Raw genomic sequence first — 113242 nt, 5'->3', positions numbered from 1 at the left:
AGACTTCGTGGAAGCCTTCGTCCAACCGGCGCAGCGCCGGCGGCATGGCATAGACGCCCGCGCCATCACTGATGAAGAAGCGCATGCCCGGATCGAGTTTCGGAGCCTGGCCGTTCTCCAGGTCTTCATTGATGATGCGGTCCAGTTCACCGCCCAGGTCGCGGGAGATCAGGCGCTCTTCGACAATATGAACGACGCCGACGATTCCCACCGAAAACAGGCCGCCAACGGCGGCGGTCATGAGTACGAAGGCAAAGACAATCCGTCGGGAAAGGCTCTGCTTATACTCCATGCGCTTCCTCCGCCAGCTTGTAGCCGACGCCGTGCACCGTGTGCAGCAGGGAGGATGCGAAGGGCTTGTCGATCACCTGGCGCAGTTGGTGAACGTGGCTGCGCAGGCTGTCGCTATCAGGGCAGTCATCCCCCCAGACGGCTTCCTCGAGCACGTCGCGGCGCACCACGTGCGGGCTCTTCTGCATCAGCACCGCCAGCAACTTGAGGCCGATGGGGTTGAGCTTGAGCGGCTTGCCGGCACGGTTCACTTCGAGGGTGTCGAGGTTGTAGCTCAGGTCGGCGACCTGCAGCTCGCGCCGCCCGCCACCCTGGCTGCGGCGCAGCACCGCTTCGATGCGGGCGGCCAGCTCGGAGAGCGCGAAAGGCTTGAGGAGGTAATCGTCAGCGCCGGAACGGAAGCCCTGCAGGCGGTCGTCCAACTGATCGCGGGCGGTAAGCATGATCACCGGGGTGTCGCGGCGCGCGTCTTCGCGCAGGCGGCGGCACAGGGTGAAACCATCCAGCCCCGGCAGCATCACGTCCAGCACGATCAGGTCGTAATGGGACGTCGCCGCGAGGTGCAATCCGGACAGGCCGTCCTGGGCGCAATCCACCGTGTAGCCTTTCAGGCCCAGGTAGTCGGCCATATTGGCCAGGATGTCCCGATTGTCTTCAACCAACAAAATGCGCATATGCTCTCCTCGAACGCAATGCACGTTAGCCTAACCAGCTTAAATAGAACTTAAGCGCCTTTGACGGAATTTTCACATTCAGCCTGCCGATTTCCCGTGCGGCAGGTCGAATGGGCCGTTCAGCGCGGACTCAGTCGCCCTCGCCCGTCACGCCAAACTCGATCGGCGTCTTCACGTAGAACAGCTTCACACCCGCCTTGCGGATTACCTCGAAGATGCGCTCGGACTCTTCCTCGCTCACCGCCATGGTGACTTCCTGTGGCTGGTCGGCCAGTTCGAAGAAATGCGCGTAGTGAATGCGCCCGGTCTTGCCGAAGCCTTCGCTCGCCGTCATCAGGGTGGCGCCGCGTACGCCTTGCCGGCGCGCTTCCTCCAGCAGCCATTGAGCCAGCGGCAGGCCGGCATGCTTGCGGTCCTGCTGGGTGAAGAACTTCAACTGGTAGCCGTTCATGTCTTCCTCCCGAAGGCCTCGCGGCCTCTCTCTTGGCTGGACGGCCTAGCGGCCCATCAGCGCGTGCACCGACCAGAGTCCGGCCAGGGTCATCAGCAGGGAGCCGGCAAGGTGCGTGGCGACCGTGCCCATCGCCCAGGCCAGGCGGCCTTGCTGCAGCAGCACGACGACTTCGGCGGAGAAGGTCGAGAAGGTGGTGAGGCCACCGCAGAAGCCGGTGATGATCAGTAACCGCCATTCTGGCGCCAGGCCGGGTGAGTTGGCGAAGAAGGCGATGGCCGCGCCGATGATGTAGCCGCCGACCAGGTTGGCGACCACCGTGCCCGGCGGCATGGATGGCAGGAGGGTATTGAGCTTGAGCCCGAGCACCCAGCGCAGCAGTGCGCCGAGGGCGGCTCCGAGGGAGACGGCGAGAATGGGTTTCCACATGGTCCTGTCCTGGGGAAGGTGTTTTGGACAGGCCGCAGGCGAGCGCCTACGCGCCTTTCCAGGTCTGTGCGTAGGCATCATCAGCCACAAGGGCGGTTGAAGGAGGAATGCCATCTCCTGCGGCGCAGTCTGGCATATCCGACGCCCATGAAAAAGCCCCGCCTAGGCGGGGCTTTTTCTTACAGCAGGTGCCGGGTGGCTTACATCATGCCGCCCATGCCACCCATGCCGCCCATGTCCGGCATGGCCGGAGCAGCCTTGTCGTCAGCCACTTCGGCAACCATGGCCTCGGTGGTGACCATCAGGCCGCCGATGGAAGCAGCAGCTTGCAGAGCCGAACGGGTGACCTTGGCCGGATCGAGGATACCCATCTCGATCATGTCGCCGTACACGCCGGTAGCAGCGTTGTAGCCGAAGTTGCCCGAACCCTGCTTGACCTTGTCGACTACCACGCTCGGCTCGTCGCCGGAGTTGGCAACGATCTGGCGCAGCGGAGCTTCAACGGCGCGACGCAGCAGAGCGATACCGACGTTCTGGTCTTCGTTGTCGCCCTTCAGGCCTTCGATGGCTTGCAGAGCACGAACTAGAGCGACGCCGCCGCCAGGAACCACGCCTTCTTCCACAGCAGCGCGGGTAGCGTGCAGGGCGTCTTCAACGCGGGCTTTCTTCTCTTTCATCTCGACTTCGGTGGCAGCGCCAACCTTGATCACGGCAACACCGCCGGCCAGCTTGGCCAGACGCTCTTGCAGCTTCTCACGGTCGTAGTCCGAGGAAGTCTCTTCGACCTGCTTGCGGATCTGCAGGACGCGAGCTTCGATGTCGGCTTGAGCGCCAGCGCCATCGATGATGGTGGTGTTTTCCTTGCTCAGGACAACGCGCTTGGCGTTACCCAGGTGCTCCAGGGTGGCGCCTTCCAGGCTCAGACCGACTTCTTCGGAGATGACGGTACCGCCGGTCAGGATGGCGATGTCCTGCAGCATGGCCTTGCGGCGGTCGCCGAAGCCCGGAGCCTTGACGGCTGCGACCTTGACGATGCCACGCATGTTGTTGACGACCAGGGTAGCCAGGGCTTCGCCTTCGACGTCTTCAGCCACGATCAGCAGCGGACGGCCGGCTTTGGCAACGGCTTCCAGGACCGGCAGCATTTCACGGATGTTGGAGATCTTCTTGTCGACCAGCAGCAGCAGCGGGCCGTCGAGCTCGGCCACCATGGTGTCCGGCTTGTTGATGAAGTAGGGGGACAGGTAGCCGCGGTCGAACTGCATGCCTTCTACGACGGACAGTTCGTTTTCCAGGCCCGAGCCTTCTTCAACGGTGATCACGCCTTCTTTACCGACCTTGTCCATGGCTTCGGCAATGATGTTGCCGATGGAGTCGTCGGAGTTGGCGGAGATGGTGCCTACCTGGGCAATGGCCTTGGTGTCGGCGCAGGGCTTGGCCTGCTCCTTGAGCTGGGCAACGATGGCCACGGTGGCCTTGTCGATACCGCGCTTCAGGTCCATCGGGTTCATGCCGGCAGCGACGGCTTTCAGGCCTTCGTTGACGATGGCCTGGGCCAGAACGGTAGCGGTGGTGGTGCCGTCACCGGCAGCGTCGTTGGCCTTGGAGGCAACGTCTTTCACCAGCTGGGCGCCCATGTTCTCGAACTTGTCTTTGAGTTCGATTTCCTTGGCGACGGAAACGCCGTCCTTGGTGATGGTCGGAGCGCCGAAGCTCTTGTCCAGGATGACGTTACGGCCTTTCGGGCCCAGGGTCGCTTTCACAGCGTCGGCCAGGACGTTTACGCCGACCAGCATTTTCTTGCGAGCGGAATCGCCGAACTTAACTTCTTTGGCAGCCATGTTCTGTTTCCTCTAAATCGAATTCGGTGGGGAGTGGACGGACTGAAATCAGTCTTCCAGGACGGCGAGGATCTCGGACTCGCCCATCACCAGCAGTTCTTCGCCGTCGACCTTGATGGCGTTGCTGCCGGAGTACGGACCGAAGACCACCTTGTCACCGACCTTCACGGCCAGAGCGCGAACTTCGCCGTTGTCCAGGACACGGCCGGCACCAACAGCGACCACTTCACCGCGGTTCGGCTTCTCGGCGGCGGAACCCGGCAGCACGATGCCGCCTGCGGTCTTGGTCTCTTCCTCGCTGCGACGGATGACGACGCGGTCATGCAGAGGACGAAGCTTCATAGTCGTAACTCTCCCAAACTGTGATTTCCAACGGCCGGATCGATGCCCGGCAGGTTTTATTGAATCCGGCGGTGCCGGTTTGCGACCCGGCAGGCGAATCGCGAAAAGAGCAGCCTGTCGTACTGACAGGGACCTTGCGGTGACCGGTACATAAGGTCGCTACAAGGCATTTCAAGTGTGTGACGAAAAAATTTTTGCAGGCGGCGGGTGCCTCGGGCGGGCGAAACCGCCCGAGGATCAACGCAGACGGTCGCGGTCTTCCTCGCGGCGCTGGTATTCGCCTTCGATCACGCTGGGGCCGCTGCGATGCTGGGCGGCCGGATCGTCGGCGAAGGCGCGGCGGCGCTCGGCCTGTTCCTGCATGCGCAGGCGCACGCGGCCAAGCATCAGGCGGCGGGTGAAGGGGATCAGGCAAAGCAGGCCGACAACGTCGCTGATGAAGCCCGGCAGCATCAGCAGGCCACCGCCCAGGGCGATGACCAGGCCTTCGAGCATTTCCTGCTCGGGCAGTTCGCCGCGATTCAGGCGCTCGCGGGCGCGCAGCGCAGTGGCGACGCCAGCCACGCGCAGCACCGCCGCGCCGATGAAGGCGCCGGCGATGATCAGCAGCAGGGTCCAGCCCACGCCGATCACGCTGCCGACCTTGATCATCACGGCCAGCTCGATCAGCGGGAACAGAAGAATCAGAAACAGGGGAACTCGCATCGATGAATCCTTGGCGGGGTCATTGCCCGGGTAGAAAGCTAGGTGGCGACGCCCCGCTCCGATTTCAAGGGATAAGCCAAGGGAAGGATCAGGCCTGGATCACTTCGTTGCCCGGCCAGACGTCCGCCTTGGCCAACTGCACCAGCGCCTGGCGCACCGCGCCGGCGTTGCCGCAGGGCGCCGGGAACGGCAGCCAGTGCAGGCCCTGGCCGATGCGCAGGTGGAAACCTTCTGTATCAATTCCCGCCAGCTGCGGGCCCTGCCCGGCGGGCAACCCGGCCAGTTCGACGTAGTGCTCGATGGCATTGGCGTGGTCGCTGTTCATGTGTTCGACCATGCTCTTCTCCGCCTCGCCGACGAAGGGGTTGGCCAGCGGCACGCTGTTGGCGCCCAGCCAGTGGATATCGCCGAAGCCGCCGATGTAGCGCCACTGCACCGGCTCCAGCACCCAGAAATCGAAGTCGTGGACGATGTGGTAGTCCTGCGAGCCGGGGAAATAGCGGTAGTAACGTTCGGCCGCGCCAGCGATGGCGTCGACGTCCTCGACCAGCAGCGCCTCGGCCAGCAGGGTCAGGCGTCCGGCGGCCTGGATGTCGTCGACGCCGCGCTCGCCGATGAGCAGCGAGCATTTGCCGTCCATCTGCAGGTTATGGGTGTGCTGGGCGATGCGGCTGATCAGGATCAGCGGACGGCCGGCCTCGTCCAGGCAATACGGCACCACGGAGCCGAAGGGGAATCCGGACCACTTCTTCGAGTGGGTGGAGAGGACGCCGCGGTATTCCTTGAGCAGCAGTTCTCGGGCATGCTTGGCAGCTTTCACGCTCAACTTATGACTCCTCGCAAAGAATCCGTCGCAAACGGACGGGCAGGACTGACTCTGTGCACAGCTGCCGGCGGGGCCTTTCACCAGAAACTGTTCGTGGGGTTGTTCCGATGCAATTGAAAGACAAGGTCATCATCATCACCGGTGGCTGCCAGGGCCTGGGCCGCGCCATGGGCGAGTACCTCTCCGGCAAGGGCGCGCGCGTCGCGCTGGTTGACCTCAATGCCGAAAAACTGGACGAAGCCGTGGCTGCCTGCAAGGCCGCCGGCGGTGACGCCCGCGCCTATCTGTGCAACGTCGCCAATGAAGAACAGGTTACCCACATGGTGGCCCAGGTCGCCAGCGACTTCGGCGCCATCAACGGCCTGGTCAACAACGCCGGCATCCTGCGCGACGGCCTGACCATCAAGGTCAAGGACGGCGAGCTGAGCAAGATGAGCCTGGCCCAGTGGCAGGCGGTGATCGACGTCAACCTGACCGGCGTGTTCCTCTGCACCCGCGAAGTGGCGGCGAAGATGATCGAACTGAAGAACGAAGGCGCGATCGTCAACATTTCCTCCATTTCCCGCGCCGGCAACATGGGCCAGGCCAACTACTCCGCAGCCAAGGCCGGCGTCGCTGCCGACACCGTGGTGTGGGCGAAGGAACTGGCGCGCTATGGCATCCGCGTGGCGGGCGTGGCTCCCGGCTTCATCGAGACCGACATGGTCGCCAGCATGAAGCCCGAGGCCCTGGAGAAGATGACCTCCGGCATTCCGCTCAAGCGCCTGGGCAAGCCGCTGGAAATCGCCCACTCGGTGGCCTACATCCTCGAGAACGACTACTACACCGGCCGCGTGCTGGAACTGGACGGCGGTCTGCGCCTGTAATCCGCCCGCCCATGAAAAAGCCCCGCCAGGTGCGGGGCTTTTTATTGCCGTTCTCGTAGAGCGGAGCCAGTCGAAGCGAAGCGTTACCAGCCGACGCCCAGGCCCAGGGTGTAGCGACGCTCGTTGACGTCGCCGTCGTTGCCGCTGAGCTTGTCCCATTCGGCCTTCAGGCTCAGGGACGCCCAGGAGGTCAGCTTGTAGCGGATGCCCGCCTCGCTCTCCAGCTCGTACTCCACGTTGGACTCCAGCGGCTTGCTGACTTCGCCGTTGGTGAACACCTCGAACTGCTTGGCCAGCAGGTAACGGTTGTAGTCCCACTTCAGGCTGGTGCTGTAGAAGTGGGATTTCTCGTCGTCGACGAATTCGTAGTCGTTGCGGTTGACCAGGGTCGCCAGGGAGAACGCCCCCAGCTCGTTGTCCCAGAACTGGTAGCCCGGGCCGGTACCGACGGTGCGTTTCTTCTGCAGATCCTCGATCCAGTCGCGCTTGTACTGCGCCTGGCCCTGCCAGAACCAGTGCTCGTCGAGGAAACGGTCCAGCGCGTATTGCGCGGAATAGTTGTTGGTACTGACCTGATCGTCCTTCTTCTCGCGGTTGTACTCGCCCTGCAGATTGTGGCGCCAGCGGCCGTGGCGGGCGTTGGTCTTGAAGTCGATGTCGTAATCCTCGACATCGTTCTCCGCCTGCTTGTGGTCCAGGGAGAAGTCGACGTTGCCGGTCCAGACCCAGTCTTCGAGGATCGGCTTGGGCGGCATCATCTGCTCGATCTTCGCCAGTTCCACCGTGCGCGCCTCGCCGTTGACCAGCGTGACCTTGCCCTGGTCCGACGCCTTCAGGCCCTTGGAGTGCTCGCCGGTTTCCTCGTCGTACTTCACCAGCAGGTTCTGGTCGGTTTCCAGCGTCTTGATCTTGTCCCACTTCAGGGCGATCTCTCCGCCATAGTCGGTCGCCAGCAGCAGCTTGCCGCCGTCATAGAGTTTGATGGTGCCGGTGAGACGGTCACCATTCTTCAACCAGACGGTGTCGGCGAGAGCGGACAGGGAACAGGATGCGAGTGCGACGGTAAGCAGGGTTCTGGGGAACATGAGTCGGATTCAACTGGATTGAATGGGCAAAAAGCCGGGCATTATCCAGATACCCGACACTAGAGCAACGACTGACAGACCCAGTTGCAGGGAGTTCACAATGACTGACAGAAGGGTCTGACAAACGAGCCGACTTGTCAGGGCTGCCGCAGCCTATATCCTGAGCGTCAGCCCCTCTATTGCGGTGCATTCGATGCCCAAGCCCAAGCCCCCCGCCAGCGCACCGGTGACTGATCTCGGACTGGAAAGCCTGCAGGTACGGCGCGAAGCGATTTTCCTCGTCATCGCCCAGGTGCCCGAAGGCTGCGTCATCACCTATGGCGATGTCGCCCGCCTCGCCGGCCTGGGCCGTTCCGCGCGACTTGTAGGACGAATCCTCAGCCAACTGCCCGAAGGCACGCGCCTGCCCTGGCATCGGGTGATCGCCGCAGGGGGGCGTATCAGCCTACCCATTGGGACCGTTTCAGGTAACGAGCAGCGCGCACGATTGCGTGCGGAGGGTGTCAGAATCCATAACGATCGGGTGGACATACGTCGGCACGGCTGGCCTACCGGCGAGCAGTCCTAGTAGAGTTCGCGTAATTTTTCGTACTGCTGGAAAACACCCCCCATGAAAGAGCACTCCTGGCGCGAGGCATGGATTGCCTACAAGTCTCCCGCCAGCCTCGCGCTTTTGCTGCTGGGTTTCGCCGCCGGCCTGCCCTACATGCTGGTGCTCTCCACTCTCTCGGTGTGGTTGCGTGAAGCGGGTGTCGCTCGGGAAACCATCGGATTCGCCAGCTGGATCGGGCTGGTGTACGCCTTCAAGTGGGTGTGGTCGCCCATGCTCGACCAGTGGCGCCTGCCCTTCATCGGCCGCCTGGGCCGCCGCCGCTCCTGGCTGGTGTTTTCCCAGGGGCTGATCGCCATTGGCCTGCTCGGCATGGCCCTGTGCAACCCGCAGTCGCACCTGAACTGGCTGATCGCCCTGGCGATGGTGGTGGCCTTCGCCTCGGCCACCCAGGACATCGCCATCGACGCCTACCGCCTGGAAATCGCCGAGAACACCCGCCAGGCCGCATTGGCCGCCTGCTACATGACCGGCTACCGGGTCGCCGTGCTGTTCGCCACCGCCGGCGTGCTGTTCCTCGCCGAGTGGGCCGGCTCCAGCGCACTGCACTACAGCCAGGCCGCCTGGGCCCTGACCTACGCGGTGTGTTCGCTGGCGATCCTGCCGGGCCTGATCACCACGCTGTTGATGAAAGAGCCGCCGGTGAACGTGCAGCCGCAGGCGGGCAGCTCGGCCTTCGCGTTCAATCATCAACTGCTCTCGGTGCTGACCCTGCTGGTGCTGCTGATCTCCGTGCCGGCCATGCTTACCGCACTGACCGCCCAGGCCTGGCCGCGAGCCGCGCTGTACGGAATCTTCATCGGCATCTGCATGACGCCCCACGGCCGCCGGCAGATCCGCCCGGTCCGCGAGCTGCTGTCGAAAGTGCGCCGCCCGCTGCTGCTGGCCGTACACGGGCGCGGCCTGCCGCAGTTCGACTTCGTCCACCAGGCCGTTTCGGTGATCGTCCTGATCATCCTGCTGGTCACCGGCACCGCTTTCATCAACATGGCCGAAGCCGGCAAGTGGTGGCTCGCCATCCTGTACCTGCTGATCGCCCTGAGCTGCATTTCCGCTCCCGGCCGCCTGCTGATGGCGCCGGTGCTCACGCCCATTACCGAGTTCGTCCGCCGCTACCGCTGGCAGGCGCTGCTGCTGCTCGGGCTGATCTCCACCTATCGCATGTCCGACACCGTCATGGGCACCATGGCCAGCGTGTTCTACATCGACATGGGCTTCTCCAAGGACACCATCGCCACCGTCAGCAAGCTGTTCGGCGTGGTCATGACCCTCGTGGGTGCTGCAGCCGGCGGTGTGCTGATCGCCCGTTTCAGCATCCTGCCGATCCTCTTCATCGGCGGAGCGGCCTCTGCCGGGACCAACCTGCTGTTCGCCATGCTGGCGCAGATGGGCGCAATCGACGACCCGCACCTGATGGGGCAGAACGTCTTCGCCCTGCTCAAGGTGCTGGAACCCCACGTCACCATGCTGGTGGTGACCATCATGCTCGACAACTTCAGCGGCGGCCTTGCCACCTCGGCCTTCGTCGCCTACCTGTCGAGCCTGACCAACCTGAAGTTCTCCGCGACCCAGTACGCCATGCTCAGCTCCACCATGCTGCTGCTGCCGCGCTTCATCGGCGGCTATTCCGGGGCGATGGTCGAGGGCATGGGCTACGAGCGCTTCTTCTTCTTCACCGCCCTGCTCGGCGTGCCTACACTGCTGCTGATCGGCTGGCTGTGGCTGCACCGCAAGAACGACATCACCAACGGCGCGGCCGGGGAAGCCACGGAGGCGCCAGCGCAACACCCCAGCGCCGAGCATCACTGATTCTGGTCATTGGATCAGCGCCCATGAAAAAGGCCGGCAATTGCCGGCCTTTTTCGTTCCTGCAGGCAGGATCAGTCCGCCAGGACGGAATCCTCTTCACCCTTGACCACGCGCACCACCTTGTTCGGCGCCAGGTCGATACCGGCGTCGCGCAAACGCAGGCGGACCTGCTCATTGAGCATGAAGGTGACGCCCCAGTAGTCGGAGTTGGCAGTCCACAGGCGCAGCGACAGGGTCACCGAGTTCTCGCCCAGGCCCGCGACCACCACCACCGGCGCCGGCGACTTGAGCACGCGCGGATCGTCCGCCAGCTCCTTGAGGATGGATCGGGCGCCATCCAGGTCGGCGTCGAAGGCCAGCTTCACGTCGAAGGTCACCTGGCGGGTGGTCTGGGTCGAGGTGTTGGTGATGATGCCGTTGGACAGCGCGCCGTTGGGCACGATCACGGTGCGGTTGTCACCGGTGCGCAGCACAGTGTGGAAGATCATGATGTTGTCCACGGTGCCGGACACGCCCTGGGCCTCGATCCAGTCGCCGATCTTGAACGGGCGGAACAGCAGGATCAGCACCCCACCGGCGAAGTTCGACAGGCTGCCCTGCAGTGCCAGGCCGATGGCCAGGCCGGCGGCACCGATGGCGGCGACGAAGCTGGTGGTCTGGATGCCGATCATCGACGCCACACTGACCATCAGCAGGATCTTCAGGATGATGTTCACCATGCTGCCGATGAAGCCCTGCAGCGTCTTGTCCACATGCTTGGTGGACAGCACTCCACCCACGCGACGGGTAAACAGGTTGATCACCCACCAACCGATCAGCAGGGTCAGCAGCGCCAGCGTGGCATTGCCCAGGTAGGCCAGGACGACCGGCGTCCAGGCCTCCGCGCTGTTCATGATCTGCTCGTAATTCATATCCATGGATGCAGGCCCCTTGTCTATTGCCATTCCAAAAACAAAACCGCCATGGCAAGCCATGGCGGTCGGGAGTTCGCCGAGCGACTCTCTTACTGCGACGTCAGGCGGGCGGTGAGGTTCCGCAGCTTTTCGTCGAGAGTGCGCATCAGTCGCGGAAGTTGTTGAACTGCAGCGGCATGCCGAGGGATTCGCCGCGCAGCAGCGCGATGGCTTCCTGCAGGTCGTCGCGCTTCTTGCCGGTGACACGTACCTGCTCGCCCTGGATGGCGGCCTGCACCTTGAGCTTCTTGTCCTTGATCAGGGCGACGATCTTCTTCGCCAGGTCCTTGTCGATGCCCTCGCGGAAGTCGACTTCCTGCTTGACCACCTTGCCGGAGGCGAAGGAATCCTTGATCTCCATGCACTGTGCGTCAATCTTGCGTTTGACCAGGCTGGAGCGAAGAATGTCGAGCATCTGCTCGAGCATGAAATCCGCCTCGGCGGTCAGGGTGATGGACTTTTCCTTGGCCTCGAAGCTGCACTTGCCCTTCAGGTCGAAACGGCGGTCCAGTTCCTTGGTGGCGTTATCCAAGGCGTTGGTCAGTTCGTGTTTGTCCAGTTCGGACACCACGTCGAACGAAGGCATGACATCTCTCCAGATGGACGGCGCGATGCGGTTCACAGTCAGCATCGAGCCTGGCTTGACGATAAAAATGCGCGGTCATTATAACTGACAGACAAGACCGCGCCCGGCCTCTGACACTATGAGCCGGCATTTCCCACTCGTTTGCGAGACATTCCTTTCCATGCCAACCAACCATCTCAGCATTCTGGTGGTCGACGACGCCAAGTTCTCCAGCGCCATGATCGGCCGCGCGCTGAGTCAGGCCGGCTACCAGAACGTGCGCTTCGCCAGCAGCGCCAGCGAAGCGCTCGACCTGCTGGAAAAGGAGCCGGTGAGCGTACTGCTCGCCGACTGGCTGATGCCCGAGATGGACGGCCTGGAGCTGACCGCGCGGGTACGCCAGCTCGACGAGAGTGGCGATCACTACACCTACATCATCCTGCTCACCGGCAAGGAGGGCGACAACGCCCTGGCCGAAGCCTTCGACCGCGGCGTCGATGACTTCGTCAGCAAGTCGGCGATGAACGAGCAACTGGTGCCCCGCGTACTGGCCGCCGACCGCCTGAGCAACACCCTGCAGCGCCTGCTGATGGAAAACCGCCTGCTCACCCAGAACATCACCAGCCTGGAAGAGCGCAACCTGGTGGACAGCGCCACCGGCCTGGGCAACCAGCGCTACCTGAAGCAGAAGCTGGCCGACAGTATCCGCCAGGTGGAATCCCGCGGCGGCGCGGTGTGCTACATGCTGATCGGCCTGCCGGAGCTGGCCGAACTGGGGCAGAAGCACGGCCAGCCGTTCCAGAACGAGCTGCTCCATGGCGTCGCCCGGCGCCTGCAGCAACTGGTGCGGCCGCTGGATGTCCTGGCGCGCATCGATGACCAGCACTTCGCCCTGATCACCCTGCTCGAAGACCTGCAGGAGTGCTCGCCGAGCAGCTTCCGCCGCCTGCACGAAGGCCTGAACCTCAAGGCGTTCAAGACCAGCGAAGGCTTCATCACCCTCAAGGCCGGCATCAGCCTGGTGGGCCTGGACGCCAAGGCGCTGCCCCTGGAGGTCGAGCACCTGATGCAGCAAGGCCGCGCGCTGCTGCCCGATGCCTTCGCCAGCGGGCGAATCAACGCCAGCCGCCTGACCGGCCTGCGCTAAACTTCGCGGTAAGCCCCCGAAACCGCGAAGTTCCTCCCATGACCTGGACCATCCTCGGCGCCGGCAGCCTCGGTTGCCTGTGGGCCGCCCGCCTGTCCCGCGCCGGCTTGCCGGTGCGCCTGCTGCTGCGTGACCGCCAGCGCCTCAATGCCTACCGCGCCCTCGGCGGTGTCACCCTGGTGGAAGACGGCCGCGAGAGCCTCTACCCCATTCCGGCGGAAACTGCCGCCCAGGGCGCGCCGATCCAGCGCCTGTTGCTGGCCTGCAAGGCCTACGACGCCGAATCCGCCGCCGCCAGCGTGGCCGCGCGCCTGGCCCCGGGCGCCGAGCTGATCCTGCTGCAGAACGGCCTGGGCAGCCAGCAGGCGGTCAGCGCCCACCTGCCGCGCGCCCGCTGCCTGTATGCATCCAGCACCGAAGGCGCCTTCCGCGAATCCGACTTCCGCGTGGTATTCGCGGGTCAGGGACAGACCTGGCTGGGCGATGAACAGGGCGGCCTCGAGCCGGAATGGCTGGCCGACCTGCGCCGCGCCCAGATCCCCGCGCAGTGGAGCGACGACATTCTCGAACGCCTGTGGCGCAAGCTCGCGCTGAACTGCGCGATCAACCCGCTCACCGTGCTGCATCAGTGCCGCAACGGCGAGCTGGCCAGCCATCCCGGCGAAGTCGCCGGGCTCTGCGACGAGCTGGGCCAATTGCTCCATGCCGCTGGCTACTCCGCCGCCGCACGGGAGCTGCAGGGCGACGTGGAGCGGGTGATTGCCGCCACCGCAGCGAACTTCTCGTCCATGTACCAGGACGTCGCCAAGGGCCGGCGCAGCGAGATCGCCTACCTGCTCGGCCACGCCTGCCGCGAGGGCGACCGCCAGCACCTGGCACTGCCACAACTGCGCGCCCTGCACGAGCGCCTGCGGGCCTGCCTGGTGGCCCGCGGATTGCCCGACAACTGATGGCGGGCTACCCTGCCCGCCTCCCCTGTTCTTCTCTTTGACGCGCCCATGCCTTCACCCATGAACCTGCGCCAGCGCCTGGAAGACCTGCCGGTCGGCCAGAAAATCCTCGCCGCCCTGCTGGTGCTGCTGGCGACCGTGATGCTGGTGGCCAACCTTGCCTTCATCAGCGCGGCCTACTGGATCTCCCAGGACAGCGTGGCGCCGCAGGCCCTGCAGACCATCGGCCGGCTGATCGCCAACCCGGCGCTCAGCGAACCGGCACTGTCCTCGCCGACCCAGGCCCAGGTGCTGCTACGTCAGTTGGACGACTACCAGCCGCTGCGCGCCGCCGCGCTCTACGACAGCAATGGCGAGCGCATCGCGCAGACGCCGAGCAACGGCCCGGTGGCCCTGCCCGAGCGCCTGGACCACCTGGAGCGCTGGCGCCAGCACGAATACCGTCTCAATGCGCTGTTCGAGCTCCCCCAGGCCGGCCGCAACAGCGGCTACCTGCTGCTGGTGGCCAGCAGCGAGCTGCCCGGCGCCTTCTACACCGGCACACTGACCGCCAGCCTGGTGATCCTCGCGGTCTCGGTGCTGCTCTGGCTGCTCATCGCACAGCAGATCCGCCGCCTGATCACCCGGCCGATCCGCAGCCTGGAAGAGCTCTCGCGCCAGGTCACCCGCGAGGAAAACTACGCCCTGCGCGCCGAGCGCGGCAACGCCGACGAGATCGGCCGCCTGGCTGACGCCTTCAACACCATGCTGACCCGCATCGAGGCCCGCGAGCAGCAGCTCAAGCGCGCCCGTGACGACGCCCAGGAAGCCGTGGAGCAGGCCCAGTCGCTGGCCGAGGAAACCCGCCGCTCGAACCGCAAGCTGGAGCTGGAAGTCCAGGTGCGCAGCAAGATCGAGAAGAAGCTCACCGGCTTCCAGCACTACCTCAACAGCATCATCGACTCCATGCCTTCGGCGCTGATCGCGGTGGACGAGCAGCTCTACGTCACCCAGTGGAACCAGGAAGCCAGCCAGCTCTCCGGCACCAGCCTGGACGACGCGGTGAACCAGCCGGTGTTCCTCGCCTTCCCGTCGCTCAAGCCCTTCCTGCCGCAGCTCACCCGCGCCGCCGAGCAGCACAAGGTCGAGCGCGTCGAACGCGTCACCTGGGCCCTTACCGACGCTCCGCGCCACTACGCCCTGACCTTCTACCCACTGATGGGCGGCACCGGCCGTGGCGCGGTGATCCGCATCGACGACATCACCGACCGCCTGGGGATGGAAGAGATGATGGTGCAGTCGGAAAAGATGCTCTCCGTCGGCGGCCTCGCCGCCGGCATGGCCCACGAGATCAACAACCCGCTGGGCGCCATTCTGCACAACGTGCAGAACATCCGCCGGCGCCTGTCGCAGGAGCTGCCGAAGAACCTCGAAGTGGCCGGCGAAGTAGGCGTGCGTCTGGACGACCTCAACCACTACCTGGAGGCGCGGGAGATCCCCAAGCTGATGGATGGCATCCAGTACGCCGGCTCCCGCGCAGCGAAGATCGTCACCCACATGCTTTCCTTCAGCCGCCGCAGCCACCGCCAGATGGCCGCCTGCGAGCTGCCGGCGTTGCTGGAACAGGCGGTGGAGATCGCCGGCAACGACTTCGACCTCACCGGCGGATTCGACTTCAAGTCGCTGGAGATCGTCCACGAGTACGACCCACGCCTGGGCCCGGTGCCGGTGATCGCCAACGAAATCGAACAGGTCCTGCTCAACCTGCTGAAGAACGGCGCCCAGGCCATCCACCTGCGCGACGACGAAGAGGAAGGCGAATACGGCCGCATCACCCTGCGTACCCGGCTCAATCCACCGTGGGCGGAAATCCATGTGGAGGACAACGGCTGCGGCATGCCGGAGAACGTGCGCAAGCGCATCTTCGAGCCCTTCTTCACCACCAAGGAAGTCGGCCAGGGCACAGGGCTGGGCCTGTCGGTCTCGTACTTCATCGTCACCAACAACCACAAGGGGCAGATGGAAGTGCAGTCCGAACTGGGCGTGGGCACCTGTTTCACCATCCGTCTGCCGCTGGCCGCCGAGATTTCCCCGCCGCTGCCGCTATTGGCGCAGGGCGACAAGGAGCATTGAGTCATGGGCAATCGCCTGTCGAAGATCTACACCCGTACCGGCGACGCCGGCGAAACCGGCCTGGCCGACGGCCGCCGCGTGCCCAAGCACCATCCGCGGGTGGAAGCCATGGGCGCAGTGGATGAGCTGAACAGCCACCTTGGCCTGCTGCTGGCCGGGCTGCACGAAGCGCGTAGCAGTGCGCTCGAAGAGGTGATTGGTGTATTGGCGCCGATCCAGCATCGCCTGTTCGACCTGGGCGGAGAGCTGGCGATGCCGGAGTACCGCGCTCTGAACGATGCCGAAGTGGAGCGCCTGGAGCAGGTGATCGATCGCTGGAACGAGGAACTCGGGCCACTGAAGAACTTCATCCTGCCCGGCGGCTCGCGCCTGGTCGCTCTCGCCCACCTGTGCCGCGCCCAGGCGCGCAACGCCGAGCGCCGCTGCCAACAGCTGAATGCCGAGGAACCGTTGGAAGGCGCGGGCCTGCGCTACCTGAACCGCCTGTCCGACCTCCTGTTCGTCGCCGCGCGCTTCATCGCCCGCCGCCAGGGCGTGGAAGAGATTCTCTGGCAGGCGGCTGAAAAACCGGCCTGATCGACCTGTCAGCGAAATCCATCGCGGCGGATTCCGCACCTACCGGGTATGACCAACGCACAGCGCTCATCTGTAGGAGCGCGCCATGCGCGCGATCGCGGGCATGGCCCGCTCCTACAGGGAGCACCGAAGTTGCCCGACAGTCCGGAATCAGTTTCGTAGGATGGCGTGGAGCGAAGCGATACCCCTCGCCGCCCCACGCAAAGTGCCTATCAGCCTTCCGCCTTCGGCCAGAACGCGCGAATCCCCGCCACGCCCTGCGCACCGGTCTGCCACGCCCGCTCGAGATCCTGCGGGCCGACACCACCGAGCAGGAACACCGGCTGGTTGAAGCCATCGATCAGTTCTGCCGCTGCCTCCCAGCCCAGCGCCGGCTCGCCCGGATGGCTCTCGGTGGGCTGCACCGGCGACAAGGTGACGAAGTCCACACCCATGCGCACCGCCAGCTCCAGCTCTTCGGCGCTGTGGCAGGACGCCGCCAGCAGGCGCTCGCGGGGGAACGGTCGGCCGTTGGGTGCGTACTTGCGCAATTGCTCGGAGGTCAGGTGCCAGCCGGCCGCCGGAAAATCTCCCAGCCACTCCAGCGGGCCCTTGAGCATCAGCTGCGCCTTGCCGGCGCACAGGCCTTGCACGTCGACGGCGAGGTCGCGGTACTCGGGGCTGTACATGTTCGGCGCGCGCAGCTGGATCAGGCGGATGCCGTTGGCAACAGCGGCACGCACGCCCTGCACCAGCTGCGGGATTTCCAGGCCATCGGGGGTGATCAGGTAGCGATCCGGCAGGCGCGCGGCCTGCACGATGGGCTCATTGGCCGCCGGGAACTCGTAGTCCGGCAGGTCGCGCGGGGCGACCCAGGCCAGCGGCTGGCCCTCGGCACCATGGGGCGCACCGGAGAAAGCGGAGACTTCCCAGACATCCAGCAGCACATGCTTGTCGCTGTAGTCGTGCTGCACACGGATCAGCGGGCGGGCCTGCTCGACGTCAATGCCGAGTTCCTCTTTCAGCTCGCGGGCCAGGGCGACCTGCACCGCTTCGCCCTCTTCCACCTTGCCACCGGGAAACTCCCAGAGACCGCCCTGGTGCTTGTCGTCCGGACGGCGGGCGATCAGCACCCGGCCATCGAGTCCGCGAATCACGGCGGCGGCGACATGTACTCGTTTCACAGTGCTACTCCTCAATCCGATTCAGGCAGGGCCCGCGCAGACGGGCATTCTACCGTCATTGGCGGCCGGGTTCAGGCGCGTTCGACCATCGCCGCGTCCAGCCAGGGACGGAAGGCCGGCCAGGCATAGATCGCATCGACGTAGTTCTGCGCCTCGATGGGCAGGGTCACGCAGTAGCTGCGCAGGCGCGTGGCAATGGGAGCGTAGAAGGCGTCGGCAATGCTGGCGTGGCCGAACAGGAACGGACCGTCCTGGCCGAACTGCTGGCGGCACAACGCCCAGAGCTCGACGACACGGGCGATATCCGCCTCCACCGCGTCGGGCACGTTGGTCAGCGGCTGGTTGCGCTGGATGTCCATGGGCATGTGCGAACGCAGCGCCATGAAGCCGCTGTGCATCTCGGCGCAGACCGAGCGTGCCAGTGCGCGGGCCGCTTCGCCACGGGGCCAGAGGTGGGCTTCGGGGAAGCGTTCGGCGAGGTATTCGGCGATCGACAGGGAATCCCAGATCAGCCCGTGCTCGCACTTGAGCGCCGGCACCTTGCCGCTGGGCGAGTGCTCGCGGATGCGCCGCGAGATGTCCTGCCCACCGAGGGGAATGAGGATTTCCTCGAACTCGGCGCCGGTGAGCTGCATGGCCAGCCAGCCGCGCAGGGACCAGGAGGAGAGGTTCTTGCTGCCGATGATCAGGGTGAGGGACATGGATGCGATGCTCTTGAGGGTCAGTCAGAAGACCTTAGAGCGCGGCAGCCATGAAAACAAATTCCCGATTTTCATCTATCGATGAAAATCGGGAATGCGAGAGAAGCGGCTGAAGGCTACAAGCAGCAGGCTTCAGGCGCGCTCTTGCCTGCCGCCTGAAGCTTGTAGCCTATGGTTACCGTCAGGTGCGGTATTCCGCGTTGATCTTCACGTACTCGTGGGACAGGTCAGTGGTCCAGATGGTCTCGCTGCAGGTGCCGCGGCCGAGATCGATGCGGATGGTGATCTCTTCCTGGGCCATGACTTTGGCGCCCTGGTCCTCGGTGTAGCTGGTGGCGCGGCAGCCGCGGCTGGCGATGGCCACGTCATCGAGGAACACGTCGATCAGGCTCACGTCCAGGTCAGGCACGCCGGCACGGCCGACGGCCGCGAGGATACGGCCCCAGTTCGGGTCGGAAGCGAACAGCGCGGTCTTGATCAGCGGCGAGTGGGACACGGCGTAGCCGACGTCCAGGCACTCCTGGTGAGTCGCGCCGCCGTTCACCTGCACGGTGACGAACTTGGTGGCACCTTCGCCGTCACGGACGATGGCCTGGGCCAGTTCCATGGAAACTTCCAGCACGGCCTGCTTCAGCGCGGCGAACAGCGCGCCGCTGGCGGCGGTGATTTCCGGCAGCGCGGCCTGGCCGGTGGCGATCAGCATGCAGCAGTCGTTGGTGGAGGTATCGCCATCGATGGTGATGCGGTTGAAGGACTTGTTCGACGCGTCGCGCAGCAGGTCCTGCAGCACGCCCTGGGCAACCTTCGCGTCGGTGGCGATGTAACCGAGCATGGTGGCCATGTTCGGCTTGATCATGCCGGCGCCCTTGCTGATGCCGGTAACCGTGATGGTCACGCCGTCGTGCTGGAACTGGCGGCTGGCGCCCTTGGGCAGGGTGTCGGTGGTCATGATGCCGGCAGCGGCGTCGGCCCAGTTATCCACAGACAGGTTGGCCAGCGCGGCAGGCAGCGCGGCTTCGATCTTCTCGACCGGCAGCGGCTCGCCGATCACGCCGGTCGAGTACGGCAGCACGGCGTTTTCCGGCACGCCGGCAAGCTCGGCCAGCTTGGCGCAGGTGCGGGTGGCGTTGACCAGGCCCGGTTCACCGGTGCCGGCGTTGGCGTTGCCAGTGTTGGTCAGGAGGTAGCGCACCGGCCCCAGGAAGCGCTTGCGCGCCAGGATCACCGGAGCGGCGCAGAAGGCGTTGGTAGTGAACACACCGGCCACGGTGGAGCCTTCGGCGCAACGCATCACCACGATGTCCTTGCGGCCGGGTCGTTTGATGCCGGCAGAGGCGATGCCGAGTTCGAAACCGGGGACCGGGTGCAGGGTGGACATGGGGCCGAGACCAACAGCCATGTGGCGCGCTCCTATCAAGTCAGTGAATCAAGTCAGTGAATCAAACCGGTAAAACGAATCAGTGAAGCAGATGTGAAAAACGCCGCGAGCGGCAGGGCCGGTCGCGGCGTTGGTATCAGGGGCGGGAAGCTTTATTCCACCTGACCGTGGCAGTGCTTGTACTTCTTGCCCGAACCGCAGGGGCACGGCTCGTTGCGGCCGATCTTCGGTTCGTTGCGGATGGGTTCCATCGGCACCACGTTGTCGGCCGGGATTTCACCCTCTTCTTCCGGCTCGCCGGTCACCTGGTCCATGGACGGTGCGGCGGCGTGCTGGAACTGCATGCGCTTGGCCATTTCCTCGGCTTCGCGACGCAGGCGGGCTTCTTCTTCGGCCGGGTCTTCGCGGCGAACCTGAACGAAGGACAGCACGCGGATGGTGTCGCGCTTGATGGAGTTCAGCAGTTCCTGGAACAGGTTGAAGGACTCGCGCTTGTATTCCTGCTTCGGGTTCTTCTGCGCGTAGCCGCGCAGGTGGATGCCGTGACGCAGGTGATCCATGGTGGACAGGTGGTCCTTCCACAGGTCGTCCAGCACGCGCAGCAGCATCTGCTTCTCGAAGGTGCGCAGGGCTTCTTCGCCGGCGAGCTCTTCCTTCTCGTTGTAGGCAGCGACCAGCTCGGTGAGGATCTTCTCGCGCAGGGTTTCCTCGTAGAGCTTGTCGTCGTCCAGCCACTGCTGGATCGGCAGCTTGAGGCCGAAATCGCTGTACAGCGCAGCTTCCAGACCGGCGACGTCCCACTGCTCGGGCAGCGACTGCGGCGGAATGTGCTCGCTGACGGTGTTGTTCAGGGTCTCTTCGCGGAACTCGGTGATAGTCTCGCCGATGTTATCGGCCGCGAGCAGGGTGTTGCGCATGTGGTAGATCACCTTGCGCTGCTCGTTGGCGACGTCGTCGAACTCCAGCAGTTGCTTGCGGATATCGAAGTTGCGGCCCTCGACCTTGCGCTGCGCCTTTTCGATGGCGTTGGTCACCATGCGGTGCTCGATCGCCTCGCCCGGCTGCATGCCGAGTGCCTTCATGAAGTTCTTCACCCGGTCGGAGGCGAAGATGCGCATCAGGTGGTCTTCCAGCGACAGGTAGAAGCGGCTGGAGCCCGGGTCGCCCTGACGGCCGGCACGGCCGCGCAGCTGGTTGTCGATACGGCGGGATTCGTGGCGTTCGGAGGCGATCACGTGCAGGCCGCCCGACTCGATGACCTGCTGATGACGCTTCTGCCAGTCGGCCTTGATCTGCGCGACCTGCTCGTCGGTGGGGTTCTCCAGCGCGGCGACTTCCACTTCCCAGTTGCCGCCCAGCAGGATGTCGGTACCACGACCGGCCATGTTGGTGGCAATGGTGACCGAGCCCGGACGACCGGCCTGGGCAATGATCTCGGCTTCCTTCTCGTGGTACTTGGCGTTCAGTACCTTGTGCTCGATGCCGGCGTTCTGCAGCAGCTGCGAAACGTATTCGGAGGTCTCGACCGAGGCGGTACCTACGAGGATCGGACGACCCAGCGCCTGGCACTGCTGCACGTCGGTGATGATGGCGGCGTACTTCTCGTCCTGGGTCAGGTAGACCAGGTCGTTGAAGTCCTTACGGGCAACCGGACGGTGGGTCGGGATCACCACCACGTCGAGGCCGTAGGTCTGGCGGAATTCGAAGGCCTCGGTGTCGGCGGTACCGGTCATGCCGGCCAGCTTGGTGTAGAGGCGGAAGTAGTTCTGGAAGGTGGTCGAGGCCAGGGTCTGGCTCTCGGCCTGGATCGGCAGGTTTTCCTTCGCCTCGATGGCCTGGTGCAGGCCCTCGGAGAGGCGACGGCCCGGCATGGTGCGGCCGGTATGCTCGTCGATCAGCAGGACCTGGTCGCCCTGGACGATGTATTCCACGTTGCGGTGGAACAGGGTGTGGGCGCGCAGCGCAGCGTAGACATGGGTCAGCAGGCTGAGGTTGTGCGCCGAGTAGAGGCTCTCGCCCTCGGCCAGCAGGCCGTTCTGGGTCAGCAGCTCCTCGACGTAGGCATGGCCCTGTTCGTTGAGTTCGACCTGGCGGGTCTTCTCGTCGATGCTGTAGTGGCCCTGCTGGGTCACCTGGCCTTCGACTTCCTCGATGTGACGCTTCAGTCGCGGGATCAGCTTGTTGATCTTGATGTACAGCTCGGAGCTGTCTTCGGCCTGGCCGGAGATGATCAGCGGAGTCCGCGCCTCGTCGATGAGGATGGAGTCCACTTCGTCGACCACGGCGAAGTTCAGTTCACGCTGGAACTTGTCTTCCAGGCTGAACGCCATGTTGTCGCGCAGATAGTCGAAACCGAATTCGTTGTTGGTGCCGTAGGTGATGTCGGCGGCGTAGGCGGCGCGCTTCTCTTCCGGCGGCTGGAACGGGCTGACGATGCCGACGGTCAGGCCGAGGAATTCATACAGCGGACGCATCCAGTTGGCGTCGCGGCGAGCCAGGTAGTCGTTCACGGTGACCACGTGCACGCCTTTGCCGGACAGGGCGTTCAGGTAGACGGCCAGGGTACCCACGAGGGTCTTGCCCTCACCGGTACGCATCTCGGCGATCTTGCCTTCGTGCAGGGACATGCCGCCGATCAGCTGGACGTCGAAGTGACGCATGCCCATCACGCGCTTGCCAGCCTCGCGGGCGACGGCGAAGGCTTCCGGAAGGATCTGGTCGAGGGTCTCGCCCTTGGCGACACGCGCCTTGAACTCTTCGGTCTTGGCCTTCAGTTGCTCATCGGAAAGCGGGACCATCTGGGGCTCGAGTGCATTGATGGCCTGGACCTGCTTGGCCATGCGCTTCACTTCGCGCTCGTTCTTGCTTCCAAAGAGTTTTTTCAACAAAGGCGCAAACATATCGACTGGGTCATCCGAACTGGAGAATTGGAGGGCTGCCCGACTGGCTGGCCGCGGCGCGGAACGGCAATGAAGCGGGCATTCTACCCGGAAACTACCGGGAAAAAAGTGCCGAAGTCATCCTCCGAAGCTTCGCATTCTGCGAGCTTGGGAGCAATGCATGGACGGACAACTTTGAATCCGAGTGGGTGATATGGTGACGCAGCCTGGCAACTTCAAGGGTGGACGGTGGCATCTGGCCCTGAGCGCATCTGTTACCATCCTGCTTCATTCACTCCCGGTTGCTCTCGATGGCCTTCCGCCCCCTGCCCGCCAAGGCGATGACCAAGCTGCTGCGCGAAGCCAAGCCGCTGCAGTCGCTGTTCGCCCAGGCGCAGCGCCTCTCGCACCTGCAGGAGCTACTCGATTCGCAGCTGCAGCCCGCCGCGCGCCCCTACTGCCGTGTCGCCTCCTGGCGTGAAGGCAGCCTGCTGCTGGTCGTCACCGACGGCCACTGGGCCACGCGCCTGCGCTACCAGCAGAACCGCCTGCTGCGGCAGCTGGCCGCGTTCGAGGAGTTCAGGGGTCTGGCGCGCATCCTGTTCAAGGTGCAGCCGGTGATCCAGGCGCCCACCCGGGTGAATACCAACCGCATCACCGAGTCCGCCTCCGCCACCCTGCACGAAGCAGCCGAGGGCATCAGCAATCCGCAACTCAAGGCCGCCCTCGAGCGCCTCGCCAGCCGCAGTCGCAAGCCGCCGGAAGCGGACCAGGAATAAAAACGCTGGAATAAAAAAAGGCCACCCGAGGGTGGCCTTTGAAGTTGTAGCTGAAAGGAGGAGGTTTCCTTATACGGCCGCAGCGGGTCGCATATAGGAGATCGGCGCAGTCTTGGCGTCCTCGAAGGTCACCACTTCCCAAGCGTCCTTGTCTGCGATGAGGGTACGCAGGAGACGGTTGTTCAGGGCGTGACCGGACTTGTAGCCGATGAACTCGCCGATGAGGCTGTTACCCAGCAGGTACAGGTCACCAATGGCGTCCAGGATCTTGTGCTTGACGAACTCGTCCTCGTAACGAAGACCGTCTTCGTTGAGCACACGATACTCGTCGACCACGATGGCGTTCTCCACACTGCCACCGAGCGCCAGGTTCTGCGAACGCAGCATCTCGATGTCGCGCATGAACCCGAAGGTACGGGCGCGGCTGACTTCCTTCACGAAGGAAGTGCTGGAGAAATCCACCACGGCTTTCTGGGTGCGACCACGGAAGACCGGGTGATCGAAATCGATCTCGAAGCTCACCTTGAAGCCGTCGAACGGAACGAAAGTGGCGCGCTTGTCGCCCTCTTCCACCGTTATTTCGCGCTTGATGCGGATGAACTTCTTGGCCGCTTCCTGCTCTTGCAGGCCAGCGGACTGGATCAGGAATACGAAAGGACCTGCGCTGCCGTCCATGATCGGAACTTCCGATGCGGACAGCTCGACATAGGCGTTGTCGATACCCAGGCCGGCCATGGCCGAGAGCAGGTGCTCCACGGTATCCACCTTGATGTCACCCTTGATCAGGGTGGTCGACATGGTGGTTTCGCCGACGTTCGAAGCCCGGGCGGGAATTTCCACCACAGGGTCGAGATCGGTCCGGCAGAACACGATGCCAGTATCGACGGGAGCCGGCTTCAGGGTCAGGTAAACCTTTTCCCCGGAGTGCAGGCCGACACCGGTCGCCCGGATGATGTTCTTCAAGGTGCGTTGTCTGATCATGGCTTTGGCCGCTTTCGCGCAAGTTGCGAACTGTTGTCAACAATGGGCGGCGATGATAGCAGAACCGCCCTTTGCTGAACACCAATCACATTGATACTCCTGATAAATCGACTCAATCGGCCTGGCGACGCAGGAAGGCCGGGATGTCCAGATAGTCCAGATCGTCCTGCGGGTTCAGCTTGGCCGCGGTGGCTGCGCCGCCGTGGTTCTGGTTGCGCATGACGGTCGGACGATCCAGGTCGCGGTAGTTCACCGACTGCTGCTCGCGCTGAACCGGAGCCTGGGTGCTGACAGCCTGAGTCTGAACGGTGTTGTCGACGACCTTGACCGGCTTCTCCAGGCGAGCGCCCAGACCGGTGGCGACCACGGTGACGTGCAGCTCGTCGCGCATGTCCGGATCGATCACGGTGCCCACTTTCACGGTGGCGTGCTCGGAAGCGAACTGCTCGATGATGTTACCCACGTCGGAGTACTCGCCCAGGGACAGGTCGGGACCTGCGGTGATGTTCACCAGGATGCCGCGGGCGCCCTGCAGGTTGACGTCTTCCAGCAGCGGGTTGCGGATCGCGGCTTCGGTAGCCTCGCGAGCGCGGTTCGGGCCGCTGGCGCAGCCGGTACCCATCATGGCCATGCCCATTTCGCTCATGACGGTTTTCACGTCGGCGAAGTCGACGTTGATCATGCCCGGGCGCTTGATGATGTCGGAGATACCGCGAACGGCACCGGCCAGTACATCGTCAGCCTTGGCGAAGGCGGCCAGCAGGCTCGCGTCCTTGCCCAGGATGGTCAGCAGTTTTTCGTTCGGGATGGTGATCAGCGAGTCAACGCTTTCAGCCAGCGAGCGGATGCCCTCGTCGGCGATCTGCATGCGCTTGCGACCTTCGAACGGGAACGGACGGGTGACCACGGCCACGGTGAGGATGCCCATTTCCTTGGCAACCTCGGCGATGATCGGTGCAGCACCGGTACCGGTACCGCCACCCATGCCGGTGGTGATGAAGACCATGTCGGCGCCTTCCAGAACTTCGGCGATGCGCTCGCGGTCCTCGATGGCGGCCTGGCGGCCTACTTCAGGGTTGGCGCCAGCGCCCAGGCCCTTGGTCACGCCCGGGCCGAGCTGCAGCACGGTGCGCGCGGCGATGTTCTTCAGCGCCTGCGCATCGGTGTTGGCACAAATGAATTCGACGCCATCAACGTTGTTCTTGGCCATGTGGTTCACGGCGTTGCCGCCGCCACCACCTACGCCGATCACTTTGATGACTGCTGTTTGCGGGACGTTATCTACCAGTTCAAACATTTCCCCTCTCCTTCCTTTCTAGTTGTGTTGCCTACGTTTACCGCGGTGGTAAATCAGAAATTGCCCTGGACCCAGCGTTTGAGCTTTTCCAGTACCGGTGTCTTGGGTTCGTCGCTGCTGAAGCTGCTGCCGGACATGGAGATGCCGTCGGATTGCTTTTGCAGTCCGTACAGGAGCAGCCCCACACCGGTGGAATAGATCGGATTGCGCACGACGTCGGCCAGTCCCTTGACGCTGTGTGGTACGCCCAGGCGCACCGGCATGTGGAAGATCTCCTCGGCCAGCTCGACGGCGCCTTCCATCTTGGAGGTGCCACCGGTCAGGACGATCCCGGCCGGAATCAGGTCCTCGTAGCCACTGCGACGCAGCTCGGCCTGAACCAGGGTGAAGAGCTCGTCGTAACGAGGCTCGACCACTTCGGCAAGCGCTTGGCGCGACAGTTCCCGCGGCGGCCGATCCCCTACGCTGGGCACCTTGATGGTTTCGCCCGGACCGGCCAGTTTGGCCAAGGCGCAAGCATATCGAATCTTGATCTCTTCGGCGTACTGGGTCGGGGTACGCAGCGCCATGGCGATGTCGTTGGTGACCTGATCGCCGGCGATCGGGATCACCGCCGTATGGCGGATGGCGCCTTCGGTGAAGATGGCGATGTCGGTAGTGCCGCCGCCGATGTCCACCAGGCACACACCCAGTTCCTTTTCGTCCTCGGTGAGCACGGAGTAGGCCGAGGCCAACTGCTCGAGGATGATGTCGTCCACTTCCAGGCCGCAGCGGCGCACGCACTTCTCGATGTTCTGCGCGGCGTTCACTGCGCAGGTCACCACGTGCACCTTGGCTTCCAGGCGTACGCCGGACATGCCCAGCGGCTCGCGCACGCCTTCCTGGTTGTCGATCACGTAGTCCTGGGCCAGGGTGTGCAGCACACGCTGGTCGGCCGGGATGGCCACGGCCTGGGCCGCGTCCAGTACGCGCTCGATGTCTGCGCCGCTCACTTCGCGGTCGCGGATCGCAACGATGCCGTGTGAGTTCAGGCTGCGGATATGGTTGCCGGCGATGCCGACGAAGGCCGAGTGGATACGGCAGCCAGCCATCTGCTGGGCTTCATCGATGGCGCGCTGGATCGATTGCACGGTGGATTCGATGTTCACCACCACGCCCTTCTTCAGGCCGCGCGACGGATGCGTCCCGATGCCGACGATTTCCAGCTTGCCATCGGCCGCCACCTCGCCCACCAGCGCCACCACCTTGGAGGTGCCGATGTCCAGGCCGACGACCATTTTGCCGCTCTGCACGCTTGCCATGTTTATAGAAGTCTCCTCAACTCACTGCGCGGCGGTGGTCTGAGCCACCGTCGCTTCCGGCATCGGATCGCGCCAACCTACGGCAAGGCCGTTGGGGTAGCGCATGTCGATGCGGGCAATTTTCGTAATCTGATCTTTCAGCGCCTTGTCGTAGATGGTCACGAACCGGCGAATCTGTTCTACCGCGTGATCGCGGCCCAGCATGATCTCCACGCCCTGCGCGGTGCCCAGGGTCCAGGCGCCGCGCGAACTCATGTCCAGGCTGGCGATGGTGAAACCCAGCGGGCGGAGCATCTGGCTGAGAATCTGGTACTGCTGCATCACTTGCTGCTGAGCACGCTGCGGGCCGGACAGGCGCGGCAGGTGCTCGTAGTTGGCCACTTCACGCGGGGCGAAAGCCTGACCCTGGTTGTTCAGCAGGGCTTCGTCACCCCAACGGGCGATGGGCAATTGCTCGTCCAGGCGGATAACCACCTGGTCGGGCCATACGCGACGCACCTCGGCGTGGGCGATCCAGGGCATCTGCTCCAGCTCCTGGCGCATGCCGGCCAGGTCGATGGTGAAGAAGCTGGCCGACACGTAGGGGCTGATCCGCTGCTGCACCGCCGCCTGGCTGATGTAGCTGAGGTCGCCTTCCACACTGACCTTGGCGATCGGCCGGTCCGCGTAGGGCAGCACGTACTGCGCGCCGTAGTAGGCACCGCCACCGAGCACACCCAGCACCAGAGGCCACAGCAGCACCTTCAGGAAGCCGAAGCTGGGCTTGGGCATGCGGGCGCTGAGCGGCTCCTTGGCCACCAGACGGCTGGCGCCGCGCGGCACCGGCTTGCGTGCCGGGGCACGGCCGATTCCGGGATTCTGGTGACGAAGCTGCGCGCCGTTCATGACTTACCCCCTTGCCTCGACGCTGTCGGCGAGGATCGCCAGCACCAGTTGCTGGAAATCCAGGCCGGCCGCGCGCGCGGCCATGGGCACCAGGCTGTGGTCGGTCATGCCCGGTGCGGTGTTCACTTCCAACAGCCAGAAGCGCCCTTGGGCGTCCTGCATCACATCGGTCCGGCCCCAGCCCTGGATGCCAAGGGCATCGCAGGCGCGCGCGGTCAGGTCCTTGAGCTCCTGTTCCTTCTCGGCATCGAGGCCGCAGGGAATCTGGTACTGGGTATCGTTGGCCAGGTACTTCGCGTCGTAGTCGTAGAAGGTGTGCGGGGTGCCCAGGCGAATGGGCGGCAGCACCTGGCCACGGAGGATCGCGACGGTGTATTCGGGGCCGCTGATCCACTGCTCGACGAGCACCTGCGGATCGAACTTCGCGGCAGCGGCCCAGGCAGCGATCAGCTCTTCCACGCTGTTCACCTTGGCCATGCCGATGCTCGAACCCTCGCTGGCCGGCTTGACGATCAGCGGGAAGCCGAGTTTCGTGGCAGCGGCACGGCAATCATCCTCGCTGGCGAGCACGGCATGGTCGGGCGTCGGCAGGCCGAGGCTCAGCCACACACGCTTGGTGCGCAGCTTGTCCATGGCCAGCGCAGAAGCCAGCACGCCGCTGCCGGTGTAGGGAATGCCGGCGATTTCCAGCAGACCCTGCATGGTGCCGTCTTCACCGCCACGACCGTGGAGGATGATGAAGGCGCGGTCGATCTTCTCGCGGGTCAGACGCTCCAGCAGATCGTCGCCCACGTCGATGCCGAAGGCGTCCACGCCCGCGCCCTGCAGAGCCTGCAGGACCATGGCGCCAGACTTCAGCGACACCTCGCGCTCGGCGCTCTTGCCGCCGTACAGCACGGCGACGCGACCGAAGGCGCGGGGCTCGAGGGCGGATTTGAGGGCGTCACTCATTGCTTCTTCCCCTCGGCGCCAGCAGCGGCAGCGCCGAACATCGGATTCTTGATCAGTGCCGGAGCCAGCCCGCCGATATCACCGGCGCCCTGGCACAGCAGGATGTCGCCCGGACGCAGCAGCGGCTTGAGCAGCGAAGCGAGGTCACCGCCGCGCTCCAGGTAGATCGGGTCGAGCTGGCCGCGCTGGCGGATGCTGTGGCACAGGTGACGGCTGTCGGCGCCGGGGATCGGCTCTTCGCCGGCCGGGTAGACCTCCATCAGCATCAGCACGTTGGCTTCGCCCAGCACCTGCACGAAGTCGTCGTACAGGTCGCGGGTACGGCTGTAACGGTGCGGCTGGTAAACCATCACCAGACGACGCTCCGGCCAGCCACCGCGCACGGCCTTGATCACCGCTGCGACTTCGCGCGGGTGGTGGCCGTAATCGTCGACCAGCATCACGCTGCCGCCTTCCACCTGCAGGTCGCCATAGACCTGGAAGCGTCGACCGACGCCCTGGAAACCGGACAGGCCCTGGACGATGGCCTCGTCGGAAATACCTTCATCGGTGGCGATGACGATGGTCGCCAGGGAGTTCAGTACGTTGTGCAGGCCGGGCATGTTCACCGAGACGTCCAGCGGCTCGCGCTCGGGGCGCAGCACAGTGAACCAGGTGCGCATGCCTTCCTGGCGGATGTTGATGGCGCGGACGTCGGCGTCCTCGCTCAGGCCGTAGGTCACGGTCGGACGGGCAACCTGCGGCAGGATCTCGCGCACTACCGGGTCGTCCACGCAGACCACGGCCAGACCGTAGAACGGCAGGTTGTGCAGGAAGTCGACGAAGGTGCGCTTGAGCTTGTTGAAGTCGCCGCCGTAGGTGCTCATGTGATCGGCGTCGATGTTGGTGACCACCGAGACCATCGGCTGCAGGTGCAGGAAGCTGGCGTCGCTCTCGTCGGCCTCGGCCACCAGGTAGCGGCTGGTGCCCAGCTGCGCGTTGGTGCCGGCGGCGTTCAGGCGGCCGCCGATGACGAAAGTCGGGTCCAGGCCGCCGGCGGCGAATACCGAGGCGATCAGGCTGGTGGTGGTGGTCTTGCCGTGGGTACCGGCGACGGCGATGCCGTGGCGATAGCGCATCAGCTCGGCGAGCATCTCGGCGCGCGGCACGACCGGCACACGGCGATCCAGCGCCGCAGCGACTTCCGGATTCGACTTGTTCACTGCGCTGGAAACCACCAGCACGTCAGCGCCGTCGGAGTTCTCCGCGCGGTGGCCGATGAAGATTTCTGCGCCGAATTTTTCCAGGCGCTCGGTGACCTGCGAAGCCTTGAGGTCGGAGCCGGAGACTTCGTAACCGAGGTTGAGCAGGACTTCCGCGATACCGCACATGCCCACGCCACCGATGCCGACGAAGTGGATGCGGCGGATGCGCCGCATGGTGCGGGTGACGCCGGTGGGTTCTTTAACCACGGGCCACCTCCAGGCAGGCATCGACTACCGTGCGGGTAGCCTCGGGCTTGGCCAGGCTGCGTGCGCAAGCGGCCATGCGGGTCAGGGAATCGGGATGCATCAATACCTCGGACAACTGCGCGGCCAGTTCGGCGGCGCTGGTAGATTTCTGTGGCAGCAGGAGGGCCGCGCCCTCCCGCACCAGGAATTCGGCGTTCTTGGTCTGGTGGTCATCGATCGCGTGGGGCAGCGGCACCAGGAAGGACGGCAGGCCGGCGGCGGTCAGCTCGCTCACGGTCAGCGCCCCGGCGCGGCAGATCACCAGATCGGCCCAGGCGTAGGCGGCGGCCATGTCGGCGATGAACGGAGCTACGTCCGCTTCGACACCCGCAGCGCGATAACGCTCCGCAGTAATTTCGTCATGCTGACGACCGGCCTGATGGCGAATGGCCGGGCGTATCTCGGCCCCGATTTGCGCGAGCGCTTCGGGCAGCAGCTTGTTCAACGGCTCGGCGCCCAGGCTGCCGCCCAGAACCAGCAGGTTGACGCGGCGGCCGGCCAGCGGCGCGCGGGCGCCCTCCTCCAGGAACAGCTCGACGCGCACCGGGTTGCCGGTGGTCAGGCGCTTGGCGCTGCTGTCGAAGGTATCCGGGAAGGCTTCGCAGACACGCTTGGCCAGCGGCGCAAGGCTGCGGTTGGCGGTGCCGGCAACGGCGTTCTGTTCATGGATCACCAGCGGCACGCCGGACAGCTTGGCAGCCAGGCCGCCCGGGCCGGTGACGTAGCCGCCCAGGCCGAGCACACAGACCGGCTTGAGCTGGCGAACCACGCCCAGGGCCTGGAACAGCGACTTGAGCAGATCGAACGGCGCGCGCAACAGGGACTTGAGGCCCTTGCCGCGAAGGCCGCTGACGTTGATCAGGTGCAGTGGCAGACCGGCCTTGGGTACCAGGTCGTTCTCGATGCCGCGCGGAGTGCCCAGCCAGTGCACGCTGTAGCCGCGTGCCTGGAATTCACGGGCGCAGGCCAGGGCCGGGAACACATGTCCGCCGGTGCCGCCCGCCATGATCAGGACGTTACCTTTCATCGGCAAAGTCCTCTTCGCTGAATTCATATTCCTCGCTACCCATCACGGTGCGGCGTTCCCATTCGATGCGCAGCAACATTCCCAACTGGGCGCAGCAGATCACCAGGGAGCTGCCGCCGTAGCTGAGGAATGGCAGGGTCAGGCCCTTGGTCGGCAGCAGGCCGACGTTCACGCCCACGTTGATCAGGAACTGGCCGATCCACAGGAAAGCCAGCCCGTAGGCGACGTAGGCGGAGAAGTACTGTTTCGACTGCTCGGCCCAGATGCCGATGTACAGCGCACGCAGGCTGACGAAGACGAACAGGGCCACGGTGGCCATGGCGCCGACGATGCCCAGCTCTTCCGCGAGCACCGCGAACACGAAGTCGGTGTGCGCCTCGGGGAGGTAGAACTGCTTCTGGATGCTGTTGCCCAGGCCCATGCCGGTCCAGCCGCCACGGCCAAAGGCGATCAGCGCCTGGCTGAGCTGGTAGCCCGCGCCGAACTGGTCGGCCCAGGGATCGGTGAAGTTGGTCAGGCGCGCCATCCGGTATGGCTGGGTCTGGATCAGCAGGACCACGGCGCCCACCGCCAGCGCGACCATCAGGCCGAAGCGGAACAGGCCCACGCCGCCGAGGAACAGCATCGCGGCAGCCGCACCCATCATCACCACGGTGGCGCCGAAGTCGGGCTCGCGCAGCAGCAGGCCGGCCATCGGCAGCAGCACCACGAAGGGTTTGAAGAAGCCCAGCCAGCTCTCGCGCACTTCTTCCTGGCGACGAACGAGGTAGCCGGCCATGAAGATCACCACGAAGACCTTGGCGATCTCCGAGGGCTGGATGTTGAACAGGCCGAAGCCGATCCAGCGCATGGAACCGTTCACCTCGCGGCCGATGCCGGGGGTGATCACCATCACCAGCAGCAGGAAGGCCACGGCGAGCAGCTTCCAGCCCCAGCGCTGCCAGGTTTCCATCGGCACCATCATGGTCACGCCGCAGGCGACGAAGCCAATGGCGAGGTAGATCAGGTGGCGGACCGAGAAGTACAGCGGGTTGCCGGACTGCGCCGCGGCGACTTCGGAGGATGCCGAAGTGACCATCACCAGACCGAGGCCGAGCAGCGCCAGACAACCCGCGAGCAGCGGGAAGTCGATGTCGATGCCATTGCGGCTGATCAGCGGGGACGGATAGGGGCGCAGGAAGGAGAACATCAGGCGAGCTCCTCCACGGCCTTGGCGAACAGGCGTCCGCGTTCTTCGTAGTTTTTGAACATGTCCAGGCTCGCGCAGGCCGGCGACAGCAGCACGGCGTCACCCGGCAACGCCAGGTCGGCAGCGTGCTCGACGGCTTCGTCCAGGGTATTCACGCGGACCTTGGGCACCACGTTGCCAAGGGCGGCGCTCACCAGTTCGGCGTCCCGCCCCAGCAGCACCACGGCGCGGCAATGCCGGGCAACCGGGTCACGCAGGTCATGGAAGTCGGCGCCCTTGCCGTCGCCACCGGCGATCAGCACCAGCTTGCCGTCGATATCGGCGCCCAGGCCTTCGATCGCAGCCAGGGCGGCGCCGACGTTGGTGGCCTTGGAGTCGTCGTAGTAGCTCACGCCGTTGCGCTCGCGCACCCACTGGCAGCGGTGGGCGAGGCCGGCGAATTCACGCAGGGTCTGCAGCATCGGTTCGAACGGCAGACCGACGGCATGCCCCAGCGCCAGCGCCGCCAGGGCGTTGGACTGGTTGTGCGCGCCACGGATCTTCAGCTCGCGGGCCGGCATCAGTTTGTCGAACTGGAAAGCCAGCCACTTCTCCCCGTCTTCTTCGATCAGGCCGAAGCCCTTGAAGTCCGGCTTGTTGGTGCCGAAGGTCCAGCACGGCACGTTGTCGGCGATCAGTGGGCGACTCAGCGCGTCAGCACGGTTCACCACGACCTGCTTGGCGCCGCGGAAGATACGGTGCTTGGCCAGGTGGTAGTCGGCCATGCCGTCGTAGCGGTCCATGTGGTCTTCGCTGACATTGAGGCAGGTAGCGACCTCGGCGTTCAGCCGCTCGCAGGTTTCCAGCTGGAAGCTGGACAGCTCCACCACGTAAAGCTCGACGTCATCGGCCAGCAGGTCCAGCGCCGGGGTGCCGAGGTTGCCGCCAACGGCGACGCGCTTGCCGGCAGCCCTGGCCATGTCGCCCACCAGGGTGGTGACGGTGCTCTTGGCATTGGAACCGGTGATGGCGACGATGGGCGCCTTCGCGTGACGCGCGAACAGGTCGACGTCGCCGGACATGCGCACGCCTCGGGCGGCAGCTTCGATCAGCGCCGGCACGCGCAGCGACAGGCCGGGGCTCACGTAAAGCTCCTGGGCGCGGCAGAGGAAATCGGCGTCGAGGTCGCCACAGCGCACCTCGACCTGCGGATACTGCTCGCGCAGGGTCGCCAGCTCCGGCGGATTCGCGCGCGTATCGGCCACGGCAAAAGGCACGCCCTGGCGCGCCAGGTAGCGCACCAGGGACATGCCGCTCTTGCCGAGGCCGACAACGATGCGGAATTGGTCGGAAGCGATCAGGCTCATGCTCGATCAGTCCTCAACGCAGTTTCAACGTAGCCAGGCCGATCAGCACGAGAATCACCGTGATGATCCAGAAGCGCACGATCACGCGCGGCTCCGGCCAGCCTTTGAGTTCGAAGTGGTGGTGGATCGGCGCCATGCGGAACACCCGCTTGCCGGTCAACTTGAAGGAGGCGACCTGGATCACCACCGACAGGGTTTCCATGACGAACACGCCACCCATGATGAACAGCACGATCTCCTGGCGGACGATCACGGCGATGGTGCCCAGCGCGGCGCCCAGCGCCAGCGCGCCGACGTCACCCATGAAGACCTGGGCCGGATAGGTGTTGAACCAGAGGAAGCCCAACCCAGCGCCGACGATGGCGCCGCAGAAGATGATCAGTTCGCCCGCACCCGGCACGCTCGGGATGAACAGGTATTCGGCGAATTTGATGTTGCCCGACAGGTAGCAGAAGATCCCCAGCGCGCCGCCGACCATCACGGTGGGCATGATCGCCAGGCCGTCGAGGCCATCGGTCAGGTTCACCGCGTTGCTGGAGCCGACGATCACGAAGTAGGTCAGCACCACGAAGAAGATGCCCAGCGGGATCTCGACGTTTTTCAGCATCGGCACGATCAGGGTGGTCTCGACCGGCGTCTCGGCAGTCATATAGAGGAAGATCGCCGCGCCCAGGCCGAATACCGACTGCCAGAAATACTTCCAGCGGCTCGGCAGGCCGCGGGAGTTCTTCTCGATCACCTTGCGGTAGTCATCCACCCAGCCGATGGCGCCGAACAGCAGGGTCACAGCCAGCACGACCCAGACGTAACGGTTCGACCAGTCGGACCACAGCAGCGTGCTGATGGCGATGGCGGTGAGGATCAGCGCGCCACCCATGGTCGGCGTGCCTTTCTTGGACAGGTGCGATTGCGGGCCGTCGTTGCGCACGGACTGGCCGATCTGGCGGATCTGCAGGGTGCGGATCATCCACGGGCCCAGCCAGAGCGACAGGGCGAGTGCGGTCAGCACGCTGAGGATGCCGCGCAGGGTCAGGTACTGGAAGACGCCGAAGCCCTTGTAGAACTGTTGCAGGTACTCGGCGAGCAGCAGCAGCATTTAGTGAATCTCCTCGGAGGAACCACACAGCGCCGCGACGACCTTGTCCATCGCCGCGCTGCGGGAACCCTTGATCAGAATGGTGGTGGTCGATGCTTCGTCGGCCAGGGCGCTGATCAGGCTGGCCTGATCGGCGAAGTGCCGGCCCGCGGAACCGAACGCCTGCACGGCGTGGCTCATCAACGGTCCGACGGCATAGAGCGAGGTGACTTTGCCAATGGCGTAGGTTCCCACTTCGCGGTGGGAAGATTCCGCCCAGGCACCCAGCTCGCCCATGTCCCCGAGGACCAGGACGGTCCGGCCGGAAAAGCCGGCGAGTATATCAATCGCCGCGCAGATTGAAGCCGGGTTGGCGTTGTAGCTGTCGTCGATCACACGCATGCCATTCGTCGCCAGCTGGGCTACGGCGCGACCCTTGACCGGCTGCAGGTTCTGCAGGCCGGAAACGATCCCGACCAGCGGCACGCCAAGGGCATGAGCGGCAGCGGCAGCGGCCAGCGCATTCGTGACGTTGTGCTCACCCAGCAGATTCAGCTGGACGGCAGCCTCGCCGGCCGGGCCCTGCAGGGTGAAACCCGGGCAACCACGAGCATCACGCTTCACATCGCTGGCGCGGAATTCGGCGCGCGCATCGTGCAGGCCGAAACTGGAGATACGGCGACCGGCAGCGCGGGCCTGCCAGGTATCAAAGGCCTTGTCGTCGCGATTGAGGATGGCCACGCCGTCGGCAGCCAGCCCCTCGAGAATCTCGCCCTTGGCCAGGACGATCTTGTCCTGGCCACCGAACTCACCCACGTGGGCGGTGCCGGCGTTGGTGATGATGGCGACCTGCGGGCGGGTCAACGCAACGGTGTAGGCGATCTCGCCGACACGGTTGGCGCCCAATTCGATGACTGCGCTCTTGTGCTCAGGCGCCAGCTGCAACAGGGTCAACGGTGCGCCGAGGTCGTTGTTCAGGTTACCGCGGGTCGCCAGGACCTCGCCCTGGGTCCGCAGGATGCTGGCAAGCATCTCCTTCACGGTGGTCTTGCCGCTGGAGCCCGTCACAGCCGCGACGCGACCGGTAAAGGCAGCACGGTTCAGCGCGCCAAGCTGGCCCAGCGCGATACGGGTATCTGCCACGATCAGTTGCGGCAGCGGCGCACCGGCGACTTCGCGCTCGACCAGGGCAGCAACCGCGCCCTTGGCGGCGACGTCAGCCAGGTAGTCGTGGCCGTCGAAACGCGGACCGGTCAGGGCAATGAACAGCTGGCCGGGCACGATGGCGCGGCTGTCGGTGCTCACGGCGTCGAAGCTGGTGTCGGCGCCGACCACGCGGCCTTGCAGCGCACCAGCGACCTCGTTGAGCGAAAGGGGTTTAAGCACGCTTCACCTCCCAGGCAGCCAGCGCCTTGGCGGCTTGTTCCAGATCGGAGAACGGGTGGCGAACACCGTCGATCTCCTGGTAATCCTCATGCCCCTTGCCGGCCAGCAGCACGACGTCATCGACGCCCGCAGCGGCGATCAGGCGAGCGATGGCTTCGCCGCGGCCGGGCACGAACTCGACCGCTTCGGGCTTGGCGAAACCGGCACGGATGTCGGCGATGATCGCCTCGCTCTTCTCGGTGCGCGGGTTGTCATCGGTAACCAGCACGCGGTCGGCATGCTGTTCGGCGATCTGCGCCATGATCGGGCGCTTGCCGCTGTCACGGTCGCCGCCGCAGCCGAACAGGCAAAGCAGCTGGCCATGTACGTGCGGACGCAGGGCCAGCAGGACTTTCTCCAGCGCGTCCGGGGTGTGGGCGTAGTCCACGACCACCAGCGGCTTTTCACCGCCGCCCAGGCGCTGCATGCGACCGATCGGACCTTCCAGCTGCGGCAGCACCTTGAGCACGTCGCCCAGCGGGTAGTCCAGGCCCAGCAGCGCGCCGACCACGGCCAGCAGGTTGCTCAGGTTGAACTTGCCCAGCAGCGAGCTGCGCAGGAGGCCTTCGCCCTGCGGGGTGACGATCTGCGCTTGCACGCCGGCATCGCTGAAGGTGGCTTCGCGGCAATAGATGTAGGCCGACGGGTCGCTCAGGCTGTAACCCATCAGGCGGGATTCGTGGGACTCGGCAGCCAGCTGGCGGCCGAAGTCGTCGTCCAGATTGATCACCCGGCAACGCAGGCCTTGCCAGGCGAACAGCTTGGCCTTGGCGGCGCCGTAGGCTTCCATCGAACCGTGGTAGTCCAGATGGTCGCGGGACAGGTTGGTGAACACCGCCACATCGAAGCCCAGCGCCGCAACGCGGCCCTGTTCCAGGCCGTGGGAGGACACTTCCATGGCAACGGCCTTGGCGCCAGCCTGTTTCAGGCGTGCCAGGGTCGCCTGCACGGCAAGCGGGTCAGGCGTGGTGTGGCGACCGCTTTCCAGCGCGCCATAGAAACCGGTGCCGAGGGTGCCGACGATGCCGCAGCGTTCGCCGAGCAGGTCCAGCGCCTGGGCCACCAGTTGGCTGACGCTGGTCTTGCCGTTGGTGCCGGTCACGCCGACCAGTTCGACGCCACGACTGGGTTCGCCGTAGAAGCGCCCGGCGATAACGGACAGCTGCTTGGCGAGGCCCTTGATGGCAATCATCGGCACATCGCTGGGTGGCAGGTCTACAGCACCCTCTGCTTCATAGGCAACAGCGGCCGCACCCTGGGTGAGCGCGGCGGCAATGTGCCCGCGGCCATCCTGACGGCCACCCGGCACAGCCAGGAACAGGTCGCCCGGCTTGACGGTGCGGCTGTCCAGGGTCAGCTCACGGATCAGTTCGCCACTTTCGGCTTGCGGCAGCAGTTGATTCAGGCTCATCGGCATCAGCCACGCCCTCCTTTGGCAGCGGGCGCAGCATCAGCTTGTTGCTGCGGGGTCGCCGGCAGGTTATCCGGCGGCACGTTCATCAGGCGCAGCGTGCCGGACATCACCTTGCTGAACACCGGCGCGGAAACCAGGCCACCGAAGTAGCCGGCCTTGCTGGGTTCATCGATGACCACCACGGCGACGTAGCGCGGGTTATTCATTGGCGCGAAGCCGGCGAACAGGGAGCGATAGGAATTCTCGGCGTAGCCCTTGGCGCCGGTCGCGGTCTTGCGCGCGGTACCGGACTTGCCGGCCACGTGGTAACCCGGCACCTGGGCGCGGTACACGCCGTTCGGCGCTTCGATCACTTGTTGCAGCATGCCCTGCATGGTCTTGGCGACCGGCTCGGGGATGACCTGGGTGGCTTCAGCCGGACGATCGGCACGGACCATGGTCAGCGGAACGCTGCGGCCATTGTTGGCCAGCGCCGCATAGGCATGGGCGAGCTGGATGGCGGTGACGGACAGGCCGTAGCCGTAGGACAGGGTCGCAGTTTCTGCCTTGCGCCATTCCCGGTAGTTCGGCAGGTTGCCGACACGCTCGCCGGGGAAGCCCAGGCCGGTGTCCTGGCCGAGACCGACCTTCTGCATCAGGCTGTAGATGGCCTCACCACCGATATCGAAGGCCACCTTGCTCATCCCTACGTTACTGGAGCGGATCAGGATGCCGGTCAGGTCCAGCACCGGCCCCTCGGTACGGGACACGTCACGAATGGTGTAGCGGCCGATCTGCAGCGTGCCGGGGTAGACCTCGACCTTGTCGGTGGGTTTCCAGCGGCCGGTTTCCAGCGCCGCACTCATGGAGAACGGTTTCATGGTCGAACCCGGCTCGAACACGTCGATCATGGCGCGGTTGCGCATCATCGCCGGCTGCAGGTTGCGACGGTTGTTCGGGTTGTAGGTCGGCTGGTTGGCCATGGCCAGCACTTCGCCAGACTTCACGTCGAGAATCACCAGGCTGCCGGCCTTGGCGCCGTTCTCCACCAGCGCATTGCGCAGCTCGCGGTTGGCGAGGTACTGCAGGCGCAGGTCGATGGACAGGGCCAGGGTCTTGCCGGCCTTGGCGTTGCGGGTGACCTGTACGTCGCGAATCAGATGGCCACGACGGTCCTTGAGCACCTGGCGCTTGCCCGGCACGCCGGCCAGCCAGCTGTCGAAGGCCAGTTCCACACCTTCACGGCCGCGGTCGTCGACGTCGGTGAAGCCCACCACCTGCGCGGCGACTTCGCCGGACGGGTAGAAGCGGCGGAATTCCTCAACCGAATAGACGCCGGGGATGCGATGGGTCTTCACCTGGGCCATCACGGCCTCGCCCTGCTCCGGGGTCAGGCCACGGACCAGATAGATGAACTCCTTGTCGGCGTTCGCGTCCAGGCGCTCGGACAGCGCCGCCTTGGGCTGACCAAGGGCGTCAGCGAGGAAGCCCCACTTTTCACGCTCGAGCACCAGCTCCTTGGGGTTGGCCCAGAGCGTGGCAACCGGGGTACTCACGGCCAGCGGTTCGCCATTGCGGTCGGTAATCAGGCCACGGTGCGCGGGAATGGTGATGTGCCGCACGCTGCGCGCATCACCCTGGCCCTTGAGGAAATCATGGTCGATGACGTGCAGGTCGACGATCCGCCAGGCGATCGCCGCCACCATCGCCAGCAGCAGGGCGATGACGACGCGGAAGCGCCAGGGATAGCGAGCGCCGGCCAGGTCTCTCATGGTGCCACCATGATGATTTCGGTCGGATCAGGCACACGCATCTTCAACTGGTCGGTTGCCAGGCCTTCGATGCGGCTGTGGGCCGTCCAGGTGCTCTGCTCGAGAATCAGGCGGCCGTACTCGGCCTGCGCCTTGTCGCGAATGTTGAGCTCGGTGTACAGCGAGTTGAGCAGCTGGCGGTTCCAGTACGCGCTATAGGAAACGGAGATGGCCGACAGCAGCACGCCGATGAACAGCAGCAACATGAAGAAGCTGCCGGTCGGCAGGCGCTTGGAGAAGAGCCGGCTCATCTGAGCTTCTCCGCGATGCGCATGACCGCGCTGCGCGAGCGCGGGTTGGCCTTGAGTTCGGCCTCAGAGGCGTAGACCGGCTTGCCGATGAGTTTCAGGCGCGGGTCAAAGGGCTTGACCTGGATCGGCAGATTGCGCGGCAGGTTGTCCGCCTCGCCCTTCACCTGCTTGCGCATGAACTGTTTGACGATGCGGTCTTCCAGCGAATGGAAGCTGATCACCACCAGGCGACCGCCCACGACCAGGCCTTCCAGCGCAGCCTCGAGGCCACGCTCCAGATCGCCCAGCTCGTTGTTGATGAAGATCCGCAGCCCCTGGAAGGCGCGGGTAGCCGGGTTCTTGCCCTTCTCCCAGGCCGGGTTGGCCTCGGTGATCACCGCTGCCAGATCGGCAGTGCGCTCGAACGGCGCTTGCGCACGGCGCTGCACGATCGCGCGAGCCATACGCTTGGCGAAACGCTCTTCGCCGTAATCCTTGAACACGCGGGCGATCTCGTCTTCCGCGGCAGTGGCGATCCACTGCGCGGCGCTGACGCCCTGGTCCGGGTTCATGCGCATGTCCAGCGGGCCGTCGTTGAGGAAGCTGAAGCCCCGCTCGGGGTCATCCAGCTGCGGCGAAGACACGCCAAGGTCCAGCAGAACGCCGTTCACGCTGCCCTGCAGGCCGCGCGCGGAGAACTCTTCCGCCATCTCGGCGAAGGACCTTTGCACAATGACGAAGCGGCCGTCTTCGGCCGCCAGTGTTTTTCCCGTCGCAATCGCCTGGGGATCCTTGTCGAACCCGAGCAGTTGACCGCCCGGGCCGAGTCTCCCAAGCAAGGCCCGGCTGTGCCCTCCCCTTCCGAAGGTTCCGTCCACATAGCGGCCGCCCTCCAGGGGGGCCAGCGCTTCGACGGCCTCCTCGAGCAGAACGGTGATGTGTTGGAAGGTACTGGTCACAGGCAGGCTCACAGAATAAGGTCGCGCAATTCATCCGGCAGACCGCCGGGCTCTTTGATGGCTGCGAGATCGGCCTCGGCAACCGCATTCCATTTGTCTTCGTCCCACAACTGGAACTTGTTCAGCTGGCCGACCAGCATCGCTTTCTTGTCCAGGCCGGCGTACTCGCGCAGGCGCGGCGGAATGAGAAAGCGCCCGGCGCCATCCAGCTCCAGGTCAACGGCATTGCCAATCAGCAAACGCTGCAGGCGCCGCGTTTCTTCACGCAGCGAGGGCAGTTCGCGCAGCTTGGCTTCGATGAGTTCCCATTCAGGGAGGGGATAGACAGTGAGGCAGGTGTCGACGGCATCGATGGTGACGATGAGCTGGCCATTGCAACGCGAAACGAGCTCGTCACGATACCGACTCGGCATCGCGAGGCGCCCTTTGGCGTCGAGACTGATGGCGTTAGCTCCGCGAAACACGTCAGCGCTTCCCCTGTGGTTGGCTATCCATGCCTGTTGATCCCACTTTTACCCACTTCGTACCACTTCCGCACACTATAGAAATCCGCGCTCCCCACCGTCAAGGCGAGCCAGAGGGGAAAAATCCTTACAGGACTGAGATTTAGCGTGCTTTTGCAAGGCTCGGGGAGGGAATTTGACACGCCAGAAAAGAGAAAAGCCCAGTGTTTTCAAAACACTGGGCTTTCATACTTAAAGTGATTTCTTAAGTTTGTAACTTCTTCCGGTCAGCGACAAATGGTCATGTGGGAAGAAGTGGAGGAAAAGTGGTGAGAGTCGATCTGTAAGCCGGGTTCTGTCGAGGACAGCCATTCCTCTGGGACATACATCACTGCATGCCTCAAGCGATCTACCCGAACCCAACGCGGGCCGCGCCAATGGGTTCCTATTTGATCTTGCTCCGAGTGGGGTTTACCTAGCCACGAACTGTTGCCAGCCGTGCGGTGCGCTCTTACCGCACCTTTTCACCCTTACCGGCGCTTGCGCGCTTAGGCGGTTATTTTCTGTGGCACTTTCCGTAGGCTCGCGCCTCCCAGGCGTTACCTGGCACTCTGCCCTGTGGAGCCCGGACTTTCCTCCACCCCGTGGTGGAACACCACGAAACAGCGACTGTCCAATCGACTCTCAGTCCGCAAGATTAGCGGCTGACGACGTTCAGGACAAGCTCAAGCCTTGCCCTGCCGCTCCAGTGCGAGCTGGTAAAGCTGGTTCTTGCGTGCCCCGGTGATCTCCGCGGCAAGCGCTGCAGCGCGCTTGACCGGCAACTCCGCCAGCAACAGATCGAGTACCCGCAAAGTCTGCGCGTCCACCGCCTCATCGCCTTCCGGCGCGGGTTTTCCAGCCACCAGCAGCACGCATTCGCCCCGCTGCTGGTTACTGTCGGACGCCACGAACTCGCGCAACTCGCCCAGCGGCAGCCCCTTCAGGGTCTCGAAAGTCTTGGTCAGCTCGCGCGCCAGCAGTGCAGGCCGTTCGTCGCCAAAGATCGCCGCCATATCCTCGATGCACTCCAGCACCCGGTGCGGCGCCTCGTAGAAAATCAGGGTGCGCGGCTCATCCACCAGCGCCTCCAAACGCCCGCGGCGACCGGCGACCTTGGCGGGCAGGAAGCCTTCGAAGACGAAACGATCCGATGGCAGGCCAGCAGCGGAAAGCGCGGCAATCAGCGCGCAGGCCCCCGGCACCGGCACCACGGCGATGCCGGCTGCGCGCGCCTGGCGCACCAGGTGGTAGCCCGGATCGGAAATCAGCGGCGTGCCTGCATCGGAGATCAGCGCAACGTCCTCGCCAGCCTGCAGCTTGGTGAGGAAGCGCCCACCCTGCTCCCGCTCGTTGTGCTCGTGGCAGGCCGCCAGTGGCGTCTGGATGCCGAAGTGCTGCAGCAGGCGCACGGAATGACGGGTGTCTTCGGCCGCGATCAGGGCCACGTCGGCCAGCACCTTCAGCGCCCGGGCGCTGATGTCGTCCAGGTTGCCAATGGGAGTGGCCACCACATAGAGAGTGCCAAGGGTCACGCGCTAACCTCGCCGGAAGTATCTGAAAAAGCCGCATTGTATCCCGATTCCGGCAGCCGCCATCGCGTCACCCTCGCCGCTTGGGTACAATCGGCAGCTCTTTGAATGCGTCACGAGAAGCCCGATATGATCGCTCGCCTGCGTCCGCTATCCGCTCTGTTCCTGGCCGGCATGCTCGCCGCCTGTGCGTCCTCCCCGTCGTCCAATCTCGGCGAACTGCCGCGCACCCCGGACGCCAGCATCGAACAGCTGCTGCAGCAGGCCTCCACCGCCAAACCGGACGAAGCCGCCGTCCTGCGCCTGTCCGCTGCCGACCTGGCCTACAAGCAGAAGGACCTCGGCCGCTCCACGCAGATCCTCGACCAGATTCCGATGGACAGCCTGAAGCCTGCCCAGCAGGTCTTCGCCAGCACCCTGCGCGCCCAGCTCGAACTGGCCCGCAACAAGACCAAGGCTGCCCTGAAGGCCTTCGACAACCCCAGCTTCCAGCGCCTGGGCGAAATGCCCGTGGACCTGCAGGCCCGCGCCGGCATGGTCAAATCCCTGGCCCTGGCCGCCGACGGCCAGACCCTGAGCGCCGCCCGCGAGCGCGTGTTCATCGACCCGCTGCTCAACGCCGAAGCCAGCAAGGCCAACCATGAGGAAATCTGGAAACTGGTGTCCAGCCTGCCCCTGGAGCAGATGCAGGCCAGCAGCAACGAAGGTGACCTGAATGGCTGGCTGGAGCTGGCACGCATCACCAAGTCTTCCTCGACTCTGAAGGAACAACAGTCGAACATCGACAACTGGGTCGCGCAGAACCCGGATCATCCGGCCGCCAAGCAACTGCCTGACGCCCTGACCAAGCTGAAGTCCCTGGCCGCCCAGCCGCTGAACAAGATCGGCCTGCTGCTGCCGCAACAGGGCCAGCTCGCCTCCGTCGCCCGCGCCCTGCAGGACGGCTTCCTCGCCGCCCATTACCAGGCCCAGCAGAGCGGCCAGGCGCAGCCGGCGATCAAGCTCTACGACAGCACCCAGGTGCGCTCGCTGGACGAGTTCTACCGTCAGGCCCAGGCCGATGGCGTACAACTGGTCGTCGGCCCGCTGGAGAAGAACCTGGTCAAGCAGATGAGCAGCCAGCCGCAACTGCCGATCACCACCCTGGCGCTGAACTATGCCGACGGCAACCAGGAAGGTCCGGCCCAGCTCTTCCAGTTCGGCCTGTCCGCCGAGGACGAAGCCCGCGAAGTCGCCAACCGCGCCTGGAACGACGGCATGCGCCGCGCCGTGGCCCTGGTACCGCGCGGCGAGTGGGGCGACCGTGTGCTCGCCTCCTTCAGCCGCAACTGGCAAGCCGCCGGCGGCACCCTGATCGCCGCCGAGCACGTCGACCAGCCGGTTGAGCTGGCCCGCCAGATCGCCGACCTGCTGCAACTGCGCCAGAGCGAAGGCCGCGCCAAGCGCCTGCAGGGCGTGCTCGACAGCAGCGTCGACACCCAGCCGTCGCGCCGTCAGGACATCGACTTCATCTTCCTCGCCGCCACCCCGCAGCAGGCCCGCCAGATCAAGCCGACCCTGGCATTCCAGTACGCCGGTGACCTGCCCGTCTACGCCACCTCCAACCTGTACACCGGCGTAAACAACCCGGCGCAGGACCAGGATCTGAACGGCATCCGCTTCTGCGAGACCCCGTGGCTGCTGAACCCGAACAACGCCCTGCGCCAACAGGTCGCCGCGCAGTGGCCGGCCGCCAACGGCAGTCTCGGCCGCCTTTACGCCATGGGTGCCGACGCCTACCAACTGGCCCCACGCCTGCCGGAGCTCAAGGCAGTGCCGAGCATGCAGGTGGACGGCCTGACCGGCACCCTGAGCGTCAGCGCCGGGCAGCGCGTCGAACGCCGTCTGCCCTGGGCCGAGTTCAAGAATGGCCAGGTCCAGCCGCTGGAGAACAGCGGTATTTGATCGGCAACAGCCCTACCCAGAAGGCCGGGCGGCTGGCCGAAGCCGCCGCCCTGGCCCACCTGGAACAGCATGGATTGCGCCTCCTGGCGCAGAACTGGACATGCCGCCGAGGCGAGCTTGATCTGGTCATGCTGGACGGCGATACAGTAGTATTCGTCGAAGTTCGCTCCCGCCGGCATTCGGCCTGGGGAGGAGCGCTGGAAAGCGTGGACTGGCGCAAGCAACAGCGCCTGGCCATCTCCGCTGAACTCTTCCTGCAACAGAACGCCCGCTGGAGCAGTCACCCCTGCCGGTTCGACATCGTCACCATCGACGCGCGCGGCCCAGGCTCCGCAGGGCACTTGAACTGGATTCCCAACGCTTTTGACACCTGATCAGACGCCCGACGAAAGGTCACACCTGATGGACATGCAATCCCGTATCCGCCAGCTCTTCCATGCCAGCATCGAGACCAAGCAACAGGCCACCGAGGTGCTCATCCCGCATATCGAGCAGGCCAGCATGGTCATGGTCAATGCCCTGCTGAACGAGGGCAAGATTCTCTCCTGCGGCAATGGCGGCTCCGCCGGCGACGCTCAGCACTTCTCCTCCGAACTGCTGAACCGCTTCGAGCGCGAGCGCCCGAGCCTGCCTGCGGTCGCCCTGACCACCGACAGCTCCACCATCACCTCGATCGCCAACGATTACAGCTACAACGAAGTCTTCTCCAAGCAGATCCGCGCCCTCGGCCAACCGGGCGACGTGCTGCTGGCGATTTCCACCAGCGGCAACTCGGCGAACGTCATTCAGGCGATCCAGGCCGCACATGATCGCGAAATGGTTGTCGTAGCTCTGACCGGCCGCGACGGCGGCAACATGGCATCGTTGCTGCTGCCCGAAGACGTGGAGATCCGCGTTCCGGCCAAGGTCACCGCGCGCATCCAGGAAGTCCACCTGTTGGTCATCCACTGCCTGTGCGACCTAATCGACCGTCAACTGTTCGGGAGTGAAGAATGACCCGCACCCCTCTGATCGCAGCCGCACTGGCCGTGACCATGGCACTGGGTGGCTGCACAAGCTTCGTGAGTGCCACCCGCGACAAGCCGATCGACGATGACAAGGGTACCCGTACCCTTGGCAGCAAGATCGACGACTCGCTGATCGAAACCAAGGTGGCAGTGAACGTCGCCAAGGCCGACGCGGACCTCGACCGCAATTCCCACGTCGTGGTGATCAGCTACAACGGCGTGGTACTGCTGGCCGGCCAGACCCCACGCGCCGACCTGAAGAACAAGGCCGAACAGGCCGCCAAGGAAGTGCAGAAGGTCAAGACCGTGCACAACGAGCTGCAGATCCTGCAGCCCTCCTCCCTGGCCGCCCGCAGCAACGACACCTGGCTGACCACCAAGATCAAGAGCCAGATGCTCGCTGACGCGAACGTGCCCTCCACCCGTATCAAGGTCCTGACCGAGAACGGCATCGTCTACATGCTGGGCCTGGTGACCCGCAAGGAAGGCGACCTGGCCACCCAGGTGGTGCAGGGCGTGGACGGCGTACAGAAGATCGTCCGCCTGTTCGAGTACATCGACTGATCACTCGATCGCAGGCATGAAAAAGGCGACCCTCGGGCCGCCTTTTTTATTACTTCACCACCTTGAGGCTCGGCCGGCCACTGGGGCGCGGCGGCTCGTCGGAGGGGCCGTCATCGGGCAGATCCTCGTCATCGGTGGGCACCGGCGGCTCCAGGTCGAAGACCATGCCCTGGCCGTTCTCCCGCGCGTAGATGGCCATCACGGCCTGGGACGGGACATAGAGGCTCTGGGCGACGCCACCGAAGCGACCTTCGAAGCTGACCGCCTCGTTGTCCATCTGCAGGTGGCGCACCGCGGTCGGAGAGACGTTGAGCACGATCTGGCCGTCGCTGGCATAACCCGGCGGAACCCGCACGCCCGGGTACTCGGAATTAACCAGGATATGCGGCGTGCAGCCGTTGTCGACGATCCACTCATAGAGGGCTCGCACGAGGTAGGGACGACTGGAGTTCATCATCAGGCTCCTTAGCGCATATCACGTTCGATAGAGGACAGGCTCGCACGGAAAGTTTCCCGCGCAAACTGCCGCTCCATGTAATCCAGCAGAGGCTTCGCCGGCCGCGGAAGCTCAATGCCCAGGATCGGCAGGCGCCAGAGGATCGGCAGCAGGCAGCAATCCACCAGGCTCAGCTCGTCACTGAGGAAGAACGCCTTGTCGGCGAACAGCGGCGACACTCCGGTCAGGCTCTCACGCAACTCCTTGCGCGCCAAGGCTCGTTCGGCGTCCTTGCGGCGGGTATCGAGGATACGATCCACCAGGCTGCACCAGTCGCGCTGGATGCGGTGCATCAGCAGGCGGCTGTTGGCGCGGGCTACCGGATAGACCGGAAGCAGCGGCGGGTGTGGATAACGTTCATCGAGGTACTCCATGACCACCGTCGACTCGTAGAGCGCAAGATCACGATCCACCAGGGTCGGCAGGCTGCCATAGGGATTCACTTCGGCGAGTTTGGCCGGGATGTTGCCGACAGGCACGTCAATGATGTCGGCGACGACGCTCTTCTCGGCCAGCACCAGGCGCACGCGATGGCTGTAGTGGCAGGAAGGGTCGGAGAAACAGGTGAGCTTGTTGATTGCGGCCATGCCGCGCGCCTCCTCGCAGGATCTTCTTGTGGGAGGTAGAAAAACGCACGCGCGCCCCGTAGGGCGCGCGCTTGTTACTACGACGGGTGGTGCTTAGTGCACGTCCTTCCAGTATTCACGCTTGAGCAGGTAGGCGAATACGAAGAAGAAGGCCAGGAACAGCAGAACGTAGGTGCCGATGCGGTGAGAATCCAGCTTGTTCGGGTCAGCCGAATAAGCCAGGAAGGTCACCAGGTTCTTCACCTTCTCGTCGAACTGAGCTTCGGTCAGCTGGCCGGATTTCGGCACGATGGTCAGCTGGTCGCAGGCTTCGTGGGTCAGCGGGGTACCGGTCAGAGGATCGTACTGCTTCTTGCCATCCTCGACGACCTGAACCTGCTTGCAACCGACGACCTGGCGACCCTGCAGGCTCACCAGCACGTTCGGCATGCCGACGTTCGGGAAGATCTTGTTGTTCACGCCCCACGGACGCTTGGGATCTTCGTAGAACGAACGCAGGTAGGTGTACAGCCAGTCAGCACCACGAACGCGGGCCACCAGAGTCAGGTCCGGCGGCGCAGCACCGAACCATGCCTTGGCGTCGGCCGGCTTCATGCCGATGTCCATGTGGTCGCCGATCTTCGCACCGGTGAACACCAGGTGGCTCATCATCAGCTCTTCCGGGATACCCAGATCACGGCCAACACGCTCATAACGCTGGAACTTGGCGCTGTGGCAGCCCATGCAGTAGTTGGCGAAGGTACGCGCGCCATCCTGCATGGCGGCCTTGTCGGTCAGGTCGATATCGACCTTGTCCAGGGCCGGACCATGGCCTTCGGCGGCGAAGCCGAAGACAGGCAGCAGAGCCAGAACAAATGCAGCGAATTGCTTTTTCATCAGCCAGTCACCCTTTCCGGAACCGGTTTGGTTTTCTCCATCCGGGTGTAGAACGGCATCAGGATGAAGAAGGCGAAATACAGAATGGTGCACAGGCGGGACAGCGTGGTGCCCAGCGGCGACGGCGCTTGCGAGCCGTAGTAGCCGAGGATCACGAAGGAAACCGCGAAGATCACCAGCCAGATCTTGCTCAGCCAGCCCTTGTAGCGGATCGAGCGAACCGGGCTACGGTCGAGCCACGGCAGCACGAACAGCACGGCGATGGCGGCGCCCATGGCGATGACACCCATCAGCTTGTCCGGAACGGCGCGCAGGATGGCGTAGAACGGAGTGAAGTACCACACCGGAGCGATGTGCTCGGGGGTCTTGAACTGGTTCGCCATCTCGAAGTTGGGCCTCTCGAGGAAGAAACCGCCCATTTCCGGGAAGAAGAAGATCACGGTGCAGAAGACGAACAGGAAGACCACGACACCGACGATGTCTTTCACGGTGTAGTACGGGTGGAACGGGATGCCATCCAGCGGGATGCCGTTCTCGTCCTTCTTCTTCTTGATGTCCACGCCGTCGGGGTTGTTCGAGCCGACTTCGTGCAGCGCCAGGATGTGCAGCACGACCAGGCCGAGCAGGACGATCGGCAGCGCGATCACGTGCAGGGCGAAGAAGCGGTTCAGGGTGATACCGGAGATCAGGAAGTCACCACGGATCCACTGGGCCAGGTCTTCGCCGACGACCGGAATGGCGCCGAACAGCGAGATGATCACCTGGGCACCCCAGTAGGACATCTGGCCCCAGGGCAGCAGGTAGCCCATGAAGGCCTCGGCCATCAGGGCGAGGTAGATCAGCATGCCGAAGATCCACACCAGCTCGCGGGGCTTCTGGTACGAACCGTACAGCAGACCACGGAACATGTGCAGGTAGACGACCACGAAGAACGCCGATGCACCGGTGGAGTGCATGTAGCGGATAATCCAGCCGTAATCTACATCTCGCATGATGTACTCGACGGACGCGAAAGCTTCTTCGGCCGACGGGGTGAAGCTCATGGTCAGCCAGATACCGGTGAGGATCTGGTTAACCAGGACGAGCAGCGCGAGGGAGCCGAAGAAGTACCAGAAGTTGAAGTTCTTCGGGGCGTAGTACTTGCTCAGATGGTCTTCCCACATCTTGGTCGCGGGGAAGCGGGCATCGACCCAAGCCATGAACTTGTTCATCAGGCTTTCTCCTGGTCCACACCGATGGTCAGCTCGTCACCATCAAGCGAATAAGGCGGAATCGGCAGGTTCAGGGGCGCGGGCTGTCCCTTGTAAACGCGGCCGGCGAGGTCGTAATGGGAGCCGTGGCACGGGCAGAAGTAGCCACCTTTCCAATCCGGACCGAGGTCTGCGGGAGCGACTTCCGGGCGGAAGGTCGGCGAGCAGCCCAGGTGGGTGCAGATGCCGACGATCACAGCCAGTTCAGGCTTGATCGAGCGCACCTTGGGATCGACGTAGGCCGGCTGGTCCGAAGCCTTCGACTCGGGGTCGGCCAGTTGCCCGTCGAGGGTCGGCAGCGCGTCCAGCATTTCCTTGGTGCGGTGCACCAGGAATACGGGCTTGCCGCGCCACTCAGCGATCACCTGCTGGCCCGGCTCGATCTTCCCTACGTTGACCTTCACCGGCGCGCCAGCGGCCTTCGCCTTGGCACTGGGGAACCATGACCCCACGAACGGGACCGCAGCTCCGACCGCTCCTGCCGCACCAACCACCGAGGTGGCCGCGACAAGGAAGCGACGCCGGCCTGCATTCACGCCGTCATTACTCATTCAGTCGTCTCCCATCAGCTTCAAGCCTGTTCAAATCAGGCTTTTAAGTAAAAATTCGAGCCGCGCAAAAAATTCGCCAAATGGTAAAGAAAAGCCCTTGTGATGACAAGGTAATAGCCTGTTACGCAACCCCTGGAACCCTTGCCCCGCGCGGCTTGCGCGGATGCGACACCTTGCCGCACGAACTTATTGAAGACATAAAAAAACGCCCAGTCCAAAGGATCTGGGCGTTTTTTTCGAAGCGTCGTATTAACGCTTGGAGTACTGCGGACGCTTACGCGCTTTGCGCAGACCGACTTTCTTACGTTCAACTTCGCGGGCGTCGCGAGTGACGTAGCCGGCTTTACGCAGCGAGCTGCGCAGGGTCTCGTCGTACTCGATCAGAGCGCGGGTGATACCGTGACGGATCGCACCAGCTTGACCGCTTACGCCACCGCCAACGACGGTTACGTAGATATCGAACTTCTCGGTGTTCTCGGTCAGCTCGAGCGGCTGACGGACAACCATGCGAGCGGTCTCACGACCGAAGAACTGCTCGATGGAGCGGTTGTTGATGGAGATCTTGCCAGTACCCGGACGCAGGAAGACGCGAGCGGTAGCGGTCTTACGACGGCCAGTGCCGTAATTTTGAGTCGCCGACATAATGAGCTATCCCGTTAAATCTTCAGTTCTTGAGGCTGCTGAGCGGTGTGCGGGTGGTTGGCACCCTTGTACACTTTCAGCTTGCGGTACATGTCGCGGCCCAGCGGGTTCTTCGGCAGCATGCCTTTGACGGCAGTCTCGATAACACGCTCAGGAGCCTTGGCGATCAGCTTCTCGAAGTTGATCGACTTGATACCGCCCGGGAAGCCCGAGTGATGGTAGTACATCTTGTCGGTAGCTTTGGCGCCAGTGACACGAACCTGCTCGGCGTTGATGACGACGATGTAGTCGCCGGTGTCAACGTGCGGGGTGTATTCCGGCTTGTGCTTGCCGCGCAGGCGGGTAGCGATTTCGGTAGCCAGACGACCCAGGGTCAGGCCAGCAGCGTCGACGACGAACCAGTCGCGCTTAACAGTTTCTGGTTTCGCGGTATAAGTTTTCATTCGTTATAGCCTCAGGGGCCGCCTGAAAATAAGACGGCGAATCTTACTGGACAGTGGTTGCCTTGACAAGTCAAGGACAGCCGAAGACAGACACGAATTGGGGCTCGGGTCGGTGTGCGTCCGTAACGACTAGATGTATCGATCGGCAGGCTTTGGCATCCCCCACCGATGAAAGGCTGCGGAATTATGCAGATTCCGGCAGAATTTTCAACCGTCTTACGCACTTGTTTTCATGAGGAGACCTGCATGGAGTACCGCCCGCTCGGCCGCACCGAACTGAAAGTCAGCGCCCTCTGCCTGGGGACCATGACCTGGGGCGAGCAGAATACGCAAAGCGAGGCCTTCGCCCAGATCGAACGAGCCAAGGCCGCCGGTCTGAATTTCATCGATACCGCCGAGATGTACCCGGTGCCGCCGCGCGCGGAAACCTACTCCCGCACCGAGCAGATCATCGGCAACTGGTTCGCCCAGCGCGGCGATCGCGCCGACTGGGTGCTCGCCAGCAAGATCGCCGGCCCCGGCAATTCCATCAGCCACATCCGTGACGGACAGCCGAAGCTCGACCGCAAGAACATCGTCGCGGCGCTGGACGGCAGCCTCAAGCGCCTGCAGACCGACTGGATCGACCTCTACCAGTTGCACTGGCCCGAGCGCAGCACCAACTTCTTCGGCCAACTGGGCTACCAGCACAAGGAAGAAAGCTTCACCTCACTGGAGGACACCCTGGAGGCCCTGGACGAGCAGGTTCGCGCCGGCAAGATCCGCCACGTCGGCCTGTCCAACGAAACGCCCTGGGGCACCATGCGTTTCCTGCAGATCGCCCAGGAGCGTGGCTGGCCGCGCGCGGTGTCGATCCAGAACCCTTACAACCTGCTCAACCGCAGCTTCGAGGTGGGCCTGGCGGAAATCGCCATCCGCGAGCAGATCGGCCTGCTGGCCTACTCTCCCCTCGCCTTTGGCATGCTCTCGGGCAAGTACTTCGGCGGCGCGCGCCCGGCCAATGCACGGATTACCCTGTTCAGCCGCTTCACCCGCTACACCAACCCGCAGACCGCCAGCGCCTGCGACCGCTACGTCACCCTGGCCCGCGAGCACGGCCTGGACCCGGCGCAGATGGCCCTGGCCTTCGTTACCAGCCGGCCGTTCGTGACCAGCAACATCATCGGCGCGACCAACCTCGAACAACTGGAAGCCAACCTCGGCAGCTTCGAGCTGAAGCTCTCCGACGAGGTGCTGGCCGGCATAGAGGCGATCCACAAGGACCAGCCGAACCCGGCCCCCTGATCGTCTGTGCGCCACGAAAAAGCCCGGCCAATGCCGGGCTTTTTTCATCCGCGACGGTTACAGCGCGCGGGCGATGATCTCCTTCATGATCTCGTTGGTGCCGGCGTAGATGCGCTGCACCCGCGCATCGGCCCACGCACGGGCGATCGGATACTCCCACATGAAGCCGTAACCGCCGTGGAGCTGCACGCATTCATCGAGCACCTTGCACTGCAGGTCGGTGGTCCAGTACTTGGCCATCGCCGCCGTGGGCACGTCCAGCTTGCCTTCCAGATGCTGCTCCAGGCAGCGGTCGACAAAGACGCGGCCAACCTGAATTTCGGTAGCCATTTCCGCGAGCTTGAAGCGCGTGTTCTGGAAGTCCGCGACGGATTTTCCGAAGGCCTTGCGGTCGCGGGTGTAGTCCAGTGTCCATTTCAGCGCTGCCTCGGCCGAGGCCAGCGCGCCGAGGGCCACGGTCAGGCGCTCCTGAGGCAGTTCCTGCATCAGGTAGATGAACCCCTGCCCGTCCTTGCCCAGCAGGTTTTCCTTGGGGATACGCACGTCCTGGAAGAACAGCTCGGAGGTGTCCTGGGCCTTCATGCCGACCTTTTCCAGGCGCTTGCCCTTGCTGAAGCCCGGCGTACCGGCCTCCACCAGGAACAGGCTGGTGCCCTTGGCGCCGGCCTTGGGGTCGGTCTTGGCGACCACGATCACCAGGTCGGCCAGCCAGCCGTTGGTGATGAAGGTCTTCGAACCGTTGATCACGTACTCGTCGCCATCCAGCACGGCGGTGGTCTTCACGCCCTGCAGGTCGGAGCCGGCGCCCGGTTCGGTCATGGCGATGGCCGAGACCATCTCACCGGAAATCAGCTTGGGCAGGTAGCGCTGCTTCAGCTCTTCGCTGCCGTAGTGAAGGATGTAGGGCGCGACGATATCCGAGTGCAGCGAGAAGCCGATGCCGGTCAGGCCCAGGCGGCCGATCTCCTCGATCACCACGGCGCTGTAGAGGAAGTCCGCCGCCATGCCGCCATAGGCCTCGGGCAGATGCGAGCAGAGCATCCCGGCCTCGCCGGCCTTGTTCCACAGCTGGCGATCGATGTGACCGTCCTTTTCCCACTGGGCGTGGAAGGGCACCGCCTCCTGTTCGAGGAACTTGCGGACGCTGTCGCGGAACAGCTCGTGGTCGGAACTGAACAGGGTTCTTGGAATCATGCGCTGCACCTGCGGATCGGTTGTAGGAATTATTGGAAGGCCGACTGTAGGCCAAGCACGAACCGCTCTGCACTGGACACTTTCGCCAAAAAATAAGACGATCCAGCCGCATCATGACCGCTTTAGCGTCATGCAAAGACATCCATAAGAAGTACAAGAACCGATGCCCAACCCAGCTTCCCGCGTGCTGCGCCGCGTCAGCATCCTCGCCACCCATGGCGTGTTCGGCTCCACCCTGATGCAGGCCAAGGACTTCTTCCACATGGCTGCCCTGCGCCACGGCCGCCAACAGGGCCTCGGCCTGCAGCCCAGCTTCGAGACCCGCATCGTCAGCCCCGACGGCCAGCCGGTGATGAGTTTCAGCGGCGATCTCCTGCCGGTCCACGGCGCCCTGGACGAACCAGAGCTGATCATCCTCCCGGCCTTCTGGGGCGACTTCGACGAACTGCTGACCCTCTACCCGCAGGTGATGCCCTGGCTGCGCGAGCGCCATGCGGCCGGCTGCGTGCTGTGCGGCGAAGTCTCGGGAGTATTCTGGCTGGCCGAGGCCGGCCTGCTGGACGGCAAGGAAGCAACCACCTACTGGCGCTTCTTCCGCGAATTCGCCGAGCGCTACCCCCGGGTGCTGCTCAACCAGGACAAGCACATCGCCGACGCCGACAACATCTACAGCGCCAGCGGCCTGACCTCGGTGCGCGACCTGTACATCTACCTGATCGAGCACTTCTGCGGCGCCGCCGTGGCCCAGGGCGTGGCCCGCGACATCCTCTACGAGGTGCAGCGCACCTACACGCCCGGGCGCCTGGGCTTCGGCGGGCAGAAGCTGCACCACGACCCGGCGATCCTGCAGATCCAGCACTGGCTGGAAGAACACTTCTGCGACAAGTTCCGCTTCGAGGATGTCGCCCGCGAGCACGGCATGAGCATCCGCAACTTCATGCGGCGCTTCCAGGCGGCCACCGGGGACAAGCCACTGCACTACCTGCAGCGCCTGCGCATCGAGACTGCGCGCAACCTGCTGTCCACCAGCCGCAAGAGCATCAAGACCATCAGCTACGAGGTCGGCTACGACGACGCCAGCTTCTTCGCTCGCCTGTTCAGACAGCACACCGGACTGTCGCCGAATCATTACCGGCGTCAGTACGAACAGAAGGAAGCCTGAAACAGGCCATCCCTAGGATGGGTTCACGGACTCGGGTGCCGCCCTATGATCGGGGCAGCAATCGACAACAAGAACCCAACGGGATATCGCCATGCGCCGCTTTCTGCTTGCCCTGCTGGCCGTCTTCAGCCTGAACGCTGTGGCGGACGACACCTGGAAACCCTTCCCCTACGACCAGAGCGCCTTCGACTACAGCGGGGACAAACTGCGCGAGGCCTGGCCGCGCCTGACTCGCGGCTTCGGCGCCAACTACCCCTTCCCGGATGCGGACTGGGTCGTGACCATGGCCACCAAGCATCCGGATGCCCTGGAGAAGACCGTGACCGCCGGCACCGGCTTCAGCGGCAAGCCGGAAGAGGCGCAGGTCTACGCCGAGAAGCTGCAGGACGTGTGGCGCAAGGTATTCCGCGGCGACTTCGCCCAGGCCAGGAAGGACGGTCTCGCGCTGGGTGTCGGCGGGCAGGTGCCGGGCATGTTCGCCCAGGTGCTCTATGCCATGTTCCTCGCGCCGAATCAGGACGAGAAGCAGCGCCTGCTGGAGGAAGTCATCAGCTACACCGACGAGGCCGGCCCACTGCTCAATGCCGACCCCATCGCCCAGTTCGGCCGCGCCTACGCCAAGGCTCGTCTGGCCGAAGACCTGCCGGTGCCGGTAGTGCTCAAGCGCGGCTACACCGGCGACATCCCCAAGGAACTGGACGCCCTGCTGGCCAAGCAGCCGAACCAGCCGTTCGCCCTGGCGCTCTACGGCGGCTATGAAGCGGGCGTGATCCGCAAGGTTGGCAAGCTGGTGGGCAAGATGACCTACGGAGTCAGCGCGGACAAGATGGAGCAGTACTTCGCCCGCTCCTTCCGCGCCGCCGACGACCTGCCCATCGGCCACTACGAATACGCCAACGCGCTGGGCTATGTGTACGGCGAGGACGAGGAGCAGAAGGCGCTGGAGCAGCTGAAGAAGGCCGTGGCGATCAAGCCGATCAATGCCATGGAGGCGCTGGAAGTCGCCCATGCCGAGCAATTGCTGAAGAAGGCGCAGCAGGAGATGGCGCAGCGCTGAATACGACTCCACGCCATCCTACGGCTCTATAGAGGCGGACCTTGTCCGCCATCGCGGGCATGGCCCGCTCCTACGAGGGGCCCGGCACGGTCGGCACAATCCCCGCACCTAAGACACGAAAAAGGCTGCCCTCGGGCAGCCTTTTTCGTTCATCCGACCGTCAAGGACGGTGCGGGCGGCTCAGGTATTCGTGGGACTGCATTTCCAGCAGGCGGCTCAGGGTGCGCTGGAATTCGAACTCCAGGCGGCCACCGGTGTACAGGTCCTTGAGCTCGACCTCGGCGGAGAGGATCAGCTTGACGTTGCGGTCGTAGAACTCGTCCACCAGGTTGATGAAGCGACGGGCCATGTCGTCCTTGGCCACACCCATCTGCTCGACGTTGGAAATCAGGATCGCGTGGAAGATCTTCGCCAGCTCGATGTAGTCGTTCTGGCTGCGCGGACCGTCGCACAACTCGCGGAACTCGAACCAGGCCACATCATCACAGGTGATGCGCGCGCGGATTTCGCGGTTCTCGATCATCAGAGCGTCGTCGCGGGTGGCCGCGGCGCACTCCGGGGTCAGCGCCTTGAAGTCGCGGGTCATGGCCTGCTCGGCCTGCTCGGACAGCGGCCAGTGGTAAAGCTCGGCCTGTTCCAGGGCGCGCAGGCGGTAGTCCACGCCGCTGTCGACGTTGACCACTTCGGTGTGCTGCTTGACCAGCGCGATGGCCGGCAGGAAGCGGGCGCGCTGCAGGCCGTCCTTGTACAGGCCGTCCGGCACGATGTTGGAGGTCGCCACCAGGCTGACGCCGTTCTTGAACAGCTCTTCCAGCAGGGTCGCGAGAATCATCGCGTCGGTGATGTCGGAGACGAAGAATTCGTCGAAGCAGATAACCCGGGCCTCGTCGGCGAAACGCTTGCCGATGATGGTCAGCGGGTTCTTCTCGCCCTTGAGGGTCTTCATTTCCTCGTGGACGCGCTTCATGAAGCGGTGGAAGTGCGTGCGCATCTTCTGCTTGAAGGGCAGCGCTTCGAAGAAGGTATCCACCAGGTAGGTCTTGCCGCGGCCGACGCCGCCCCAGAAGTACAGGCCCTTCACCGGCTCCTGGGACTTCTTGCCCAGCAGCTTGCCGAACAGGCCGGTCTTGCCCTTATCGGCGGCAACCAGGTCGTCGTAGAGGCGTTGCAGGTGCTTCACGGCGTTCGCTTGCGCGGCGTCGTGGAAGAAATCGGGGCGTTTCAGGTCTTCCTGGTAGCGCTGAAGAGGCGTCATGATCGGTAGCAAGGCAACGAAAACGGGGGCGCACACTTTAGCGGCGCCCCCGTTGCTTGGCAATTGGCCGGTAGTCGGACCGGCCTGCCAACCCTCACTCCTGCGGAGCGAGAGCCTCACGCAGGCGCTGCATGGCAGCGTCGCGCTCCGCGTCGGTGGAGAATTCCGGGCTGTACGCCACGGCTTCGCCATCCAGGCGCACGCTGAAGGCATTCAGCTCGGCGTGCAGGTCCAGCTCCTCGGCTTGCAGGCGCTTGGTCACCTGGCCCGCGGCCTTGCCGTCGGCGAAGGCGATGGACAGCAGCAGTTGCTCGCCAGCGGCATCCAGCAGGCGGAAGCGGAAGCCGTCGTCCTCGCGGAAGCTGACGAAACGCGCGGCCTTGGCGGCCTTCTTCTTGCCTTCGCTGGCCACCTGCACCTGCTCGCGGAACGAGCGCAGGCCGACGGATTCGCGCAGCTCGCCGAGGAACGGAGTAGCGATGCGACGGGCCTTGGCGGCACCGGCCAGGAGGATGTCCTCCAGGTCGGCCGGGCGAGTGATCAGTGCGTGGTAGCGCTCGCGAGCCTCGCCCAGCTCTTTGTCGAGCAGTTCGAACAGGCGCTGCTTGGCCTCGCCCCAGGCCAGGCCACCGAGCAGCTCGGCGCGGAACGCAGCCTGTTGCTCATGGGTGGAGAACGCCTGGTACAGGGTGAACAGGTGCGAGTTGTCCGGGTCCTTCGGCTCGCCCGGCGCGCGGGAGTCGGTGACGATGCGCGCCACGGCGTCCTTGAGCTGCTTGGCGCTGCCGAACAGCGGGATGGTGTTGTCGTAGCTCTTGGACATCTTGCGACCGTCCAGGCCCGGCAGGGTCGCCACGTCTTCCTCGATCACCACCTCGGGCAGGGTGAACAGTTCCTTGCCGTTGCCGAACAGGTGGTTGAAGCGCTGGCCGATGTCGCGGGCCATCTCGACGTGCTGGATCTGGTCGCGGCCGACCGGCACCTTGTGGGCGTTGAACATCAGGATGTCCGCGGCCATCAGCACCGGGTAGCTGTACAGGCCCATGGTGACGCCGGCGTCCGGGTCTTCACCGGCCTCGACGTTCTTGTCCACCGAGGCCTTGTAGGCGTGGGCGCGATTGAGCAGGCCCTTGGCGCTGACGCAGGTGAGCAGCCAGGTCAGTTCGGGGATTTCGGGAATATCGGACTGGCGATAGAAGGTCGCCTTGTCAGCATCCAGGCCGCAGGCCAGCCAGGTGGCGGCGATCTCCAGGCGCGAACGCTGGATGCGCGCCGGATCATCGCACTTGATCAGCGCGTGGTAGTCGGCCAGGAAGTAGAAGGAGTCTGCCTGCGGATCGCGGCTGGCAACGATGGCCGGGCGGATGGCGCCGGCGTAGTTGCCCAGGTGCGGAGTACCGGTGGTGGTGATGCCGGTCAGGATACGGGTCGTCATGGGAATCCAGGAATCAACACAAATGAAAGGGCGGGCCGGATGGTAACGCGGCTGGCCGACCTAGGCGAGCCGGGCCTGTATCAGGTCCTTGAGCTCGATCAGCTTGCCGTGGAAGAAATGGCTGCACTCGGGGATGCGGATCAGTTCGTGGGGTTTGCTCTGCTCGGCGCTCCAGGCATACACGCGCTCGGGAGTGACCACTTCGTCGGCCTCCGGCTGGATCACCGTGAGCGGGCAGCGCTCGGGCAGGTCGACGTCGAAACGCTCGACCGGCGGCGCCAGCATGAACAGTTGCGCAAGGTCAGCGCCCTCTTCTTCCAGGCGCTCGGCGGCGTTGCCGGCCACGCAGGAGCCGAAGGAGAAGCCCATCAGCGTCAGCGGCAGCCCCGGATGCTGCTCGGCGAGCCAGCGCGCAGCGGCCAGCGCATCGTCGATCTCGCCACGGCCTTCGGCATAACTGCCGGCGCTCTGACCCACGCCACGAAAATTGAAACGCAGGGTGGCGTATCCTGCATCCCGTGCGGCGCGCTGCAGGGTGGCGACCACCTTGTTCTGCATGGTGCCGGCGAACAGCGGATGCGGATGACAGATCAGCGCGACGCCCCTGGCGTCGGGCGTGGCGAGGTGCAGGGCTTCCAGCTGGCCGTCGGGGCCGTCGAGGAACAGGGGGATTTCGCGGGTGGTCAAACAACAGCTCCGTGACCCCGTGGCGGGTCGTCTCGTCTAGCTCAATACCTGCGCAGGCGGCGAAGCATTCGCCACGGTATACAAGCACAGGTGCAAGCCGCTAACGTAAAGCAAAGCCGTCTATAGAGGAAGGATTCGCGTGGAACAGTCCCTCACCACCTGGTTGCTGCCGCTACTCGCCCTGATCGTCGGGGTCGGCATCGGCTTTCTGATCGCCCGCCTTCTGCCCAACGCCGCGCCCAACAAGCTGCAGCGTCAGGTAGACGACATGCAGGATCGTTTCGATAGCTACCAGCGCGAAGTGGTGACCCACTTCAGCACCTCCGCCAGCCTGATGAAGAAGCTCACCCAGAGCTATCAAGATGTGCAGGAACACCTGTCCGAAGGCGCCGAGCGCCTGGCCCTGGACGAACAGACCAAGCAGCGCCTGCTGGCCGCCCTGCACGCCGACGAGTACCCCGAGCGCCGCGAGCGGCTGACCCCGCCAGCAAACAACGAAGCGCCGCGCGACTATGCGCCCAAGACCGGCGACGGCCCGGGCACCCTGGACGAGACGTACGGGCTGAAGAGCAAGTACTGACACCTCGTGCCAAAGAAAAAGCCCCGCCGATGCGGGGCTTTTTCATTCATGCGGCCAGGATTACCAGCGGAAGGTGACGCTACCCAGCAAGGTGCGCTCCTCGCCCCAGTAGCAGCGCCCAGCGTTGTTGCAGCCAGCGACGTATTCCTTGTCCAGCAGGTTCTTCGCGTTCACCTCGGCGGACCAGTGCTCGTCGAGCTGGTAGCCGACGAGCGCGTCCACCAGGGTCACGTCGCCGGTATCCAGCTTGCCGTACAGCGACGCCGGGGTGTAGGCGAATGTGCTGTCGAAGTGCCGTACGCCGCCGCCCACACGCAGGCCTTTGAGATAGCCATCGAGGAAGCGGTAGGTGCCCCAGGCCGAGGCCTGGTTGCGCGGCACGCCGGTCATCTGGTGGTCCTCCAGCAGCGAGCCGGGGGAATCCTTGGTGATCCGCGAGTCGGTGTAGGTATAGGAAGCTGTCAGGCTGAGGTTCTCGGTGATATCGCTGTTGACCTCCAGCTCCAGCCCCTTGGAACGGCTTTCACCCACCTGCCGGTAGTCGCCGACCGTGCTGTCGTAGATCACGTCGTCGGTCTTGCGCAGGTCATAGACCGAGGCGGTCATCGAGGTGTTCCAGCCCTTGGGCTCGTACTTCACGCCGACTTCGTACTGCTCGCTGGTGGTCGGGTCGAGGGTGCCGGACTTGCTCGACGTCTGCTGGGTCGGTGCAAAGGCCGTGGAGTAGCTGACATAGGGCGACAGGCCATTGTCGAACTGGTACATCAGGCCAGCCTGCCAGGTGAAGTCATGGTCCCAGTAGTCGAGGTCGGCCAGGCCGTTGGTGGTACCGGCGCGGTTGCGGTATTGGCTGTTGACCTCGTCGAGGCGCCCGCCGAGCAGGGCGATCCAGTTGTCATAGCGCGTCTGCAGCTGGCCATAGAGGCCGTACATCTTCTGCTCCAGCAGCGCGTCCTGCACGTGGATCGGCGTGGTCGGCTTGGTCGTCCACACCGGATCGAACACGTTGACCGAGCCGCCGGCGCCCGCGTCCCAGTCCTGGTTGAACGAGGTACGGTCGAAGCTCGCCCCCACCAGCACGGTATTGGCCAGTTCGCCGGACTGGAAATGCCCCTCGAACTGGTTGTCCAGCGAGTAGGTCATCGACTTGTTGTAGCGGTCGTAAGCGGTGTTGTTGACGTTGGTGCCGAAGCCGCCGTTGTTCAGGTTGCCCGGCCACATCTCGCGGCGGTCGATGCGCGACTGCATGTAGCGCGAGTTCTGGCGGAACTGCCAGGTGTCGTTGAACTGATGGCTGAACTCATAGCCCAGCGTCCAGGCCTCGCGTTCGAACTTGTCCCAGTCCGGGTTGCCGGACAGGGTGTCCTTGTCGATCTTGCCGTTGGGGTTGTGCAGCAGGGTGCCGGCTGCCGGGTAGCCCAGCTCCATCAGCGTGCGGTCGCGCTGGTAGGTCGAGAGCAGCGTCAGCGAGGTCGCATCGTCGAAGTTGAAGGTCATCGACGGGGCAATGTAGATGCGGTCATCGGGCTGGTGATCGACCTGGGTGTCGGAGTCGCGGCCGAGCATAACCACGCGACCGAGGATATTGCCCTCGTCGGTCAGCGGGCCGGAGACGTCGACGCCCAGCTGCTTGCGGTCATGGGAGCCGTAGGTCAGCTGGACCTCGCCGCGCGGATCGACGGTCGGGCGCTTGCTGACCAGGTTGACGATGCCACCGGGTGCATTCTCGCCGTAGAGGATCGAGGTCGGGCCGCGAAACACCTCGACACGCTCCAGGCCATAGGGCTCGCTGGTGGTGTCGTAGCGGTTGCCTTGCACGCGCAGGCCGTCGCGCAGCAGGCCGTAGCCCCAGTCGGTGGCATTGAAGCCGCGAATGAAGAACAGGTCGCCGGCCAGACCATCACCGGCGGCGAACGGCGGGGCAAAAATGCCCGGTACGTAGCCCAGCACATCGGTAAGGGTCTGCGACTGCTGGTCCTCCATGCGCTGGCGGGTCACCACCGAGATCGAGCGCGGCGTCTCCGCCAGAGGAGTGCTGGTCTTGCCCGCGGTGGAGCTGACCTTGGCGTTGTAGCCGTTGTCGTCCGCTGGCTCACCGCTCGTACCGCTGCCGATGATCGAGGTCGAATCCATCTGCAGCACGGTGCCGTTCGGGTCCGGTTGCAGCACGTAGCCACCGGACTCCTGCGGCACCGCCTGCAGGCCCGTGCCATCGAGCAGCAACGCCAGGGCACGCTCGACGCTGTAGCGACCATCAAGGCCCTTGCTGGACTTGCCGGCAGTCAGATCGTTGTGGCCGACCAGGTAGATTCCAGCCTGGCTGCTGAACTGGTTGAGCGAGGTCGCCAGGGCGCCCGGCGCGACGTGGTATTCGCGCAGAGCGGCCTGCTCCGTGCCAGAGGCCGCCTGGGCGGACGAGCTCAGGGGCAGCGCAGCGACGCTGCAGAACGACAACGAGATGGCCAGCGCCAGCGGCCGCCGGGCGAAGCGGCGCGAGGTGGAAGTGGGCGAGTACATGGAATTCCCTGGTTCGGTGCAGTGGGTAAAAGTGCGTTTCCATGGAGTGACCGAACGGGAAACTGAAAAGGGAACCGCTGCGGAAAGTTTTTCGCGATACCTCAGGCTGACTCGATGCTGACCCACCAGGGCGTCAGACGCCGGACCTGCACCGGCAACGCCGCCGCCAGCAGACGCAGCGCCTGGTCACTGTCGTCCAGCGGGAAGGCGCCCATCACCGGCAACTGCGCTACTGCCGGATCACAGCCCAGGTAACCGTGGCGATAACGCCCCAGTTCCTCGACCAACTGGCCCAGCGACATGTTCTCGGCGGTGAGCACATGGCGTACCCAGGACTCCCCTGCCGTCTGTGCTGGCGACACCTCGCCGATGGCGAGGCGCGTGAAATCGACGCGCTGGCCGGCCTCCAGCACCCGCCGCTCGCCGCTGTCCGCCGTATGAATCTCCACTGCGCCGCTGTAGACATTGAGGCGCGTGGCATTGCCCAGTTGCCGAACCGCGAAGCGCGTGCCCAGCGCGCGCAGGCGCCCCTGGCCGGTGTCGACGAGGAAAGGCCGCTGCGCGGCATCCCTGGCGGTGTCCACCAGGACTTCGCCGAAGCGCAGGCGCAGCAGGCGCTGGTCCGGGCCATAGTCGGCGTCTACTGCGCTGATCGCCGCCAGCCAGAGGTGTGTGCCATCGGCGAGGATCGCCTCGCGGGTCTCGGCGGTAGTGGTGCTGTAGTCCGCGCTCCAGCCCTGCACCAGCCTTGGCAAGGCGGTGCCGCGCCAGGTGCCCCAGCCGAGCAACAGGCCGCCGCTGAGCACCAGCAGGCTCTTGAGCCCCTGGCGGCGTGAAAGCTGACGTTCGCCGCTGGTCTTGAGCACCCGCCCTGCCAGTTGCCTCTCGCCCTGCAAAGGGGCGAAGCGTTGGCCTATGCGCTCGACGTAATGCCAGGCGGCCTGGTGCTCGGCGTGCAGGTCGAACCACTGGCGCCATTGTGCGTGGAGTTGCGCGCTGGGATTTTCATCCTGCAGCAGCACGTACCAGTTCGCCGCCTGCTGCAGGCTCGCGTGGCTGAGTTTGTCGTCGTGGCCGTTCACTCCACCAGCACTCCGTCCAGCTCGGCTTCCAGTACCGCACAATGCAGGAAGGCCTGGGCGAGATACTTCTTCACCATGCGCTCGGACACCCCCAGCTCCCCGGCGATTTCGCGGTACGGCCAGCCATCGATCTGCGCCAGCAGAAAGGCCCGGCGCACCCTGGCGGGCAGACGCAGCAGCATCGCGTCCACCTGGTGCAGGGTTTCCAGGATCAGCGCCAGTTGCTCGGGCGACGACTGCACCGCTTCGGGCTGCGCGGCCAGGGATTCCAGCCACGCCAGCTCGAGCTGCTGGCGGCGCCACTGGTCGATCACCAGGCCGCGGGCAATGGTCGCGAGGTAAGTTCGCGGCTGGTCGAGGTACACCGCGACGCCCTTGGCGCGCGTCATGAGCACACGCAGGAAGGTGTCCTGGGCGAGGTCGGCGGCGCGCTGCGAGCAGCCGGTCTTGCGCCGAATCCAGCCCTGCAGCCAGCCATGGTGATCAGCATAGAGGCGGTGGATGTCGTGATCCGCGAGTTGTGTACGACCCAATAGCGACACCGCCACACCTGCTATCTAGCAAATAATAATCAGTCTCATTATTAGACAGCATGCAGGTCGGCGGCAATAGCCATCTGCCAGTGAACGTTCGCGAGTCGTCTCGGGGCTCGCTCCTACAGAGAACAAAAGAAAAGCCCCGCAGAAGCGGGGCTTTTTCACAACACGGAGGCGATCAGATCGCGCCGCGCTGACGGAGCAGGTCGAGGACTGCCTTGACGCCCTCTTCCACCGACTGGCTCTGAGTGTCGATCACCAGATCGGCATCCAGCGGCACGTCGAACGGGAAGGACTCGCCCGGGATGTTGTCCTGGCCGGCGGCGTACAGGCCCTGCGGATCACGCTCACGGCAGACCTGCGGGGAAGCCTGGACGTAGACGGTGATCAGGCGCTCGGCGCCGATCAGCGACTTGGCGCGCTCGCGACCCTCGGAGCTCGGGGCTACGAAGGCACACAGGCTGATCAGTCCGGCTTCGTTGAACTGACGGGCCACATGAGCGGTGCGCAGCCAGTTCTCGGTACGACCGGCGCGATCCTGCGGCAAGCCCTTGTTCAGGTCATGACGCAGGTTCTGGCCGTCCAGCACATAGACCGCGCGGCCCATGTCGAACAGCTTGCGCTCCAGGGCGTAGGCCAGAGTGCTCTTGCCAGCGCCGGAGAGGCCGCTGAACAGCACGGTAGCCGGCTGCTGGCCGAAGCGCGCAGCGCGCTCCTCACGAGCTACGTGGGCGTTCGCACCATGGTGAGCGACGGTGCCGTGGCTCGACTGCGGTGCAGCGATGATCATGCCGGCGCCGACAGTGCCGTTGGTCAGGCGGTCGATGACGATGAAGGCGCCGGTGGTGCGGTTCTGGTCGTAGCCGTCCAGCGCGATCGGTGCATCCAGGCTGACCTTCACACGGGCGATCTCGTTGAGCTTGAGTTCGCTGGCGGCGGTCTCTTCCAGGGTGTTCACATCCACCTTGTGGCTGATGCTCGGAATCGAGCCCGGCACGTAGCTGGTGGCGCGCTTGATGTCGTACTTCTTGCCCGGCAGCATCGGCTCTTCAGCCATCCACACCAGCATGGCGTCGAAGCCGTCGGTTACCTGCGGACGGTTGTCGGCGTGAACCAGCATGTCGCCGCGGGAGACGTCGATCTCGTCTTCCAGGGTCAGGGTGATCGCCTGACCCGGTCCGGCCTGCTCCAGCTCACCTTCAAAGGTGACGATGGACTTGACCTTGCTGCCCTTGCCCGACGGCAGGGCGATGACTTCGTCGCCCTTGCGCACGATGCCGCTCGCCAGGGTGCCGGCGAAGCCGCGGAAGTTCAGGTTCGGACGGTTGACGTACTGCACCGGGAAGCGCATGTCGTCAAGGTTGCGGTCGCCCGCGACCTCCACGGTCTCGAGGATTTCCATCAGCGACTGGCCGGTGTACCACGGCGAGCGCTCGGACTTGTTGACCACGTTGTCGCCCTTCAGCGCCGACATCGGCACGAAGTGCAGGGAGTTGGTCTTGAGGTTGATCTTGTCGGCGAACTGCAGGTAGTCGGCCTTGATCTGCTCGAAGACGCCCTGGTCGAAGCCCTTGAGGTCCATCTTGTTGATGGCGACGACGATGTGCTTGATGCCCAGCAGCGAGGCGATGAAGCTGTGCCGGCGAGTCTGGGTCTGCACGCCGTAGCGGGCGTCGATCAGGATGATGGCCAGGTCGCAGGTGGACGCGCCGGTGGCCATGTTGCGGGTGTACTGCTCATGGCCGGGGGTGTCGGCGATGATGAACTTGCGCTTGGCAGTGCTGAAGTAGCGGTACGCCACGTCGATGGTGATGCCCTGCTCGCGCTCGGCCTGCAGGCCGTCGACCAGCAGCGCCAGGTCGACGTCATCGCCGGTGGTGCCGACTTTCTTCGAGTCGCGGGTGATGGCCTCGAGGTGGTCCTCGTAGATCATCTTGGAGTCGTGCAGCAGGCGCCCGATCAGGGTGCTCTTGCCATCGTCGACGTTGCCGCAGGTGAGGAAGCGCAGGAGTTCCTTGCGCTCGTGCTGGGCCAGGTAGGCGAGGATGTCCTCGCTGATCAGATCGGATTGATGCGACATGGTGCGAGAACCTTAGAAGTAGCCCTGACGTTTCTTTTCTTCCATCGAACCGGCGGCATCGTGGTCAATGACCCGGCCCTGGCGTTCGGAAGTTCGCGTCAGCAGCATTTCCTGGATGATTTCCGGCAGCGAAGTAGCGGTGGACTCCACCGCGCCGGTCAGCGGGTAGCAGCCCAGGGTACGGAAACGCACCATCTTCTTCTGGATGCTGGCCTTCTGCTCGGGCGTGAGGTGCTCGAGGATGCGCTCGTCGTCGATCATGATCAGCGAGCCGTTCATCTCGATGACTTCGCGCTCGGCGGCGAAGTACAGCGGCACGATCGGGATCTGTTCCAGGTAGATGTACTGCCAGATGTCCAGCTCGGTCCAGTTCGACAGCGGGAAGACGCGGATCGACTCGCCCTTCTTCACCTTGCCGTTGTAGACGTTCCACAGCTCCGGACGCTGGTTCTTCGGGTCCCAGCGGTGCTTGCTGTCACGGAAGGAGTAGACGCGCTCCTTGGCGCGGGACTTCTCCTCGTCGCGGCGGGCACCACCGAAGGCGGCATCGAAGCCGTGCTTGTCGAGGGCCTGCTTGAGGCCTTCGGTCTTCATGATGTCGGTGTGCTTGGCGCTGCCGTGGGTGAACGGGTTGATGTCCTGAGCCACGCCATCGGGGTTGATGTGGGTGATCAGGTCCAGGCCCAGTTCCTCGACCATCTTGGTGCGGAAGCTGTACATCTCCTGGAATTTCCAGCGGGTGTCGACATGCATCACCGGGAAAGGCAGCTTGCCGGGGAAGAAGGCCTTGCGCGCGAGGTGAAGCATCACCGCGCTGTCCTTGCCGATCGAGTACAGCATCACCGGGTTGTCGAACTCGGCGGCGACCTCGCGGATGATGTGGATGCTCTCGGCCTCCAGCTGTTTCAGATGCGTCAGTTTGTCGACCATGGCTACTCACGGAATTGCTTATGGACGGCCGGCGGGCCGTAGACGAGCGCGCACTCTATCACAGCGCAAGGCTCTAACCGGCGGGCCGGTTATACCGAAAAAATATACTGATATAGCCATACGCGCTCAGTGCGAACACCGCTTTCAACCGGTGTCTGAAGGTCTGCCGCCGAGGCGCTCGAACGAGGCGCAGCAAAGGCCCAAATGCCATCTCGGAAACAACCTCGGGACTTTTCCTGCAACAGAGTCAGCGACTTCTACGATGCTCTCCCGGCTTGTGCCCGGCCGGCACTGCGCTAGCATAGCGGCACGTTTTCCTGTCCCAGAAGATTTCCCATGCGCCGCATCGCTTTCGCCCTGCCCCTGCTTGTCCTCATCTCCGCGTGCAGCAGCAAACCGACTCCCGCCCCGCAGCCGGCCCAGAAGCCGAAGACGCCGACCCTGATCACGCCCAGCGCCCATCCGGCGTTCGGCTCGGTGCAGCCGATTACCCCGCTGCGCGGCGACTTCGCCGGCAACGCCAGTGCCCAGCGCTTCATCGACCGCATGGTGAGCCAGCACAACTTCAACCGCCAGGACCTTCAGGACCTGTTCGCCCAGACCCGCGAGCTGGACTGGGTGATCCGCCTGATGGACCGCCAGGCGCCGACCTACACTCCGCCCAGCGGCCCGAATGGCGCGTGGCTACGCTACCGGAAGAAGTTCATCACCCCGGACAACGTGCAGAAGGGCGTGCAGTTCTGGGACCAGTACGAAGCCGACCTGCAGCGCGCCTCACGCACCTATGGCGTGCCGCCGGAAATCATCGTCGGCATCATCGGCGTGGAAACCCGCTGGGGCCGCGTGATGGGCAAGACGCGGATCATCGACGCGCTGGCCACCCTCTCCTTCTCCTACCCGCGCCGCGCCGAGTTCTTCAGCGGCGAGCTGGAGCAGTTCCTCCTGCAGGCACGCAAGGAAGGCGACAATCCGCTGGAGATGCGCGGCTCCTACGCCGGCGCCATGGGCTACGGGCAGTTCATGCCCTCCTCGTTCACAAAATACGCGGTGGACTTCGACGGCGACGGTCACCGCGACCTGTGGAACCCGCGGGATGCCATCGGCAGCGTGGCCAACTACTTCAAGCAGCACGGCTGGGTGACTGGGGACGCGGTGGCAATCCCGGCGATCGGCCAGGCGCGCTCGCTGGAAGACGGCTTCAAGACCCAGTACCCCATCAGCGTACTGGCAAACGCCGGGCTGCGTCCGCAGGGCTCGCTGGGTAACCATCAGAGCGCCAGCCTGCTGCGCCTGGACATGGGCAACACCTACCAGTACTGGTACGGCCTGCCGAACTTCTACGTGATCACCCGCTACAACCACAGCACGCACTACGCCATGGCGGTGTGGGAGCTGGGCAAGGCGGTCGACCGCCAGCGCCACGGCTATCGCTGAGGCGCGCACAAAAAAGCCGGCTCGATGAGCCGGCTTTTTTCATGGCGCCGAAGCATCAGGCAGGGTTCGGGCAATCGATGAACAGGTGCTCGATGGCGAAACGCCTGGCCAGGTAATCCCCCAGCGCCTGCACGCCGTAGCGCTCAGTGGCGTGGTGGCCGGCGGCGATGAAGCTGATGCCGTTCTCCCGCGCGCTGTGCACGGTCTGCTCGGAGACTTCGCCGGTCAGGTAGGCATCGACGCCAGCGGCAATCGCCTGATCGATGTAGCCCTGGGCGCCACCGGTACACCAGGCGATGCGGCGGATCGGCTGGCCGCCATCCACCAACAGCGGCTCGCGGCCCAGCACGTCGCGCACATGCAGGGCCAGATCGCTCGGCAGCATGGGTTCGGCGAGCGAGCCGACCAGCACGATGGAGCGCGGATTACCCGGCTCCAGCGGCCCTTCGATCTCGAAGCCGAGCTGGCGACCCAGTTGCACGTTATTGCCCACTTCGCCGTGCAGATCCAGTGGCAGGTGATAGGCCAGCAGGCTGATGTCGTTGTTCAGCAGGGTCTTCAGGCGACGCTGCTTCATGCCCACCACGCGGGCATCCTCGCCCTTCCAGAAATAGCCGTGGTGGACCAGCACCACATCGGCGCCTGCTTCCACGGCAGCATCCAGCAGCGCCTGGCTGGCGGTGACACCGGAAACGATACGGCGCACCTGCGGACGGCCCTCGACCTGCAGGCCGTTGGGGCAGTAATCCTGGATCTTCGCCGCGTCGAGAAAACGGTCCGCTTCCTCGACCAGCGTACTCAGTGCGATTGCCATCGAAATTCCTCCAACATCGGCTGCGAGCGTCTATTTTCTTGGCTCGCCGCCCGTATAATGGCCGCCACCCTATCGGCCATCCCCCGGCCAAGCAACCCCAAGGATTTTCTTCGATGCTGAAGGCCCTGCGTTTCCTCGGCTGGCCCGTGCTGGTTGGCGTCCTGTTGGCGCTGCTGATCATCCAGCATAACCCGCAATGGGTCGGCCTTCCGCAGCAGGAAGTGCACCTGCAGCAGGCCCCGCTGCTCAGCCGCCTGCAGCAGGGCCCGGTCAGCTACGCCGACGCCGTGACACGCTCCTCGCCGGCCGTGGCCAACCTCTACACCACCAAGATGGTCAGCAAGCCGAACAACTCGATGCTCGACGACCCGCTGTTCCGGCGCTTCTTCGGCGATAACCTGCCGCAGCAGAAGCGCATGGAGTCGAGCCTGGGTTCGGCAGTGATCATGAGCCCGGAAGGCTACCTGCTGACCAACAACCACGTGACCTCCGGCGCCGACCAGATCGTCGTGGCCCTGCGCGACGGCCGCGAGACCATCGCCCGCCTGGTGGGCAGCGACCCCGAGACCGATCTCGCGGTACTGAAGATCGACCTCAAGGACCTGCCCTCGATCATGCTCGGCCGCTCCGACGGCATCCGTACCGGCGACGTCTGCCTGGCCATCGGCAACCCCTTCGGCGTTGGCCAGACCGTCACCATGGGCATCATCAGCGCCACCGGCCGCAACCAGCTGGGCCTGAACACCTACGAAGACTTCATCCAGACCGACGCGGCGATCAACCCGGGCAACTCCGGCGGCGCGCTGGTGGACGCCAACGGCAACCTGATCGGCATCAACACCGCGATCTTCTCCAAGTCCGGCGGCTCCCAGGGCATCGGCTTCGCCATCCCGACCAAGCTGGCCCTGGAGGTCATGCAATCGATCATCGAGCATGGTCAGGTCATCCGCGGCTGGCTCGGCGTCGAAGTCCAACCGCTGACCCCGGAACTGGCCGAATCCTTCGACCTCAAGGACAAGGCCGGCATCGTCGTCGCCGGCGTCTACCGCGACGGCCCCGCCGCCAAGTCGGGCCTGCTGCCGGGCGACATCATCCTGAACATCGATGGCGAGGCCGCCAGCGATGGCCGTCGCTCGATGAACCAGGTTGCGCGCACCAAGCCGGGCGAGAAAATCACCATCGAGGTGCTGCGCAACGGCAAGCCGGTGACGCTCAACGCCGAAGTCGGCCTGCGCCCGCCGCCAGCTCCCAACGGCAACTGATGCCGCTCTCTTTTCCAGAACAATGAAAAACGGCGCCCGAAGGCGCCGTTTTCTTTTCCAGCGAATGCCTTACAGCTTCAGCCGCAGGGCATCGATCAGAGCCTGGTTCTGCTCCTCGGTGCCGATGCTGATGCGCAGGAACTGGTTGATCCGCTGCTGCTTGAAGTGACGCACGATCACGCCCTCCTCGCGCAAGGCCGCGGCCAGTTCTGCGCCGTCGCGCTGCGGATGGCGGGCGAAGATGAAGTTCGCCGCCGACGGCAGTACGTCGAAGCCCAGGGTCTTGAGCTCGGCCACCAGCTTTTCGCGGCTGTGGATAACCGCGTTGCAGGTCTGTTCGAAATAGGCCTGGTCCTCGAAGGACGCCACCGCGCCGGCCAGCGCCAGGCGATCCAGCGGATAGGAGTTGAAGCTGTTCTTCACCCGCTCCAGCGCTTCGATCAGGTCTTCGTGGCCAACCGCGAAGCCGACCCGCAGGCCCGCCAGCGAACGGGACTTGGACAGGGTCTGCGCCACCAGCAGGTTAGGGTAACGGCTGACCAGGGAAATCGCGGTCTCGCCACCGAAGTCGACGTAGGCCTCGTCCACCAGCACCACGCTGTCCGGGCTCGCTTGCAGCAGGCGCTCGATGGCTTCGAGCGGCAGCAGGCAACCGGTGGGCGCGTTCGGGTTGGGGAAGATGATGCCGCCGTTCGGACGCGCGTAATCCTCGACACGAATCTGGAACTGCTCGTCCAGCGGCAGGGCTTCGAAGTCGATACCGTAGAGGCCGCAGTAGACCGGATAGAAGCTGTAGGTCACGTCCGGGAACAGCAGCGGCTTGCCGTGCTGGAACAGCGCGTGGAAGGCGTGGGCCAGGACTTCGTCCGAACCGTTGCCGACGAAGACCTGGGAAGTCTTCACGCCGTGGTACTCGGCGATGGTCTGCTTCAGGCGGTCGGCGTTCGGGTCCGGGTACAGGCGCAGCGTGTCGTTCAGCTCGGCCTGGATCGCGGCGACCACCTTCGGCGACGGGCCGTAGGGGTTCTCGTTGGTGTTCAGCTTGACCAGTTTGGCCAGTTTCGGCTGCTCGCCCGGAACGTAGGGCACCAGTTCCTTGACGAAGGGACTCCAGAACTTGCTCATCGGTTACTCACCCTTGTCCAGAATGCGGAATTCGGCGCTGCGCGCGTGGGCGGTCAGCGACTCGCCACGGGCCAGGATCGAGGCGGTCTTGCCCAGCTCGGAAGCGCCCGGCGCGGAGCAGAAGATGATCGAGGAGCGCTTCTGGAAGTCATACACGCCCAGCGGCGAGGAGAAGCGTGCGGTGCCGGAGGTCGGCAGTACGTGGTTCGGCCCTGCACAGTAGTCGCCCAGCGCCTCGGCGGTGTAGCGGCCCATGAAGATGGCACCGGCGTGGCGGATCTTCGGCAGCCAGCTTTCCGGGTCGGCCACCGACAGCTCCAGGTGTTCCGGGGCGATGCGGTTGGCAACCTGGCAGGCCTGTTCCTGATCAGCGACGAGGATCAGCGCGCCACGATTGGTCAGCGACGTGCGAATGATCTCGGCGCGCTCCATGGTCGGCAGCAGTTTCTCGATGCTCGCGGCGACCTTGTCGAGGAAAGCGGCGTCCGGGCTGACCAGGATCGACTGGGCGTCCTCGTCGTGCTCGGCCTGGGAGAACAGGTCCATGGCGATCCAGTCCGGATCGGTACCGCCATCGCAGACCACGAGGATTTCGGAGGGGCCGGCGATCATGTCGATACCGACCTGGCCGAACACGTGGCGCTTGGCGGTGGCGACATAGATGTTGCCCGGGCCGACGATCTTGTCCACCTGCGGCACGCTCTCGGTGCCATAGGCCAGCGCGGCCACTGCCTGGGCGCCGCCGATGGTGAAGACGCGGTCGACGCCGGCGATGCAGGCCGCCGCCAGGACGATCTCGTTGATTTCGCCGCGCGGGGTCGGCACCACCATCACCACTTCGGCAACGCCGGCGACCTTGGCCGGAATGGCGTTCATCAGCACGGACGACGGGTAGGACGCCTTGCCGCCCGGCACGTACAGGCCGGCGCGGTCCAGCGGGGTGACCTGCTGGCCGAGCACGGTGCCGTCAGCTTCGGTGTAGCGCCAGGAATCCTGCTTCTGCTTCTCGTGGTAGCTGCGCACGCGTTCGGCGGCAACTTCCAGGGCTTCGCGCTGGGCCGGGGTGATGCGGGTCAGGGCCAGTTCCAGGCGCTCGCGCGGCAGGATCAGGTCGGCCATGGTCTTGGCATCGACACCGTCGAAGCGCTGGGTGAACTCGACCACGGCGGCGTCACCGCGCTTGCGCACGTCGGCGATGATGTCCAGGACGCGCTGGTTCACCGACTCGTCGGACACGCTTTCCCAGGAGAGCAGATGGTCCAGATGACGCGCGAAGTCCGGATCGGCGGCGTTGAGTCGACGGATAGCGAAGGGTGCGGTCATAGCTGGCCTCTTTAATTGGCATGATCTCGAGCGCCGCAAGACTATCAAGCCTTCCGTGCGGGCACCCGAGAAAATTTGGCTATGACACGGATAGGCGGGCGCGGCGGGGAGGCCGCGCGGGAAATTACGCCCGGTGTCGAGACTCCACCGCTTCGCGCAGGGTGTCGATCAGGGCCTGGATGCGCGCGTGCTGCATCTTCATCGAGGCTTTGTTCACAACCAGGCGCGAGCTGATGTGCGCGATCATTTCCTGGGGTTCCAGGCCGTTTGCACGCAGGGTGTTGCCGGTGTCGACCACGTCGATGATCTTGTCGGCGAGGCCGACCAGCGGTGCCAGCTCCATGGAGCCGTACAGCTTGATCACGTCGACCTGGCGGCCCTGTTCGGCGTAGTAGCGCTTGGCGACATTGACGAACTTGGTGGCCACGCGCAGGCGCCCCTTGGGTTCCGGCGCGCCGACCGCACCGGCGGTCATCAGCTTGCAGTTGGCGATCTTCAGGTCCAGCGGCTCGTAGAGGCCCTGGCCACCGTACTCCATGAGCACGTCCTTGCCCGCGACGCCGAGGTCGGCAGCGCCGTGCTCGACGTAGGTAGGCACGTCGGTGGCGCGCACGATCAGCAGGCGCACGTCATCGAGGGTGGTGGGGATGATCAGCTTGCGGCTCTTGTCCGGATTCTCGGTCGGCACGATGCCCGCCGCTGCAAGCAGCGGCAGGGTGTCGTCGAGGATACGGCCCTTGGACAGGGCAATCGTCAGCATGGTCTGGCTCAGCCCTAGCCCGGCACGCGGCGAATCTTCGCCCCGAGCAGTTGCAGTTTCTCTTCGATGCACTCGTAACCACGGTCGATGTGGTAGATGCGGTCGATCATGGTATCGCCGTCGGCCACCAGGGCTGCGATCACCAGGCTGGCGGAAGCACGCAGGTCGGTCGCCATGACCGGTGCGCCCTTGAGCTGCGGAACGCCGGTGACGATGGCGGTGTTGCCCTCGACCAGGATCTGCGCGCCCATGCGGTTCATCTCGTAGACGTGCATGAAGCGGTTCTCGAACACGGTCTCGATGACCGCGCCGGTGCCTTCGGCGATGGCGTTCAGGGAGATGAACTGGGCCTGCATGTCGGTCGGGAATGCCGGGTACGGCGCGGTACGGAGGTTCACCGCCTTCGGTCGGCTGCCCTTCATGTCCAGCTCGATCCAGTTGCTGCCGGTGGTGATGTGCGCGCCGGCTTCGACCAGCTTGGCCAGCACGGCCTCGAGGATGGTCGGATCGGTGTCCTTGAGCTTGACGCGGCCACCGGTGGCCGCCGCGGCGACCAGGTAGGTACCGGTCTCGATGCGGTCGGGCATGACGCTGTACTTGGCGCCGCCACCCAGGCTTTTCACACCGTTGATCACGATGGTGTCGGTACCGGCGCCCTGCACGTCACCGCCCATGGCGTTGATGAAGTTGGCCAGGTCGACGACCTCGGGCTCACGCGCGGCGTTTTCCAGCACGGAGCGGCCATTGGCCAGGGCCGCGGCCATCATGATGTTCTCGGTACCGGTCACGGAGACGGTATCGAAGAAGAAGTGCGCGCCCTTCAGGCCGCCGGCCGGAGCCTTGGCCTTGATGTAGCCGCCTTCGACATCGATCTGCGCACCCATGGCTTCCAGGCCACGGATGTGCAGGTCCACCGGACGCGAGCCGATGGCGCAACCACCGGGCAGCGCGACTTCGGCTTCACCGAAGCGGGCGACCATCGGGCCGAGTACGAGGATCGACGCACGCATGGTCTTGACCAGCTCGTACGGCGCCACCAGGGTCTTGATGGTGCTGGCATCGACTTCGACGTTGAGCTTCTCGTCGATGATCGGCTGCACGCCCATGCGACCGAACAGCTCGATCATGGTGGTGATGTCGTGCAGGTGCGGCAGGTTGCAGACGGTCACCGGGGTGTCCGCCAGCAGGGTCGCGGCGAGGATCGGCAGCGCCGAGTTCTTCGCGCCGGAGATGCGGATCTCGCCATCGAGACGAGTGCCGCCGGTAATGATCAGTTTATCCATTGCTATTTTCCCCGTGGGCTCAGGAACGCTCGGCCCAGGCGGCGCGGCTGAAGAATTTCATGGTGACGGCATGGATGGCGCCGGAGGCGATCCACTCGTTCAGGTGGGCATAGATCTGTTGCTGGCGCTTGACCGGGCTCAGGCCGGCGAGCTCGTCGCTGATCAGGTTCAGCTGGAAATTGCAGCCTTCGCCTTCCACTTCGATCTGGGTACCTGGGAGTTTCGATTCCAGGAAGTTTTTGACTTCTACGGCCTGCATGCTCAACCTCGTTCGGCGCCCTACGCGCGCGGGTCGGCCATGATACAAAAAAGCCCCCCGCCTGCGAACCCCGGCAGGGGAAGTCGCGGACGGAGGGCCCTTTCAGTGTTTCAATGCTGTAACGGCAGTATCTCCAGGAGCTCGCCAACCTTGGCGATTTCCTGCATGTCCTTGGGCAGGCCGGAGATCTGCAGCGTCTTGCCGGCCTTGCGCGCATCACGGGTGTAGGACAGCAGCAGCGACAATCCGACGCTGCTGGAGTGCTCCACCGCCGAACAGTCCAGGCGCAGCGCGCCGGCCTTGCTCGAAGCGATCAGCCGAGCGCCCTGCTGACGCAGCGCGGGGCCGGTGCTGTAGTCCAGCACGCCGGCGAGGGCCAACTCGCCCTCGCTACGCTCCGTGATACTGCCCTGACTCATTCTGCGCCGCCTTCCGGCTGGCCCTTGGCAGCGTCCTTGGCCTTGGCGACCACCTGGCCCCAGCCGGCGATGGTGGCTTCCAGGTCGTTGCGGTTCTTCTGCATGGAATCGGCGAACTGGTCACGGAACAGCTTGCCGATGTTGATGCCGTTGATGATCACGTTACGCAGACGCCAGTCGCTGCCTTGCTTGACCATGGTGTACTGCACCGGATAGACGGCGCCGCTGCCACCGACCACTTCCATGTTCACCGAAGCGCGATCCTGCTCCTGCTTGCCAGTGTTCAGCACGCGGATGTCCTGGTTGTCGTACTCCAGCAGCGCGTTGCCGTAGAACTGGAACAGGCTGTTCTTGAAGGTTTCCTCGAAGCGCTTGACCTGCTCCGGAGTCGCCTGGCGGGAGTACTTGACGGTCATCACGCCCTTGGCGATGCCCTCGGAATCCACGACCGGGCCGAGAATGCGGTTCAGGGTGTCGTAGAACGCCTGGGGATTGGCCTTGTAGCTGGCCTTGTTGGTCTTCAGGTCCGACAGCAGGCTGTCGACGGTCTGCTGCACGACCTGCTGGGCGGTCTGCTCGGCCTGGGCGAACAGCGGCAGGATCGCGAGCAGAACCAGGAAGCCACGGCGCAAGGTTTTCAACATGGAGTGAGTCCTCATTTCTTCGAGTCGTCTTTGTTGACCGAATTCAGCAGGAACTTGCCGATCAGGTCTTCCAGCACGAGTGCCGACTGGGTGTCCTTGATGGTATCGCCTTCCTTCAGCAGCTCTTCATCACCACCGACGCTGATGCCGATGTACTTCTCGCCCAGCAGGCCGGCGGTCAGGATGGAAGCGGTGGAGTCGTCCGGCAGGTTGTTGACCTGGCGATTGATCTCCATGGTCACACGACCACGATAGCTGTCATGGTCCAGGTCCACCGCAGTGACCTTGCCGATGGTGACGCCAGCCATGGTGACCTTGCCACGCACGGTGACGCCGGCAATGTTGTCGAAGTAGGCATACAGCTTGTAGGTATCGCCCGAATTGCCGATGGTCAGTCCGCTGACACGCAGGGCCAGCAGCAGCAGGGCCAGCAGGCCGGCCAGAATGAACAGGCCTACACCGATTTCCAGGGTGCGGGTTTGCATCAGAAGTCTCCAAACATCAAGGCGGTCAGGATGAAGTCCAGCCCCAGCACGGCCAGGGAGGCATACACAACGGTACGGGTGGTGGCGCGGCTGATCCCCTCGGAGGTGGGCTCGCAGTCATAGCCCTGGAACACGGCGATCCAGGTCACGACGAAGGCGAACACCACACTCTTGATCACGCCATTGAGAATGTCCTTGGTGAACTGCACGCTGTTCTGCATGTTCGACCAGTACGAACCGTCATACACACCCAGCCAGTCCACGGCGACCAGGGCTCCGCCCCAGATGCCGACGACACTGAAGATAGCTGCCAGCAGCGGCATCGAGATGAAGCCTGCCCACAGGCGCGGAGCGATGATGTACTTGAGCGGGTCGACGCCGATCATCTCCAGGCTGGACAGCTGCTCGGTGGATTTCATGTTGCCGATCTCGGCGGTCAGCGCGGACCCCGCACGCCCGGCGAACAACAGACCGGTCACCACCGGCCCCAGTTCACGCAGCAGCGTCAGCGCGACCATCTGGCCGACCGCCTGCTCGGAGCCGTAGCTCGCCAGGATGTTGTAGCCCTGCAGGGCCAGCACCATGCCGATGAACAGGCCGGAGACGACAATGATCGCCAGCGACAGCACGCCAACCGAATACAGCTGCTTGATCAGCAGCTGGAAGGCGCCGCTGTGCACGCGGCGACCGAAGATGGCGTGCACCAGGAACAGGGTCGAACGCCCCAGCGATTCGAGGACATCGAGGCCCGCGCGCCCGAGCAGGCGAACTCGCTCGAGCGGTGAAGTCTTGCGCATCAACGTTCTCCCAGCAGGTCGGCGCGGTAATCGCGAGCAGGATAGTGGAACGGCACCGGACCATCCGGGATGCCCTTCATGAACTGACGAACCCGCGGATCATCGAGACCCTGCAGGTCAGCCGGCGTTCCGTGACCGAGCACGCGGCCGTCGCCGACGATATAGATGTAATCGGCGATGCTCGCGGTTTCCGCGAGGTCGTGGGACACCACGATACTGGTGATCCCCAGGGCATCGTTGAGCAGGCGGATCAGGCGCACCAGTACGCCCATGGCGATCGGGTCCTGGCCCACGAAAGGCTCGTCGTACATCAGGATCTGCGGGTCCAGCGCGATGGCGCGGGCCAGCGCCACGCGACGCTTCATGCCGCCGGACAGCTCATCGGGCATCAGCTCGACCGCTCCGCGCAGGCCCACGGCCTGCAACTTCATCAGCACGATGTCGCGGATCATGTCCTCGGGCAGCTCGGTGTGCACGCGCAGCGGGAAGGCCACGTTCTCGAAGACATCGAGGTCAGTGAACAGCGCGCCGCTCTGGAACAGCACGCCAAACTGCTTGCGCATGTCGAACAGATCGCTGCGCCCCAGCGTGGGGAGGTTCTGGCCATTGACCCACACTTCACCGCTCGCCGGACGCAGCTGGGCGGCGATCAGTCGCAACAGGGTGGTCTTGCCACAACCCGACGGCCCCATGATCCCGGTGACCTTGCCGCGTGGAATGCGGATGTCCACGTTATCGAAAATCTTACGCGTGCCACGCTTGAAGCTCAGGCCCTTCAGCTCGACCGCGTATTGGTCATTGGTGCTCATAGAACTCCTTTCATCACGGCGCTGTCCGTTGCCCCGTCTGTCACACGGCAGAAACACGGCGCGGCAGGCCGAACGGCCGCGAACTATAACACCCCGCGAAGCCACGCCCCAAGGGCTGCTAAGCCACTGTTAAGGCTCAGTTCAGCAAAATGCGCTCAACATTGAGATGCCAGTGATGAAGCCTTTGCCGCTTTCCCGTTATAATCTCGCACTTCATTTTGCCCCGCGCCTTTCGAACATGAGCCAGAAACACGATTTCATCCAGTCGGCACAACGCACTATCCGCCTCGAGCGAGACTCGGTGGACGCTCTGCTGCCGCGCATCGGCGCCGATTTCTCCCTGGCCTGCGAGCTTCTGCTGGCCTGCAAGGGCCGCGTGGTCGTGGTCGGCATGGGCAAGTCCGGGCACATCGCCCGCAAGATCGCCGCCACCCTGGCCAGCACCGGCACCCCGTCCTTCTTCGTGCACCCGGCCGAGGCCAGCCATGGCGACATGGGCATGATCACCAAGGACGACGTCGTCCTGGCCCTGTCCAACTCCGGCTCCACCGCCGAAATCATCACCCTGCTGCCGCTGATCAAGCGCCTGGGCATCACCCTGGTCAGCATGACCGGCAACGCCGAGTCGCCGCTGGCCAAGGCCGCCGAGGTCAACCTCGACGCCAGCGTGGAGCATGAAGCCTGCTCGCTGAACCTGGCCCCGACCTCCTCCACGACGGTTTCCCTGGTGATCGGTGACGCGCTTGCCATCGCTCTGCTGGAAGCCCGCGGCTTCACCGCCGAAGACTTCGCTTTCTCGCACCCGGGCGGCGCACTGGGCCGTCGATTGTTGCTGAAAGTGGAAAACATCATGCACGTGGGTGAAGCATTGCCGCAGGTTTCCCCCGGCACGTCACTCAGCGGCGCGCTGCTGGAAATGACCCGCAAGGGCCTGGGCATGACCATCGTGCTCGGCGAGGACGGCCGCCTGGCCGGGATCTTCACCGACGGCGACCTGCGCCGCACCCTGGACAAGGGTCTGGACGTGCGCCAGGTGACCATCGACCAGGTGATGACCGTGCACGGCAAGACCGCCCGCCCGGACATGCTTGCCGCCGAAGCCCTGAAGATCATGGACGACCACAAGATCAACGTATTGGTGGTGGTCGACGACAAGGATCACCCGGTCGGCGTCCTGCACGTACACGACCTGACCCGCGCGGGAGTCATCTGAATGACCGCCGACCTGCTGCAACGCGCGAAAGCGGTCCGCCTGGCGGTGTTCGACGTCGATGGCGTGCTCACCGACGGCAAGCTCTACTTCCTGCCCGACGGCGGCGAGTTCAAGACCTTCAACACCCTGGACGGCCAGGGCATCAAGATGCTGATGAACTCCGGCGTGCGCACCGCGATCATCACCGGCCGCTCGAGCCCGGTGGTCGAGCGCCGGGCGAAGAACCTGGGCATCAACCACCTGTTCCAGGGCCGCGAGGACAAGCTGGTCGCCCTCGACGAGTTGCTCGCCGAACTGGGTCTAGGCTATGAAGAAGTCGCGTATCTGGGTGACGATCTGCCCGACCTGCCGGCTATCCGCCGCGCAGGGCTCGGCATGGCGGTCGCCAGCGGCGACGCCTTCGTGCGCCAGCACGCTGACGGCGTGACCCAGGCCCGTGGCGGCGAAGGCGCCGCCCGCGAGTTCTGCGAACTGATCCTGCGCGCCCAGGGCAACCTCGAAGCTGCCCAGAACGCGTACCTCTAGAGCCGAACATGCCCAAGACATTCCAACAGAAGCTGTTGCTCGCCCTGATCGCCATCCTGCTGATCGCCCTCGGCTATTACTGGAACGTGCGCCTGGACTTCAACGAGCGGCAACTCAAGTCGCAGACCAGCGACGCTGTCGATTTCTATGTGGTGAATGCCAAGAGCACTCAATACCGCGTCGACGGTTCCCTCGCCTACGAGATGACCGCCGACAAACTCGAACACCTGAAAGCAAGCGACGTGACCCTGGTTACCACGCCCGACCTCTACTTCCACCGGGAGAATGAGCCTCAGCCGTGGCACGTCCAGAGCGTTCGCGCCGAAGTGGCCCCCGAAGGCAAGCAGGTCGAGCTGATCGACGATGTGCGCGTCGCGCGCACCGACGCGCAGCAGCGCACGCTCCTGCTCAACACCTCGCGCATGACGGTGTTCCCAGACAAGGACTATGCGCAGACTGACCAGCCCGTGAAGATCACCGAACCCAACGGTGTAACCACGGCAGTTGGCATGAAAGCGTATCTGAAAGACAGCCGGATGCTCCTGCTGTCCAACGTAAGAGGTCAGCATGAGGCTCGTTAACACCCTCCCCCTTCTTTTCAGCCTCGCCGCCGCCATCGGCAGCTCTGCCGCCTGGGCTCTTCCCACCGACCGGGAACAGCCGATCCGCGTCCAGGCCGACAGCGCCGAACTGGATGACAAGCAGGGCGTGGCCGTGTATCGCGGCGACGTGGTGGTAACCCAGGGCAGCATGAAGCTGACTGGCAACACCGTTACGCTCAAGCAGAACAAGGACGGCGAGATCGAAGTCGTCACCTCGGTCGGCAAGCCCGCCTACTTCGAACAGAAGCCGGCGCCGGACAAGCAGATCACCCAGGCCTACGGCCTGACCATCCAGTACTTCGTCTCGCAGAACCGCGTCGTTCTGATCGACCAGGCCAAGGTGATCCAGGAAGGCAACACCTTCGAAGGCGAGAAGATCGTCTATGACACCCAGCGCCAGATCGTCAACGCAGGCCGCGCCACCGGCTCCCAGGTGACCACGCCGCGCCCGCGTATCGACATGGTCATCCAGCCCAAGAAAAAGCAGGATCAAGCGCAGTAATGGCTACGCTAACCGCCCAGCACCTCGCCAAGAGCTACAAGAGCCGGCAAGTCGTCCGCGACGTCAGCATGAGCATCGAGAGCGGGCAGATCGTCGGCCTGCTCGGCCCCAACGGAGCGGGCAAGACCACCTGCTTCTACATGATCGTCGGCCTGGTCCGTGCCGATCAGGGCGTCGTGCGCATCGACGAGCAGGATGTCACCCACCTGCCCATGCACGGCCGCGCGCGCGCCGGTATCGGCTACCTGCCGCAGGAAGCTTCGATCTTCCGCAAGCTGTCGGTGGCGGACAACATCGGCGCGATCCTCGAGACCCGCACCGACCTCGATCGCGCCGGCCGCCAGGAAGCCCTGGAAGGCCTGCTCGAGGAGTTCCACATCCACCACATCCGCGACAACCTCGGCATGAGCCTGTCCGGCGGTGAACGTCGCCGCGTGGAAATCGCCCGCGCCCTGGCCAGTTCGCCGAAGTTCATCCTGCTCGACGAACCCTTCGCCGGCGTCGACCCGATCTCCGTTGGCGACATCAAGCAGATCATCCACCACCTCAAGGCCAAGGGCATCGGTGTACTGATCACCGACCACAACGTCCGCGAGACCCTGGATATCTGCGAAACGGCGTACATCGTCAACGACGGTCAGTTGATCGCCGAAGGCAGTGCCGAGAGTATCCTCGCCAACGACCTGGTGAAGGAAGTCTACCTGGGCCACGAGTTCCGCCTCTAAGGCCAGTCTCCAAGGCCCTGTGCCGCGCCCTTTCCAGGGCGCAGCAGCTCCACCTCTCCCCCTAGCGTGGCGCGGCTCGTCGGCCGTTCCGCGACGTACCCGGCTGCCTGGGCTGCCCCGGCGCAACCGGGTTGTAACGAAAGGTCGACAGCCCCTAGGCAAAGCGTCCAAACTCAGGCATATAATTTGCTTCCTCGCGGCACCCCGGTGTCCGTAGTCGTGGATATGGCGCGCTTCGCGCCAGCGAACAAGGTGCCTAGTTCCAGCCATGAAACCATCGCTAGTCCTCAAGATGGGCCAGCAGCTGACGATGACTCCGCAGCTGCAACAGGCCATCCGACTGCTCCAGCTCTCCACGCTGGACCTCCAACAGGAAATCCAGGAAGCCCTGGAGTCCAACCCGATGCTGGAGCGCCAGGAAGAAGGCGAGGACTTCGACAACAGCGATCCCATGGCGGACGGTGCCGAGTCGGGCGCCAACGGCACCAGCAGCAGCTCCCAGGACAACTTCCAGGAAAGCACCACGCCCAACGCCGACAGCCTCGACGAGGACCAGTGGGCCGAGCGCATCCCCAATGAGCTGCCGGTCGACACCGCCTGGGAAGACATCTACCAGACCAGCGCCAGCAGCCTGCCCAGCAACGATGACGACGAGTGGGACTTCACGTCCCGCACCTCCGCCGGCGAAAGCCTGCAGAGCCATCTGCTGTGGCAACTCAACCTCCTGCCGATGTCCGATACCGACCGCCTGATCGCCCTGAGCATCATCGACGGCATCACCGATGACGGCTACCTCGACGAATCCCTCGACGACATCCTCGCCTCCATCGACCCGGAACTGGGCGTGGAGATGGATGAAGTGGAAGTCGTCCTGCGCCGCGTGCAGCAGCTCGAACCCGCCGGCGTGGGTGCGCGCAACCTGCGCGAATGCCTGCTGCTGCAGCTGCGCCAGATGCCGACCAAGACCTACCTGCTGGCCGAGGCCATCCGTCTGGTCAGCGACCACCTGGACCTGCTTGGCAGCCGCGACTACAGCCAGCTGATGCGCCGCATGAAGCTCAAGGAAGACGAGCTGCGCGAGACCATCGAGCTGATCCAGTCGCTGCACCCGCGTCCCGGCTCGCAGATCGAATCCGGCGAGGCCGAATACGTCGTTCCGGATGTCATCGTGCGGAAGAACAACGACCGCTGGCTGGTGGAGCTGAACCAGGAAGCGGTGCCGCGCCTGCGCGTGAACTCGCAGTACGCGGGCCTCGTGCGACGCGCCGACTCCAGCGCCGACAACACTTTCATGCGCAACCAGTTGCAGGAAGCGCGCTGGTTCATCAAGAGCCTGCAGAGCCGCAACGAGACGCTGATGAAGGTGGCGACCCAGATCGTCGAGCACCAGCGCGGCTTCCTCGAGTACGGCGAGGAAGCGATGAAGCCGCTGGTCCTGCACGACATCGCCGAGGCGGTGGGCATGCACGAGTCCACCATCTCCCGCGTCACCACGCAGAAATTCATGCACACGCCCCGTGGCATCTTCGAGCTGAAGTACTTCTTCTCCAGCCACGTCAGCACCTCCGAAGGCGGCGAGTGCTCCTCCACCGCGATTCGCGCCATCATCAAGAAACTGGTCGCGGCGGAAAGTCCGAAAAAGCCATTGAGTGACAGCAAGATCGCTGGTTTACTGGAGGCACAGGGCATTCAAGTGGCACGTCGTACCGTCGCCAAGTACCGGGAGTCCCTAGGAATCTCTCCCTCGAGCGAGCGCAAGCGGCTGGTGTGACGTTGATCCACGCCAAGGTGTTCCGGCGGCAGGCCCCCTAACCTGCCACTTACACACGGGCAACAAGGAGAAAGCGGTATGCAAGTCAACATCAGTGGACATCAACTGGATGTGACCGACGCCCTGCGCGACTATGTCGGCGAGAAACTTGGCCGACTGGAGCGCCACTTCGACAAGATCACCAATGTTCAGGTCATCATGGAGGTCGAGAAGCTGAAGCAGAAAATTGAAGCCACCCTCCACATCGCCGGTGGCGAAGTGGTGGCCTGCGCCGAACATGAAGACATGTACGCGGCCATCGACCTGCTCACCGACAAGCTCGACCGCCAACTGATCAAGCACAAGGAAAAATACCTCGAACGCCAGCAAGGTGTTGGTGTTCGTTAACCCCTCTCTATGATCCGACTTGAGCAAATCCTGACCCCCGGCCGTTCCCTCGTGAACGTGCCGGGCGGCAGCAAGAAACGTGTCCTCGAACAAATCGCCAACCTGGTGGCTCGCGAGCTGCCGGGTTTCGATTCCCAAGACATCTTCGACAGCCTGGTGGCCCGGGAACGCCTGGGCTCCACCGGCTTCGGCAATGGCATCGCCATTCCGCACTGCCGCCTCCCCGGCTGCCAGTCGCCCATCAGCGCCATCCTGCACCTTGACCATCCGGTAGACTTCGACGCCCTCGACGGCGCGCCGGTCGACCTGGTGTTCGTGCTGCTGGTGCCGGAAGCGGCCACCGAGGAGCACCTGGAACTGCTGCGACAGATCGCTTCCATGCTCGACCGCTCCGACGTCCGCGACCGCCTGCGTCACGCCGCCAACGGCGAGGACCTGTACCGGATCGTCGTGGACTTCCAGAACAACGGGCACTGATCATGCGCCTGATCATCATCAGTGGGAGATCCGGCTCGGGCAAGAGCACTGCGCTCAATGTGCTCGAGGACAACGGCTTCTACTGCATCGACAACCTGCCGGCCAGCCTCCTCCCGGACCTGGCCCAGCGCGCACTGCTGCACACCGAGCTGCTGCACCCGCAGGTCGCCGTCTCCATCGACGCGCGCAACCTGCCCAGCCAGCTGCAGCGTTTCCCCGAGCTGCTGCAGGAAGCCCGCGACAGACACATCCAGTGCGACGTGCTGTACCTCGACGCCGATGATGAGACGCTGCTCAAACGCTTTTCCGAGACTCGCCGGCGCCACCCGCTGACCACCGACACCCGCTCCCTGGCCGAGGCCATCAGCGACGAGTCGAACCTGCTGGCGCCGATCGCCGACCTCGCCGATCTCAAGCTCAACACCACCAACCTGAACCTCTACCAGCTGCGCGACGTGCTCAAGCTGCGCCTGCTGAACAAGCCCGAACTGGGCACCGCCTTCCTGGTCGAATCATTCGGCTTCAAGCGCGGCATGCCAGTGGACGCGGACCTGGTGTTCGACGTGCGCTGCCTGCCCAATCCGTACTGGAAACCCGAACTGCGCGAGCACACCGGGCTGGAAACGGAAGTCCAGGAGTACCTGGCGGCGCAACCGGACGTCGAGGAGATGTACCAGGATATCCTCGCCTACCTGAACAAATGGCTGCCGCGCTTCGCCGCGAGCAACCGGGCCTACGTGACCATCGCCATCGGCTGCACCGGTGGCCAGCACCGCTCGACCTACATTGCCGAGCGCATTGGTCAGGCCCTCAAGGAAACCCTCACCAACGTACAGATTCGCCACCGCGACCTGAGCTAAGCAGCGACAGACAACAAAAGGACAGCCCCTCGCGATGCCCGCCCTCGAAGTCACCATCATCAACAAGCTTGGCCTGCACGCCCGAGCGGCGGCCAAATTCGTCGGCGTCGCAGGGCGGTTCCCCTGCCAGGTTCGCGTGGGCCGCAACCCGGAGAGTACGGTGGACGGCAAGAGCATCATGGCCGTGATGATGCTGGCCGCCGGCAAGGGCACCAATCTGCACCTCGCCGCCGAAGGTGAGCAGGAAGACGAAGCGATCAAGGCGCTGGTTGACCTGATCAACAACTACTTCGACGAAGGCGAGTGACGCGCAGGGCCATCAGCCCAGCGAAGTATCCAGTACCATCATCAGACAGAAACCGATGATCAGCCCCTGCGTGGCCTGCGCCGCGTGGCCGCGCCGCTGGGATTCGGGAATGATCTCGCGCACGACCACGTAAAGCATCGCGCCCGCCGCCGCGGCCAGCCCCCAGGGCAGGAACATCCGCGAGATACCGATCAGCCAGGCACAGAGCACCGCGAACAGCGGCTCCACCAGCCCGGAAGCCGCACCCGCCAGCGCCGCCTTGCCCCGCGAAACGCCCGCCCCGGCCAGCACCAGCGCGATAGCCAGCCCTTCGGGCACATCCTGCAGCGCGATCCCCAGCGCCAGACCGCTTGCGCCCTGCACCTCTCCGCCGGCGGCAACCCCTACGGCCATGCCTTCGGGAATGTTGTGCAGAACGATGGCGGCGACGAACAGCAGGATGCGCGCGGGCACCTTGCCTTCAGCCGCGCCCTGGATATTCGCCTGGGCGTCTTCGAGCACCCGACCGAACACCGCCAGACCGAAGGCGCCCAGCGCCAGGCCAAGACTGACCAGCAGCGAGGCCAGCCAGGTCGGACGACCGGAAGCTTCCGCCGCCTCCAGCGCCGGCAGCAGCAGGGAGAAGGCCGTGGCGGCCAGCATGACCCCGGCGCCGAAGCCAAGCATGGTGTCGGCGATACGCGCCGGCATACTGCGCACCAGCAACACCGGCAGAGCGCCCAGGGCCGTCCCGAGCGCGCAGAGCATGCCGCCATGCAGGGCCAGGTACATCGGTGGGGAAAGCTGCAGCCGCGCCAGCTCCATCAGGTGCTGGACCACGAGTACACCGCCGCCGAGGACGATGCTCAGTCCCAGCAACCAACGCAAATTGCGTCCTCCGCTTTCACGCAGACTCTGCACGATCAGACGCATGCTGCCGCCTTCGGTTTCATCCTTTGCCTCGTGCCTGCTGCGCCACACGGTAACGGCGCAGCACCTCCGGCCAGGCGACCACGTTGTAGAAGGCCGCAATGTATTCCGGTCGGCGGTTCTGGTAGCGCAGGTAATAGGCGTGCTCCCAGACATCCAGGCCGAGGATCGGCAGGTTGCCCTGCATCAGCGGGCTGTCCTGGTTTCCACTGCTCTCGACGACCAGCCGCCCCTGCGGATCGACGCTCAGCCACGCCCAGCCGCTGCCGAAGCGAGTCAGCGCCGCCTTGGTAAAGGCCTGGCAGAAGGCGTCGTAGCCGCCCAGTTCAGCGTCTATCGCCTGGCGCAGCTCTCCCTGCGGCTGGCCACCGCCATCCGGCGCCATCACGGTCCAGAACAGTGAATGGTTGGCGTGGCCGCCGCCGTTGTTGATCACTGGCCCGCGCAGGGCGGCGGGGAGACTGTCGAGCTGCTGCAGCAGTTGCTCCACCGGCACTTCGGCGAACGCGGTGCCTTCCAGCGCGGCGTTGAGGTTGTTGATGTAGGTCTGGTGGTGCTTGCTGTGGTGGATTTCCATGGTCTGCGCATCGATGTGCGGCTCCAGCGCAGCGTAGGCATAGGGCAAGGCAGGCAGGACGTGAGGCATCTTCAAACCTTCTTTCAGTGGGAGCGCTTCGACTCAGCGGTAGCGCATCGACTAGTGGTAACGCATCGAATGCACGGCAGTGAACAGCCCCGGGCGCAGCTCCACCGCACCCTGGCGGCGCAGCAGGCGCTGGGTGCGCGGGTAGGTGCCGTGTTCGCCGATGAAGTTGAGCAGCTCGACGTAGGTACGGCGGCTGTGCTGCACCGCCGCCGCACGCAGATCCGAGCATTTGCGCAGGTCCTCACCCAGCGCCAGCAGGCGCTCGTGGCAGGCGCAGAGGTACTCGGCGGTCTCTTCCGGCTGGCCCAGCTGCAAGTGCAGGTCGCCGAGGTTGTGGTGCGAGATGACGAAGGCCATCACCGCCTCCTCGGCGTCGTGCCAGCGATCCAGCAGCACCTGTGCCAGCGCCAGAGCGTGGAGGTAGTGCTCACGGGCATCGATCAATTCCTGACGAATGAAGCAGCGGTTGCCCAGTTCGATGGTGCGTTGCCAATGACGCATGGCAGGTTCCTCCAGCGGGTGGGGCGGACTCAGAGTCCGCCGGCGGTGAGCTTCTCGGGATCGAGCAGTTGCTCGAGGCGGGCGCGGTCCAGGTCAGTGTTCTCCAGCGCAACGTCGATGATCGGCCGACCCTCGCGATAAGCCTGCTTGGCGATCTCCGCGGCCTTCTGGTAGCCGATGATCGGGTTCAGCGCGGTGACCAGGATCGGGTTGCGCGATAGCGCCTCGCGCAGGCTCGCCTCATTGACTTTGAAGCTGGCGATGGCCTTGTCCGCCAGCAGGCGGCTGACGTTGGCCAGCAGATGGATGCTGTGCAGCAGGTTGTCAGCGATCACCGGCAGCATCACGTTCAGCTCGAAGTTGCCGGACTGCCCGGCGACCGCGATGGTGGTGTCGTTGCCCATCACCTGGGCGGCGACCATGGCGGTGGCTTCCGGAATCACCGGGTTGACCTTGCCCGGCATGATCGAAGATCCCGGCTGCAGTGCCTCCAGCTCGATCTCGGCAAGGCCGGCCAGCGGCCCGGAGTTCATCCAGCGCAAGTCGTTGGCGATCTTCATCAGCGCCACGGCCAGGGCCTTGAGTTGGCCGGAGGTGGCTACGGCGATGTCCTGGGCGCCGATCAGCGCGAAGAAGTCGTCGCCAGGGCGGAACACCAGGCCGGTCAGGCCATTGAGCTCCTCGCAGAAGCGCGCGGAGAACTGCGGATGGGCGTTCACCCCGGTACCGACCGCCGTGCCGCCCTGGGCGAGCTGCTGCAGCGCCGGCAATTGCGCCTCGATACCCTGAGATGCCTGGCGCACCTGCTGGGCCCAGCCGCCGAGCACCTGGCTCAGGCGCACCGGCATGGCGTCCATCAGGTGGGTCCGGCCGGTCTTGACGTGCTGGTGAACGGCCTTTGCCTTCTTCTCCAGGGTGGCGTGCAGGTGGTCCAGCGCGGGCAGCAGGTGCTGGTGGACCTCCAGCGCCGCACTGATGTGGATGGTCGAGGGAATGATGTCGTTACTGCTCTGTCCACAGTTGACCTGGTCGTTGGCATTGACCGGCTTGCCGAGGCGGCGGCTGGCAAGGGTCGCGACCACCTCGTTGGCGTTCATGTTCGAACTGGTGCCCGAGCCGGTCTGGAACACGTCCACCGGGAAATGCTGCTGCAGATCACCGGCCAGCAGCTCTTCGCAGGCGGCGACGATGGCTGCACCGGTCTCCGCGTCCAGCTGTTCCAGGCTGACATTCGCGCGTGCCGCGGCCGCCTTGGCCAGCAGCAGCGCGCGGATGAACGGACGCGGCATGCGCTGGCCGCTCACCGGGAAGTTGTTCACCGCCCGCTGCGTCTGGGCGCCGTACAGCGCCGAAGCCGGCACCTCCAGTTCGCCCATGCTGTCGCGTTCGATACGGCTGTCAGTCATTCTCGATTCCTTCTTGCAGTCTCAGGGAAGGCGCCATCTCCTGCTGCGCCATGCGCCGGGCCAGCAGGCACAGGCGTTGGCGCTGGGCGGTGGAAGTCGCCAGGCGTTGCAGTTCACGCAGCGGGAGATAGGCGTGATCCAGGCAGAGCACGCGCCAGTGCCAGGGCAGCGCGATGTCGCGGCTGCTGTCGAGCAGCAGCCCGAAGCACTTCTCGAACAGACGCCAGGCCGGCACCGGTTCCCAGGCCGCCAGGTAGCGCGCTTCGCCGAGATACTGCTCGACCAGGCGCGGCTCGTTCGGCTCCAGCGCACAGCGGATACGCGTGCCCAGGCGATACCAGCGCTCGGTGATTGAACTGTCGATTTCGGCGAACATGGCAATCTCTCAATCGATAATGAGATTGATTATTGTTTCAGAAAGACAAAAAAACAAGCCGCCCGAACGCATTGCGCTGGGCGGCCAGCCTGGAGAAGGGAATCGAAGAAGGGCTGAAAGCCGCGGCCAGCGGGGCCGCGGCGGCTGGATCAGTTGCCGGCGACCATCATCTTTTCAATGAGCACGGAGCCGGTATGCAGGTTGCCGCGGTACTCCACGTCATTGCCGATGGCGACGATGTTGCGGAACAGGTCGCGCAGGTTGGCGGCGATGGTGACTTCCTGCACCGGGAACTGGATTTCGCCATTCTCGACCCAGTAACCGCCAGCGCCACGGGAGTAGTCGCCGGTCACCAGGTTGACGCCCTGCCCCATCAGCTCGGTGACCAGCAGGCCCCGCCCCATGCGGCGGATCAGGGCAGCCTGGTCCTCGTCGCCATGGCTGACGAACAGGTTGTGCACGCCACCGGAGTTGGCAGTGCTGGGCATGCCCAGCTTGCGCCCGGAGTACGTGCCGAGCACGTACGACACCAGATCGCCGCCCTCGACGAAGGGCTTGGCGTAGGTCGCCAGGCCATCGTTGTCGAACGAGGCGCTGCCCAGCGCGCCGCGCAGCAGCGGGCGTTCGTCCAGGGTCAGCCATTCCGGGAACAGCCGCTGGCCCAATGCGCCTTCGAGGAACGACGACTTGCGGTACAGGCTGCCGCCTGAGATGGCGCCGAGGAAGTGGCCGAACAGGCCGACCGCGACTTCCGGGGCGAACAGCACCGGCACTTCGGCGGTCGGCACCGGGCGCGCGCCGAGACGGCTGGCGGCGCGCTCGGCGGCGCGGCGGCCGATGGATTCGGGAGTGGCCAGCAGGTCGCCGCGACGGTTCACGTCGTACCAGTAGTCGCGCTGCATCTGCCCTTCCAGCTCGGCGATCATCACGCAACTCAGGCTGTGGCGGGTGCTGGCGTAGCCGCCAACGAAGCCGTGGCTGTTGCCGTAGACGCGACAACCCTGGTGGGTGTTCAGCGTGGTGCCGTCGGCCTTGGTAACGCGCTTGTCGGTGGCGAACGCAGCGGCCTCGCAGGCCAGCGCGCGCTCGATGGCCTGGTCGGGGGTGATCGACCAGCCGTGGTACAGGTCCAGGTCCGGCAGGTCACGGGCCATCAGCGCCGGATCGGCCAGCCCGGCGCAATCGTCTTCGGAGGCGTGCTTGGCGATGGCCAGCGCCGCCGCCACGGTCTCGCGAATAGCATCCGCGCCGGTGGCCGAGGTGCTCGCGGAGCCTTTGCGCTGACCGACATAGAGGGTGATGCCGAAGCCCTGGTCGCGGTTGAACTCGACGGTCTCGACTTCACCCTGGCGCACCGAGGTCGACAGCCCCTGCTCCACCGACACCGCCACCTCGCAGGCGCTGGCGCCCTGCCGGGTGGCCTCTGCGATGATCCGCTCGACCTGCTCACGCAGTTCGGGAAGGACCTCCGGGCTCACTGCCGGGTTGTGTTCGCTCATTGCATGCCTCTCCTGTTCATGGTCCGGCCCCGCCATCAGGCAGCGGCGACCGGCGCGGGCCGGACAAGCGGCCCCTGACTCGTTATCATGGCGGCGTTTTCAACGAGACCCCCGCCATGGCTGAAATTCACGATGACGACTCGTCCTTCGATGAGAAGAGCAAGTCGCAAGTAAAACGCGAAATGCACGCGCTGCAGGAACTCGGCGAGCGCCTGACCACGCTCAAGGCCGACATGCTCGACCGCATGCCGCTCACCGATCCGCTGCGCCGCGCACTGGAAGAAGCTCCCAAGCACAAGGCCAACGCCGCCAAGAAACGCCACCGGCAGTTCATCGGCAAGCTGATGCGCGACCAGGACGTCGAGGCCATCCTCGCCCTGCTGGAGCAGGTAGATACCTCGACCCGCCAGTACAACGAACGCTTCCACGCCCTGGAGCGCTGGCGCGACCACCTGATCACCGGCGGCGACGTCGCGCTGTCGGCCTTCTTCGGCGAATACCCGGAAAGCGACCGCCAGCATCTGCTCCAGCTGATCCGCCACGCCCAGCACGAGGCCGCTCACAACAAGCCTCCGGCCGCAGCGCGGAAGATCTTCAAGTACATCCGCGAGCTGGACGAGCTGAAACGCGGCCTGCGCTGAGCGGCCGCGATCTTCCCTTCCAGCCCCACCGGCAACGGCCTCAGCCGCCCGTGCCGCCGACGGTGATCGCGTCGATCTTCAGGGTCGGCTGACCGACACCGACCGGCACGGACTGGCCGTCCTTGCCGCAGGTACCCACGCCGCTGTCCAGCGCCAGGTCGTTGCCGACCATGGACACCCGGCTCATCACTTCCGGACCGTTGCCTATCAGGGTCGCGCCCTTCACCGGACGGGTGATCTTGCCGTTCTCGATCAGGTAGGCCTCACTGGTGGCGAAGACGAACTTGCCGCTGGTGATATCTACCTGGCCGCCGCCGAGGTTCGCGCAGTAGATGCCGCGCTCGACGCTGGCGATGATTTCCTGCGGATCGCTCTGCCCGGCCAGCATGTAGGTGTTGGTCATGCGCGGCATCGGCAGGTGCGCGTAGGACTCGCGACGGCCGTTGCCGGTGCGCGCCACGCCCATCAGGCGGGCGTTGAGCTTGTCCTGCATGTAGCCCTTGAGGATGCCGTTCTCGATCAGCACGTTGCAGTTCGTCGGCGTGCCCTCGTCGTCCACCGACAGCGAACCACGACGGCCAGCGATGGTGCCGTCGTCGACGATGGTGCACAGGCTGGAAGCGACCTTCTCGCCGATGCGCCCGCTGTAGTTGGAGCTGCCCTTGCGGTTGAAGTCGCCTTCCAGGCCGTGACCCACGGCTTCGTGCAGGAGCACGCCGGACCAGCCGGCCCCCATCACCACCGGCAGGCTGCCGGCCGGCGCGGGCACCGCTTCAAGGTTGACCAGGGCCTGGCGCAGCGCCTCGCGGGCGTAGCTCATGGCGCGGTCTTCCTGGAGGAAATACTTGTAGTCGGTACGCCCGCCGCCGCCATGGCCGCCACGCTCGCGACGGCCGTTCTGCTCGACGATGACGCTGACGTTGAAGCGCACCAGCGGGCGGATGTCCGCGGCCAGCGAACCGTCCGCCGCAGCGATCAGCACCTGGTCCCAGACGCCGGCGAGGCTGACAGTGACCTGCTGGATACGCGGATCGAGGGCGCGGGTGGCGGCATCGATCTTCTGCAGCAGCTCCACCTTCTCGGCGCGGCTCATGACGTCCAGCGGGTTCTCGCCGGCATACAGGCGGGTCGGCACCACGGCCTGGAACGCCTGCACCTTGCCGTTCTGCCCGGCGCGGGAGATCGAACGGGCGGCGCGGGCGGCCTGGATCAGCGCTTCATGGTTGATCGCGTTGCTGTAGGCGAAGCCGGTCTTCTCGCCGGACTGCGCGCGCACACCGACGCCCTGGTCCATGTGGAAGCTGCCTTCCTTGACGATGCCGTCTTCGAGCATCCAGGACTCGGAAACCTGGCTCTGGAAGTACAGGTCGGCGGCGTCGATACCGGGGCCGCTCAGCTCGTGCAGGATCGGCGACAGCTGGTCGATATCCAGACCACCGGGGGCCAGCAGGTGCTGACTGACGGATGACAACAGTTCGCTCATATTCACTCCGTACGCGCCGGTCGTGGTTCGACCGGCGGGAAAAATCTTCTGTGCCGGGCAATCGGCATGCGCTGCCGGACCGCCGCCTGTTCCTCGCTGTCGCGCTCGGCCAGCAGCACGGCCTCGCCCTTGGCCTGTTCGGCGAGGATACGCCCCCAGGGGTCGACGATGGCCGACTGGCCCCAGGTTTCCCGTCCTTTGGGGTGGGTACCGCCCTGCCCGGCCGCCAGCAGGTAGCACTGGGTTTCGATGGCGCGGGCGCGGACGAGGATTTCCCAGTGCGCCGCCCCGGTGACTGCAGTGAAGGCGGCGGGAGCGCTGATCAGCTCTGCGCCGGCTTCGCGCAATGCGGTGTAGAGCTCGGGGAAGCGCAGGTCGTAGCAGACCGTCAGTCCCAGGCGCCCGACCGGCGTATCCGCCACCACCACGCGCTGACCGAAGGCGTAGTCATCAGACTCGCGATAGCGGCCACGGGCGTCGGCGACGTCCACGTCGAACAGGTGCAACTTGTCGTAGCGCGCCGCCACTTCACCGCGCTCGTCCACCAGCAGCGAACAGGCGTTGGCCTTGGCGTCCGGCTGGCCTTCGGGCGGCAGCGGCAGGGTGCCGGCGACTATCCACAACCTGAGGTCGCGGGCGGCGCTTTTCAACCAGGGCAGGATTGGGCCTTCGCCCAGGGCTTCGGCCCGGCCGATCTCCGCGAGATCGCGGCGGCCCATCGCAGCGAAGTTTTCCGGCAACACGGCGAGGCGCGCGCCACCCTCGGCGGCCTGCTCGAGCAGGCGACGGGCGGCGGCGAGATTGGCCGGGACATCGTCCTGGCTGACCATCTGGATGACGGCAATGGACATGCTGAGCTCCGTCGGTGTCTGGGTTTCATGCTAACTGAAGCCCGGGCTTTCTGCTCGATTGAGGGGCTCAATGAGGCTTTTCGAAAGGTTTCTCGAAAGCGATGGTGGGGCTCTGCCACGGGCCCTTGACGCTGTATTGCACGCTGGCGAAGCGCGCGACCTTGTCGCCCAGCAGCTTGTCCACCACGAACAGCGCACCACCAATGGCCGGCGCACCAACGATCAGCGCCGCCAGCGGCAGGTTGTTGGTCACCGGCAGGGTCACCAGCAGCTTGGCGTCGATTTCGTCGTGTGCCAGGTCCAGGGTGCCGTTGAGCTCCAGGTTGCTCGACGGCCCATCCAGCCGCAGCGGCTCGCGAGTGAAGTAGACGCCATCGGTGGCGGTGAGCACGCCCTTCACCCGGTCATAGCTCAGGCCCTTGCCGAGCAGGTCGGAGAAGTCCAGACGCAGGCGGCGGTTGATGGCGTTGAAGTTGAGCAGGCCGAATACGCGCAGGGCATTGGCGCCGCCTTCCACTTCGACGAACTGGCCCTTGCGCAGGCTGGCGTCGAGGGTACCGCCGAAGCGCCGCAGGTTCAGCGCCGCCGGGGAGCCCGGCCAGTTGCCGTTGATGTCCACGCGGAAGCGCTCGCTGGTCACGCTGGGCGCGAAGTCCCAGGCCTTGAGCACATCGCCCATGTTCTTGCCTTCAAGCTGGCCCTGGAAGGTGCTGCGCGCACTTGCCTCCATGCCGTCCCAGCGCAGGTTGCCCTTCACCGACAGGCCGCGCAGGTCCAGGTTGACGTCGTTGAAGCCAACCCCGGTGGGTGTCGGCCGCACGTTGAAGCTCCAGGCACCAACGGGCTTGCCAGCCTTCAGCACCTGGCGAATGCTCACGTCCATCGGCGGCAGGGTCCGCGGGTCGATCTTCGCCAGTGGGTCCGGCTGCTCCACCGCCTTCTCGGAGTCGATGGCCTCGCCCTTGGGCAGGTCGATGCGGTCCAGGGCAATCTGGATCGGCTTCACCTTGCTGTCAGGCAGGGTGACCTTGCCGGAAACCAGTGAGCTGACCAACCCGACCTGCCAGCTGCTGTCGACGCGCGCCAGGTCCAGCGTGAGGTTTTCCAGGGTCTGGCCGAAACCCTTGAAGCGACCGATCTGCAGGTCCGCACCGCGCAACAGGCCAGCCGCGCCTTCAACCCCTGTGTTGGAGTACTTCTTCGCGACGGCCATCCAGGCGTCGGCGTCGACCTCATCGATCTTGCCGCGCACTTGCACGCCGCTCCAGTTGGGCAGCACGGCCGGATCGCCCCCCAGGCGCAGCACGCCACGGCCGGCCAGCGGCTGATCCACCGGTGCGGCGTAGGCCAGGCTGGCGCGGTCACCATAGGTCGCCCAGTAACGCCGCTCGGCGCCGTCCAGGGTCATGCGCCACTCGCTCTCGCGAGTCTCCTGCGCCGCCTTGCCCAGTGGCGCCGGCAGGTCGATGGTGACGCCCTGCAGGTTCGAGGCGACCTGCAACTGGCTGTCCTTGCCGTCGAGCAGCAGATTGAGCTGGAAGGGAATGCGCCCATCTACCGGCAACTGCTGCTGCACCTTGCCCCAGTCGAGCAGGGACTTGACCGGCACCTGACCACCCACCAGCACCCGCGTGCGCGGGACGCCGTTGCGGCCTTCGGCGCGAATGCTGCCGGTGACACGCGCGCCCAGCACCTGGGCCGCGATGTTCTGCCCACTCAGGCCGCTGTCGGTGTCATAGCGGAACTTGCCCTTGACCTGTTCGAGGTTCAGCTCGGGCTTGGCGATCTTCAACTTCGCCTTATCGGTGTCGAAGTCAACTATCACCCGCGCCTTGCTCGCCTCGCCCTTGGCCAGGGGAATATCGAGGTTGAGGTGGCCGTTCAGGTCGCCGGAACCTTCCCAGCCGGCGAAGGTATGGGTCGCACCGATCGGCGAGTCCTGGAGGATCTTCAGGCCATCGACGAGGTTGCTGTCGATGTCGCCATTCACGTGCAGGTGGGCGACTTCGCCCGGGTCCGAATGGGGAATCTCCACCGACACATCGCGCACCTGGCTGTTGAGGATCTGCCCGCTGGTGGCGTTGATGCTGACACCGGTGTCCTCGACCCGCACCTCGCCCTCGGCCTTGCTCAGGCCGGGCCAGCCGGGCTGGTAGTCGAGCACGCCGTCGTGGACCTTGAAATACAGGGTCATGGCGTGGGCTTCGGGCGCCGAGCCCTTCTGCAGCGAGCCCTGCCAGAGGAAGTAGCCCTGCTCGATACGACCGCTCTTGATCGAGCCCTTGAGCCAGGCGGCAAGGTCCTTGCTCATCTGCGGGATGACGGTCGGCAGGTACTTGCCGGTGTAGCGCGCATCACCATTGCTCATGCCGACACGCAGGTCCATGTAGTCCTCCAGCGCCGGGTCGCGCATCAGGCGGATCAGCATGTCACCGGCGATGGTGCCCTCCTCGCCTTCCACCTGCATCAGATGGCTGCCGAGAGTGAAGGCCTCGTCGTTGAGCTTGAAGAACATGCGCGTGTGCGCGGTGCGGTAGTGCCAGGGCTCGGGGAAGAGGGTTGCCAGGTGAAGCATGAAGTTCTGGGCGTTGGCATCCAGCGTGCCGCCTTCCAGGTTGCCGCTCAGGGTGCCATCGACATTGGCCACGGCGGGCACGTCATGGAAGGCACTGACGCCGACCTTCTCCAGGTTGGTCGCATAGGCAACCCGCTCGGCACCTTCGCGCTGCGGCCAGTAATCGAAGTTGACGTTGTGCAGCACACCCTGTGGCTTGAGACCGTCGAGCCACTCGATGGCCTTGTCCGGCAGCGGCGCCAGGGCGGTGATGGTCGGCCCCAGCGGGGTCAGGTCGAGGCGGTCGGCGCGCAGCTGCCAGTGCTCCTCGTCCTTCGTCCGGCGAGTCAGCTCCAGCTCCACCTCGCCCCAGCGGGTTTCGCCGAGGTTCGCCGCCAGATCGGCGACGCGCAGGTCGAAATCGTCGCCATTGCGCTGGAAGAACAGGCTGACACCCAGGTCACTCAGGCTCACCGGCTTGCGATCGCCCAGCGCCGCGTCGATCTTCGGCGCGTTCAGGCGTGCCACCGCGGACACCGGCACGCCCTTGTCGATGGTCGCCCACAGCTCGCCGCCGGCCTTGGCCTGGGACAGCTTCCAGGCACCGGTGAGGCGCCCGGGCAGCCACTTGGCCCAGTCGGCCTGCGGCAGGCTGAGGTACAGCTGGGCCGAACTCTTCGCCCAGTCGTCACGGTTCAGGCGGGTTTCCAGGCGCGCCGCCACCGGCTCGCCGCCGGGCAGGCTGAGACGTGCTTCCAGGCGCTGGCGGCTGCCGCTGCGCAAGGTCATGCCGACGTAGGTCAGCGACAGCGGGTTGGCCTGCTGCGGCAGCACGGTCAGCTGGCTGTCCATCAGCGACAGGCGACGCGGGGTCAACAGCAGGTCGATGAGCTTGCGCGGATCGGTGTCGCCGCCGCGGCTGGGCAGGCCATCGGCATGCCACTTGCCCTCCTCGTCCTCGCGCAGGGTCAGGTGCAGGCCTTCCAGTTCCAGGCTGTCGATGCGCGGCTGGCGTGCCATCACGCTGCCAAGGATGTCCGGGGTCAGGCGCACACGTTCCAGGCGCAGGGAATCATTGCCCTCGCCCAGCTGGATATCGCGCACCACGATGATCGGGCTGAAGGCATGCCAGTGCCCCTCCAGCGCGCCAATGGCCACCGGCAGGCCCAGCTGTTCGCTGGCCTTCTGCGCCAGGTCATCGCGGTACTCCGCCACCAGCGGCACCAACTGTCGGCCGAGGCTGACATACAGCGCGAGCAGCACCAGCCCCAGCGCCAGGAGGCCCAGGATGATGCGCAGGGAAGTGGCGAACAGCCGGCCGGCACGCTCCATGTCAGCCGGCTGCCTGTGAAGTGTCGCGAAGGTTCATCGAGCGGCCTCCCAGCCAGGCAATGTCGAACCAGGTCTGACAGTGTGCGTCAGGCAAAGCTCCAAAAAACCCCATTGCACGACGGCCTCCTGCCCGAATCCCAAACGGTGCGATCCGCCGCTCAAAGCAGGACCACGTCGTACTGCTCCTGGGAATACATGGCCTCGACCTGGAACTTGATGGGGCGACCGATGAACAGCTCAAGGTCAGCAACGTTGCCCGACTCCTCGTCGAGCAGGCGATCCACCACCTTCTGATTGGCCAGCACCAGATAGGAATTGGCCTGGTAGGCCCGGGCCTCGCGAAGGATCTCGCGGAATATCTCGTAGCAGATGGTCTCGGCGGTCTTCAGCATGCCGCGCCCCTGGCAGCTCGGGCAGGGCTCGCAGAGCACCTGCACCAGGCTTTCGCGGGTGCGCTTGCGGGTCATCTGCACCAGGCCCAGTTCGGTGATGCCGATGATGTTGGTCTTGGCATGGTCGCGTTCGAGCTGCTTCTCCAGGGTCCGCAGGACCTGGCGGCGGTGCTCCTCGTCTTCCATGTCGATGAAGTCGATGATGATGATCCCGCCCAGGTTGCGCAGGCGGAGCTGGCGGGCGATGGCGGTGGCCGCCTCGAGGTTGGTCTTGAAGATGGTCTCTTCGAGGTTGCGATGGCCGACGAAGGCGCCGGTATTCACGTCGATGGTGGTCATCGCCTCGGTCGGGTCGATGATCAGGTAGCCGCCGGACTTGAGCAGCACCTTGCGCTCCAGCGCCTTCTGCACCTCGTCCTCGACCCCGTAGAGGTCGAAGATCGGCCGCTCACCCGGGTAGTGTTCCAGGCGGTCGGCGATTTCCGGCATCAGTTCTTCGACGAACTGCGTGATCTTCTGGAAGTTTTCCCGTGAATCGACGCGGATCTTCTCGATGCGCGGGTTCACCAGGTCGCGCAGGGTGCGCAGGGCCAGGGAAAGGTCCTCGTAGATCATCGTCGGCGCGCCGACGGTCTGGATCTGCGCGTCGATCTGGTCCCAGAGGCGGCGCAGGTAGCGGATATCGGCGAGGATCTCGTCCTCGCCAGCCCCTTCGGCGGCAGTACGCAGGATGAATCCGCCGCGCTCGACGATGCCCTCGGCCTCGACGCACTTGGCGACCACCTGCTTGAGGCGCTCGCGCTCGTGCTCATCCTCGATCTTCAGGGAAATGCCGACATGGCTGGTGCGCGGCATGTAGACCAGGTAGCGCGAGGGGATCGACAGATGCGTGGTGAGGCGCGCGCCCTTGGTGCCGATGGGGTCCTTGGTGACCTGCACCACCAGGCTCTGCCCTTCATGGACCAGCGCGCCGATGCTCTCCACCGCGCTGCCTTCGCGGGTGGAAATCTCCGCGGCGTGGATGAAGGCCGCACGTTCCAGGCCGACGTCGACGAAGGCCGCCTGCATGCCCGGCAGCACGCGCACGACCTTGCCCTTGTAGATATTGCCGACGATCCCGCGGCGCAGCGTGCGCTCGACGTGGACCTCCTGCAGGACGCCGTTCTCCACCACCGCCACGCGCGATTCCATCGGCGTGATATTGATCAGGATCTCTTCGCTCATGCGCCCTTCCTTATCGCGCCCGGAGTCGTGCCAGCGCTACTTTCCGATCAAGACTGCCAGCTGGGGATGGAGAAGTCAGCCAGCAATGCCGAGGTTTCGCAAAGAGGCAGGCCGACCACGGCGCTGTAGCTGCCCTCGACGCGGCTGACGAACACCGCCGCAAGCCCCTGGATAGCATAGCCACCGGCTTTATCCTGCGGCTCGCCGGTTTCCCAATAGCGTTCGGCTTCCTCTGCGGATACCTCGCGGAAGGCCACGCGGCTGCTGACCACGCGCGCCTCGCAGCGATCCCGATCAGCTACCGCCACGGCGGTCAGCACCTCGTGCTCGCGGCCGGACAGGGCCTGCAGCATGGCCAGGGCGTCGTCGCGGTCCACCGGCTTGCCAAGGATGCGGCCATCCAGCACCACGGCGGTATCGGCACCGAGCACGCAGACGTCGGCGCGCTGGGCAAGGAAGTTCAGTCCGGCCAATGCCTTGCCACGCGCCAGACGCTCGACATAGGCATGCGCCGACTCGCCGGACTCGGGAGTTTCATCGATGGACGCGGGCACTATATGGAACGGCAGGCCGATCTGGGTGAGCAGCTCGCGGCGGCGCGGCGAACTGGAGGCGAGGTACAGCTGGGCCATCAGGGACTCCGAAGCGGGCCCGCACAGCACAGGCCCGGCGATTCCCCCGCAAGGGGGCGATCAGTTGATGTTCAGGCGCAGCCGCAGGGCCCGCAGCAGTGTGTAGACCCAGGGCCAGAGCAAGGCGCTGACCAGTGCCGGCAGGAGGAACACCAGGGTCGGTGGGCGGTTGCCGGTCAGGGCGCTGATCCACAGCTGGACCAGTTGGGCGAGACCGAAGACCACCAGCAACACCAGGCATTGCTGCCAGATGGGGAACATGCGCAGGCGCTGGTGCAGCGACAGCACCAGGCAGATGATCAGGCTGAGAATCAGGGCGTTCTGCCCCAGCAGGCTGCCGTAGAGCACGTCTTCGGCGACGCCGAACACCCAGGCGGTCAGCATGCCGACCTTGTGCGGCAGGTAGAGCACCCAGTAGGTGAGGAACATCGCCAGCCACAGCGGGCGGCCGATCTCCATGAAGCTGGGCATCGGCGCCACCGACAGCAGCAACGCCGCCAGCAGGGTGAGCCAGATGGCCCAGCCGTTGTTCGAGCCCTGCGCCGCCATCAGTGACGGGTCCTTGCATCCGGGTGCGATGCCGGCGCACCGGCCGGCGCTGCAGGGGCTGCAGGGGCTGCGCCATTGGTGCCGGCCGGATGGGCAGGCTGCGCAGCAGGAGCAGTTGGAGCAGCAGGCTGTGCGCCGTCATGCGGCTGGGCTGCCGGAGCACCTGGTGCAGGCTGTACCGGCGTGCCGGACTCGGCGGCCTTGCGATCGGCCTCGGCCTGGGCTTCGGCGGCATCGGTGGCGCGCTGTTCGGGGGTACGGCTGTCGCTGAACACCAGCAGCACGTAGCGGCTGCGGTTCATCTTGGCGGTCGGCACGGCACGGATAGTGGCGAAAGGCCCGCCCGTGTCGTGCAGTACTTCCTTCACCACCGCCACCGGATAGCCGGCCGGGAAACGCTGGCCAAGGCCGGAGCTGACCAGCAGGTCGCCTTCCTTGATATCGGCGGTATCGGCGACGTAGCGCAGTTCCAGGCGCTCCGGGTTGCCGGTGCCCACGGCGATGGCGCGCAAGCCATTGCGGTTCACCTGCACCGGAATGCTGTGGGTAGTATCGGTCAGCAGCAGCACGCGCGCGGTGTAAGGCATGACCTCGACCACCTGGCCCATCAGGCCGCTGGCGTCGAGCACCGGCTGGCCCTGGAACACGCCGTCCTTCTCGCCCTTGTCGATCAGGATGCGCTGGGTGAAGGGGTTCGGGTCGACACCGATCAGCTCGCCCACCAGCACCTTGTCATCGACCAGGGCGGAGGAGTTGAGCAACTCGCGCAGGCGCACGTTCTGTTCGGTGAGGGTGGCCAGCTTCTGCAGGCGGCGCTGCATCAGCAACTGTTCGGCCTTCAGGCGCTCGTTCTCGGCCAGCAGCTCGCTGCGGCTGGTGAACTGGTCGCGCACGCCTTCCCACGCACGAACGGGGAAATCGGCGATGCCATAGAAAGGACTCAGCACGAGGCCCATCTGGCTGCGTACCGGTTTCAGATAATCGAAGCGGGCATCGACCACCATCAAGGCGACCGACAGGACGGCGAGCACCAGAAGGCGCGCGCCCAGCGAGGGCCCTTTGGAGAATATCGGTTTGATGACCGGCTCCTAGCTGTGCAAGGTCGGTTGAAGTTTCACCAGCGCGGGCGAAACGTCAACCAACCTCCACGTCCAACTTACTCGGTGGACAGCAGGTCCATCGAATGACGGTCCATCATTTCCAGCGCCTTGCCGCCGCCACGGGCGACGCAGGTCAGCGGGTCTTCGGCGACGATCACCGGCAGGCCGGTTTCCTGGGCCAGCAGCTTGTCCAGGTCGCGCAGCAGCGCGCCACCACCGGTCAGCACCAGGCCGCGCTCGGCGATGTCCGAAGCCAGTTCCGGCGGGGACTGCTCCAGGGCGCTCTTGACCGCCTGGACGATGGTCGCCAGGGATTCCTGCAGCGCTTCGAGCACTTCGTTGGAATTCAGGGTGAAGCTGCGCGGTACGCCTTCGGCCAGGTTACGGCCACGGACGTCGACTTCGCGGACTTCGCCGCCCGGGAAGGCGGTGCCGATTTCCTGCTTGATGCGCTCGGCGGTGGATTCACCGATCAGGCTGCCGTAGTTGCGGCGCACGTAGGTGACGATGGCTTCGTCGAAGCGGTCGCCGCCGACGCGGACGGATTCGGCATAGACCACGCCGTTGAGGGAGATCAGGGCGATCTCGGTGGTGCCGCCGCCGATGTCGACGACCATGGAGCCACGGGCCTCTTCCACCGGCAGACCAGCGCCGATGGCGGCAGCCATCGGCTCTTCGATCAGGTACACCTCACGGGCGCCAGCGCCCAGGGCCGATTCACGGATGGCGCGGCGTTCCACCTGGGTGGATTTGCACGGCACGCAGATCAGCACACGCGGGCTGGGCTGCAGGAAGCTGTTCTCGTGAACCTTGTTGATGAAGTACTGCAGCATCTTCTCGCAGACGCTGAAGTCGGCGATCACGCCGTCCTTCATCGGACGAATGGCGGCAATGTTGCCCGGGGTACGGCCCAGCATGCGCTTGGCTTCGGTACCGACCGCTACGACGCTCTTCTGGCTGCCGTGGCTACGAATGGCGACCACGGACGGTTCGTTCAGGACGATGCCGCGCTCGCGCACATAAATAAGGGTATTGGCAGTGCCCAGGTCGATCGACAGATCACTGGAGAACATGCCACGCAGTTTTTTGAACATTGGAAAGAAACCCATAGGTGGCGCGTGGGTGAAAAGTGCGCGGGTAAAAAAGTGCGGCAAACTCTAACAATGACGGGGGTTTTGGGCAAGGCGGCAATTTATGCTAGATTCCTCGTTTTTCGGGCCTGCCGGCCCGTCCCAGCGGCCTTCGACCGTCTGCCGCGGGTTCTGTTCCCTGCCCCTCAATTCCTTCCGGCCAGGTCCAGTTCGAACCGGGCCGCTCTAGCTGGAGACCCCGATGGCGCTTGAACGCTCCGACGTGGAAAAGATCGCCCACCTCGCCCGCCTGGGCCTGGAGGAAGCCGACATTTCGCGCACCACCGATACCCTCAACAACATCCTCGGCCTGATCGACGCCATGCAGGCGGTCGACACCGACGGCGTGGAGCCCCTGGCCCACCCGCTGGAAGCCACGCAGCGCCTGCGCGCCGACGCCGTCACCGAGGAGAACCGCCGCGAAGCCTACCAGGCCATCGCGCCGGCCGTGGAAGACGGCCTTTACCTCGTCCCGAAAGTCATCGAGTAAGCGCTAAGGACACGGACATATGCTGCATCAATTGACCCTCGCCGAAGTCGCCCGCGGACTCGCCGACAAGCAATTCTCCGCCCAGGAACTGGCCACTGCCCTGCTCGCGCGCATCCAGCAGCTCGACCCGCAGCTGAACAGCTTCATCACCGTCACCGAAGAGATCGCCCTGGCCCAGGCCAAGGCGGCCGACGAGCGGCGCGCCAAAGGCGAGACCGGGGCCCTGCTGGGCGCGCCGATCGCCCACAAGGACCTGTTCTGCACCCAGGGCGTGCGCACCAGCTGCGGCTCGAAGATTCTCGACGCCTTCGTCTCGCCCTACGATGCCACCGTCGTCGAGCGCCTGGCCGACGCCGGCACCGTGAGCCTGGGCAAGCTGAACATGGACGAGTTCGCCATGGGCTCGGCCAACGAATCCAGCCACTACGGCCCGGTGAAGAACCCCTGGGATACCTCCCGCGTACCGGGCGGCTCCTCCGGTGGCTCCGCCGCCGCCGTGGCCGCGCGCCTGATCCCGGCCGCCACCGGCACCGACACCGGCGGCTCGATCCGCCAGCCGGCCGCGCTGACCAACCTCACCGGCATCAAGCCCACCTACGGCCGCGTATCGCGCTGGGGCATGATCGCCTACGCCTCCAGCCTCGATCAGGGCGGCCCGCTGGCCCGCACCGCCGAGGACTGCGCGCTGATGCTCGGCGCCATGGCCGGCTTCGATCCGAAGGACTCCACCTGCGTCGACCAGCCGGTGGACGACTACCTGGCCGCCCTGGCCAAGCCGCTGACCGGCCTGCGCATCGGCCTGCCGAAGGAATACTTCGGCGCCGGCCTGGACAGCCGCATCGCCGACGCGGTGATGAAGGTGGTCGAGCAGCTCAAGCAGCTCGGCGCGGTGGTCAAGGAGATCTCCCTGCCGAACATGCAGCACGCGATCCCTGCCTATTATGTGATCGCGCCCGCAGAAGCGAGCTCCAACCTCTCGCGCTTCGACGGCGTTCGCTACGGCTACCGTTGCGTAGACCCGAAGGACCTGCAGGACCTGTACAAGCGCTCCCGTGCCGAAGGTTTCGGCGCTGAAGTGAAGAACCGCATCATGGTCGGCACCTACGCGCTTTCCGCCGGTTACTACGACGCGTATTACCTGAAAGCTCAGAAAATTCGTCGCCTGATCAAGAACGATTTCACCAGCGCCTTCGCCGAAGTCGACGTGATCCTCGGCCCGACCACGCCGAACCCGGCCTGGAAACTGGGCGAGAAGAACAACGACCCGGTCGCCCAGTACCTGGAAGACATCTACACCATCACCGCCAACCTCGCCGGCATTCCGGGCCTGTCCATGCCGGCCGGCTTCGTCGACGGCCTACCGGTGGGTGTCCAGCTGCTCGCGCCGTACTTCCAGGAAGGCCGCCTGCTCAACGTCGCGCACCAGTACCAACAGGTCAGCGACTGGCACAAACAAGCACCGGCTGGATTCTGAGGACGACACACATGCAATGGGAAACCGTGATCGGGCTGGAAATCCACGCACAGCTCTCCACCCAATCGAAGATCTTCTCCGGTAGCGCCACCACCTTCGGCGCCGCCCCGAACACCCAGGCCAGCCTGGTCGACCTGGCCATGCCCGGCACCCTGCCGGTGCTGAACCAGGAGGCCGTGCGCATGGCCTGTCAGTTCGGCCTGGCGATCAACGCCGAGATCGCCGAGCGCAACGTGTTCGCGCGCAAGAACTACTTCTACCCGGACCTGCCCAAGGGCTACCAGACCAGCCAGATGGATCACCCCATCGTTGGCAAGGGCCACCTGGACATCACCCTGGAAGACGGCACCGTCAAGCGTGTCGGGATCACCCGCGCGCACCTGGAAGAGGACGCCGGCAAGAGCCTGCACGAAGACTTCCACGGCATGAGCGGCATCGACCTGAACCGCGCCGGCACTCCGCTGCTGGAGATCGTCTCCGAGCCGGACATCCGCAGCGCCAAGGAAGCCGTGGCCTACGTCAAGGCGATCCACGCCATGGTGCGCTACCTGGGCATCTGCGACGGCAACATGGCCGAAGGCTCGCTGCGTTGCGACTGCAACGTCTCGGTGCGGCCCAAGGGCCAGGCCGAATTCGGCACCCGCGCCGAGATCAAGAACGTGAACTCCTTCCGTTTCATCGAGAAGGCGATCAACCACGAAGTGCAGCGCCAGATCGAGCTGATCGAGGACGGCGGCAAGGTCGTGCAGGAAACCCGCCTGTATGACCCGAACAAGGACGAAACGCGCTCCATGCGCAGCAAGGAAGAAGCCAACGACTACCGTTACTTCCCCTGCCCGGACCTGCTGCCGGTGGTGATCGAGCGCGCCTTCCTCGAAGAACTGCGCACGCAACTGCCGGAACTGCCGGACCAGAAGCGCGAGCGCTTCGAGAGCCAGTACGGCCTGTCCGCCTACGACGCCAGCGTGCTGTCCGCCAGCCGCGAGATGGCCGACTACTTCGAACAGGTCCAGAGCATCTGCGCCGACGCCAAGCTGGCGGCCAACTGGGTAATGGGCGAGCTTTCCAGCCTGCTCAACAAGGACGGCCTGGAAATCGAGCAGTCGCCGGTTTCCGCCGAGCACCTGGGCGGCATGATCCTGCGCCTGAAGGACGGCACCATCAACGGCAAGGCAGCCAAGACAGTGTTCGCCGCCATGGCCGAAGGTGAAGGCTCGCCCGACGAGATCATCAAGGCCAAGGACCTGGTGCAGAACACCGACTCGGGCGCCGTCGAGAAGCTGCTGGACGACGTGCTGGCGGCCAACGCCGAGCAGGTCGAACAGTACCGCGCCAGCGACGAAGCCAAGCGCGGCAAGATGTTCGGCTTCTTCGTCGGCCAGGCCATGAAAGCCGCCAAGGGCAAGGCCAACCCGGCACAAGTGAACGAACTGCTGAAGAAGAAGCTCGAAGCCTGAGCCCACACTTCAACGACGCCGGGCTTGCCCGGCGTTTTTTCGTCCGGAGGTTCGATGCTGCGACCCATGGCCCTCATCGGTTGCCTGGCCCTGCTGGCCGGCTGTAGCACCACGTCATATGACAGCGAATCGGAAGTCTCCGGGCGCGGCTACCGCGCCGAAGGCACCGCGTCCTATTACGGCAAGGCGCACCATGGCAAGCGCACTGCCAGCGGCGAGCGCTTCAACCAGAACGCCCTGACCGCCGCGCATCGCACCCTGCCCTTCGGCACGCGGGTCCGGGTGACCAACCTCGACAACGGCCGCAGCGTCGTGGTCCGGATCAACGACCGCGGGCCGTTCGGCCGTGGGCGGATCATCGACGTCTCCAAGGCTGCCGCCGAACAACTCAACATGCTGCGTTCCGGCACCGCGCCGGTGCGCCTGGAAGGTCTCTGAAGGAGTCAGAATGAGCAATGACAACCGCAAGGCCGGCGAGCAGGTCCGCCGTGAAGTGATGGGCGACGTCTTCGTCGACCGCGCGCTGGGCAACGCCACCGAGTTCACCCAGCCGCTGCAGGACTTCGTCAACGAGCACGCGTGGGGCGGCGTGTGGAACCGCGAGGGCCTGCCGCGCAAGACCCGCAGCCTGATCACCCTGGCCGCGCTGACCGCGCTCAAGTGCCCGCAGGAGCTGAAAGGCCACGTGCGCGGCGCTCTGAACAACGGCTGCACGGTGGAAGAGATTCGCGAAGCGCTGCTGCATTGCGCGGTCTATGCCGGTGTTCCGGCGGCCATCGATGCCTTCCGTGCGGCGCAGGAAGTGATCGATGCATGGCAGGCGGATCAAAACGCCTGATTTTCAGCGGCGCCAATTGGCGCTGTTCGCGGGCATGGCCCGCTCCTACAGGTTGGCACCACAGCAACCGGGAAACGCCGAAGCGCAGCGCCCATTTGTAGGAGCGGGCCACGCCCGCGATCAGTCGGCAGGGCCGACGGTTCCCGCCATTACGGATAACTGAACCGTTTCACCAGCGTCAGCTCACCCGGCTGGCGCATCGGGATCAGGAAGGACTCCTGCTTCTCGTTCACCGTCCCCTCCTCCGTGACGATGGTCACCTGCGCCGTGGTCAGCGGCTTGGCCGCGTTCACGTCGCCGGAGCTTTCATCCGAACTCCAGCCACCGCCGTAGTAGTTCACGTAGACCAGGTACTGGCCCTTGAGCGGGGTCGGGCTGGCGATGATTTCCGGGCCGTAGCCGGTGGTTACGTCGACGTCCTGGGCCGCGCCATTGGGCAGCGAGCGGTTGCCGTACCAGACGTGCCCACCATCGGGCGTCACCAGGTGCAGGTCGAGGTCGGTGTTGTCCGAGTCCCACGACAGCATGACCCGCAGCTTGGCCGCTACCTCGCCACCGCCGCCGCCATGGTAGAACTGCACGCGCTTGCGCTGCTGGCCGTCCGGGCTGACGACCTCGACGCTGTTGGAGCCCGCCGGGAAGGCGAACGGCCGGTCGAACTTGCCGTCGCTCTCTACCCGCATCGGCATGGCCACGCCGTTGACCACCAGGCGCGCCGGGTCCTTGCTGTCCTTGGGCAAGCCACGGATTTCACCGCGGATGCGCGCGGTATCGGACTGGTCTTCCCGCGAGTTCACCGAGGACGCCGGGTAGTTCACCGTCTGCCGGAAGTCGGCCTTGTCGCCATCGCCCGAGCGCCAGCCCCCCAGCGGGGTATCCAGGCTGATCGGCGATTCGGCGGCCTGCGCGCCCAGCGGGATCAGGCTGGCGAGCAGGGACAGGCGGAGCACGTGGGCGAGTTTCATGCTGATCATTCCAGTATCAGGCGACGGGCCAGGCTTTCCACGTAGCCCTCGTCTTGTCCATTGGGGTGCGCCTGGAAGGCCAGGTGCAGGTATTCATGAGCCAGGTCGAGGCGATCCTGCTGGGAGTAAAGGCCGCGCACATAGATGCGCTGGCGTTCGCGGTCGACGTAGGGCCGGCCACTGCTCAGGCGGCACACGGCGAAGGACTGCAGTTCCTCATAGCCTGCCTCGGTTTCCAGGCGTGGGCGCCAGTCGCGGCGTTGCGCCTTCAGCCAGCGCTCGGCCTCGGGCAACGACTGGCAGGCGGCTGTCGGGTTGCTCCAGCGGCTCAGGCTGGTGCGCGGGAAGGCGCGGGCTAGGATCGCGTCATAGCGCAGGCCCTTGGCGGCCTGCTCCTGGGCGTCGCGCCAGGACAGCTTCGACTGCCCCGCCTCGTCCGAGTGGTAGGTGACGGTGCCGCCAGCCAGCACCAGATCAGCCGTCCAGGCCGCTATGCCATGCGCTGCCTCGCTGGCCGGACGCGGCGCCACACGCTGGCGCTGGCTGCTGTCGTCGATGCTCAGGCAGTCGCCGCGCGGGGCGCCGTTCTGCAAGAGATAAGTGCGGATGGTCACCGCCAGCGCCTTGGCCGCTTCCGGCGGCGTAGCGGAAGCCTCGCGGTCGAGCACGCGGGCGACGTACTCCTCGCGGGACAGGCGGGCAGTCAGGCGCGGCCCCTGCACATCGCGCTCGAGGAAAAGGTCGCCGCTGCTGTTCACGTCGAGTCGAACGCCATTGGCGAACAACACATTCTGCCGGCCCGCCAGCAGGCCTTCGGCGGCGGGCTGATTGCGCACGTCGTAGACCTCTTTCAGCGGATAGCGGCTGAACAGCCCGACTTCGACGCAACGCCCCGGATCGCTGGGCCACGGCGCCGGCAGCGCGGCACCGATGGCGTTGCCGTACCTGGCCAGCACTGTCTTGCTGGTGCCCGGCCCGCGCGCCCAGAGCGGCGTGCCGTCGACCAGCCAACCGGCGAAGCCGCCCTCGCGCCGACCGCCTTCATCCCAACTCCAGGTCTTCACCCGCAGGCGCCCACCCAAAACGGCAGGGGCGCGGCCTTCGTCGGCTGCCAGGCTGACATCGAGCAGCACCTTGCGCGCCTGCTCCTGGGCCGGCAGGTGCTGCAGTTGATCGAGCAGTTCGGCGACCGGTACTTGGGTCTGCGGCGCCAGCTTGTCCAGCTGGGCGATCCAGGCCGGCGCGTGGCGCGCCTGCCAGTATTGCTGCCAGACCGCAGCATCGATGCCCAGGCGCTGCGGCTGGAAGTACAGACCGCAGGATTTCACCAGCGCGGCGTCGCGCTCGATGCTCTGCCCCGCCGTGCAGCAATACACCTCTTCCTTGCTTTCGCCGCCGCACTGATATGCCGGTTCCTGCTGCTCGGTGTCGTTCAGCCAGGCGTAGACGAACAGCTTCCACAGGCTGCCCAGCGGCGCGTGCAGGTCCGCCGGCAATGGCTGGCGATCGAGCACCTGCTGCGGCCCGAGCCGCAGCAGTTCGTCGCCCTGCGCGGTGCGCCAGGCCAGCTGCGCCTGCTCTTGCGAGCCGGGCGCCGCGAGGGCACTCAGCGGCAACAGCAGGATCAGCCCGGCCAGACGTGCGCGCATCGATTACTGAACCTTGATCTTCGCCAGGGCCGGCTGCTGCTCCAGCGCCTGCTCCTGCGGCGCATAGAGGCGCTGGTAACGCGCCGGCGGCAGGACGAACTCGCCCTTCTGCGAGAAGCGAACCAGATGACGGAAGCGCAGCTCGCCGCCCAGGGTGTCCACCGGCACGCCATAGAACAGGTCACCCGGCTCGTTGCGGGCGCGTTCCAGGCTGGTCGCCTCGACACCGCCCAGGCCGCTGATCTGCAGACCCCAGGTGGTGCGCTCGACGTCCGCACCTGGCGGCAGAGGCACTTCCAGCATGCCGTAGCGCAGGGCTTGGGCCTGCTCGGTGGTCAGGGTCACTTCATCCAGGTACAGCTCGTCGCTGGACAGCGGCTTGTCGCCCAATTCCTCGGCGCTGAAGGCGAAGGCGTCCTCGCCCGGCACCAGGCGCAGCAGGCGGCGCTTGATGGTCACCGGCAGCTGGCTGGCCGGCGCTTCGGCGCTGCGGAAGGTCACGGAAGCGTTGAGCGGACGCGAAGGCGCGGCGCTCAGGTCCAGCTGCGCAGGCACGTCCTTGCCCTGCCATTGCCAGAAGGCATCGCCGGTGGTGCTGTGGCTTTCCTTCCAGTCCGCGACCGGTTTGGGCAGCTCGGCAGCCGGGGCATCGGCCACGGCGCGCTGCATCCAGGTCAGCGCCAGGGCGCGTTCGACGGTGGATTGCTGCGGCGCCAGGCTCTGCAGCAGGGCGCGGGCACGGCTGGCATCGACAGTACCGCTGTAGAGCTGCACGGCACGGGCGAACGGCTGGTCGCTGGTATTGAGCTTCAGGCGCGCACCATCCAGTTGCCTGGCGAACCCGGACGGCAGCGCAACCTTGTTCTGCTCGGCCAGGCTGGCCGTCAGTACACGGGCCACTGCCAGGCCCAGCTCGGAGTCCGGCTGGCCCATGACCAGGCTGTCGTCGCTGTCGAAGTCGTTCACCGACTTCGCCGCCTCGCCGTTGCCGGCGTTCTCCAGGTCAGTGAGCAGGCCGCTGACCAGGGTCTGCACCGGCAACTTCATGTCGCGGGCAAAGGCCAGGATCAGCGCGCGCTGCAGCAGCGGCGTGGCGCTGGCGCGTGCGGAGTAAAGCTCCAGGACGCGCTGCCAGTGGTCCGGCGGCAGCTGGATTTCCAGGGCGCGGCTGGCGTGCCAGTCGGCGTAGTAGGCATAGGCGGTGAGGAAGGCGTCGTAGTCTTCGCCGCCCCACCAGGTGAAGTAGGCGTCCGGGCCGGCCATCTGCACCAGGCGCAGGCGGCTGGTCTGCATGATCAGCCGCAGGCGGTCGCGCACACGCGGCTCGCCGTTGGCCAGCATCGGGTAGGCCACACTCAGCGGCAGCAATTGGCTGGCGGTCTGCTCGACGCCCCCCCAGGGGTAGTCGAGCAGCGAGTCGAGATTGCCGCGCAGCAGGGCCTGGGCGCTGTCATCCAGGCGCAGGCTGACGTCGCGGGCATCTGCCGGCAGCTGCAGCGGGGTGTTCTGCGCGTTGACCTGCAGCGGCCTGGACTGCAGCACCTGCCAGCTGTCCGCCACGAGGCTGAAGTGCACACCGAGGCTGTCGCGCACCTGGCCTTCCTGACGCAGTTCGACGCTCCAGTCGCCATCGCTGAGCGGCTGTTGCGGCAGGGCGATGTAGTTGACGCCACGCTTGAGGTCCAGCGCCTGGGTCTTCTCCGCGCCATTGGCGCGGATCAGCAACTCGGCCTTGGTGTCCTGCTCGCCCTGGTTGAAGACGAACAGTCCCAGGTCCGGCGCATCGCCCGTGCGGAAGCGTTTCGGGCCACTCCACTTCAGGTAAAGCGGCTTCTCGGAGCGGATGAACTGCTTCTTCTGGCCGACCTGCCCCTGGTCATCCATGGCACGGGCGGTGATACGCCAGCGGGTCAGGGAGTCGGGCATGCGGAACTTGAACTGGGCCTTGCCGTTGGCGTCGGTGACCAGCTCCGGCTCCCAGGCGGCGGTGTCGACTTCCTCGCGGCGCGGGCGCTCCAGCACCTTCACGCCACGCTCGCTGCGGTTGGCGCGGCCGGGCGCGCTGGGCGAACCGGGCAGTGCCACGTCGTAGCTGATGAACGCGAGGCTGGCACTGGTGCGCACGTTGTTGCGGCGCGGGTGGTAGAAGAACTGGTCGATGCCCGGGGCGATTTCCGGCTGCAGTGCGTAGATCATCTCGTCCACCACACTCACGGTGAGGTGACTGGAGACAGGCTTGCCGGCGTAGGCGGTGTCGAGGTTGACGGTGACCGTCTCGCCCGGCTCGTAGCGTTCCTTGTCGGTGCTGACGGCGATCTCCACCTGCGGCACGGCGACCTTGATGCCGGCGTTCTGGAAGCTGTAGTCGCCGCTGCGGGTGTAGAGCACGGAGAAGGTCAAGTTCGGCGAGAACTCGGCCTTCACCGGAATGCGGGCGCGGTACTGGGTCGGGTTGAGCTTTTCCAGCTTCAGCCAGTCGCCGCCCTTGGACAGCAGTGCGGTGGCCTCGACCTTGTCGCGCTCCAGCGACAACAGCGCGTCGTCCACCGGCTCGGGGAAGGTGATCAGCGCCAGCGCTTCTTCACCGGCCTGGTACTCGGCCTTGTCGAGGACGATTTCCACGGTGCCCGGGACGGCCTTCACGCCGTCGCCGCTGACCGAGTGGCCGGTGCCGCCGAGCAGCTGGCCGGCCTTGTCGCGCAGCTCGACGCTGTAGGTGCCGGGCTTGTCGAAGGTAATGGCGAACTTGCCGCCTTCGACTGCGCCGTCGCCGCTGCTGCGGTCTTCCAGGCGTAGCCAGCGGTAGGCTGTGGGCAGTACCGGCGTCTGCTGTTCGGCGGCGTAGCTGAACTCGACCTTGTCACCGGCGGCGCTGAAGCGCTGCGGCGCGCTCACGCGGTAGCGCGCGGCGCCACGCTCGATGAGGATTTCCTTGCTGGTCTTCACGCGGTACGCGGCGCCATCGCTGGCGAACACGGTGAGCATGTAGCGGCTGGGTTTCTCCGCCGCCGGCAGGTCCAGCGCGGCGCGGCCCTGCTCGTCGGTGGTGATCTGTGCGCTGGTCAGCTCCACGGGGAACTGGCCGAGGTACTGCAGTTCGTTGTCCACCATCGACAGCTGCTGGGCGCGCAGGCTCAGCTCCAGGCGCGCATTGGCCACCGGCTTGCCGTCCGGGTAGAGCAGGATCAGGTTGCCCTTCACCGGCTCGCCGGTCTTGAAGTCCGGCTTGGCCAGGTCGAGGGAAATCTCGAAGTGCGGCTTGATGTACTCGGCGACGCGGAAGGCGCTGCTGTAGGTCTGGTCGCGGTAGTCGAAGCGCAGCTCGTAGCCGCCGGCGACGGCGTTGGCCGGCAGCTGGAAGCGGCCATTGGTGCCGCTCCTGGCGTCGTACTTGAGGTCGAGGGTCTGCAGCGTGGTGCCGGCGGCGTCGATCACCGACAGGCGCAGCGGCGCGCTCTGCGGCGACTGCGATTCGCGGGAGTTCTTGAATTCGCGACCGACGATCTTCAGCGATACCCAGTCGCCCGGACGGTACAGCGGGCGGTCGGTGAAGGCGTAGAGTTTGGTGTCGTAGATTTCGCTGTCGTAGTAGAAGTTCTCGGAGACGAAGACGCCACCCTCCTCGTCCTCGCCGATCACGAAGGAGCGCTCGGGGCTGACGTGCTGCAGGCGCAGCAGGCCGTCGGCGTCGCTGCT

General features: G+C 64.9%; 110 protein-coding genes, 1 other RNA gene and 1 riboswitch (2 of these 112 cut by a window edge). Of the genes, 34 read left to right on the top strand and 77 right to left on the bottom strand.

Features of this window, described 5'->3' with window-relative positions:
• The 8 genes from IB255_RS06750 to IB255_RS06715 form a co-directional block, all read right to left on the bottom strand.
• On the bottom strand, positions 1-292 hold the 5' end (the start) of the coding sequence (locus IB255_RS06750) for a sensor histidine kinase (RefSeq protein WP_081517515.1). 983 nt of this gene lie to the left of the window's left edge; the window shows 292 of its 1275 coding nt (coding positions 1-292); its start codon is at positions 290-292; the stop codon falls past the left edge of the window.
• Positions 282-965 carry a response regulator transcription factor gene (locus IB255_RS06745; RefSeq protein ID WP_081517514.1) on the bottom strand — a complete coding sequence of 228 codons (684 nt, stop codon included), beginning with the start codon at positions 963-965 and terminating at the stop codon, positions 282-284. The genes IB255_RS06750 and IB255_RS06745 overlap by 11 nt, the downstream gene beginning before the upstream one ends.
• Positions 966-1095: 130 nt before the next feature.
• Positions 1096-1416, bottom strand: coding sequence for a DUF190 domain-containing protein (locus tag IB255_RS06740; RefSeq protein WP_081517513.1), 321 nt, complete (start codon positions 1414-1416; stop codon positions 1096-1098).
• Positions 1417-1461: 45 nt separating this feature from the next.
• Positions 1462-1845 carry a fluoride efflux transporter CrcB gene (gene crcB / locus IB255_RS06735; RefSeq protein WP_081517512.1) on the bottom strand — a complete coding sequence of 128 codons (384 nt, stop codon included), beginning with the start codon at positions 1843-1845 and terminating at the stop codon, positions 1462-1464.
• A 64-nt stretch (positions 1846-1909) separates the two neighbouring features.
• Positions 1910-1972, bottom strand: a riboswitch (Fluoride riboswitch).
• A gap of 73 nt (positions 1973-2045) precedes the next feature.
• Positions 2046-3686 (bottom strand): chaperonin GroEL, encoded by a 1641-nt coding sequence (gene groL, locus IB255_RS06730; RefSeq protein ID WP_045209649.1) that lies wholly within the window; start codon positions 3684-3686, stop codon positions 2046-2048.
• A gap of 48 nt (positions 3687-3734) precedes the next feature.
• Positions 3735-4028: a co-chaperone GroES gene (locus IB255_RS06725; protein WP_009617968.1), complete on the bottom strand. Its 294-nt coding sequence runs from the start codon at positions 4026-4028 to the stop codon at positions 3735-3737.
• A 237-nt stretch (positions 4029-4265) separates the two neighbouring features.
• Positions 4266-4733 (bottom strand): FxsA family protein, encoded by a 468-nt coding sequence (locus IB255_RS06720; protein WP_081517511.1) that lies wholly within the window; start codon positions 4731-4733, stop codon positions 4266-4268.
• Positions 4734-4821: 88 nt separating this feature from the next.
• Positions 4822-5559 carry a HugZ family protein gene (locus IB255_RS06715; protein ID WP_081517510.1) on the bottom strand — a complete coding sequence of 246 codons (738 nt, stop codon included), beginning with the start codon at positions 5557-5559 and terminating at the stop codon, positions 4822-4824.
• A 107-nt stretch (positions 5560-5666) separates the two neighbouring features.
• Between IB255_RS06715 and IB255_RS06710 the strand changes: the two genes are divergently transcribed.
• Positions 5667-6425 carry an SDR family oxidoreductase gene (locus IB255_RS06710; RefSeq protein ID WP_024764082.1) on the top strand — a complete coding sequence of 253 codons (759 nt, stop codon included), beginning with the start codon at positions 5667-5669 and terminating at the stop codon, positions 6423-6425.
• An 83-nt stretch (positions 6426-6508) separates the two neighbouring features.
• Here IB255_RS06710 and IB255_RS06705 read toward each other — a convergent pair whose 3' ends face one another.
• The gene (locus tag IB255_RS06705) at positions 6509-7510 is read right to left on the bottom strand and encodes a DUF481 domain-containing protein (protein ID WP_081517509.1); all 1002 of its coding nucleotides are present in this window, start codon (positions 7508-7510) and stop codon (positions 6509-6511) included.
• A gap of 193 nt (positions 7511-7703) precedes the next feature.
• Between IB255_RS06705 and IB255_RS06700 the strand changes: the two genes are divergently transcribed.
• Together IB255_RS06700 and IB255_RS06695 are read left to right on the top strand one after the other, a co-directional pair.
• Positions 7704-8078, top strand: a complete 375-nt coding sequence (locus IB255_RS06700; RefSeq protein ID WP_081517508.1) for an MGMT family protein — start codon at positions 7704-7706, stop codon at positions 8076-8078.
• Positions 8079-8120: 42 nt separating this feature from the next.
• Positions 8121-9929, top strand: coding sequence for an AmpG family muropeptide MFS transporter (locus tag IB255_RS06695; RefSeq protein ID WP_081517507.1), 1809 nt, complete (start codon positions 8121-8123; stop codon positions 9927-9929).
• A gap of 71 nt (positions 9930-10000) precedes the next feature.
• Here the strand turns inward: IB255_RS06695 and IB255_RS06690 are convergent, their stop codons facing one another.
• Entirely contained in the window at positions 10001-10846 is an 846-nt protein-coding gene (locus tag IB255_RS06690) for a mechanosensitive ion channel family protein (protein ID WP_081517506.1), read from the bottom strand.
• Positions 10847-10988: 142 nt separating this feature from the next.
• Complete coding sequence (locus IB255_RS06685; RefSeq protein ID WP_045209642.1) at positions 10989-11468, bottom strand: YajQ family cyclic di-GMP-binding protein; 480 nt, start codon at positions 11466-11468, stop codon at positions 10989-10991.
• A 160-nt stretch (positions 11469-11628) separates the two neighbouring features.
• Between IB255_RS06685 and IB255_RS06680 the strand changes: the two genes are divergently transcribed.
• The 4 genes from IB255_RS06680 to IB255_RS06665 are packed head-to-tail and all read left to right on the top strand — an operon-like array spanning position 11629 to position 16232.
• Complete coding sequence (locus tag IB255_RS06680) at positions 11629-12594, top strand: response regulator (protein ID WP_081517505.1); 966 nt, start codon at positions 11629-11631, stop codon at positions 12592-12594.
• Between the two features lie 38 nt (positions 12595-12632).
• Complete coding sequence (locus IB255_RS06675) at positions 12633-13544, top strand: putative 2-dehydropantoate 2-reductase (RefSeq protein WP_081517504.1); 912 nt, start codon at positions 12633-12635, stop codon at positions 13542-13544.
• Between the two features lie 60 nt (positions 13545-13604).
• Entirely contained in the window at positions 13605-15656 is a 2052-nt protein-coding gene (locus IB255_RS06670; RefSeq protein WP_081517503.1) for a sensor histidine kinase, read from the top strand.
• A gap of 3 nt (positions 15657-15659) precedes the next feature.
• Complete coding sequence (locus IB255_RS06665; RefSeq protein ID WP_081517502.1) at positions 15660-16232, top strand: cob(I)yrinic acid a,c-diamide adenosyltransferase; 573 nt, start codon at positions 15660-15662, stop codon at positions 16230-16232.
• 212 nt (positions 16233-16444) lie between these two features.
• Here IB255_RS06665 and IB255_RS06660 read toward each other — a convergent pair whose 3' ends face one another.
• From IB255_RS06660 to secA, 4 genes are all read right to left on the bottom strand, one after another.
• Complete coding sequence (locus tag IB255_RS06660; protein WP_081517501.1) at positions 16445-17395, bottom strand: Nudix family hydrolase; 951 nt, start codon at positions 17393-17395, stop codon at positions 16445-16447.
• Between the two features lie 71 nt (positions 17396-17466).
• Positions 17467-18096 (bottom strand): glutathione S-transferase family protein, encoded by a 630-nt coding sequence (locus IB255_RS06655; RefSeq protein WP_081517500.1) that lies wholly within the window; start codon positions 18094-18096, stop codon positions 17467-17469.
• A 181-nt stretch (positions 18097-18277) separates the two neighbouring features.
• A complete protein-coding gene (gene argJ, locus IB255_RS06650; protein ID WP_081517499.1) occupies positions 18278-19495 on the bottom strand; it encodes a bifunctional glutamate N-acetyltransferase/amino-acid acetyltransferase ArgJ in 1218 nt (405 codons plus the stop codon).
• Between the two features lie 131 nt (positions 19496-19626).
• Positions 19627-22374 carry a preprotein translocase subunit SecA gene (secA, locus tag IB255_RS06645; protein ID WP_192209907.1) on the bottom strand — a complete coding sequence of 916 codons (2748 nt, stop codon included), beginning with the start codon at positions 22372-22374 and terminating at the stop codon, positions 19627-19629.
• 290 nt (positions 22375-22664) lie between these two features.
• Here secA and IB255_RS06640 point away from each other — a divergent pair, with 290 nt between their 5' ends.
• Positions 22665-23132 carry a DUF721 domain-containing protein gene (locus IB255_RS06640; protein ID WP_192209906.1) on the top strand — a complete coding sequence of 156 codons (468 nt, stop codon included), beginning with the start codon at positions 22665-22667 and terminating at the stop codon, positions 23130-23132.
• Positions 23133-23201: 69 nt separating this feature from the next.
• On the opposite strand, the gene lpxC is transcribed toward IB255_RS06640, so the two are convergent.
• The 18 genes from lpxC to rsmI form a co-directional block, all read right to left on the bottom strand.
• Complete coding sequence (gene lpxC, locus IB255_RS06635) at positions 23202-24113, bottom strand: UDP-3-O-acyl-N-acetylglucosamine deacetylase (RefSeq protein ID WP_045209632.1); 912 nt, start codon at positions 24111-24113, stop codon at positions 23202-23204.
• 112 nt (positions 24114-24225) lie between these two features.
• The gene (gene ftsZ / locus IB255_RS06630; RefSeq protein ID WP_017518095.1) at positions 24226-25410 is read right to left on the bottom strand and encodes a cell division protein FtsZ; all 1185 of its coding nucleotides are present in this window, start codon (positions 25408-25410) and stop codon (positions 24226-24228) included.
• Between the two features lie 53 nt (positions 25411-25463).
• The gene (gene ftsA / locus IB255_RS06625) at positions 25464-26711 is read right to left on the bottom strand and encodes a cell division protein FtsA (RefSeq protein WP_045209630.1); all 1248 of its coding nucleotides are present in this window, start codon (positions 26709-26711) and stop codon (positions 25464-25466) included.
• A gap of 21 nt (positions 26712-26732) precedes the next feature.
• Positions 26733-27596, bottom strand: a complete 864-nt coding sequence (locus tag IB255_RS06620; protein ID WP_081517496.1) for a cell division protein FtsQ/DivIB — start codon at positions 27594-27596, stop codon at positions 26733-26735.
• A 3-nt stretch (positions 27597-27599) separates the two neighbouring features.
• A complete protein-coding gene (locus IB255_RS06615) occupies positions 27600-28547 on the bottom strand; it encodes a D-alanine--D-alanine ligase (RefSeq protein ID WP_192209905.1) in 948 nt (315 codons plus the stop codon).
• A complete protein-coding gene (murC, locus tag IB255_RS06610) occupies positions 28544-29998 on the bottom strand; it encodes a UDP-N-acetylmuramate--L-alanine ligase (RefSeq protein WP_081517494.1) in 1455 nt (484 codons plus the stop codon). The genes IB255_RS06615 and murC overlap by 4 nt, the downstream gene beginning before the upstream one ends.
• Entirely contained in the window at positions 29991-31064 is a 1074-nt protein-coding gene (gene murG, locus IB255_RS06605; RefSeq protein ID WP_192209904.1) for an undecaprenyldiphospho-muramoylpentapeptide beta-N-acetylglucosaminyltransferase, read from the bottom strand. The genes murC and murG overlap by 8 nt, the downstream gene beginning before the upstream one ends.
• Complete coding sequence (gene ftsW, locus IB255_RS06600; RefSeq protein WP_045209625.1) at positions 31054-32253, bottom strand: putative lipid II flippase FtsW; 1200 nt, start codon at positions 32251-32253, stop codon at positions 31054-31056. The genes murG and ftsW overlap by 11 nt, the downstream gene beginning before the upstream one ends.
• Positions 32253-33599: a UDP-N-acetylmuramoyl-L-alanine--D-glutamate ligase gene (gene murD / locus IB255_RS06595; protein ID WP_151189490.1), complete on the bottom strand. Its 1347-nt coding sequence runs from the start codon at positions 33597-33599 to the stop codon at positions 32253-32255. The genes ftsW and murD overlap by 1 nt, the downstream gene beginning before the upstream one ends.
• Before the next feature lie 13 nt (positions 33600-33612).
• Positions 33613-34695 (bottom strand): phospho-N-acetylmuramoyl-pentapeptide-transferase, encoded by a 1083-nt coding sequence (gene mraY / locus IB255_RS06590; protein ID WP_081517491.1) that lies wholly within the window; start codon positions 34693-34695, stop codon positions 33613-33615.
• Positions 34696-36060, bottom strand: coding sequence for a UDP-N-acetylmuramoyl-tripeptide--D-alanyl-D-alanine ligase (locus tag IB255_RS06585; protein ID WP_151189488.1), 1365 nt, complete (start codon positions 36058-36060; stop codon positions 34696-34698). It lies immediately after the preceding gene.
• Positions 36053-37516 (bottom strand): UDP-N-acetylmuramoyl-L-alanyl-D-glutamate--2,6-diaminopimelate ligase, encoded by a 1464-nt coding sequence (locus tag IB255_RS06580; RefSeq protein WP_192209903.1) that lies wholly within the window; start codon positions 37514-37516, stop codon positions 36053-36055. The genes IB255_RS06585 and IB255_RS06580 overlap by 8 nt, the downstream gene beginning before the upstream one ends.
• A complete protein-coding gene (locus tag IB255_RS06575; protein WP_081517488.1) occupies positions 37516-39264 on the bottom strand; it encodes a peptidoglycan D,D-transpeptidase FtsI family protein in 1749 nt (582 codons plus the stop codon). The genes IB255_RS06580 and IB255_RS06575 overlap by 1 nt, the downstream gene beginning before the upstream one ends.
• A complete protein-coding gene (gene ftsL / locus IB255_RS06570; protein ID WP_045209619.1) occupies positions 39261-39554 on the bottom strand; it encodes a cell division protein FtsL in 294 nt (97 codons plus the stop codon). Before ftsL ends, IB255_RS06575 begins: the two co-directional genes overlap by 4 nt.
• Positions 39551-40492, bottom strand: coding sequence for a 16S rRNA (cytosine(1402)-N(4))-methyltransferase RsmH (gene rsmH / locus IB255_RS06565; RefSeq protein WP_192209902.1), 942 nt, complete (start codon positions 40490-40492; stop codon positions 39551-39553). Before rsmH ends, ftsL begins: the two co-directional genes overlap by 4 nt.
• Positions 40493-40500: 8 nt before the next feature.
• Positions 40501-40956 carry a division/cell wall cluster transcriptional repressor MraZ gene (gene mraZ / locus IB255_RS06560; protein ID WP_081517487.1) on the bottom strand — a complete coding sequence of 152 codons (456 nt, stop codon included), beginning with the start codon at positions 40954-40956 and terminating at the stop codon, positions 40501-40503.
• A gap of 307 nt (positions 40957-41263) precedes the next feature.
• Positions 41264-41620, bottom strand: an RNA gene (rnpB, locus tag IB255_RS06555) — RNase P RNA component class A.
• Between the two features lie 40 nt (positions 41621-41660).
• A complete protein-coding gene (gene rsmI, locus IB255_RS06550) occupies positions 41661-42509 on the bottom strand; it encodes a 16S rRNA (cytidine(1402)-2'-O)-methyltransferase (RefSeq protein ID WP_151189485.1) in 849 nt (282 codons plus the stop codon).
• 126 nt (positions 42510-42635) lie between these two features.
• Here rsmI and IB255_RS06545 point away from each other — a divergent pair, with 126 nt between their 5' ends.
• From IB255_RS06545 to IB255_RS06530, 4 genes are read left to right on the top strand one after another with little or no spacing between them, the layout of a single operon-like run.
• On the top strand, positions 42636-44450 hold the full coding sequence (locus tag IB255_RS06545) for a penicillin-binding protein activator (protein WP_081517485.1): 1815 nt from the start codon (positions 42636-42638) through the stop codon (positions 44448-44450).
• Entirely contained in the window at positions 44447-44824 is a 378-nt protein-coding gene (locus IB255_RS06540) for a YraN family protein (RefSeq protein ID WP_081517484.1), read from the top strand. Before IB255_RS06545 ends, IB255_RS06540 begins: the two co-directional genes overlap by 4 nt.
• Positions 44825-44852: 28 nt before the next feature.
• On the top strand, positions 44853-45446 hold the full coding sequence (locus IB255_RS06535; RefSeq protein WP_017518113.1) for a phosphoheptose isomerase: 594 nt from the start codon (positions 44853-44855) through the stop codon (positions 45444-45446).
• Entirely contained in the window at positions 45443-46021 is a 579-nt protein-coding gene (locus tag IB255_RS06530) for a BON domain-containing protein (protein WP_045209615.1), read from the top strand. The genes IB255_RS06535 and IB255_RS06530 overlap by 4 nt, the downstream gene beginning before the upstream one ends.
• Positions 46022-46070: 49 nt before the next feature.
• Here IB255_RS06530 and IB255_RS06525 read toward each other — a convergent pair whose 3' ends face one another.
• The 7 genes from IB255_RS06525 to rplM form a co-directional block, all read right to left on the bottom strand.
• Positions 46071-46475: a ClpXP protease specificity-enhancing factor gene (locus tag IB255_RS06525; RefSeq protein ID WP_081517483.1), complete on the bottom strand. Its 405-nt coding sequence runs from the start codon at positions 46473-46475 to the stop codon at positions 46071-46073.
• An 11-nt stretch (positions 46476-46486) separates the two neighbouring features.
• The gene (locus tag IB255_RS06520) at positions 46487-47104 is read right to left on the bottom strand and encodes a glutathione S-transferase N-terminal domain-containing protein (protein WP_081517482.1); all 618 of its coding nucleotides are present in this window, start codon (positions 47102-47104) and stop codon (positions 46487-46489) included.
• Between the two features lie 93 nt (positions 47105-47197).
• Positions 47198-47980: a cytochrome c1 gene (locus IB255_RS06515; protein WP_081517481.1), complete on the bottom strand. Its 783-nt coding sequence runs from the start codon at positions 47978-47980 to the stop codon at positions 47198-47200.
• Positions 47980-49191, bottom strand: coding sequence for a cytochrome b (locus tag IB255_RS06510; RefSeq protein WP_081517480.1), 1212 nt, complete (start codon positions 49189-49191; stop codon positions 47980-47982). The genes IB255_RS06515 and IB255_RS06510 overlap by 1 nt, the downstream gene beginning before the upstream one ends.
• On the bottom strand, positions 49191-49781 hold the full coding sequence (gene petA / locus IB255_RS06505) for a ubiquinol-cytochrome c reductase iron-sulfur subunit (protein WP_081517479.1): 591 nt from the start codon (positions 49779-49781) through the stop codon (positions 49191-49193). Before petA ends, IB255_RS06510 begins: the two co-directional genes overlap by 1 nt.
• Before the next feature lie 249 nt (positions 49782-50030).
• The gene (rpsI, locus tag IB255_RS06500) at positions 50031-50423 is read right to left on the bottom strand and encodes a 30S ribosomal protein S9 (RefSeq protein ID WP_015475858.1); all 393 of its coding nucleotides are present in this window, start codon (positions 50421-50423) and stop codon (positions 50031-50033) included.
• Between the two features lie 14 nt (positions 50424-50437).
• A complete protein-coding gene (gene rplM, locus IB255_RS06495) occupies positions 50438-50866 on the bottom strand; it encodes a 50S ribosomal protein L13 (protein WP_015475857.1) in 429 nt (142 codons plus the stop codon).
• 246 nt (positions 50867-51112) lie between these two features.
• On the opposite strand from rplM, the gene IB255_RS06490 reads away from it, so the two are divergent.
• Complete coding sequence (locus IB255_RS06490; protein ID WP_081517478.1) at positions 51113-52150, top strand: NADP(H)-dependent aldo-keto reductase; 1038 nt, start codon at positions 51113-51115, stop codon at positions 52148-52150.
• A 57-nt stretch (positions 52151-52207) separates the two neighbouring features.
• Here the strand turns inward: IB255_RS06490 and IB255_RS06485 are convergent, their stop codons facing one another.
• On the bottom strand, positions 52208-53353 hold the full coding sequence (locus IB255_RS06485; protein ID WP_174824619.1) for an acyl-CoA dehydrogenase family protein: 1146 nt from the start codon (positions 53351-53353) through the stop codon (positions 52208-52210).
• A gap of 253 nt (positions 53354-53606) precedes the next feature.
• Between IB255_RS06485 and IB255_RS06480 the strand changes: the two genes are divergently transcribed.
• The gene (locus IB255_RS06480) at positions 53607-54506 is read left to right on the top strand and encodes a GlxA family transcriptional regulator (protein ID WP_167523310.1); all 900 of its coding nucleotides are present in this window, start codon (positions 53607-53609) and stop codon (positions 54504-54506) included.
• A gap of 91 nt (positions 54507-54597) precedes the next feature.
• The gene (locus tag IB255_RS06475) at positions 54598-55563 is read left to right on the top strand and encodes a hypothetical protein (RefSeq protein WP_081517475.1); all 966 of its coding nucleotides are present in this window, start codon (positions 54598-54600) and stop codon (positions 55561-55563) included.
• 160 nt (positions 55564-55723) lie between these two features.
• Here IB255_RS06475 and zapE read toward each other — a convergent pair whose 3' ends face one another.
• From zapE to IB255_RS06460, 3 genes are all read right to left on the bottom strand, one after another.
• On the bottom strand, positions 55724-56818 hold the full coding sequence (zapE, locus tag IB255_RS06470; protein ID WP_081517474.1) for a cell division protein ZapE: 1095 nt from the start codon (positions 56816-56818) through the stop codon (positions 55724-55726).
• A 94-nt stretch (positions 56819-56912) separates the two neighbouring features.
• A complete protein-coding gene (locus tag IB255_RS06465) occupies positions 56913-58253 on the bottom strand; it encodes a tryptophan--tRNA ligase (protein WP_081517473.1) in 1341 nt (446 codons plus the stop codon).
• Positions 58254-58313: 60 nt separating this feature from the next.
• On the bottom strand, positions 58314-58940 hold the full coding sequence (locus tag IB255_RS06460; protein WP_081517472.1) for an alpha/beta hydrolase: 627 nt from the start codon (positions 58938-58940) through the stop codon (positions 58314-58316).
• A gap of 139 nt (positions 58941-59079) precedes the next feature.
• Between IB255_RS06460 and IB255_RS06455 the strand changes: the two genes are divergently transcribed.
• Positions 59080-59520 carry a YhcB family protein gene (locus tag IB255_RS06455; protein WP_045209602.1) on the top strand — a complete coding sequence of 147 codons (441 nt, stop codon included), beginning with the start codon at positions 59080-59082 and terminating at the stop codon, positions 59518-59520.
• Positions 59521-59580: 60 nt separating this feature from the next.
• Here the strand turns inward: IB255_RS06455 and IB255_RS06450 are convergent, their stop codons facing one another.
• The 5 genes from IB255_RS06450 to cysD form a co-directional block, all read right to left on the bottom strand.
• Positions 59581-62037 (bottom strand): TonB-dependent siderophore receptor, encoded by a 2457-nt coding sequence (locus IB255_RS06450; RefSeq protein WP_081517471.1) that lies wholly within the window; start codon positions 62035-62037, stop codon positions 59581-59583.
• 101 nt (positions 62038-62138) lie between these two features.
• Positions 62139-63119 (bottom strand): FecR domain-containing protein, encoded by a 981-nt coding sequence (locus tag IB255_RS06445; protein ID WP_081517470.1) that lies wholly within the window; start codon positions 63117-63119, stop codon positions 62139-62141.
• On the bottom strand, positions 63116-63652 hold the full coding sequence (locus tag IB255_RS06440; protein ID WP_139791526.1) for a sigma-70 family RNA polymerase sigma factor: 537 nt from the start codon (positions 63650-63652) through the stop codon (positions 63116-63118). The genes IB255_RS06445 and IB255_RS06440 overlap by 4 nt, the downstream gene beginning before the upstream one ends.
• 181 nt (positions 63653-63833) lie before the next feature.
• Complete coding sequence (gene cysN, locus IB255_RS06435) at positions 63834-65735, bottom strand: sulfate adenylyltransferase subunit CysN (RefSeq protein ID WP_081517468.1); 1902 nt, start codon at positions 65733-65735, stop codon at positions 63834-63836.
• 12 nt (positions 65736-65747) lie between these two features.
• A complete protein-coding gene (gene cysD / locus IB255_RS06430) occupies positions 65748-66665 on the bottom strand; it encodes a sulfate adenylyltransferase subunit CysD (protein ID WP_045209600.1) in 918 nt (305 codons plus the stop codon).
• Between the two features lie 336 nt (positions 66666-67001).
• On the opposite strand from cysD, the gene mltB reads away from it, so the two are divergent.
• Entirely contained in the window at positions 67002-68099 is a 1098-nt protein-coding gene (gene mltB, locus IB255_RS06425) for a lytic murein transglycosylase B (RefSeq protein ID WP_081517467.1), read from the top strand.
• 55 nt (positions 68100-68154) lie between these two features.
• Here mltB and IB255_RS06420 read toward each other — a convergent pair whose 3' ends face one another.
• A complete protein-coding gene (locus tag IB255_RS06420; RefSeq protein WP_081517466.1) occupies positions 68155-68913 on the bottom strand; it encodes a Nif3-like dinuclear metal center hexameric protein in 759 nt (252 codons plus the stop codon).
• Between the two features lie 113 nt (positions 68914-69026).
• On the opposite strand from IB255_RS06420, the gene algW reads away from it, so the two are divergent.
• Positions 69027-70175, top strand: a complete 1149-nt coding sequence (gene algW / locus IB255_RS06415) for a Do family serine endopeptidase AlgW (RefSeq protein ID WP_081517465.1) — start codon at positions 69027-69029, stop codon at positions 70173-70175.
• A 69-nt stretch (positions 70176-70244) separates the two neighbouring features.
• On the opposite strand, the gene hisC is transcribed toward algW, so the two are convergent.
• The 10 genes from hisC to IB255_RS06365 form a co-directional block, all read right to left on the bottom strand.
• Complete coding sequence (hisC, locus tag IB255_RS06410; protein WP_192209901.1) at positions 70245-71300, bottom strand: histidinol-phosphate transaminase; 1056 nt, start codon at positions 71298-71300, stop codon at positions 70245-70247.
• A gap of 3 nt (positions 71301-71303) precedes the next feature.
• Positions 71304-72623 (bottom strand): histidinol dehydrogenase, encoded by a 1320-nt coding sequence (gene hisD, locus IB255_RS06405; protein ID WP_151189476.1) that lies wholly within the window; start codon positions 72621-72623, stop codon positions 71304-71306.
• A 124-nt stretch (positions 72624-72747) separates the two neighbouring features.
• A complete protein-coding gene (gene hisG / locus IB255_RS06400; protein ID WP_081517462.1) occupies positions 72748-73383 on the bottom strand; it encodes an ATP phosphoribosyltransferase in 636 nt (211 codons plus the stop codon).
• Between the two features lie 14 nt (positions 73384-73397).
• Positions 73398-74666, bottom strand: coding sequence for a UDP-N-acetylglucosamine 1-carboxyvinyltransferase (murA, locus tag IB255_RS06395; protein ID WP_081517461.1), 1269 nt, complete (start codon positions 74664-74666; stop codon positions 73398-73400).
• A 19-nt stretch (positions 74667-74685) separates the two neighbouring features.
• The gene (locus IB255_RS06390) at positions 74686-74925 is read right to left on the bottom strand and encodes a BolA family protein (protein ID WP_017518139.1); all 240 of its coding nucleotides are present in this window, start codon (positions 74923-74925) and stop codon (positions 74686-74688) included.
• 110 nt (positions 74926-75035) lie between these two features.
• Positions 75036-75344 (bottom strand): lipid asymmetry maintenance protein MlaB, encoded by a 309-nt coding sequence (locus IB255_RS06385; protein WP_081517460.1) that lies wholly within the window; start codon positions 75342-75344, stop codon positions 75036-75038.
• Positions 75341-75988 (bottom strand): ABC transporter substrate-binding protein, encoded by a 648-nt coding sequence (locus IB255_RS06380; protein WP_081517459.1) that lies wholly within the window; start codon positions 75986-75988, stop codon positions 75341-75343. Before IB255_RS06380 ends, IB255_RS06385 begins: the two co-directional genes overlap by 4 nt.
• 11 nt (positions 75989-75999) lie before the next feature.
• Complete coding sequence (mlaD, locus tag IB255_RS06375) at positions 76000-76473, bottom strand: outer membrane lipid asymmetry maintenance protein MlaD (RefSeq protein WP_045209590.1); 474 nt, start codon at positions 76471-76473, stop codon at positions 76000-76002.
• Positions 76473-77270 (bottom strand): lipid asymmetry maintenance ABC transporter permease subunit MlaE, encoded by a 798-nt coding sequence (gene mlaE / locus IB255_RS06370; protein WP_045209589.1) that lies wholly within the window; start codon positions 77268-77270, stop codon positions 76473-76475. Before mlaE ends, mlaD begins: the two co-directional genes overlap by 1 nt.
• Positions 77270-78079: an ATP-binding cassette domain-containing protein gene (locus IB255_RS06365; protein WP_024766540.1), complete on the bottom strand. Its 810-nt coding sequence runs from the start codon at positions 78077-78079 to the stop codon at positions 77270-77272. Before IB255_RS06365 ends, mlaE begins: the two co-directional genes overlap by 1 nt.
• Positions 78080-78317: 238 nt before the next feature.
• Between IB255_RS06365 and IB255_RS06360 the strand changes: the two genes are divergently transcribed.
• From IB255_RS06360 to IB255_RS06315, 10 genes are all read left to right on the top strand, one after another.
• Positions 78318-79292 carry a KpsF/GutQ family sugar-phosphate isomerase gene (locus IB255_RS06360; RefSeq protein WP_081517458.1) on the top strand — a complete coding sequence of 325 codons (975 nt, stop codon included), beginning with the start codon at positions 78318-78320 and terminating at the stop codon, positions 79290-79292.
• Positions 79293-79817 carry a KdsC family phosphatase gene (locus IB255_RS06355; protein WP_054906618.1) on the top strand — a complete coding sequence of 175 codons (525 nt, stop codon included), beginning with the start codon at positions 79293-79295 and terminating at the stop codon, positions 79815-79817.
• 8 nt (positions 79818-79825) lie between these two features.
• Positions 79826-80398 carry an LPS export ABC transporter periplasmic protein LptC gene (gene lptC / locus IB255_RS06350; RefSeq protein WP_081517457.1) on the top strand — a complete coding sequence of 191 codons (573 nt, stop codon included), beginning with the start codon at positions 79826-79828 and terminating at the stop codon, positions 80396-80398.
• A complete protein-coding gene (gene lptA / locus IB255_RS06345) occupies positions 80385-80921 on the top strand; it encodes a lipopolysaccharide transport periplasmic protein LptA (protein WP_017518148.1) in 537 nt (178 codons plus the stop codon). Before lptC ends, lptA begins: the two co-directional genes overlap by 14 nt.
• On the top strand, positions 80921-81646 hold the full coding sequence (lptB, locus tag IB255_RS06340; protein ID WP_081517456.1) for an LPS export ABC transporter ATP-binding protein: 726 nt from the start codon (positions 80921-80923) through the stop codon (positions 81644-81646). Before lptA ends, lptB begins: the two co-directional genes overlap by 1 nt.
• Before the next feature lie 268 nt (positions 81647-81914).
• On the top strand, positions 81915-83417 hold the full coding sequence (locus tag IB255_RS06335) for an RNA polymerase factor sigma-54 (protein ID WP_081517455.1): 1503 nt from the start codon (positions 81915-81917) through the stop codon (positions 83415-83417).
• A 78-nt stretch (positions 83418-83495) separates the two neighbouring features.
• Positions 83496-83804 (top strand): ribosome hibernation-promoting factor, HPF/YfiA family, encoded by a 309-nt coding sequence (gene hpf, locus IB255_RS06330; protein ID WP_017518151.1) that lies wholly within the window; start codon positions 83496-83498, stop codon positions 83802-83804.
• A 9-nt stretch (positions 83805-83813) separates the two neighbouring features.
• Positions 83814-84281 (top strand): PTS IIA-like nitrogen regulatory protein PtsN, encoded by a 468-nt coding sequence (ptsN, locus tag IB255_RS06325; RefSeq protein WP_037009823.1) that lies wholly within the window; start codon positions 83814-83816, stop codon positions 84279-84281.
• A gap of 2 nt (positions 84282-84283) precedes the next feature.
• Complete coding sequence (rapZ, locus tag IB255_RS06320; protein WP_081517454.1) at positions 84284-85141, top strand: RNase adapter RapZ; 858 nt, start codon at positions 84284-84286, stop codon at positions 85139-85141.
• 34 nt (positions 85142-85175) lie between these two features.
• Positions 85176-85448 carry an HPr family phosphocarrier protein gene (locus IB255_RS06315; RefSeq protein ID WP_081517453.1) on the top strand — a complete coding sequence of 91 codons (273 nt, stop codon included), beginning with the start codon at positions 85176-85178 and terminating at the stop codon, positions 85446-85448.
• A 12-nt stretch (positions 85449-85460) separates the two neighbouring features.
• Here the strand turns inward: IB255_RS06315 and IB255_RS06310 are convergent, their stop codons facing one another.
• The 6 genes from IB255_RS06310 to pmbA form a co-directional block, all read right to left on the bottom strand.
• Positions 85461-86354: a ZIP family metal transporter gene (locus IB255_RS06310; protein WP_412548115.1), complete on the bottom strand. Its 894-nt coding sequence runs from the start codon at positions 86352-86354 to the stop codon at positions 85461-85463.
• Positions 86355-86376: 22 nt separating this feature from the next.
• Positions 86377-87003, bottom strand: a complete 627-nt coding sequence (locus IB255_RS06305; protein WP_151189471.1) for a superoxide dismutase — start codon at positions 87001-87003, stop codon at positions 86377-86379.
• A gap of 51 nt (positions 87004-87054) precedes the next feature.
• On the bottom strand, positions 87055-87504 hold the full coding sequence (locus tag IB255_RS06300) for a hypothetical protein (protein ID WP_081517451.1): 450 nt from the start codon (positions 87502-87504) through the stop codon (positions 87055-87057).
• Positions 87505-87533: 29 nt separating this feature from the next.
• Complete coding sequence (gene fumC, locus IB255_RS06295) at positions 87534-88910, bottom strand: class II fumarate hydratase FumC (RefSeq protein WP_081517450.1); 1377 nt, start codon at positions 88908-88910, stop codon at positions 87534-87536.
• Positions 88903-89286 (bottom strand): FagA protein, encoded by a 384-nt coding sequence (locus IB255_RS06290; RefSeq protein WP_081517449.1) that lies wholly within the window; start codon positions 89284-89286, stop codon positions 88903-88905. Before IB255_RS06290 ends, fumC begins: the two co-directional genes overlap by 8 nt.
• A gap of 149 nt (positions 89287-89435) precedes the next feature.
• Entirely contained in the window at positions 89436-90785 is a 1350-nt protein-coding gene (gene pmbA / locus IB255_RS06285) for a metalloprotease PmbA (protein ID WP_081517448.1), read from the bottom strand.
• A gap of 116 nt (positions 90786-90901) precedes the next feature.
• Between pmbA and yjgA the strand changes: the two genes are divergently transcribed.
• A complete protein-coding gene (gene yjgA / locus IB255_RS06280) occupies positions 90902-91426 on the top strand; it encodes a ribosome biogenesis factor YjgA (protein ID WP_225594719.1) in 525 nt (174 codons plus the stop codon).
• 40 nt (positions 91427-91466) lie between these two features.
• Here yjgA and tldD read toward each other — a convergent pair whose 3' ends face one another.
• The 8 genes from tldD to mreB form a co-directional block, all read right to left on the bottom strand.
• Positions 91467-92909 (bottom strand): metalloprotease TldD, encoded by a 1443-nt coding sequence (gene tldD, locus IB255_RS06275; protein WP_081517447.1) that lies wholly within the window; start codon positions 92907-92909, stop codon positions 91467-91469.
• A 2-nt stretch (positions 92910-92911) separates the two neighbouring features.
• Positions 92912-93760: a carbon-nitrogen hydrolase family protein gene (locus tag IB255_RS06270; protein WP_151189466.1), complete on the bottom strand. Its 849-nt coding sequence runs from the start codon at positions 93758-93760 to the stop codon at positions 92912-92914.
• Between the two features lie 67 nt (positions 93761-93827).
• The gene (locus IB255_RS06265) at positions 93828-97646 is read right to left on the bottom strand and encodes a YhdP family protein (RefSeq protein WP_192209899.1); all 3819 of its coding nucleotides are present in this window, start codon (positions 97644-97646) and stop codon (positions 93828-93830) included.
• A 158-nt stretch (positions 97647-97804) separates the two neighbouring features.
• Complete coding sequence (rng, locus tag IB255_RS06260; protein WP_045209573.1) at positions 97805-99262, bottom strand: ribonuclease G; 1458 nt, start codon at positions 99260-99262, stop codon at positions 97805-97807.
• Between the two features lie 47 nt (positions 99263-99309).
• Positions 99310-99894 carry a Maf family protein gene (locus tag IB255_RS06255; protein ID WP_081517444.1) on the bottom strand — a complete coding sequence of 195 codons (585 nt, stop codon included), beginning with the start codon at positions 99892-99894 and terminating at the stop codon, positions 99310-99312.
• A 60-nt stretch (positions 99895-99954) separates the two neighbouring features.
• Positions 99955-100443 carry a rod shape-determining protein MreD gene (gene mreD, locus IB255_RS06250; protein ID WP_081517443.1) on the bottom strand — a complete coding sequence of 163 codons (489 nt, stop codon included), beginning with the start codon at positions 100441-100443 and terminating at the stop codon, positions 99955-99957.
• Positions 100443-101513, bottom strand: coding sequence for a rod shape-determining protein MreC (mreC, locus tag IB255_RS06245; protein WP_081517442.1), 1071 nt, complete (start codon positions 101511-101513; stop codon positions 100443-100445). Before mreC ends, mreD begins: the two co-directional genes overlap by 1 nt.
• A gap of 86 nt (positions 101514-101599) precedes the next feature.
• The gene (mreB, locus tag IB255_RS06240; protein ID WP_017518164.1) at positions 101600-102637 is read right to left on the bottom strand and encodes a rod shape-determining protein MreB; all 1038 of its coding nucleotides are present in this window, start codon (positions 102635-102637) and stop codon (positions 101600-101602) included.
• A 238-nt stretch (positions 102638-102875) separates the two neighbouring features.
• Between mreB and gatC the strand changes: the two genes are divergently transcribed.
• From gatC to IB255_RS06215, 5 genes are read left to right on the top strand one after another with little or no spacing between them, the layout of a single operon-like run.
• Positions 102876-103163, top strand: coding sequence for an Asp-tRNA(Asn)/Glu-tRNA(Gln) amidotransferase subunit GatC (gatC, locus tag IB255_RS06235; RefSeq protein ID WP_015475813.1), 288 nt, complete (start codon positions 102876-102878; stop codon positions 103161-103163).
• A 19-nt stretch (positions 103164-103182) separates the two neighbouring features.
• Entirely contained in the window at positions 103183-104637 is a 1455-nt protein-coding gene (gene gatA, locus IB255_RS06230; protein WP_192209898.1) for an Asp-tRNA(Asn)/Glu-tRNA(Gln) amidotransferase subunit GatA, read from the top strand.
• Between the two features lie 11 nt (positions 104638-104648).
• Positions 104649-106094 carry an Asp-tRNA(Asn)/Glu-tRNA(Gln) amidotransferase subunit GatB gene (gatB, locus tag IB255_RS06225; RefSeq protein ID WP_081517441.1) on the top strand — a complete coding sequence of 482 codons (1446 nt, stop codon included), beginning with the start codon at positions 104649-104651 and terminating at the stop codon, positions 106092-106094.
• A 54-nt stretch (positions 106095-106148) separates the two neighbouring features.
• The gene (locus IB255_RS06220) at positions 106149-106532 is read left to right on the top strand and encodes a septal ring lytic transglycosylase RlpA family protein (protein WP_192209897.1); all 384 of its coding nucleotides are present in this window, start codon (positions 106149-106151) and stop codon (positions 106530-106532) included.
• A 10-nt stretch (positions 106533-106542) separates the two neighbouring features.
• Complete coding sequence (locus IB255_RS06215) at positions 106543-106932, top strand: carboxymuconolactone decarboxylase family protein (RefSeq protein WP_151189460.1); 390 nt, start codon at positions 106543-106545, stop codon at positions 106930-106932.
• A gap of 149 nt (positions 106933-107081) precedes the next feature.
• Here the strand turns inward: IB255_RS06215 and IB255_RS06210 are convergent, their stop codons facing one another.
• The 3 genes in view from IB255_RS06210 to IB255_RS06200 are tightly spaced (at most 5 nt apart) and all read right to left on the bottom strand, a layout consistent with a single transcriptional unit that may run on beyond the window.
• The gene (locus IB255_RS06210) at positions 107082-107897 is read right to left on the bottom strand and encodes a YfaP family protein (RefSeq protein ID WP_081518163.1); all 816 of its coding nucleotides are present in this window, start codon (positions 107895-107897) and stop codon (positions 107082-107084) included.
• A gap of 5 nt (positions 107898-107902) precedes the next feature.
• Complete coding sequence (locus IB255_RS06205) at positions 107903-109546, bottom strand: DUF2300 domain-containing protein (RefSeq protein ID WP_192209896.1); 1644 nt, start codon at positions 109544-109546, stop codon at positions 107903-107905.
• 3 nt (positions 109547-109549) lie between these two features.
• On the bottom strand, positions 109550-113242 hold the 3' portion of the coding sequence (locus IB255_RS06200) for an alpha-2-macroglobulin family protein (RefSeq protein ID WP_192209895.1). 861 nt of this gene lie beyond the right edge of the window; 3693 of the gene's 4554 nt are visible here — the last part of the coding sequence; the start codon falls outside the window, past its right edge; it ends in the stop codon at positions 109550-109552.

This window comes from Pseudomonas sp. PDM22 (assembly GCF_014851965.1).
In the GTDB taxonomy this organism is placed as follows: Bacteria; Pseudomonadota; Gammaproteobacteria; order Pseudomonadales; family Pseudomonadaceae; genus Pseudomonas.
This window is presented reverse-complemented; position numbering and strand designations above follow the sequence as displayed.

Excerpts from the sequence above, each read along its gene's own strand:
- mreD (WP_081517443.1), bottom strand. The coding sequence starts at position 100,443 with ATGGCGGCGCAGGGCTCGAACAACGGCTGGGCCATCTGGCTCACCCTG.
- IB255_RS06700 (WP_081517508.1), top strand. The coding sequence starts at position 7,704 with ATGCCCAAGCCCAAGCCCCCCGCCAGCGCACCGGTGACTGATCTCGGA.
- IB255_RS06365 (WP_024766540.1), bottom strand. The coding sequence starts at position 78,079 with ATGAGCACCAATGACCAATACGCGGTCGAGCTGAAGGGCCTGAGCTTC.
- IB255_RS06300 (WP_081517451.1), bottom strand. The coding sequence starts at position 87,504 with ATGCGTCATTGGCAACGCACCATCGAACTGGGCAACCGCTGCTTCATT.
- pmbA (WP_081517448.1), bottom strand. The coding sequence starts at position 90,785 with ATGAGCGAACACAACCCGGCAGTGAGCCCGGAGGTCCTTCCCGAACTG.
- IB255_RS06620 (WP_081517496.1), bottom strand. The coding sequence starts at position 27,596 with ATGAACGGCGCGCAGCTTCGTCACCAGAATCCCGGAATCGGCCGTGCC.
- cysN (WP_081517468.1), bottom strand. The coding sequence starts at position 65,735 with ATGTCGCATCAATCCGATCTGATCAGCGAGGACATCCTCGCCTACCTG.
- lptA (WP_017518148.1), top strand. The coding sequence starts at position 80,385 with ATGAGGCTCGTTAACACCCTCCCCCTTCTTTTCAGCCTCGCCGCCGCC.
- murG (WP_192209904.1), bottom strand. The coding sequence starts at position 31,064 with ATGAAAGGTAACGTCCTGATCATGGCGGGCGGCACCGGCGGACATGTG.
- mltB (WP_081517467.1), top strand. The coding sequence starts at position 67,002 with ATGCGCCGCATCGCTTTCGCCCTGCCCCTGCTTGTCCTCATCTCCGCG.
- IB255_RS06355 (WP_054906618.1), top strand. The coding sequence starts at position 79,293 with ATGACCGCCGACCTGCTGCAACGCGCGAAAGCGGTCCGCCTGGCGGTG.
- rng (WP_045209573.1), bottom strand. The coding sequence starts at position 99,262 with ATGAGCGAAGAGATCCTGATCAATATCACGCCGATGGAATCGCGCGTG.
- IB255_RS06745 (WP_081517514.1), bottom strand. The coding sequence starts at position 965 with ATGCGCATTTTGTTGGTTGAAGACAATCGGGACATCCTGGCCAATATG.
- IB255_RS06480 (WP_167523310.1), top strand. The coding sequence starts at position 53,607 with ATGGCTGCCCTGCGCCACGGCCGCCAACAGGGCCTCGGCCTGCAGCCC.
- gatC (WP_015475813.1), top strand. The coding sequence starts at position 102,876 with ATGGCGCTTGAACGCTCCGACGTGGAAAAGATCGCCCACCTCGCCCGC.
- IB255_RS06210 (WP_081518163.1), bottom strand. The coding sequence starts at position 107,897 with ATGAAACTCGCCCACGTGCTCCGCCTGTCCCTGCTCGCCAGCCTGATC.
- IB255_RS06450 (WP_081517471.1), bottom strand. The coding sequence starts at position 62,037 with ATGTACTCGCCCACTTCCACCTCGCGCCGCTTCGCCCGGCGGCCGCTG.
- mraY (WP_081517491.1), bottom strand. The coding sequence starts at position 34,695 with ATGCTGCTGCTGCTCGCCGAGTACCTGCAACAGTTCTACAAGGGCTTC.
- IB255_RS06705 (WP_081517509.1), bottom strand. The coding sequence starts at position 7,510 with ATGTTCCCCAGAACCCTGCTTACCGTCGCACTCGCATCCTGTTCCCTG.
- ftsZ (WP_017518095.1), bottom strand. The coding sequence starts at position 25,410 with ATGTTTGAACTGGTAGATAACGTCCCGCAAACAGCAGTCATCAAAGTG.
- ftsL (WP_045209619.1), bottom strand. The coding sequence starts at position 39,554 with ATGAGCCGGCTCTTCTCCAAGCGCCTGCCGACCGGCAGCTTCTTCATG.
- IB255_RS06380 (WP_081517459.1), bottom strand. The coding sequence starts at position 75,988 with ATGTTGAAAACCTTGCGCCGTGGCTTCCTGGTTCTGCTCGCGATCCTG.
- IB255_RS06215 (WP_151189460.1), top strand. The coding sequence starts at position 106,543 with ATGAGCAATGACAACCGCAAGGCCGGCGAGCAGGTCCGCCGTGAAGTG.
- tldD (WP_081517447.1), bottom strand. The coding sequence starts at position 92,909 with ATGAGCGAACTGTTGTCATCCGTCAGTCAGCACCTGCTGGCCCCCGGT.
- IB255_RS06515 (WP_081517481.1), bottom strand. The coding sequence starts at position 47,980 with ATGAAAAAGCAATTCGCTGCATTTGTTCTGGCTCTGCTGCCTGTCTTC.
- hpf (WP_017518151.1), top strand. The coding sequence starts at position 83,496 with ATGCAAGTCAACATCAGTGGACATCAACTGGATGTGACCGACGCCCTG.
- argJ (WP_081517499.1), bottom strand. The coding sequence starts at position 19,495 with ATGGCTGTTGGTCTCGGCCCCATGTCCACCCTGCACCCGGTCCCCGGT.
- IB255_RS06390 (WP_017518139.1), bottom strand. The coding sequence starts at position 74,925 with ATGCAGGCCGTAGAAGTCAAAAACTTCCTGGAATCGAAACTCCCAGGT.
- IB255_RS06530 (WP_045209615.1), top strand. The coding sequence starts at position 45,443 with ATGACCCGCACCCCTCTGATCGCAGCCGCACTGGCCGTGACCATGGCA.
- IB255_RS06525 (WP_081517483.1), bottom strand. The coding sequence starts at position 46,475 with ATGAACTCCAGTCGTCCCTACCTCGTGCGAGCCCTCTATGAGTGGATC.
- IB255_RS06545 (WP_081517485.1), top strand. The coding sequence starts at position 42,636 with ATGATCGCTCGCCTGCGTCCGCTATCCGCTCTGTTCCTGGCCGGCATG.
- IB255_RS06575 (WP_081517488.1), bottom strand. The coding sequence starts at position 39,264 with ATGAGAGACCTGGCCGGCGCTCGCTATCCCTGGCGCTTCCGCGTCGTC.
- lptB (WP_081517456.1), top strand. The coding sequence starts at position 80,921 with ATGGCTACGCTAACCGCCCAGCACCTCGCCAAGAGCTACAAGAGCCGG.
- gatA (WP_192209898.1), top strand. The coding sequence starts at position 103,183 with ATGCTGCATCAATTGACCCTCGCCGAAGTCGCCCGCGGACTCGCCGAC.
- algW (WP_081517465.1), top strand. The coding sequence starts at position 69,027 with ATGCTGAAGGCCCTGCGTTTCCTCGGCTGGCCCGTGCTGGTTGGCGTC.
- IB255_RS06690 (WP_081517506.1), bottom strand. The coding sequence starts at position 10,846 with ATGGATATGAATTACGAGCAGATCATGAACAGCGCGGAGGCCTGGACG.
- IB255_RS06290 (WP_081517449.1), bottom strand. The coding sequence starts at position 89,286 with ATGTTCGCCGAAATCGACAGTTCAATCACCGAGCGCTGGTATCGCCTG.
- IB255_RS06385 (WP_081517460.1), bottom strand. The coding sequence starts at position 75,344 with ATGAGTCAGGGCAGTATCACGGAGCGTAGCGAGGGCGAGTTGGCCCTC.
- zapE (WP_081517474.1), bottom strand. The coding sequence starts at position 56,818 with ATGACGCCTCTTCAGCGCTACCAGGAAGACCTGAAACGCCCCGATTTC.
- IB255_RS06675 (WP_081517504.1), top strand. The coding sequence starts at position 12,633 with ATGACCTGGACCATCCTCGGCGCCGGCAGCCTCGGTTGCCTGTGGGCC.
- rapZ (WP_081517454.1), top strand. The coding sequence starts at position 84,284 with ATGCGCCTGATCATCATCAGTGGGAGATCCGGCTCGGGCAAGAGCACT.
- secA (WP_192209907.1), bottom strand. The coding sequence starts at position 22,374 with ATGTTTGCGCCTTTGTTGAAAAAACTCTTTGGAAGCAAGAACGAGCGC.
- ptsN (WP_037009823.1), top strand. The coding sequence starts at position 83,814 with ATGATCCGACTTGAGCAAATCCTGACCCCCGGCCGTTCCCTCGTGAAC.
- IB255_RS06465 (WP_081517473.1), bottom strand. The coding sequence starts at position 58,253 with ATGACGACCCGTATCCTGACCGGCATCACCACCACCGGTACTCCGCAC.
- IB255_RS06535 (WP_017518113.1), top strand. The coding sequence starts at position 44,853 with ATGGACATGCAATCCCGTATCCGCCAGCTCTTCCATGCCAGCATCGAG.
- gatB (WP_081517441.1), top strand. The coding sequence starts at position 104,649 with ATGCAATGGGAAACCGTGATCGGGCTGGAAATCCACGCACAGCTCTCC.
- IB255_RS06420 (WP_081517466.1), bottom strand. The coding sequence starts at position 68,913 with ATGGCAATCGCACTGAGTACGCTGGTCGAGGAAGCGGACCGTTTTCTC.
- hisG (WP_081517462.1), bottom strand. The coding sequence starts at position 73,383 with ATGCTGACGATTGCCCTGTCCAAGGGCCGTATCCTCGACGACACCCTG.
- mlaD (WP_045209590.1), bottom strand. The coding sequence starts at position 76,473 with ATGCAAACCCGCACCCTGGAAATCGGTGTAGGCCTGTTCATTCTGGCC.
- IB255_RS06615 (WP_192209905.1), bottom strand. The coding sequence starts at position 28,547 with ATGAGTGACGCCCTCAAATCCGCCCTCGAGCCCCGCGCCTTCGGTCGC.
- rplM (WP_015475857.1), bottom strand. The coding sequence starts at position 50,866 with ATGAAAACTTATACCGCGAAACCAGAAACTGTTAAGCGCGACTGGTTC.
- IB255_RS06335 (WP_081517455.1), top strand. The coding sequence starts at position 81,915 with ATGAAACCATCGCTAGTCCTCAAGATGGGCCAGCAGCTGACGATGACT.
- IB255_RS06520 (WP_081517482.1), bottom strand. The coding sequence starts at position 47,104 with ATGGCCGCAATCAACAAGCTCACCTGTTTCTCCGACCCTTCCTGCCAC.
- IB255_RS06720 (WP_081517511.1), bottom strand. The coding sequence starts at position 4,733 with ATGCGAGTTCCCCTGTTTCTGATTCTTCTGTTCCCGCTGATCGAGCTG.
- IB255_RS06640 (WP_192209906.1), top strand. The coding sequence starts at position 22,665 with ATGGCCTTCCGCCCCCTGCCCGCCAAGGCGATGACCAAGCTGCTGCGC.
- IB255_RS06305 (WP_151189471.1), bottom strand. The coding sequence starts at position 87,003 with ATGCCTCACGTCCTGCCTGCCTTGCCCTATGCCTACGCTGCGCTGGAG.
- fumC (WP_081517450.1), bottom strand. The coding sequence starts at position 88,910 with ATGACTGACAGCCGTATCGAACGCGACAGCATGGGCGAACTGGAGGTG.
- IB255_RS06490 (WP_081517478.1), top strand. The coding sequence starts at position 51,113 with ATGGAGTACCGCCCGCTCGGCCGCACCGAACTGAAAGTCAGCGCCCTC.
- lpxC (WP_045209632.1), bottom strand. The coding sequence starts at position 24,113 with ATGATCAGACAACGCACCTTGAAGAACATCATCCGGGCGACCGGTGTC.
- IB255_RS06670 (WP_081517503.1), top strand. The coding sequence starts at position 13,605 with ATGAACCTGCGCCAGCGCCTGGAAGACCTGCCGGTCGGCCAGAAAATC.
- mreB (WP_017518164.1), bottom strand. The coding sequence starts at position 102,637 with ATGTTCAAAAAACTGCGTGGCATGTTCTCCAGTGATCTGTCGATCGAC.
- murA (WP_081517461.1), bottom strand. The coding sequence starts at position 74,666 with ATGGATAAACTGATCATTACCGGCGGCACTCGTCTCGATGGCGAGATC.
- cysD (WP_045209600.1), bottom strand. The coding sequence starts at position 66,665 with ATGGTCGACAAACTGACGCATCTGAAACAGCTGGAGGCCGAGAGCATC.
- IB255_RS06475 (WP_081517475.1), top strand. The coding sequence starts at position 54,598 with ATGCGCCGCTTTCTGCTTGCCCTGCTGGCCGTCTTCAGCCTGAACGCT.
- ftsA (WP_045209630.1), bottom strand. The coding sequence starts at position 26,711 with ATGGCAAGCGTGCAGAGCGGCAAAATGGTCGTCGGCCTGGACATCGGC.
- IB255_RS06270 (WP_151189466.1), bottom strand. The coding sequence starts at position 93,760 with ATGTCCATTGCCGTCATCCAGATGGTCAGCCAGGACGATGTCCCGGCC.
- lptC (WP_081517457.1), top strand. The coding sequence starts at position 79,826 with ATGCCCAAGACATTCCAACAGAAGCTGTTGCTCGCCCTGATCGCCATC.
- IB255_RS06680 (WP_081517505.1), top strand. The coding sequence starts at position 11,629 with ATGCCAACCAACCATCTCAGCATTCTGGTGGTCGACGACGCCAAGTTC.
- IB255_RS06510 (WP_081517480.1), bottom strand. The coding sequence starts at position 49,191 with ATGAACAAGTTCATGGCTTGGGTCGATGCCCGCTTCCCCGCGACCAAG.
- IB255_RS06360 (WP_081517458.1), top strand. The coding sequence starts at position 78,318 with ATGAGCCAGAAACACGATTTCATCCAGTCGGCACAACGCACTATCCGC.
- hisD (WP_151189476.1), bottom strand. The coding sequence starts at position 72,623 with ATGACCGCACCCTTCGCTATCCGTCGACTCAACGCCGCCGATCCGGAC.
- rpsI (WP_015475858.1), bottom strand. The coding sequence starts at position 50,423 with ATGTCGGCGACTCAAAATTACGGCACTGGCCGTCGTAAGACCGCTACC.
- ftsW (WP_045209625.1), bottom strand. The coding sequence starts at position 32,253 with ATGTTCTCCTTCCTGCGCCCCTATCCGTCCCCGCTGATCAGCCGCAAT.
- IB255_RS06685 (WP_045209642.1), bottom strand. The coding sequence starts at position 11,468 with ATGCCTTCGTTCGACGTGGTGTCCGAACTGGACAAACACGAACTGACC.
- IB255_RS06265 (WP_192209899.1), bottom strand. The coding sequence starts at position 97,646 with ATGGAGCGTGCCGGCCGGCTGTTCGCCACTTCCCTGCGCATCATCCTG.
- IB255_RS06710 (WP_024764082.1), top strand. The coding sequence starts at position 5,667 with ATGCAATTGAAAGACAAGGTCATCATCATCACCGGTGGCTGCCAGGGC.
- hisC (WP_192209901.1), bottom strand. The coding sequence starts at position 71,300 with ATGAGCAAGTTCTGGAGTCCCTTCGTCAAGGAACTGGTGCCCTACGTT.
- IB255_RS06695 (WP_081517507.1), top strand. The coding sequence starts at position 8,121 with ATGAAAGAGCACTCCTGGCGCGAGGCATGGATTGCCTACAAGTCTCCC.
- IB255_RS06655 (WP_081517500.1), bottom strand. The coding sequence starts at position 18,096 with ATGTCCCTCACCCTGATCATCGGCAGCAAGAACCTCTCCTCCTGGTCC.
- murD (WP_151189490.1), bottom strand. The coding sequence starts at position 33,599 with ATGAGCCTGATCGCTTCCGACCAATTCCGCATCGTTGTCGGCCTCGGC.
- IB255_RS06255 (WP_081517444.1), bottom strand. The coding sequence starts at position 99,894 with ATGGCCCAGCTGTACCTCGCCTCCAGTTCGCCGCGCCGCCGCGAGCTG.
- mlaE (WP_045209589.1), bottom strand. The coding sequence starts at position 77,270 with ATGCGCAAGACTTCACCGCTCGAGCGAGTTCGCCTGCTCGGGCGCGCG.
- crcB (WP_081517512.1), bottom strand. The coding sequence starts at position 1,845 with ATGTGGAAACCCATTCTCGCCGTCTCCCTCGGAGCCGCCCTCGGCGCA.
- yjgA (WP_225594719.1), top strand. The coding sequence starts at position 90,902 with ATGGCTGAAATTCACGATGACGACTCGTCCTTCGATGAGAAGAGCAAG.
- IB255_RS06220 (WP_192209897.1), top strand. The coding sequence starts at position 106,149 with ATGCTGCGACCCATGGCCCTCATCGGTTGCCTGGCCCTGCTGGCCGGC.
- IB255_RS06580 (WP_192209903.1), bottom strand. The coding sequence starts at position 37,516 with ATGCCGATGAGCCTGAATCAACTGCTGCCGCAAGCCGAAAGTGGCGAA.
- groL (WP_045209649.1), bottom strand. The coding sequence starts at position 3,686 with ATGGCTGCCAAAGAAGTTAAGTTCGGCGATTCCGCTCGCAAGAAAATG.
- IB255_RS06740 (WP_081517513.1), bottom strand. The coding sequence starts at position 1,416 with ATGAACGGCTACCAGTTGAAGTTCTTCACCCAGCAGGACCGCAAGCAT.
- IB255_RS06725 (WP_009617968.1), bottom strand. The coding sequence starts at position 4,028 with ATGAAGCTTCGTCCTCTGCATGACCGCGTCGTCATCCGTCGCAGCGAG.
- petA (WP_081517479.1), bottom strand. The coding sequence starts at position 49,781 with ATGAGTAATGACGGCGTGAATGCAGGCCGGCGTCGCTTCCTTGTCGCG.
- IB255_RS06315 (WP_081517453.1), top strand. The coding sequence starts at position 85,176 with ATGCCCGCCCTCGAAGTCACCATCATCAACAAGCTTGGCCTGCACGCC.
- IB255_RS06205 (WP_192209896.1), bottom strand. The coding sequence starts at position 109,546 with ATGCGCGCACGTCTGGCCGGGCTGATCCTGCTGTTGCCGCTGAGTGCC.
- IB255_RS06665 (WP_081517502.1), top strand. The coding sequence starts at position 15,660 with ATGGGCAATCGCCTGTCGAAGATCTACACCCGTACCGGCGACGCCGGC.